We start from the raw sequence: 113763 nt of genomic DNA, 5'->3' as shown, positions 1-113763 counted from the left end.
GAGACCTCGTCGCACCACTGCTTCGCGTCGCGGTTCTTCAGGTTCTCCTGCAGCGTCGGGATCTCCGCCACGTCGACCACGGATCTGAGGTCGATCCGGTCGGGGTGCAGGTGCAGCCCGTGGTAGTGGTTGACGCTGAAGTTGCCCAGCGGGTGGGCGGACGCCTCGCCGTTGATGAAGAAGATGCCGGCGAGCAGCAGAGCCGCCACCAGGACGGGCCGCACCACCCAGCTGGACAGGCTCACCGGCCGCCTCGAAGCTCCGCGAGCTTGCGGCCCGCCTTGAGCGCTTGCAGAGGGGAGAAGTTCGCGTTCAGCCGCAGCGCCTGCACCAGCGCCTCCTGGGCCTCGGCGACCCGGCCGAGCGCGGCCAGGATCATGCCGCGGTGGTAGGAGAACGTGGCGTTCTGCCAGCCCAGCGCCACCGCGCGGTCGGAGTAGCCCAACGCTTCCGCGTCCCTTCCGTTCACGTGCAACGCCCACGCCATCGCGTCGGCGACGAAGACGCTCTGCCGGCGGCTCCACTCGGCCTCGGCGCGGCGCAACGACTGCATGGCGTCGCCGCGGTCCGCTGCGACGAGGGCCGCCGCGAGGTCGTCGGAAGCGCCCTGGGACTCCATCAGCCGCTGCTGTTCGGACAGCACGGCGTACTGCTGCGCGGCCTCCTCGGTCCGTCCGCTGGCTTCCAGCAGCTCCGCGTACTCCTGCAGGTACTGAGGCAGGGGAGCGCGGGCCACGAGCCTGCGGTAGTCCTCCAGCGCCACCGGGACGTCGCCCCGTGCCGCCGCGACCTTGGCCATGCCTTGAGTGAGAGTCATGTCGTCTCCTCTCGCCGCCAGTCCGTGCTCGTAGTGCTGAGCGGCTTCGTCGAGCCGGTTGTGGTCGAACGCGAGTTCGCCCAGCCGGTAACGGCAGAACGCGATCTCCTCGGGCGACGTGGAGGCCTTCAGCGCGCGTTGCATCGCATCGCGGGCGCCGTCGACGTCACCGTGGAGCTCGAAGTGGAAGGAAGCACGGGCGAAGGACGCCGTGCCGGGCTTGAGGTCGAGCATCTTCTGCACCGCGTCCTGCGCGCCCGCGTCGTCACCGAGCTGCGTCAGTGCGTCGGCCAGCACACCGTGGGCCTCCGCGGAGGCGGGAAGCGCCTGGAGGGCTTTCAGGGCCCAGTCACGGGCGGCGTGGAAGTCGTGCCGGGCGTTGGCCAGCGTGCCCATGCCGATGGCGGCGAGGCCCGTGTCGCCCGCGTTCTTCAGCGCGCCCTCGGCCTTCGCGTAGTACGCGGGGTCGGCCGTGACGCGCGCCAGTTCCACATAGGACGAACCGAGCCTGGCCCAGGAGTCCTTGTCCTGCGGAAGTTCGTGCAACCGCTGCTGCAGCTGGTGCACCACGCGGTGCATCTGGTTCTGCTGCGCCACCGCCGGAACAGGCTGCGCAGGGGGCGCGCCCCCGGCCCTGCTGTCGGCAGGACCGGAGGCGGCGAGGTAGGCAAGCGCCGCGGTGACCAGGAGAACCACCGCGACGGCCTGCCGTTGTTGGTACTTCACTTCGAGTGCGACCCGTACTTGCGGATCTGCTGCTGACGCTTGCGCCAGATGAGGAAACCGGCGCCGAACACGACCGCCGAGCCGACCGCCGTGGTCATGGCCATCGGGTCGATGTTGCCGATCTTGCCGACCGGGTTGACCGCGACCTCGGCCGTGGTGCCGGAGGCGTTGACCGCGGTGCCGTTGCGGGGCAGGCCCACGTACGGGAAGTTCGCCTCGAACGGCTGGTCGTTGGCGTCGACCTTGTCACCCGTGGCCAGTGCGTCGACGAGCTTGCCGGACGCCGCCGCACCCTCCATCGCCTGCACGGCGATGTCCACCACGTCGTCGGTCAGGCGACGGCCGTTCGGGAAGCCCTGCGTGTCACCCGCGAGCAGGCCCAGGCGGTTCGGGTTGGCGTTCGGGTCGATCATCATGTTCAGCCGCAGCATCTCGGACGGGCGGAACTTCCGCGCGTCCGCGTCCGCGTTGTTGACCTGCGAGTTCAGGTCGGCGTTGATCTGCGCGCCGAGCTTCTTCGTGATGCCGGTCAGGAAGATCTCGGCCAGGTCGTCGCGCTGACCCTGCGGTGCCGGGATCTTGTAGATCGCCTCGACGAGCTTCGGCAGCTCCGGGTTCACGACCCGGTCCACCAGCTCCTTCACGCCGGCGTCCTGGTCGGGGCGCAGGCCGTTGAACGCGTCCTTGAGGCCCGCGGGGGCCACGACCTCGTTGACCAGCGGGTTGCCCAGGCGGGAGACCTGCACGAAGTCGCCGACCGCCTCGGCCTTGCCGGGCGAGAGCTTCATCGTGCGGCGCTGGGTCGTGCTCCAGATGCCGATGTTCGGGTTGCGGTGCACGTCGTTGCGCAGCGCCAGCGCCTGCTTGGGCAGCTGGATCGCGATGGTGTTGACGTTGTAGCCGCGCAGCGTGTCCTGGCCGACCTCGCTCAGGTTGCCGCCGTAGAGCAGGTCGAACACCCGCAGGTCGGCGAAGAACGCGTCCTCCGACGGGCCCACGTAGACCTTGCCGCCACCGGCGATCTGGGTGATCGCCTGGTCGCGCAGCTTCTTGAAGTCCGGCATGGACGCCGGGCCGTTCGGGGACGGCGCCACCGGGGCGTTGTCGACCAGCTTGACCTTCTGGCCGTTCTGGTAGAGCGCCTCGAGGTCGTAGCGCTGCCGGAACAGCAGGTTCTCGTCGTCGAGCGAGTCCACGACACCGTTGGAGTACAGGAACGTGTTGTTCTTGCGCCGGTCGTCGTTCTCGAAGGTGAACCGCAGCGTGACGTCGGGCTTGGCGTCGCCGTCGCTGTCGACGTTGAAGTCGTACTGCGCGTCCTCGGCCCACGGGAAGAAGTTGGGGCCACCGTTGGGTTCCTGGAACCCGGACCAGTTGCCGACCAGCGTCACGGTGTCCTTGTGGTCAGGACTCACGAACGCGTACAGGTCGGTGTTGTCCACTGCCGGGTCGCCCGCGATGAGCGGAGCCTCGCGGTGAGACGACGCCGTGGCGTTCGTACCGCCGAACATGGCCGCGTTCAGCAGTGTGGCGGCCACCAGCGCGGCCGCAGCCACCTGGCCGCGCCGACCGCTGAGGGCGTGCGGTGATGACATTTGTGGGCAACCTTTCGGAGAATGAGCGTGCAGGGTGCGGTGTTCAGGCGCTGTGCATGAGCAGCGACGGTTCGCTGGAATGGCTGGAATGAACGGCGTGGCTTGTCCACCGCGCCTGGGTGAAGTCGCGGATGCCCTCGACGAGCCGTTCCACGTCCTGTTCGGGACGGACGACCAGCCGGGCGAACTTGCTGGTCATACCGAGCTTGTTGCCGCATTCGCGGATGAAGACCTGGTGCTTGGCGAGCAGGTGGTCGCGCAGTTCGCGCCCGTCCATGCCTCCGCCGAGCTTCACGAACAGGAAGTTCGCCTGGGACGAGTAGACGGTCAGGTCGGGGATGCGCGACAGCTCCATGCCCATGCGGTAGCGGTCGCGGCTGAGCAGCCGCAGGCTCTCCGCGTACTCGCCCTCGTGCTCTGCCAGCATGAACACGACGGTCTCCGCCAGGGAGTTGAGGTTCCACTTCGGCAGCGTCTTGCGCATCTTCCCGGCCAGACCGGGGTTCGCGACCAGGTAGCCGAACCGGATGCCGTGCAGGCCGAAGTTCTTGCCGAGGCTCTTCAGCACGACCACGTTGGGCCGGATGGACGCCTCGGCCGCGACCGACGGGTTGCGCTCGACCTCGACGAAGTCGATGAACGACTCGTCGATCACGATGAGATCGAGGTCGGACAGCTCGTCCATGAACCGGATGATCTCCCGGCGCGGCAGGTAGCCGCCGTCGGGGTTGTTCGGGTTGCAGATGACCGCGACCCTGCTGCCCCGCGTGCGGATGAACTTGATGTACTCGTCGATGTCGAGCTCGAAGTTGTTGCTCTCCTGGAGCAGGAACATGTCGACGCGCTTGTTGCTCTCCATCGGCTGGTCGGTCCAGCGTCCGAAGGTGGGGATCGGGATCGCGATGCTCTCGTGGATCCACAGGTGGTCCATCCACGTGATGAGCTCGGTCGAGCCGTTCGACATCGCGAGCGTCGCCGGGTTCAGGCCCAGCACCTTGGACAACTGGTCGGCGATCTTGCTGGAGTCGCTGGGGTAGAACTTGAGGACCGACTCCAGGTTCTTCGACAGCTCCTCGAACATCTCCGGCGTCGGAAAGTACGGATTGCACGGGATGCAGAAGTCGACGAGCTCCCCCGCACCGGTCCGCGACAGCTCGAAGTAGGACGGGCTGTGCGCGGTCTGCTGGAAGAGACCCGAGTCCACACCATGCCGCACGCGATCACTCCGTCCCTTGGTCCGATTCCGACACCGGGGCATACGTGCCGATGTTCATCCCGGTTCACGGGTCGGTTCCGGGAAGGTCTCGGAACGGTCTCGTGCGCAACCTCGCGCAGTCCTGATCCTCGTCTCGCCGGACGCCGGTTTGTCCGTTTCTCGGGAGGGTGGCTTCCGCGTGCTCGCCGGAGGGGGTCGAGATGCCGGGGAAGCTGCTGCTCGCGGTGTCGTCGCTGACGCCGGTGGAGCCCGCCGGATTGACTGTCCACACCGGACAGATCGACGGCGCCGAGTACCGGGTCGAGGTGCCGTTCCGTTGGAACGGAACGCTTTCGCTCTACAGCCACGGCACCTGTCCCGCCGGGTACACACCGCCGATCGAGATGGCGTCGCGGCCCGCGGCGCGCACTGAACTGCTGGACCGCGGCTACGCCCTCGCGGCCTCCCGGTACCGCGTTCCGCGCGGGCATTCGGTGCCCGACGCGCTGCGCGACCAGCCCGCGCTGGTGTCGTGGTTCTCGCGCTCGGTCGGCCGTCCGAAAAGGGTGATCGCCTGGGGGTCGTCGCTGGGCGGGCTCACGTCCGTGATGCCGGGGGAGCGCGGCCGGTTCGACGGGGTGCCGGCGATGTGCGGGGCGCTCGGCGGGGCGGTGCAGCGCTCCGGCCGGCTGCTCGACCCGGGGTTCGTGGTGCGGACCCCGCTGTCGCCGCCACCGACTCGGCGCCGGGTTCCGGGACCGGTCGCGCCCGGCTGCGTCGGCGAACGCCGTAGCGGGTATCCCGGCCTGGTCGCGGGTGCACGAACCCCGCCAGGTGGAGGTGGTGGAGACGGTGACCCAGGCAGCCGTTCACGACCGAACGCTCGCGCGCTCGCCGGCGTGGGGCAGCGGCCGCGTCGACATCGAGACGCGGGCAGGCGCCGATCCCACCGGCGGCGACCCCACCGCTGTCGAGCACGTGGACGCCTGCCGCGGACGTGACGTGCGCCCGTGCCGCGGACGTGACGTGCGCCCGCTCTTCGTCGACCGCGCCGGACACTGCGCTGGTCAGCACGGCCCTGAGATGCGGGTACCCCAGGACCGGACCACGACTCCACCTCGCGAGGAGACCGTGGCTCCGGGCTTTGTGACGCACCACCCAGGGCAGTTTCCACGACCGTGACCGACGTCCTGCGAAGAATTGTCGGTAGGTGCGGATACCCTGCTGGCAGTCCGCACACAATCAGGGAGCAATACCCGTGACCGCAGAGACCCTGTACGGGGCCGACGACCTCACCCATCTGGAAGGTCTGGAGGCCGTACGCAAACGGCCAGGCATGTACATCGGGTCGACCGACAGCAGGGGCATCAACCACCTCTTCAGCGAGATCGTCGACAACTCCACCGACGAGGGCGTCGCCGGTCACGCGACCAAGATCGTGGTGACACTGCACGCCGACGGCAGCGTCCAGGTCGACGACGACGGCAGGGGCATCCCCACCGACGTGCACGCCAAGTCCGGTCTGTCCGGTGTGGAACTGGTGCTGACGAAGCTGCACGCCGGCGGCAAGTTCGGCGGCTCCGGCTACAAGACCTCCGGCGGCCTGCACGGCGTCGGCGCCTCCGCCGTCAACGCCCTGTCCCACCGCTACGACGTCACGGTGCGGCGCGACGGCAAGGTGCACGCGATGTCGTTCGCGCACGGCGTTCCCGCCGTCTTCGACGGCCCGGGCCCCAAGGCCAAGTTCACCCGCCAGAACGGCCTCCAGGTCGTCGGCAAGATGAAGCGCAACGAGTCGACCGGCACCTCGACCCGCTACTGGTACGACGCCCGCTACTTCGAGAACGGCGCCACGCTCGACGTGGAAGTCGTCCGCCAGAAGATGCGCAACACCGCCTTCCTGGTGCCGGGCGTGACTTATGTCCTTCGTTCGGCGCTGGAAGAGACCATCTCCGAAGAGGTCTTCCACTACCCGCACGGCCTGACGGACATGGTCGACTTCCTGGCCCCCTCGGGCGACCGAGCGGTCTCCGGCACCCTGGTGATCACCGGCTCCGGCACCTACTTCGAGAACGCCGCCGACGAGAACGGCGTGATGCGGTCCAAAGTGGAGCGTCAGGCCGAGATCGAGGTGGCGCTGCGCTGGGGCACCGGCTACGAGCGCACCGTCGAGTGCTTCACCAACACCATCCGCAACGTGCACGGCGGCACTCATCGCCGCGGCTTCGACCGCGCGGTCGTGAAGTCGATCCAGGACGCCATCTCCAAGACCCGCGGCTTGCTGAAGCCCAAGGAGGAGATGCCGACCCTCGACGACGTGCTCGAAGGCATGACGGCCGTCATCCACGTCCGCATCCCGGAGCCGCAGTTCACCTCGCAGACCAAGGACGAGCTCTCCACCGCCGGCATCACCAAGGTGCTGCAGGGCATCGTGGACCAGCAGATCCGCGCGTGGACCGAGGACCGCAAGACCAAGGTCGAAGCCAAGACCGTGCTGCAGAAGGTCGTCGACGCCTCCCGCGTCCGGCTCACGCAGAAGCAGCAGAAGGACGCGGCCCGCCGCAAGACCGCGCTCGAGGGCGCGGCGATGCCCGCCAAGCTGGTCGACTGCCGCACCACCGGCGTCTCACGTTCCGAGCTGTTCCTCGTCGAGGGCGACAGTGCGTTGGGCTGCTTTGTCGGCGAAACCAGGGTCGCACTGGCGTCTGGGAAGTCGCTGTCGTTTCTGGAACTGGTGGAGGACTGGCAGCGCGGTGTCACGCACTTCGGATACGCGACCAACAAGGCAGGTCGCGTCGTCGTGGTGCCGCTGGTCGAGCCGCGGCTGACCAAGAAGGACGCGCCGCTCGTCCGCGTCACCCTGGACAACGGTGAGTCCGTGCGTTGCACGCCAGACCATCTGTTCCGGCTGCGTGACGGCTCGTACCGCCGCGCGGATGCCCTGCAGCCCAGCGATTCGTTGATGCCGTTGTACCGGTCTGTCTCGTCGAAAGCTGCTGGTGACAAGCTCGCTGGCTATGAGCAGGTGTGGATGAATGACCGGCATGAATGGGTCTACACCCACTATCTGGCCGACGCGTACAACCTCCGCCACGGGTTCGACAGCGCCGGGAACGGGAAAGTCCGACACCACATCGACGTGAACAAGCGGAACAACGATCCGCGCAACATCACGCGGATGAGCTGGGAGGAACACACTGCGCTGCACGCATGGATGATGCGTGACCCCAAGATCGTGCAGGCGTTCCAGAACTGGTACGCGGCGCTCAGCGATGAAGAAAAAGCGGCTTACGCCGAACGCCTGCGCGCACTGCAGGCCGAGTACTGGGCCAAGCCCGAGCACCGCGCCGCCGCTGCCGAACGGGTGCGCGCCTTCTTCGCACAGCCAGGCAAGCGTGAGGAGTGGCGTGAGCGCTCCCTAGCGCAGTGGCAGGACGAAGAGCTGCTCGCCTGGCGTTCCCGCGCCACGGCCGACCAGTTCTCGGACCCGGCAGAGCGTCAGCGTCAGCGTGACGCCGTCATCGCCTGGCACGAGAACAACCCGGAGTTCGGCCGCGAGCACTCGGCCCGGATGAAGCAGCGCATGGCCGACGCCTCCACCGGCCACCTGGAGAAGATTCAGGCTGGTCGTCGCCGATACGTCGAGTCCGTGCCGCGTGAAGAGAAGGTCGCACGGCAGAACGAAGGCCGTCGGATCGCCGCCCTCAAGCGGATGGCGCCGATGCTGGACACGCCGTCGAACTTCGAGCTGGCGTTGTCCTACGAGCTCGACCGCAGGGAGAACGCGAAGACCGGGCTGAAGTTCCTGAACGTGCTGGCGCACTTCGACGACGACTTCGCGCGGCTGCGTGAGGCGGCGTCGATGGTGAACCACTCGGTCGCGTCCGTCGAGGTGTTGCCGGAGCGGGAAAACGTCTACGACCTGACCGTCGACGGCTACCACAACTTCGCTCTCGAAGCCGGGGTGTTCGTCCACAACAGCGCCCGCATGGCCCGCGTCTCCGAGTATCAAGCGCTGCTTCCCTTGCGCGGCAAGATTCTCAACGTCCAGAAGGCCTCACTGGCCGACACCTTGCGCAACGCTGAGATCGCTTCCATCGTCCAGGTCCTCGGCGCTGGCACCGGCCGCACGTTCGACCTTCCTCAGATGCGCTACGGCCGCGTCATCCTGATGGCGGACGCGGACGTGGATGGAAGCCACATCCGGACGTTGCTGATCACGTTGTTCGCCAAGTACATGCGGCCTGTGATCGAGGACGGGCGTCTTTACGCGGCCATGCCCCCGTTGCACAAGGTCATGACTCGCGGGCGCAACCCCGAAACGCACTTCACCTTCACCCAGCGCCAGATGGAGCAGAAGGTGGCGCAACTCGAGAAGGCCGGCAAACAGGTCGTCACCCCGGTGCCGCGGTTCAAGGGGCTGGGCGAAATGGACGCGGACGAGTTGTGGGAGACCACGATGAACCCGTCCACCCGCTCTGTCCGGCGCATCACGTTGAACGACGTCGAAGCCGCCGAGGAAGCCCTCGAACTCCTGATGGGTGAAAAGGTCGAGCCGCGTCGCAACTGGCTCGTCGAATCCGCCGCACGGGTCGACCAGTCGGCCATCGACCTCTGAGCCTTCAGACAGAAAGAGCTGGAACACAGTCATGGCACGCCGCAAGGGACCCACGACCAGGGTCGACCCCGCCGCGTTCGATCTGGCCGGCGCACAGGTGCTCGACAACCCGCTGAAGACGGAGATCGAGGACTCGTACCTGGAGTACGCGTACTCGGTCATCCACTCGCGGGCACTGCCGGACGCGCGGGACGGCCTCAAGCCGGTGCACCGCCGCATCCTCTACTCGATGCACGACAACGGGCAGCGACCGACGTCGCCGTACGTGAAGTCGTCTCGCGTGGTCGGCGACACGATGGGTCGCTACCACCCGCACGGCGACACAGCGATCTACGACGCGCTGGTCCGCCTCGCACAGGACTTCAGCCTCAACGAGCCGTTGATCGACGGGCATGGAAATTTTGGGTCACCAGACGATGGACCGGCAGCGAGCCGATATTGTGTCGTCGGCGACACCAGGATTCGGCTGGCCGACGGTTCGAGCGCGCGAATCGCCGACCTGGTCGATCTTTCTGCTGATTCCGAGGCTGACGCCGACTTCGAGGTGCTCGACAAGGACGGCAAGGCTGTCCAGGTCGACAAGGTCTTCAACTCCGGTGTGCACCCGACGCTTCGGATGACCACGAAGTCTGGTTTCTCGTTGCGTGGCAGCGAGAACCATCTGGTCCTCTGCCTCGAGGCGCCGATGGGTGTGCCGTTGTTCCAGTGGCGGCGCCTGGATGAACTGAAGCCCGGCGCGGTCGTGGCTGTGGCCCGGAACGCCTGGTCTCAGATCATCCCCACCGCGCAGGAGTACGTCCTCGGAGTTCTCGCCGGGGCATGGGCGTCGGAGGGCTTCGCGTCCGAGACGCGAGCTGGGTTCAACAACACCGACGAGCACTTCTTCGGTGAAGTCCTCCATGCCTACGACCAGGTGGTCGGCGGTCAGCGCTACATTGCCGAGCGGGAGACGCGACAGGACCGGAAGCGGATCTGGGAGCTCGACGTCCAGGAGTGCGCGGGTGGCATGGACGCCTTCCGAGCGAGTCCGTTGGCAGAGTTCATCGGCCACCAGGCACGAGACAAGTTCGTGCCGGAGTGCGTCTGGCGCGGTGGTTGGGGTGTCAAGCGCGCCTTCCTGATGGCTGCCTTCGAAGGTGATGGCGGTTGCCGGGTCGCGAAGGACGGCTTCACGATTCAGTACTCGTCCTACAGCGAGCGACTCGCCGCTGAGATGCAGGAGTTGCTCGCTGAGTTCGGCGTCATCGCCACGCATCGCCGCTACACCCGTGCCAGCGGCGCGGTGGAGCACCGACTGGTCGTCTCCGGGCTGCGCAACGTCACGGCATTCGCTGAACGCGTGGGCTTCCTCAAGACCAAGCAGTCGAAGCTGAAGGACCTGCTCAAGCATTCGCCGCTGCGACCGCATCGCCTCAGCCAGGACTCCGTGCCGTTCGTTGCCGACTACGTGCGAAATGCACTGGACTTCGACCGTCGTGGCAGCGGCCGCAAGTGGTTGACCCAGCACAACTTCGACCGGATCGAGCGCTGGGAGACCGAGCGGCTGAGGATCATCGACCGGATCAAGGATCCGGAGATTCTCGCGACGATCCTGCCGATCATGGACTCCGGCTACCGGTTCGAGCCGGTGACCACCGTCGAGGCGGCTGAGCCTGCCGAGGTCTACTCGGTCAGGGTGGTTTCGGAGGACCACTCGTTCCTGGCGGGCGGGTTCGTCAACCACAACACCGAAGCGCGTATGTCCCATGCCGCGATGCAACTGGTCGGCGAGCTGAACGAGGACACCGTCGACTTCCGGCCGAACTACGACGGCTCGCTGGAAGAGCCGACCGTGCTCCCGGCGGCTTTCCCGAACCTGCTGGTCAACGGCACGTCCGGCATCGCGGTCGGCATGGCCACGAACATGATCCCGCACAACCTCCGCGAGGTCGTGGGCGCGGCGCGGTGGCTGATCACGCACCCGGACGCGAGCCTCGACAAGCTGATGGAGTACATCCCGGGGCCCGACCTGCCGACCGGCGGCATCCTGCTCGGCCTCGACGAGGTGCGGAAGGCTTACGAGACCGGCCGCGGCGTCGTCCGCATGCGCGCCAAGGTCGAGATCGGGCCGCTGGAAGGGTCACGAGGCCGTCAGGCCATCACGGTCACCGAGCTGCCTTACGGCGTCGGCTCCGAGCGGATCGTCGAGAAGATCACCGACGAGGTCAACAAGTCCAAGCGCCTCACCGGCATCGCGGACGTCAAGGACCTCACGGACCGCGAGAACGGCATCCGGCTCGTCATCGAGTGCAAGGTCGGGGTGAACCCGCAGGCGCTGCTCGCGGACCTGTACCGGCTGACGCCGATGGAGCAGTCGTTCGGCATCAACAACCTGGTGCTGGTCGACGGCCAGCCGCAGACGCTCGGCCTCAAGCAGCTGCTGGAGGTCTTCCTCCAGCACCGCTACGAGGTCGTCACGCGGCGCACGAAGTTCCGCCGCCGCAAGCGCGAGGAACGCCTGCACCTGGTCGAGGGCCTGTTGCTGGCCCTGCTCGACATCGACAAGGTCATCAGGCTGATCCGGGGCAGCGAGAACGCGGCTGCCGCCAAGGACGGCCTGATGCAGCAGTTCAAGCTGTCGGAGATCCAGGCCTCCTACATCCTCGACACGCCGCTGCGCCGCCTCACCAAGTACGACAAGCTCGAGCTCGAGACCGAGCAGGACAAGCTCCGCCAGGAGATCGCCGAGCTCACTGCGATCCTGGACGACGAGGGCGTGCTGAAGAAGCTCGTCTCGACCGAGCTCGCTGCTGTGGCGAAGGAACTGGGCGGCGACCGCCGGACGAGCCTCATCGACGGCGACCTCAAGGAGGTGCTGGCGGCGTCCAAGCCCGCCGGACCGCTGGAGGTGGCGGACGACCCGTGCCAGGTCATCCTGAGCGCCGCCGGTCTCGTCGCGCGGACTGCGGCGGAGTCGGAGGAGGCCTCGGAGGGCAAGCGCCGCGCGGGCCGGGTGAAGCACGACGCCGTGATGGCCGTTGTGCACTCCACGGCGCGTGGCCAGATCATCCTGATCACGAACAAGGGCCGGGCGTTCAAGACGGACGTGCTGCCGTTGCCCGTGCTGCCAGAACAAAGCGGCACGGTCAGCCTCAGGGGAGGCATGGCGGCGAGCGAGCTGGTGCCGCTCGACAAGGGTGAGAAGGTCGTCGGCATCGCGCCGCTCGACCCGAAGGACTCACCGGGCATCGCGCTCGGCACGAAGATGGGCACCGTGAAGGTGTGCGTGCCGGAGTGGCCGGTGCGCTCGGACGAGTTCGAGGTCATCTCGCTCAAGGACGGCGACGAGATCGTCGGCTGCACCTGGCTCACCGACGGCAGCGAGACCATCGCGTTCGTCAGCTCCGACTCGTCACTGCTGCGCTACGACGCGAAACTCGTGCGGCCGCAAGGCCTCAAGGGCGGCGGCATGGCGGGCATCAACCTGAGCGGCGACGCGTACGTGGTGTTCTTCGGGGCGATCCGCACGGACGACGACGAGCACGGCGAGCCGATGGTCGTCACCTCGTCGGGTCAGAGCGTCAAGGTCACGCCGTTCAGCGAGTACCCGGCGAAGGGCCGCGCGACGGGCGGCGTGCGGTCGCAGCGCTTCCTCAAGGGTGAGGACCACCTGGTGCTCGCGTGGATCGGCAGCAGGCCGGCGGGCGCGGACGACAAGGGCACCCCGGTGGAGCTGCCGGCCATCGACCCGCGCCGCGACGGCTCCGGTCACGCGCACCCCGGCCCGGACGTCATCGGCCACCTGATCGAACGGGACTAGCCGGAAGCCGGTGAGGACGAGAGTCCTCACCGGCTCCTCACTTCGCGATGCTGCCGGACAACTGGGCCGTGCTGTCGCTGCCGGGCGAACCGCTGCCGGCGGTCTGCGTCAGCAACTCCCCGTTCGCCGTGCACGTCGCCAGCACGCTGCCGCCGCTGTGCCGAAGGACCAGCTTCCACTCGTGAGCGCCGCTGTCCTTCGGGAACTCGAGCGTCTTCGTCCAAGGAAGCGCCACCGCCGTCTCCTCGGTAGAGCTCCCGTCGACGACCAGCGTCAGCGACGAAACGGTGGCCGTTCCCGTCACCTCCAGCACGATCTTGTTCAGCTCGACCTCCGCAGGCGGGTCCCGCTCCGGCGCGGGCGTTCCGGCACACCCGCCGAGCAGTCCCAATGATCAGCAACGCCGGGACGAACCGTCGACTCATCCCCAGAGCCTGACAGAGCCGCTCGGTACCGGTCCCCCCCACACGATGCGGGGCATAACATTCCGCCATGGCTCGCACCTCCCCGCCGCGTCCGTCCGACGTCACGGTGCACTTTCCCGGCATGGCGCCGCTTGCCCGCACCACCGTGCGACTGCACCCCCGTCCGGGTGAGCCCACCACAGCGGACAGTTCGATCGGCGGCCCGTTGCTCTGGCCGGCCCAGGAACCGTGGCCGACCTGCCCAGAACACAGCGGCCCCACACTCGAAGGCGCCAGCGTGCCCGACGTGGTGGAACGGCGCCGAATCCTGACGGAGGCGTGGGCGCGTCCACGCCCGAGCAACGTGAACCTGCTGACAGAGGCCGAAAAGGTCGTCGTGGACCGCGTGGACGACGGCGCGGAGTTCCCGCAGGACGGTCCGGCGCCGATGGTGCCGGTGGCCCAGTTGTACGCGCGGGACGTCCCCGGCCTCCCTCGCCCGGACGGCGCGGACCTGCTGCAGGTGCTGTGGTGCCCGTTCGACCACGAGGACGACGGCTACGTGCCGACCACGGTGGTGCGCTGGCGAACAGCGGCCGAGGTGACCGATCCGCTCGCTACCGCGCCACTCCCGGCCGCGGTCGACGACAACTACCTGCCGCAACCGTGCGTGCTGCACCCGGAGGAGGTCACGGAGTACCCGGCGCCGCACTGCCTGCCCCGCGACCTGGCCGAGCAGGTGCGGGAGTGGGAGACCCGCGAAGAGCGGGTGTACCAGCACGAACTCGCCGTCGCCTCCGGCTGCAAGGTCGGCGGGCACGCGCCGTGGAGCTTCTCCGACCCGTTCCCCATGTCCTGCGACGACTGCGGTGCCGACGTCGAACCGCTGCTCACCATCGCCTCGTCCGAGTGGGACGGAACGAAGAGCTGGCAGCCGCTCGAGGACGCCGAGGTCGTCGGCCCGTCGTACCCGGCCGTGCACGAGCCGACGATGCTGATGATCGGGCGCGGCTACAACCTGCAGCTCTACACGTGCGCTGCTTTCCCCGCGCACCAACACATCGCGAACATGCAATGAGCACACTCGGAGCTTCTCCGGCTGTCGAGGTTCTGGCCGATCTGATCGGCTGGTCCGGACTGCCCAAGTGGCAGCCGGACTGGCAGGTCACCGAGCGGCTGCTCGGTGTGGCACTGCCGGACGACTACAAAGCCCTGCTCGACACCGTGCCGAGGGGCGAGTACGCCGGCACCGTGCTGATCCAGGCGCCGACCCGAACGGGACAGGAAGGCGACCTGCTCGCGTTGCACCGCGAGGTGATGCTGTCGTTGAATGAGGAGCGGAAGCCTCCGTACTCGGCTTTTCCGCAGCTTCCCGGCCTGATTCCGTGGGCCACGTTCGATCATCCGATGGGCGGGGAACTGTTCTGGCTCGCGGATGACGGCGATCCGAACGCGTGGGTGGTGATCGCGCGGGGTGCGGACGGCAACTGGGAGGAGTACGACGTCGGTGCTGTCGCGTTCCTGATCGCTCTCGTGCGAGGAAAACTGCCGAGCCAGATCGTCTCGCCGAAGCCGGGAGCTCCGGCCTATCGGACCTACCAGGACCTGCCCGGGTCGCCGAACAACACGGGGCGGTAGCGGTGCACGAAGCGGTACAACGACTTGCCGAGGTGACGGGGTGGACCGGAAGATCCTATGTGGAGACTCCGTGGGACGTGGTCCACGCGAAGCTGGGTTTCACGCTGCCGTCCGACTTCCGTGATCTCCACGCGGTCTTCCCGCCCGGCACGTTCGACGCGCCGGGTGTGCTGAACGGCGTGATGGTGCAGCCGCCGTATCGGGTGGACGGGGTTCCGGACCACCTGCACCAGTTCGAGGTCGAGACGCAGGAGACGGAGGACTGGCGGCGCGAGCACCCGGAGGACGTGCCGGAGGGCATGGTTCCGTGGGCGCGCGGGGATCGTGAAGGGCTGTTCTGGGTGCGCCGGTCGCAGGATCCGGAACAGTGGACGGTTGCGGTCTCGAGTGGCGGGATCTGGGGCCACGACGACGTGCCGGTGGTGGAGGAGTTCGACTGCGGGGCCGTCGAGTTCCTGATCGGGTTCGTCACGGGCAGCCTGCACAGCCGGGTGCTCGGGCCGGTCGAGGAAGCCAGTGCTGTCGGCGGGTTTCGGCCGATCGAGGAGAAGGAGTGGCTGCGCTTCTCCGACACGCGTTCGCCCCAGGTGCGCAAGTTCTCGTTGCGCGACCTGGGGTGAGCCGGGGTCACGCCCTCCCGGTGACGTCCAGTGCCGCGCCGACGATGCTGTCCGTGTCGATGCCGTGGTGGCGGTAGACGCTGTCTAGGTCACCGGACTGCCCGAAGCCGCTGACACCGAGGTGCACCGCGCCGTGCCGGGTGAGGCCGGTTAGGAACGCGAGGGTGTGCGGGTGGCCGTCCAGGACGGTGACGAGCGGTGACAGGCGGTCGGCGGGGAAAAGGCTGTCGAGGATCCACGTTGGCGCGTCGCCGCGGCCACAGCGGGCTTGGACGGCGCGGAACAGCAGGTCTGGGCTCGTCAGGCAGAGGACGTCGGCGGCGAGGCCCAGCGCGCCCAGTCGTGCGGCGGCTTGGAGGGCCTCGGGCACCAGGGCTCCCATGGCGACGAGGGTGACGTCCGGCGTTCCGGTGACGCGCCGGAGGGGATAGCCGCCTGCGACCACCTGGCGGCGGCGTCGTTCGCGGGCTGCCTGGTCGGTGGGCACGGCGGCCAGGGTCTGGTCGATCGGGCGGGTGGACAGCCGCAGGTAGGCCGACGAGCCGTCCGGGCGGCCGAGTTGGCCCAGGGCGGCCAGCAGGCACCATTCGGTGTCCAGGGCGAACGCGGGTTCCCAGGTGGTGCAGCCAGGCTGTTCGATGCCGATGGACGGGGTGGTGATCGACTGGTGCGCGCCGCCCTCGGGGGCCAGGGTGACGCCGGACGGGGTGCCGACGAGGATCGACTGGCCGCCCGCGTAGAGGCCGAACGACCACGGTTCCAGTGCGCGCGTGACGAACGGGTCGTAGAGCACGCCGATGGGCAGGAGTGGTTCGCCCCAACGGCTCCAGGTGGCGCCCAGTTCGCCCAGCAGGCCGACGAGGTTGGTCTCCGCGATGCCGAGCTCCACGTGGCGGCCGGTGGGGCGTTCGCGCCAGTGCAGGATCGTCTCGGCGTCGTCGGCGAACCAGTCGACGCCCTCGTCGGTCGACCAGATGCCGACCTTGTTGACCCAGCCGCCCAGGTTGGTGCTGGAGCTGACGTCCGGTGAGACGGTGACGACGCGGGCGCCGGCCTCGGGTGCGACGCGGTTGAGGTCCAGCAGGGTGCGGCCGAGTGCGGACTGCGTGGTGGCGGTGCCGGACGGCGTACGGCCCAGATCCGTTGGCACGGCAGGAGGGTGTGCGGCGGGCACGGGGTCGCGGCGCAGCCTGAGGGCGGCGCGGTCGCACACCAGTTGTTCGGGGCTGCCCGGCGCGAAACGTTGCCAGGGCTGGGAAGCGGACGTTCCGCAGTGTGCGGCGAGCTCTTCGAACTGGGTTCCGGTCAGCAGTGCGGAGTGGTTCTGCGGGTGGCCGGCGGTGGGCAGGCCGTGGCCCTTCACGGTGTAGGCGATGATCACCGTGGGACGGGTGTCGTCGATCTCCTCGAACGCGGCGCGCAGGGCGGCGTGGTCGTGTCCGCCCAGGTCGCGCAGGGCTCGGGCGAGGTGGGCGTCGTCGAGATCGTTGAGCAGCAAGGAGATTCGCGAGGCCTCTGGGCCCGTCCCGGGGAGCAGTGAACGCAGTTTGTCCGGGGTGTGGCGCAGCAGGCGCTGGTACTCGGCGTTCGTCATCGCGTCGATGCGGTCGCGCAGGGCGTCTCCGCCGGGGCGGGTGAAGAGCTCTTCCAGGGTGGCGCCGTACTTGACGGTGATGACCTGCCAGCCCGCCGCGGTGAAGAGGGCGCGCAGCCGGTCGGCGCCGAGCACCGGCACGACGCGGTCGAGCGACTGGCGGTTGAAGTCGACGATCCACACGATCTCGCCCAGGCCCGCGACCATCGGGTCTCCGATCGCCTCCCAGCACGCGCCCTCGTCCAGCTCGGCGTCCCCCACCAGCGAGTACTGGCGTCCCAGCGGCTGCTCGCCGAAGTGGGCGCCGACGTACCGGCGGGAGAGGGCTCCCCAGATCGGCGCCGTCGCCCCGATCCCGACCGAACCGGTGGAGTAGTCGGCCGGCACCGGGTCCTTGGTGCGCGAAGGGTAGCTCTGCAGGCCGCCGAACGAGCGCAGTGTCGTCAGGTGCTCCTCGTCGAGCTGCCCGAGCAGGAACTCGATGGCGTGCAGCACGGGGGAGGCGTGCGGTTTGACGGACACGCGGTCCTGCGGGCGCAGGTGCTCGAACCACAGCGCGGTCATGATGGCGGTGATCGACGCGCTGGAGGCCTGGTGGCCGCCCACCTTGAGGCCGGTGGTGTTGGGCCGGACGCGGTTGGCGTGGTCCACGATCGCCGTCGACAGCCACAGCACCCGCTGCTCCACGGCCCGGAGCACGTCGAGGCCGGTCGTCGTGGGGTCATCGCGCAGCGTCGTCATGGGACGCAGTGGAACCAACGGCGCTTCGAGGGCGCAAGTATCACGCGTGCTTTCGAGACTTTCCTGCAGTTTTCCGTCGTCAAAGACACTCCTAACAGCGGAAAACTGCGCAAACGACTAGAGTTTCCGTCGTGGCTGACACCGGGACGCTCGACGACCTCGACCGCGAGATCCTCACGTTGCTGATCGAGGACGGCCGCCGCTCCCTGGTGGACATCGCCGAACGCGTCAGCCTGTCGCCCGCGCCGGTCAAACGGCGCGTCGAACGCCTGGAGCGGCTCGGCGTGATCACCGGCTACACCGCGCTCGTCGACCACAGCAAGCTCGGCGCGGGCCTCGAGGCGTTCGTGGAGCTCCGGTTCGCCGGCGACATCAGCGTCGAGGAGGTCACCGACGCCATGATGCGCATCCCGGAGGTGCAGGAGATCGTCACCGTCGCGGGCGACCCCGACGCGCTGGCGAGGGTGCGCCTCACCAACGTCGCCCAGGTGCGCGACGTCATCGACCGGATGCGCGAGGGCGGCCGGGTGATCGGCACCAAGACGCTGATGGTGCTCGGGCGCAAGCGGCGCGGCCCCGGTTCACGATGACTGGATGGGAACGCTCTCACCCGGACGGCGGTGGCGGTGTGGACGGTCCCTGGGCCACGGTGGCCAACGGCTGACAACGTTGTCCCGGGAGGTCTCGTGATGCGTCCGCTGCTGGTCGTGCTGGTCACCGCTCTCGCCCTGCTGGTGCCGGCGGGGCCCGCCTCGGCGGGGACGGCGCCGGACTACCCGGAGTTCCCGTACGCGCCGACGACCTACTCCGAACCGTTCCGCGGCCAGTTCCACTTCAGCTCGCAGTCGGGGTGGATGAACGATCCCAACGGACTGGTGTTCGCCAACGGCCTCTACCACTTCTTCTACCAGCACAACCCGCACGGCCTCGAGTGGGACACGATGCACTGGGGCCACGCCACGAGCCCGGATCTCGTGCACTGGACCCAGAAACCGATCGCACTGGAACCGGGCGTGCACCCCGGCACGCTGTTCTCCGGCGGCGGTGTCGTAGACAAGGCCAACACCTCCGGCCTCAAGACCGGTGCGCTCGACCCGATCGTCGTCTTCTCGAACACCAATGGCGTCAGCGTCTTCTACAGCAACGACAACGGTCGCAGCTTCCAGGCGTACGACCAGGGACGCAAGCAGATCGAGATCCCGGACGAGAGCCGCGACCCCAACGTCGTGTGGGACGCCGACCGGCGCCAGTGGGTCATGGTCGTCTGGTCGAACCGCGGCGGCAACGGCGTCGACATCTACACCTCGCCGAACCTCCTCAAGTGGACGTTCGCCAGCCGCTACGCCGCCGACTGGCTGTTCGAGTGCCCCGACCTGTTCGTGCTGCCCGTCGACGGAAAGCCGCAGTGGGTGCTGACGTCGGCGACGAGCGAGTACGTCGTCGGCACGTTCGACGGCACGACCTTCCGCACCGACCGGCTGCAGCCCAAGAAGATGAACCACGGCACCACCTTCCCCGGCGGCACCTTCTACGCCGCCGAGACGTTCGACAACACCCCGGACGGCCGCGTGGTGCAGATGGCCTGGCAGGGCGGCAACCGCGGCAGCACCTGGACCGGCAACGCGTCGTTCCCCGTGGCGCTCGGCCTGGTCGCGTCGCCGGACGGCCCGAAGATCACCAGGACGCCGGTCGCCGAGCTGGACTCGCTGCGCGCCGACACCCGCACCTGGCGCAACACCACCGTGACCGCCACGAACAACCCGTTCGCGGGCGTGCTGGCCGACACCTACGAGATCACCGCGCGGTTCGATCTGCGCGGCGCGACGGCCAGGGAGTTCGGTTTCGCGCTGCACAGCCGTTCCGACGGCACGGCCGATCGCACCGTCACCTACGACCGCGCCGCGAAGACGTTGTACGGCAAGCCTTTCCAGCCCGTGAACGACGAGGTCAGCGTGCGGATCCTGGTCGACCGCGGCCAGCTGGAGATCTTCGGCGGCGACGGGCTCTTCTCGTTGGCGGACAACGTGAACTTCGACTCCGCCGCCGTCAGCCAGGGCATCCGGCTGTTCGCGAACGGCGGCACGGTGCGGCTCAAGGACGCGAAGTTCACCCGCCTCGGCACGAGCTGGGGCACGGCACAGTCCACTTTGGAGAGCAACCTCGCCGGACCCTGGCACGCCACCGCGGGGTCGTGGACCGACGTCGCCGGCGGCAAGCAGGCGCAGACGACCGGTGACTCGTTCTACCTGAGCGCGTCCACCGGCGGCGACGCGACCTACCAGGGCGACCTGCGCCTGGACACCGCGCAGGCCGCCGGCCTCACCTTCCGCGCCACCCCGGAAGGCGCGGGCTACACGGCGAACATCGACGCGAGCGGCGTGGTGAAACTGTGGCGCCCAGGCCGTGACATCGCCACCTACTCGACTCCGATCGCCCAGGGACGGACCTACCACCTGAGGGTGCAGACGACCGGGCCGCGCATCCAGGTCTGGCTCAACCACGGCACGTCCCCGATCATCGACGCCACCGACACCGCGTACTCCTCCGGCAGGTTCGGCGCGAACGTCTACCGAGGCGCGGCCACCGTGCAGAACCTCAACACCGGGGCTGCCTTCGCCACGTTCCCGTCCGGCCCGTGGACCGCGGTCGGCGGCACCTGGACCACGACCCCGGACACGTTGCGCGCCAACGCCTCCGCCGACGCCTTCTACCTCAGCGACCGCGTCGTGACCGACCTCGTCTACGAAGGCGACCTGTCGATCGTCAACGGGACGGCGGCAGGCTTGACGTTCCGCGCGACCCCGGAAGGCGCGGGCTACACGGCGAACATCGACGCGGGCGGTGTGGTGAAGCTGTGGCGCCCAGGCCGTGACATCGCGACCTATGCAACCTCGATCGTGCCGGGCAGGACGTACCACCTGAAGGTCCAGGCGACCGGCGCACGCCTCCAGGTCTGGCTCGACCGCGGCACGTCCCCGATCATCGACGCCACCGACACGACCTACGCCGAGGGGAGGCTCGGGCTCAACGTCTACGCCGCCACCGCCGCCGTGCGCCGGCTGACCGTCGGCTAGAGCCCGAAACCGCCGGACACCTCGATGTTCTGCGCGGTGATCCACCGGCCGTCCTCACCGGCGAGCGACGCGATCGCCACCGCCACGTCGTCCGGCTCGCCGACGCGGCCGAGCGCGGTCTTCGCGGCCAGCGCGGGGATGAACTCCGGGAACTTCTCGAACGCGTCGCCGCCCAGCCTGGTGCGGGTAGCTCCGGGGGAGACGGAGTTGACGCGGATGCGGCGCGGGCTGAGCTCCTTGGCCAGGTAGCGCGTCAGCACGACCAGCGCGCCCTTCATGGTCGCGTAGCCGGAGTAGCCGGGCTCGGCCTGCTCGGTGGAGCTGCTCGTCGTGTTGACCACCGCGCAGCCGTCCGCGAGGAGCGGCAGCAGGGTCTGGGTGAGGAAGAACGGACCCTTGAGCAGGACCCGGTAGAACCTGTCGAACAGGTCCTCGGTGGTGTCGGCGAACAGGGCGGTCTCGGCGAAGCCCGCGTTGTTGACGAGGACGTCGACCGTGTCGCGGTCCCAGCCCCGGAGCACCTCGGTGACCTGGGCGCGGAACGCCTCGAAGGTGTCGCTGCGGCCGACGTCGAGGTGCAGTGCGGTGGCCTTGCCGCCGTTCTGTTCGATGGCCGCCACCGCCTGCTTGGCGCCCGTGTCGTTGGAGCTGTAGGTGAGGATTACGGCGTTGCCCCGCCTGGCGAGTTCCACGGCCGTGCTCCAGCCGATGCCCGAGCTGCCGCCGGTCACGATGGCCACTGACATGTTCCTACCGCCTGTCTGGTCTGTTGGTTTCTGTATGAACCAATAAGACCAGCGGGGCCGTGCAGGCGGGAGGCAGAAGCTCCCGCCTTCTTGCCTGATCCTCCCGGCTACTCGATGTGCAGGTTCTGGATCTTCGCCTCCGCCACGATCCGCTCCGCCTCGTCCCTGGCCACGTTGCGCAGTTCGGCCAGCGCACGCATCGCCTCGGCACGGCGGGCCGACATCGCGAGCCGGAAGTCCTCGCGGATCCCGTCCCGCTTCTGGGCAGCCTCCTCGTCGAGCCGGCGGGCTCTCTGCTCGGCCTCGCCCACGATCATCAACGCCTTGAGCTGGGCATCCCTCACGACGTCTCGGCGTTCTTCCTCGGCCAGGGCGACCATGCGGGCGAGCCGTTCCGGCAGGCCTTTGGGGTCGATCGGGGTGAGGCAGATGCGGTGCAGGCCGTCCTGCAGGGCGGCGTTCTCCTCCTGGACCGTGACCAGTCTGCTGGCCAGGGCGTCCGCGCGGGCCTCCGACGCGTCGCGGTCGGCTGTGACCAGCCGGAGTTCGGCTTCCAGCTCCGCGACGTAGTCGTCCACCTCGTCGCGGTCGTACCCGCGCCATCGCAGCCCGAACCACGTGCGCAGCGGTACGAGCTCAGTCCTGCTGTCGACACTCACTGCCGTCTCCTCTGCCTCCCGCGAGTCAGTCTTGACAAGGGGTACGTACGGGGTGCGGCATCGGTTCTAATGGGTTTACCAGGCACAATGTCGGCGTGACCACCAAACTGTGCCCCTGCGGTACCGGTCAGTCCTATGTGGACTGTTGCGGTGCGCTGCACTCCGGGGCCCGCAAAGCGGCCACCGCCGAGCAGCTGATGCGTTCGCGTTACAGCGCTTTCGCGGTGTCCGATGAGGACTACCTGCTGCGCACGTGGGCCGCGAAACACCGTCCCAGCAGTGCCGGGATCGACTCGACGGACCGCTGGTTGAAACTCGAAATTCTGGCGACGGAGAACGGCGGCCTGCTGCAGGCCGAGGGCGTCGTGGAGTTCCGGGCGCACTACGTCGGGGGCGTCGTGCACGAGCGGAGCAGGTTCATCAGGGAGAACGGCCAGTGGGTGTACGCGGAGGGCCTCGAATGAGCACCGTGACGGTCGCGAGCAGGTTCAACGGGCCTCCCGGCATGGGCAACGGCGGGTACTCGGCCGGGCTGCTCGCCGCCCACGTCGACGCGGACACGGTCAGCGTCCGGTTGCGCAAGCCGGTGCCGCTCGACCGGGAGATGCAGGTCAGGGACGGTGAGCTGCTCGACGGCGAGCTGGTGATCGCCTCGGCCGAGGCCGCCGTTCTCGACCTGGAGGTTCCGCAGGCGCCGACGCTGGACGAGGCGCTGAAGGCCTCCGCGAAGGTGCCGTGGCGCGACCGGCACCCGTTCCCGACGTGCTTCGGATGCGGCCCGAACCGGGAAGACGGCATCGCGGCGCTGCTCGGACCGCTCGACGGCCGCAGCGAGTGGGCCGGGGTCTGGACGCCCAGCGCCGTGCTGCCGAACGACGGGACCGCGGTGCTGCCGGAGATCGTCTGGGCCGCCCTCGACTGTCCGTCCGCGCAGCCCGTCGCACCGGACGGCGGACCGGCGTTCGTGCTCGGCACCTTCGTCGCCCGCTTGGAGCAGCCGGTCGAACTGGGTGTGGACCACGTGCTCCTGGCGTGGGAGCTTGGCCGCGACGGACGCAAGGCCTACTCCGCGTCCGCCATCATCGGACCTCACGGAGTGTGCGGACGAGCACGGGCGGTGTGGGTCTCTATCGGATGAAGCCAAATAACCTGACTGGGTGACAAGTGTGCGGTGCGTCTTGATAGCGTGCACGCTCGTTGCCCGATTAAGCCGAAAGGGCGAGTGACCGGGATGGCACGGAGGTGATCAGGCGCTTGATGGGCCGACGTGCCGCCGCCCATGGCGACCAGCAACCACAGACCCAGAGTTCTGCCCAGAGCGTTTTCGGGGTTCAGACGATTACGAGCACCGAGCAGGACATGGATCTGTATCCCGTCGAGCAGCCCCCGGCAGCAGCGCCGCCGCCGGAGCCAGTACCCCAGAGGACGCCGTTCGCGGCGAACCTCGTCGGGTCGACGCTCGTTGTCTCCGCACCTGAGGGCCCGAGCCAGGGCGCCACGGGTCTCGCGCGCGCCCTTCCCGCCGACACCGGCCGGACCGTGGTCGTGGTCGACTTCCCGAGCGGGGACCAAAGCACTTTCTGGCCGCACGTCGTCACGGCGCTGCACGGCCGTGGGCCCGTCCGGCTCGCGGTGTCGCACGCCGGGACGATGCGGCCGACCGCTCCCGCGCAGTGGCTCGCCGAGCAGCTGCAGGCCGAGGTCGTGGCGCCGGACGGCGTGCTGACCACGGTGCCCGGTGCCGCGTTCGTCGTCGGCACGCAGGGCTACGGCAGCTGGGTGAAGTTCCAGCCGAACGCGTCCCCGATGCCGTTCGGCCGCCGCTTCCCGGTGCCGCAGTGGGAGGCGATGGACCCGAACTCGCCGTGGCCGACGGGCGAGATCGGCATCTCCGAGCCGATTCCGAGCGGACTGTGGCTGCGCGCGCAGCAGCCGCCGTTCGAACCGGCCGCCCAGGACTCCCGGCCGATCGTGGCGCTGCCGTGCCGCGACAACGTGCTGACGGTCGTCGTCGGCGGCCCCGGCCAGTCGGCGATCCCGATCGACGAGGTGTGCCGCCTGCTCACGGCGCTGCCCCAGGCGGCCCGGTCGCGCGTGCGGCTCGTGCCGTACGGCATCGACGCGAGCATCGGAAGCCTTGTCGCCGACCAGATCGGCGAGCCGATCGCGATGTTCACCGGCCTGCCGGTGGGCAACCAGCGCGATCAACGCGGGCCCGCCGTGATCGCGGTCGACCCGCGCGGACAGCAGACGTGGCGCCCGTTCGTCACCGAGGTGCTGTGCGTGCCGAACGAGTCCGTGCCCGTCGTGTCGGGCTACCGGACGCCGGTGCAGGGCCTGAACGAGGTCGCTCCCGGGGTGTTCTCGCTCGGCGACGGCGTCGTGCTCGAAGTCGTGCCCTCCGGTCTGTGGGTGCGCGAGCAGGACGAGCCGTACAACGCGGCCGAGGTGCGCACACAGCCTCTCGACCCGGAGTGGGCACGTCTGACCGTGGGCACGCCCGGGCGCACTACGCCTGGTGCGGTCGCGGTGCACGGCGCTGCTCTCGTGGAACGCCTTGAGCCTGAGGTGCGCAAGCTCCTGCGGCTGGTGTTCTGCGACTCCAAGGTGATGGCGCCCCCGCCGCCTCCTCCGACCCTGCCTCCCGCGACGGTGGCGGCACACGCGCTGTCGACGCGTGACTCGTCGGACAACGGCACCGGTTTCTTCACCCCCGTCACGCCCGCCGAGCCCGAATCGGACCGGCCGGCGTACGCGAGCATGACCGCAGGTCCGGCGATGACGACCGTGACGTCGCACGCGCTGGACGACCCGGACGAGGCCGCGTTCCCGTCGGACGACCCCGACTCCACCCCGATCAGGTTCCGCGTGGACGGCCCGCTGCCGTTGCAGCCGCTGGCCATGTGGGAGGTCCCGCCGGAGAACAACGGCGAGCGCGAGACGGTCTCCGCGGACCACAGCAGCTCGGACGCCGAACGCGACACGGTCCGCCGTGCGCTCGGCGAACGCTATGGCGCGCATGCGGCGACGGTCGTCCGCCTGCTCTCCCAGCGTCCGGACGCGGAGGAGGACCCGGCCGCGTTCGAGGCCATGGTCACCGACCTCACGGCGTTGCTGGCGTGCGTGTCGCAGGACGAGGAGATGGTCGTCGAGACGCTTCGCATGGGACGCCTGGGCCGCTTGCGCCCGTACGTCGCGTGCATCGTCTCTGGCCTGAACCGCCTGCCCGTGCACAACGGCATCGCGGCGGTGTGGGGCGTGAGCGGTCCCACGGGTCCGCGGCGCTACCGCCACGGCGAGGTCGTGGTGGAGCACGGTCTGCTCAACGCCGTCGCGAACCCGTCCCAGCGCATCGACGGTGTCACCGAGTACCTGATCTGGTCGGTCACCGGCCGGATCGTCGAGGTGACCGACCGGGTCGCCGTGTCCACCGAGGAACGCGTGGTCTTCGCTCCCGGCACGCCGTTCCGGGTGCTGGCGGTCGCCGAGGCCGAGGGCGACCACCCGCAGCAGGTGCTGCTGCAGGAGATGGCGGGACCGTCGGCGGACCTGGAGATCGCGGGGATGCGCCCGAGCGTGCTCTCGCAGCTGGAACGGGCGGCCGCGAACCTGCGCGTGCTGCCGGTCTCGCACCAGGTGACGGCCTGAACCTCGGAATCCGTTACGCGGAACCGCCTGTCGGCTCGTTGCGCCTCCACCCACCGGTGGACTGCGACGGCGAGCCGACCGGCGCGTTCGGCGACAAGCACACGCTCAACGTCTGGTCCACAACGGACGGTCCGGCGCCGGTGATCCTCTGGGTCCACGGCGGTGCGAACACCGTCGGCTCCGCGTCCCAGCCGGAGTACGCGGGCGACGTCCACGCGTCGAACGGGATCGTGTTCGTGAGCTGCGACTACCGGCTCGCGGCCGACGGATACGGTGCCCTGGAAGGCTTTCCGCACAACCGCGGCCTGCTCGACGTCGTCTCGGCACTGCGCTGGATCCAGCGCAACATCACCCGCTACGGCGGGGACCCGGCGAACGTGACGGTCGCCGGGCAGTCGTCCGGCGCGCAGACGGTCGCGAGCCTGATGGTCATGCCGGCCGCGAAAGGCCTGTTCCACCGGGCGATCACGCACAGCCTCGCCGGGCGGTTCTTCACGCCGGCGGAGGCGGTCGAGGTCCAGCGGGCCGCCGACCCCGAAGTCGTGCTGTACCAGCCGATCGTCGACGGCGGCACGCTGCCGCGCAGCCCGCTGGAAGGCCCGTACGACGTCGACCTGCTGGTGTGCCACACGGCCGACGAGGACGCCGAACTGTTCCAGCGCCCGACGATGAGACTCGCGGACGAGCACGGCCGCGCGTTCCGGTCGATCTACGCCCGCCGACCGGCACACCACGGCGCGGACGTCCCGGACATGTTCCGCGGCGACATCGCGCGAGCGTGGGCGGAGTTCGCCCGCACGGGCGATCCCGGCTGGCCCGCCGACGAGATCAAGCGCTGGAGCTAGCTCTCGGTGTTGAGGCCGAGCGAGCCGTCCAGCCGGGGCACACACGCCCCGTCCCGCTTCTCGGAAGTCAGGAACTCGCTCAGGCACCGGGCGATCTGCGCGTGGCCGCGGGCGTTGGGGTGGAACGACTCCTGCAACGCGTGCGGTGCGCGCTTCTGGTCCTTCAAGCCCTCGAAGTCGACGGTCAGCCGCGTGAACCACTCCGTGTCCTGCTTGGCGCCGCCCACGCACGCCTCGTGGCCCTCCCCGGCCCGCGCCAGGTCGAGGAACCGCGCGCCGACCTTCGCCGCGGCGGTGCGCAGGCCGTTCGACAGCTCCGGCACCGCCTCCTCGACGACCCACTTCAGGTCGGCGGTGCGCAGCGGGCAGCCGGACAGGTTCTGCAGCGACTGAGGCATCTTCGGGGACACCGGCGCCGCGTACGACTGCACGACCAGCTGGTAGGACGAGTCGAGGTAGCCGGAGTCGCGCATCGTCTGGCGGATGGCGTTCAGCGTGTTCTCGACCTTGGGGACCATCCGCCGCACGCGCTTGGTCCACTCCGGCGCCACCGACGACGTGCAGTCGCTGCGCTTGCCCCACGCCTCGAAGCACTTGTTGAGGATCTCGGAGAAGCGCGGGTCGTCGTTCGCGCCGATGGCCACGACGATCGCGACGACCTGGTTCGCCCCGGCGATCTCGCGCAGCCGGGGCAGCTGCTCGTTGCGCAGCTTGTCCGAGTTCGCGCCGGAGCACGCCAGGTTGATCTTCTGGTCGGCCTGGATCTCGGTCTTCACGATCTCGGCGTCGCGCGAGCGGTGGCACCAGTTGCCGCCGTCCTCGCCGTCGGTGCCGGGTTCGTAGTTGCCCGCGCCCTCGCCGGACATCGTGCTGTCGCCCAGGGCCACGACCGCGGTCCTGGTCTCGCGGTCAGGGGCGGAGGGCGGCGGGAACACGTGGTCGCTCACGACCAGCAGGACCGTGAGCAGGCCGATCGCGGCGAAGAAGAGCACTTTGCGCATCGCGCACCAGTTTACGGGGGTGGCCGAATGCGAGGGGGATATGGCGTTGCCGCCTCAGGCGGGGGTGAGGAAAGTGGAGGTGTGGGGAATCTGAGGGAAGTAGTGGTGGTCGGGTACGACCGCACGGCGTTGCTGGACCTGGCGGGACCGATCGAGGTGTTCCAGGCGGCGAACTACGGGGAGCCGCGCTACGAGGTCACGGTCGCCACGCTCGGGGGAGGGCCGTTCACCGCGACGGCGGGGGTGCGCATCGAGGCGGGGGCCGACCTGCGCACGCTGGACCGGCCGATCGACACGCTGATCGTGGTCGGCGGCTGGGGCTATGACGAGGCCGCGTCCGACGCGGTGCTCATGACGAACCTGCGGCGGCTCGCGCTGAAGTCGCGCCGGGTCGCCGGGGTCTGCACCGGCTCCGTGGTGCTGGCGAGCGCGGGGCTGCTGAACGGCAAGAAGGCCACGACGCACTGGGCGTTCACCGGCGAGCTCGAGAACCGCGGCGTCGAGGTGGAGCCGGACGCGATCTTCGTGTGCGACGGCAAGGTGTCCACGTCCGCGGGCGTGACGGCGGGCATCGACCTCGCGCTCGCGATGGTCGAGCAGGACCACGGGCCAGCGCTGGCCCGCAGGATCGCGCAGTACCTGGTCGTGTTCCTGCAGCGTTCGGGCGGCCAGTCGCAGTTCAGCGTGCACACGCGCGCGAAACCGGTGCCGGACGGCTCGCTGCGCGCGTTGCTGGACGACATCCACGCCGATCCGACGCGCGAGTGGACGGTGCCGGTCATGGCCCGCAAGGCGATGATGAGCGTCCGGCACTTCGCGCGCGTCTTCTCCGGCAGCGTCGGGATCTCGCCGGCGCAGTACGTCGAACGAGCCCGCGTCGAGGCCGCCGCCGACCGGCTGGCCAGCAGCGGGGACTCGCTGGACCTCGTCGCCCGCCAGTCGGGGTTCGGCTCGGCCGAGACCCTGCGGCGGGCCTTCCTGCGCGTGCTCGGCGTGTCGCCGGGCAGCTACCGCGCCCGTTTCCGGACCACTGGGGTTGCCTGATGGAAGCCACGTTCGTGCTCTACCCGAACATGACCGCGCTCGACTTCGTCGGCCCGTTCGAGGTGCTCGGCAGCGTGCCGATCGTGACGACGAGGTTCGTCGCCGCGACGCTGGACCCGGTGACGTCCGACAACGGGCTGACCGTCGTGCCGACCGACACGTTCGACTCGCTGAGGTCGACCGACGTCGTGGTCGTGCCGGGCTCCGGGCACTGGAAGGAGCTGCTGAAGGACTCCGGCGGCGTCGTCGAGTGGCTGCAGGCCGTGCACCCGACGACGAAGTGGACGACGTCGGTGTGCACCGGCTCGACACTGCTCGCCGAGGCCGGGCTGGTCTCGAAGGCGACGACGCACTGGGCCGCGCGGGAGGACCTGGAGGTGCGCGGCGTCGAAGTCAGCACCGACCGGGTGGTGTTCGACGGCAAGGTCGTCAGCGGCGCAGGCGTGTCCGCGGGCATCGACATGGCGTTGCGGCTGGTCGAGGCCGAGTTCGGGGAGATGGTGGCGCAGGCCGTGCAGGTCGGCATCGAGTACGACCCGCAGCCGCCGCGCTCCTACGACTCGATCCCGCCGGAGATCGCGCAGGGCCTCAAGGCCGCGTTCGACTCACGTCAGGCCTGACTGGACGGCGAACACGACGAGCTGGGCGCGATCGCGTGCGCCCAGCTTCACCATCGCCCGCGACACGTGCGTGCGCACCGTCGCGGGCGAGATCACCAACACCGCCGCGATCTCGTCGTTGGACGCGCCGGACGCCACGTGCCGCATGATCTCCCGCTCGCGTTCGGTCAGCTTGTCCAGGTGCGGCACGGGCCGCGCCGACGCCCCCGACGCGAACCGGTCGATCACCCGGCGCGTCACGGACGGCGAGAGCAGCGAACCGCCGTCGGCCACCACGTGCACCGCGCGCAGCAGGTCGGCTGGGTCGGAGTCCTTCACCAGGAACCCGGACGCGCCCGTGCGCAGCGCCTCGAACACGTACTCGTCCAGGTCGAACGTCGTGAGCATGACGATCCGGACGTCGGCGCAGGAGAGGTCGGCGCTGACCCGGCGCAGCACCTCCAGGCCGTCCATCAACGGCATCCGGACGTCGAGGAACACCACGTCCGGCTTGGTGGACTGGATCAGCGACAGCGCCTCGCGCCCGTCGGCGGCCTCTCCCGCGAACTGGAGGCCGTCCTCGGTCTCGATCAACGTCCGCAGTCCCATCCGGACCAGCGGCTGGTCGTCGGCCACCACCACGCGAATCATGCGGGCAACGGTATCCGGGCGATCACCGCGAAGCCGTGCGATCCGTCGACCTGGAGCGTGCCGCCGAGCGCTTCTGCCCGTGAACGCATGCCGGTGATGCCGTGGCCCTCGGTGAACCCGCCGGCCGTGCCGGTGTCGGTCACGTGCACGACGAGCTCGCCGCGCACGGCGTAGACGCGCACGGACGCGGTGACGCCGGGGGAGGAGTGGCGCAGGACGTTGGTCAGCGACTCCTGCACGATCCGGTAGACGGCCAGCTGGTAGTTGTCGGGCAGCTCGACCTCCTCGACCTCCACCGACACCTCGAGGCCCGCCTCGCGCATCCGCGCGGCCAGCGGCGGGATGTCGGCGAGCGTGATCGTCGGGGTCAGCGGGGCCGAGCCGCGCAGGGTGTCCAGTTCGGACCGAAGGCCGTCCAGTGCCTCCTTGGACGTGTCGCGGATCGCTTCGAGCGAGGCGCGGGCCTTCGCGGGGTCCTTGTCCAGCACGTAGAGCGCGACCCCTGCCTGCATGGCGATGACGGAGAGGCCGTGGCCGACGACGTCGTGGACCTCCTGGGCGAGCCGCAGCCGCTCGGAGATCACGGCACGCTCGCGAACGTCCACAACGGACCGCTTCCGCAGCCTCATCAGCACGCCGGCCGCGACCGGCAGCAGGATCCAGCCCGCAGACCAGGTGATCCACGAGGTGACCGTGTCGTTCCACCACGGCAGGATCACCAGCGCGTAGGCCAGGGCGGACGCGGCGGCCAGCTCGATGCGCGCGTACACGGCGACCGCGTACATCGCCGCGACACCGCTCATCAGGATCGGGCCGAACGGGTACGCCAGCGCCAGGTAGACCGCGATGGACAGCGTGGTGATCCCGACCGTCCACAGCGGACGCACCGAGCGGAACAGCAGGCCCGCCGCGGCCAGCGTGATGAGGAGGTAGGCGAGGACGTCGAGGTTCTTCGCGCCCTGCAGCAGCGCGGCGAACCGCGTCCCGCCGAGCCCGAAGCACAACAGCGCCACGGTCAGCGCGATGTCCTGCCACTTGATCCTGAACTGCATGCCGCCGACGATACGACCGGGTACGTACGCAGATGTGCGTATCTTCATGACGCTCCGGAGCGGACGCCCCCGGCGTCTCGCGGGACCACTGTTGAGCCCATGATCGTGACGACGGAGAAGCTGACGAAGCGCTACGGCGACCGCGCCGTGGTGGACGAGGTCAGTCTGTCCGTGCGGCGGGGCGAGGTCTACGGGTTCCTCGGTCCCAACGGCGCGGGCAAGACGACCACGATCCGCATGCTGCTGGGCCTGGTGAAGCCGACCAGCGGCACCGCATCGGTGCTCGGTGAGGCACCGGGCACCCCCAGGGCGTTGCTCAAGGTCGGATCGCTGATCGAGGGACCCGGCTTCTACCCCTACCTGTCCGGCCGCGACAACCTGCGGGTGCACGCGGCCCGCCGGGGCGTGGACAGGACACACGTCGAGGCCGCGCTGGAGCAGGTCGACCTGGTGGGTGCCGCCGGGGAGAAGTTCCGCCGCTACTCGCTCGGCATGAAGCAACGGCTCGGCGTCGCCGCGGCCCTGCTCGGCCAGCCGGAGCTGCTGATCCTCGACGAGCCGACCAACGGCCTCGACCCGGCGGGCATGGCCGACATGCGCGACCTCGTGCGGGCGCTGGCGGCGCAGGGCCAGACGGTGCTGCTGTCGAGCCACCTGCTCGGGGAGGTCGAGGAGATCTGCGACCGGGTGGGCGTGATCTCCCAGGGCCGGCTGGTCGCCGAGAGCACGGTCGAACAGCTGCGCGGCGACACCGTGCTGCTGATCCGCGCAGACCCGATCGAGAAGGCGCACGTGTTGATCGAGGGCAGCTCGTTGCACGGCGACGTGCTGCACGTGAACGAGACGGACGCGGGGGCGTTGGTGCGCACGCTGGTGCACGCCGACGTGGACGTGCAGGAGGTCAGGCCACTGCGCCGGACCCTGGAAGAGGTCTTCTTCGAGATGACGGGAGCGGCGTGATGGGCAGCGTGAAGGCGGAGCTGCTGCGGCTGTGGAAGTGGCCGGCGACCTGGGTGCTGATCGGCGTCTGGCTGGTGATGACGCTGACGTTCGGCTACGTGTTCAACTACCTCGCGCTCAACGGCGGCACCAACACCCGTGACCTCTCGCAGCAGCAGCTGATCAGCGCGATGCAGCCGGAGAACGTGGGCGCGGCCGTGGTGCGGGGCCTGCCGATGTTCGGCGGCGCGATCATCCTGGTGCTGGCGGCACTCGCGGTCGGCAGCGGATACGGCTGGGGCACCTGGAAGACGACGCTGACCGCCGGCCCCCGCCGGGTCTCGGCGATGGCCGGCACGCTCGGGGCGCTGGGGATCATCGTGGTGGTGCTGGTGGCGCTGACGTTCGTGGTCGACCTCGGCGCGGCGGTGACGGTGGCGTCCGTGGAGGGCTGGGACTGGAGCCTGCCGGGATGGTCCGCTGTCGAGGCCTTGGGCGCGTCACTTCTGATCGCCGCCATGTGGACGGGGTTCGGCGTGTTCCTCGGCGTCGTCACCAAGGGGCCCGCGCTGGCCGTCGGGCTCGGCCTGATGTGGGCGATCGTCACGGAGAACCTGTTGCGGGGCGTGGGAACCCTCCTCGGACCGGTCGAGTCGCTGACCAAGGTGCTGCCCGGTGGTTCGGCCGGCAACCTCGCCGGAGCCGTCGGCGGGTCGGGTGCCCCCGGCGTGCTGACCGATCTCAGCGGCACCACCGCGGCGTTGTTCCTCGCCGGGTACGTGGTGTTCTTCGTCGGTGCGGCGACGCTTCTGAAGGTGCGCCGCGACCTCGTATAGGGCCACGGCGGCCCAGGTCACGCCCAGCGCGACCGCGACTCCGGTGGGGTAGTCGCGGTCGTGCAGGCCCGGGTTGACCGGGCCGCTGTGCTCCCGCCACAGCAACGGGACCGCGATCAGCGTGATGACCCCGGAGACGGTGAGGCCGATGCCGATCGACGGCCGCTTGATCACGAGCCCGGAGGCGCCGACGAGCGGGGCGATCAGGAAGTCGTGCAGGACCACCCCGCCGCCGAGCCACAGCAGGAGCTCGACGGTGATCTGGGGGAGGAGCAGCCACGCTCCCCAGGCACCCAGTCCCACCCCGGCCGCGCCCAGCGCGAACCTCACGGCGGTGCTCATTTCCGGACCTCCAGCGACGTGACCCACTTCGTCTGCAGCACTCCCGGCCGGTTCGGGGCGATGAGCCGGCACGGGAAGCCGTGGTCCGGGCTGAGCTCCTCGCCGTTGAGCCTGAGCGCCAGCACCGTGAGCGGGTCCTGGGCGAAGGCCTCCGGCAGCGTTGTCGCCCGGTACAGCCCGTCCTTCTCCAGCGACTCGACCCGGACGTCACCTGCGGTCGTGATGAGCTCGGAGACGCGGACGCCGGTCCAGGTCGCGTTCTGGCTCCAGCCCTCGACGCATGCGATCGGCAGGTCGACGGTGGTCTGTGGCATCGCCTGGAGTTCCTTGAGTGAATAGCTTTTTCCGTTTGTTTTGAGCCGCCAGTCCTGCGGCACCACGATGTTCGCGGCCCGGGCCGTGCGGTTGACCGGCAGGTCGCCGTCCGACCGCCAGGCCAGCACCGAGATCTTGCGCAGCCACGGCACCGTGACGCCCGCCGTGGCGACCACGGCGACACCGGTCGTCAGCGCCGTCGTGCGCAGGAAAGCCCTGCGGGACAGGATGGTGCGTTCTTCTTCTTTGGGTTCGAGCGTCCGCCGGATGACCGGGATCTTCACCGCGATGTGCACGAGCAGGGCGCCGACCACGATCCACGCGACCGCGTAGTGGGCAGTGGGGAAGTAGAACGACCACGGGTAGTTCTGCGCGGCGTTGAACAGCCCGGTGACCAGCTCGAAGAACGAGGCAGCGATCAGCACGAAGATCGAGCCGCGCTCCAGGGCGTGCGGCACGGACCTGACCAGCGGGCGTTCGAACAGCTTCGGGTAGACGCTCCACAACTTGGCCAGCAGCAACGGGATCGAGGCGACGCCGGAGATCACGTGCACGCCCTGCGTGACGCGGTAGAGGTCGACCGGCCGGGTCGGCCACACCCAGTCGTGCTGCACGCCGTGGCTGAGCAGTCCGGTGACGAAGCACAGCCCGAACGTGATGCCGAGCCACGTGCCCACCCGGCTCGTCACGCCGGTGTGGTGGGCGGGCGACCGGAACGTCGGAGTCTTCGGGATCTTGGGGATCTTCACAACCGCTCCCAGCACGCGAACCAGCGACCGGCCCGTTCGGCCTGCCACACCAGGAAGAACCCGTCGGCGGGGAGCGACTCGGCGTCGCTCCAGGCCCACGGGAACCAGTCGCCCCGCGTGCCCTCCGTGCGCACCCGCGCCTGGCCGATGGTCAGCCCGGAGCCCGGCTGCTCGACCTCCACGACCACGGTGCCGCTGGGCCTGAGGAGCTGCCGCACCCGGCGCAGCAACGCGGCCGGGTCGCCGCCGATGCCGATGTTGCCGTCGGCGAGCAGCACGTGCTGCCAGCGCCCCTCGCCGGGCAGCAGGTCGAACACGTCCCGGCGGATCGCGATGCCGCCGCGTTCGGTGGTGCGCCGGATCGCCTCCGGTGACACGTCGACGCCCAGCGCCTGGACCTGGCGGGCCAGCAGGGCGGCGACGAGACGGCCAGGGCCGCAGCCGACGTCCAGGGTCGGGCCGGAGCAGGCGTCGAGGAGGACGGAGTCGCCGCCGTCCGCGTCGGCCTGCCAGCGGGCGACGCTGAGCTCGCGCGGGGTGGTGCCGGGGAGGTCCAGCCAGCTGGGGTGACCCTGCAGGGCCTGGTCGAACATCATCGGGGCACCGCCGGGAGGCTCGTCGCCGAAAACTGTCGGTGCCGGGTGGGAGAATTGAAACAGGGGTCCCCTCCGGAGGGGACCCTTGCGTGAGCCTGCCTCATCGGGGCACCGCCGCGATCTCCGTCAGCGTCGCCGCGAACCGGCTGTGCGGTGCCTGGGCCGCCACCGCGCGGGCGTCGACCATGGTGTCCACATCGGACAGGATCGGCAGCATGTGCACCCGCACCCCGTCGGGCGCGTCCGGCGGCCGGGTCGTCCCACCCTCGCGCGGGATCGGCGCGTCCAGCGGCTTCCGGTCCTGCAACGCGTCCGGCGGCCGTGTCGTCCCACCTTCGCGCGGAGCAGGCGCGTCCAGCGGCGTCCAGCCCTGCAACGCCTCCAGCGTTCGCGCCCCCGTGTCCGCGCGCGACATCGGCACGTCGAGCAACACCCCGGCCCGCAGCGGGTCCCGCAGCCCGAGCGCCCACCACCCGCCGTCCAGCGCGAAACCGAGCGCCGCCTCCTCGAACTCCGCGCACGACTCCAGCAGCGCCGGCGTCACCTGCGGCGTGTCCATCCCGATCTGCAGCACCGGCATCCGGAAGCGCGCGACGTCGGCGTGCGCGTGCACCAGCCGTTCGGCGAACGTCGTGCCGCGCTGCGGGATCACCACGCACTCCGCCAGCGCGTCCCGCACGTCGTCGCGCCGCACCACCCCGGCCAGCGCCACCACGGGCACCGCACCCGGCGTCGACAGCGCGGCCTCCACCGTGTCGAGCAACGCGGCCGCCGCCACGTCCGCGGCCTCCTCCGGCGTCAGCGGTGGGCACAGGCGGGTCTTCACCTGGCCGGGGACCGGGGACTTGGCCATGATCAGCAGGCTGAACCTCATCGCAGCACCCCCGCCATGTCGCGCGCCGCCCGCATCGTGCCGCGCACGGAGCCGGAGACCTTCGAGCGCGTGCCGGCCGCGCGGGGGCCGTACGACACGTCCACCTCGCGCACCCGCCAGCCCGCCTCGGCCGCGCGCACCAGCAGTTCCAGCGGGTAGCCGAACGCGCGGTCCTGGACGTCCAGCGCCAGCAACGCCTCCCGCCGGCACACGCGCAGCGGCGCGATGTCGTGCACGTCCAAACCCCTGCGCCGCAACAGGGACGCGATCACGGCGTTGCCCGCCCTTGCGTGCCACGGCCAGACTCCCGGTTGTACGGGCCTTCGCCTGCCGACGACGAGATCGGCATCCGCCAGCAGGGCGGCCATCGCGGGGAGTTCGGCCAGGTCCAGCGAACCGTCCGCGTCCGCGAACGCCACGAGACCGGTGGTGGCCGCCAGCAGGCCGGTGTGCACGGCAGCGCCGTAGCCGCGCTGAGGCTCGTGCACGACCAGTGCGCCGTGAGCCGCGGCGACGTCAGGGGAACCGTCGGAAGACCCGTTGTCCACGACGATCGCGCGGTATCCGGGAGGCAGGGCGGAGAGGACCGCGGGCAGTGCGGCGGCCTCGTCCAAGCAGGGCAACACGACATCCATGTGTCCACCCTGGACCATCGGAAAGTGTTGTGGTGCTTACGGAATTGTGACGCACGAAAGAGTTCTTACGATTGTCTTGCGAGGCCCGCGAGAGCACCGTGCACCCCCTAGGTTGGGCGCGGTGCGTCTAGTCATCGCAGGGCTGCTCGTCGTTGCCGCCATCATCACCGGGGTCGTCGTCAACATCAACCACCCCGGCCTGCTTTTCGCCTCCGCAGCGCCACTTTTCGGCGACTGGCAGCCGCACGTCGGCCTCGGCACACCGGTCGCGGTCCTGATCGCGTTCCTCGTCGTGGCCAAGGGTTCCGAGCTCGCGCAGCACAGGTTCGCACTGCCGATCGCCTACGTGACGGCGGTGGCGTGGACGTTCTCGCTGGCGATGATCGACGGCTGGCACCGGTTCGTCACCAGGCTGACGAGCGAGGACGAGTACCTGCACGAGGTCCCCGGTGTCACGGACATCCCGGCCATGCTCCACAACTTCGCCTCGCGCATCCCGGACTTCCAGCCCGACTCGTGGACCACGCACGTCTCCGGACATCCGCCGGGCGCGCTGCTCACGTTCGTCGCGCTCGACCGCATCGGTCTCGGCGGGGGAGCGGCGGCGTCGATCTTCTGCGTCCTCGTCGGGTCGCTCGCGGTGGTAGCGATTCCCAAGGCCCTCAACAACAACGCGGTGCTGCCGTTCCTGGTGCTGTTCCCGGGAGCGGTGTGGGTGGGCGCTTCGGCGGACGGCATGTTCCTGGGCGTCGCGGCTGTCGGGATCTACCTGCTCACGCGCTGGCCGCTGCTGGGCGGCATCGTGCTCGGCTGGTGCCTGTTCCTGTCCTACGGCCTGGTGCTGCTGGCCCCGCTCGCGCTAGCCGCACTCTGGCGTGACGGCGAAGGACTTCCCCTTCGCCGGATCGGCTGGGCCGTCGCGGGCGCGCTCGCGGTCGTGGGAGCGTTCGCGCTGAGCGGGTTCTGGTGGCTCGACGGCTACGAGCTCGTCAAACTCCGCTACTACCAGGGCATCGGCGACATCAGGCCGTACTGGTACTGGGCGTGGGCGAACCTCGCGGCACTCGCGCTGGTCATCGGCCCGGCCGGGATCCAGGGGCTGCGCAAGGACAAGTGGGTCGTCGCGGCCGGGATCGCGATCCTGGCCGCGGACGTGTCCGGGCTGAGCAAGGCCGAGACCGAACGGATCTGGCTGCCGTTCGCGATCTGGCTCCTGGCCGGCACCGCGCGGCTGGACCACAGGAAGAGGTGGCTCACCGCCCAGGCCGTCACGGCCCTGGCGGTGAACCACCTCGTGCTCACGAACTGGTGACGGACTCCCGCTGCGCGGCGGAGGCGAAGTCCCGCACGCCTTCCTCGAAGCCGACCTGAGCCTCGAAACCCAGTACCTCCAACGCCTTCGCGGGTGAGGCGACGACGTGCCGGACGTCGCCCGCCCGAGCACCGCCCACGATTTGCGGCGTCGGCCCGTCGCACGCGTCGGCCAGCGCGAACGCCAGGTCGCCGATGGTGTGCGGGGTGCCGGAGCAGACGTTCACCGCCTCGAAGCCGGGACGCGGTGACGACAGCGCCAGCACGTTCGCCCGCGCCACGTCCGTGACGTGCACGAAGTCGCGCCGCTGCCGCCCGTCCTCCATCACCCGCGGCGGCACGCCGTTCTGCAGCGCGGACCGGAAGATCGACGCCACGCCCGCGTACGGGGTGTCGCGCGGCATCCGCGGGCCGTAGACGTTGTGGTACCGCAACGCCCACACGCTGCCGCCGGTCTGCCGGGCCCACGCCACCGCGAGGTGCTCCTGCGCCAGCTTCGTGGCCGCGTAGGTGCTGCGGGGCTCCAGCGGAGCGTCCTCGGGCACCAGCTCCGACACCACGAAGTCGCCGCAGAAGCACCGCGGCTCGTACATCCCCGAAGCCAGATCGGCGGCAGTGCGTTCGGCCCGCACGATCCCGTGCGACAGGCACCGATAACGTCCCTCGCCGTAGACCACCATCGACGACGCCAGCACCAGCCGCGACACGCCGGCCCGGTACATCTCGGCCAGCAGCACCGCCGTGCCCAGGTCGTTGTGGCGCGCGTAGGAAGGCGCGTCGAACGGATCGACGCCGTGCCCGACCATCGCCGCCTGGTGGCACACCGCGTCCACAGTGGACAACAACGGCCGCAGCACGTCGGGAGAGGTCACGTCGCCGATGACCAGTTCGTGGTCCAGAAGGGGAACAGCGCTGTGCGCCTCGGGCAGCAACGCGTCGAGCACCACGCATTCATGGCCCTGGGAGGTCAGCTCGTCCGCGACGTGCGACCCGATGAACCCGGCCCCGCCGGTGATCAGTACTCGCATGCACCGACCGTAGGGCCGCGCACGACACAGGGCGCCGCCAGACGACTAGCCGTCAGAACTCCGTAAGACCATCTCCACCACGAACCGCGACCCGACCGGCGAACGGTCCTCCACCCACACCCTGCCGCCCAGCCGGTGCACGTGCTCGCGGACCAGCGCGAGCCCCAGCCCGCTGCCCGTGTCGTCACCCCGGCTGCCCGCCATGACCCCGCGCGCGAACCGTTCGAAGATCTCCTCCCGCAACGGCTCCGGCACCCCCGGCCCGGCGTCCTCCACCTCCAGCCGCACGGCCGAGCCGCGCGCCCGCACCGACACCAGGACCGCCCCGCCGGCGTGCCGTTCGGCGTTGTCCAGCAGGTTCGTCAGCACCCGGTCCAGCCGACGCCGGTCACCCAGCACCACGGCGGGCTCCAACTCCTGCGGCACCGGTGCGCGGGTCGCGATCACATTGCGCACCAATGCGTCCAGCGCGATCTCCTCCGGCCGCGGGTCGTCGGTCTGGTCGGCACGGGAGATCTCCAGCAGGTCCACGACCATCCGCGCGAACCTGTCGACCTCCGAGGTCAGCAGCTCCAGTGCGGTACCGGCGGTCCCCGGCAGGTGCTCGCGACGGCGGCGCAGCACCGCGCCCGCGTTCACCATCGTCGTCAGCGGCGACCGCAGCTCGTGCGAGACGTCCGATGCGAACCTGGCGTCGCGCAAGGCCCTCTGCTCCAGCGCCTGGGCCGTCGAGTTGAACTTCGCCGCCAGCGCCGCGAGATCCGGGTCGTCCTGGTCGGGCAGCCGGGCGTGCAGGTCACCGCCCGCGATCCTCCCGGCGGCGGAGTTCAGCTCCGCCAACGGTTTCAGCGCCCGCTTCGACGCCCACGAACCCAGCGCGGCGCCGAGCAGCGCAGAACCGATCGTGCCCGCGATCAGCACCCCGCTCAGGAACGCGAACGTCCGGTTGAGCTGCTGCAACCCGAACAGCTCCACGTAGACGGCGTTACCCGCCACCGGCCGCGCGACGGCGAGCATCGGCAGGCCGTCCACGGTGATCCGCTCGTTGCCCGGCGGGTGCTCCACCAGCCCGGCGGGCAGTTGCGACGGCTCGACCTTGCGGCCCGCCGTCACCAGTCCCTCCGGGCTCATCAGCAGGATCGACGAGTCGGGTCCGGTGGTGAGCCCGGTGAGCAGCTCGTCGAGGCCAGGGGAGGCCAGCGACCGCTCGACCAGCCGCACGTTGACCTCGGCCTGCCTGGTCGCGCTCGCCTCCCGCTGCCGCAGCATGTAGCCGGAGGCGAGGTTCCAGGTGCCGAACGCCAGCACGCTCGTGACGACCAGCAGGCCGAAACCGAACGAGAGGGTGACCCGGCAGCGCAGCGTGAGCCTCACGAGCGGATCCGATAGCCGGAACCGCGCACCGTCAGCAACAGCTCCGGATCGTCCGGGTTCGCCTCGATCTTGCGGCGGAGTCTCCTTATGTGCACGTCGAGCAGCCGGGTGTCACCGAAGTAGTCATATCCCCAAACCTTTTGCAGCAACTGTTCCCTGGTGACGATTCGCCCGGCCGCACCAGCGAGTTCCAGCAACAGCCGGAATTCCGTCCTGGTGAGATGAACGCGTTCCCCCGCTCGGTGCACGAGCCCTTCCTGCGGACGGATTTCCAGTTCCCCGATCCGAACGGCTTCACGGCCCGGCCCGCGCCTGCGCAACAACGCGCGGATGCGTGCGGCGAGAACACCGGCCATCAACGGTTTCGTGACGTAGTCGTCCGCTCCCGCCTCCAGCCCGGCGATCACGTCACGGGCGTCCGTCCTGGCCGTCACCACGATTATCGGCAGGTCACCGCGCGATCGCAGGGCCCGCACGACCTCCAGGCCGTCCATGCCGGGCAACGTCAGGTCGACCAGCACCACGTCAAAAGATTCCGTCTCCAAACGTTGTAACGCCTCTTCGCCCGAACCTGCCTCGTCAACGGTGAATCCCTCGTCGGACAAGGCGAGGCTCAACGCCTGCCGGATTCGCTCGTCGTCTTCGACCAGCAGGACCCGTACGCACACAACGACTCCACTGTGTGAGAGCCGCGGCGACGGCTCTCACACAGTGGAGTGAAAGTCGATCAAAAGCAAGATTGCTTCGGTTTAAAATCCGGTCAGCGTGACTTTCGCCGAACGCGGGTTCGGTTCGTGAACAAGTGACTCGAACGCGCCGACGTCATCGAACGCGAACCCGTACGCCTTCCCGTCCACCATGTTCTGGTGCACGATCTTCGAGAAGTGGTTCGTGGTCGCGCGGGTGTAGAACTCACTCGCGTTGTAGGTCGGCTGGGTGTGGATGAAGCCGAACGTCGAGCGGTTGAGCCCGGCGCACAGCGACCGCGAGATCGCGCCGACGTCGTTGTTCGGTGCCGCGAGCCGGCCGTCGCAGTTGAACACGTCCCGGGTGGACGGCTGCTGGAACGACGCGACCTGCTGGCCCGCCGTGTTGGTGAAGTTGAGGTTCCCGCCGCTGACGCGTCCGGTGAACTTGCGGTTCGGCTCGTTCTGGTACGGCACGACGGTCAGCGGCGTGTTCTGGTACGTCGACCAGGCGCTGCTGACGTAGTTCGCGAAGTACGAGCCGGAGAAGACGCCCGCGTCGAGGCCCTTGCTCGGGTTCAGCACGCGCAGCCGCGTGCCGTCGGAGCGGGTGTGGATCAGCCGCGCCCAGTCGCCGCCCAGTTGCTGGTGCTGGTCGAAGATCCGGTTGCGGCCGTTGGAGACGACCTGGCCGGTCTTCTTGGTGACGCCGCTCTGCGAGGTCGCCTCGACCGCGTGGGGGACCGAGAACATGTCCACCTGCGAGCTGTTCAACCACAGCCCGCCGCCGTTGTAGGTGAACTCGCTCCAGTCGAACAGGATGTCGCGGTTCGGGTCACCCGCCGCCCACGGCGCCGGCTGCACCAGGCCGTTGGGGACCAGCGAGAACTTGAGCTTGTCGCGGAACGACATGTAGAGCCGGCCGCCGGCGAGGTTGAGCGGGATCTGCAGGGTCCGGCTGGCGCCGTTACCGGGGCCGGGGATCGACACGTCCGGCGCGGGGGTCGGGGGGATCCCGCCACCGGACCAGGCCGTGAACTGGCCGTTCGCGTTGACGTAGCCGAGCCGGCCGCCCATCTCGCCGAACACGTACAGGTGGACCGCGTCACCGCGGCCGGAGTTGTTCGTGACGGTGAGCGGGAGCAGGTTCGGGGGAGCGGCTTGGGCAGGTGCGGACATCGTTGTCAGCCCTAGTAGGGCCGATGTCGCGAGCAGCAGGAGCTTGCGCATCGACTATCTCCTCACTGAGACAGGCAGTGACCTTTCCAGCGGCGGTGAGAGCGCTCTCATACCAGCGCGTCGCTGTTGATATGTCAAGAATGGTCTTCATGCGCGCACTCAAGGTGGATCTTGCCCGGGCCGGGTCGCTGGAGCTGTCCGAACTGCCCGATCCGGTACCCGGACCAGGCGATCTGCTGGTCGAGGGAGTGGCGATCGGCATCTGCGGGACGGACCGCGAAATCGTGCGCGGGGAGTTCGGCACCGGCGGCACCCTGGTGATCGGGCACGAGTCGCTGGGCAGGGTGATCAGCGGACCGGGATTCGAACCGGGCTCACTGGTGGCGGGCGTGGTCCGCAGACCCGACCCGGTGCCGTGCGTGGCGTGTGCGCGCGGGGAGTTCGACATGTGCCGGAACGGCCAGTACACCGAGCGCGGGATCACCGGCCTCGACGGGTACGGCTCGACGCTGTGGACGGTGCCCGCTGAGTACGCCGTGGGGGTCAGCTCGTCGACGGGGGTGCTCGTCGAGCCGGCGTCGGTCGTGGTCAAGGCGTGGGAGCGGCTGGACCGGCTGGCACCGTTCCCGTTCGAGAGCGTGCTCGTGACCGGGGCGGGGCCGATCGGGCTGCTGGCGGCGTTGATCGGCGTGCAGCGGGGGCTGGACGTGCACGTGTTCGACCTGGCCGAGTCGGGCCCGAAACCGGACCTGGTCGAGTCGCTGGGCGCCACCTACCACCGGACGCTGCCCGACTGCCCGGTCGTCATCGAGGCCACCGGGGCGCCGTCGCTGGTGGCGCGGCTGCTGGGGCGGGACCTGGTGTGCCTGACCGGCGTGCCGTCCACCGAGGTGATCCCCGCCGACATCGGGCAGATCAACCGGGACCTGGTGCTGCGCAACGGGATCGTGTTCGGGACGGTCAACTCGAACCCGAGCCACTACCGGGAGGCCTCCGCGGTGCTGGACCGGGCGGACGACGCGTGGCTGTCGGCGATGATCACTCGGCGGGTTCCGCTGGAGTCCTATGTGGAGGCCTTCGAGTCGCGGCCAGGAGACGTGAAGGTGGTGCTGGAGCTGTGATCGCGGCTGCCAGCACGATCGCGGCCGCCAGGAGCAGCGCCTGGTGGTAGCCGTGGCGCAGCAACGGGGTGGCGATCAGCGGGCCGATGATCTGGCCCGCCGAGTAGCCGGCGGTGAGGGTCACCGCGGCTCTGGGGAAGCCGAGATCGGTGCCGAGTTCGAGGGCCGTGGCCGCGATGCCGATGAACGTGCCGCCGAACAGGAGGACCGCGATCAGGGCCGAGCCGTCGACGAGTGCTGGGAGGGCGATGCCCACTGCCTGAATCGCGAGTGCGATGGGGAGGGCGCGGCGGCGTGGCCTGATCAGCACGGGGGAGAGAGTGGCGGAGAGGCCGACCAGGATCCACGCGGTGTTGCCGAGCGGGCCGCTGATGGCGGCGACGAGGAAGGTCGCGGCGATGATGTAGCCGACGCCTTCGAGGGTGTAGGCGGCGAAGAGGGTGGCGAACGCTCGCCGGGTGGAACGGCTCGCAGGTGGACGCCGGGTACTCCGGCTTCCCGGGACTCGCTGGGGGGAACCGCTCTCGGGTGGTCGTCGGGTGGAACGGCTCTCGGGTGGCTCGTGCGGCGTCTGGATCGATCCCGACTCACCGGCCCCCAGGGGGCGTCGAGGCCCCACTCCAATCATCTCAGGCGGGTCTGACAGTTTCGGCGCGTCCGGCTCCAGCCCCCACGCCACGGTCGTCAGCACCGCCGCCACGCCGGCCGCCAGCCACCAGGCCATCGCCCAGTCGCCCCAGCCCAGCAGCCCCGACAACGCGATCCCGACCCCGACCCCGCTCATCCCCCACCCGGGCCGCGCGTTCACCGCAGCCACGAACACCACCGCGCTCGCCACACCGGCCACCAGCCGCAGCACGAACCACGCGGCCATGCCGTGCACCAGCGGCATCCCGGCGAGCGTGGCCACGAGCAGCACGAGCGCGACACGGTTCGTGGTCCGCGACGGCGCCCGCACGATCGTGGCGAGCGCACCGACGAAGTAGCCGAGGTAGTTGGCGGTGGCCAGCGACGCTGCCGAAGCGGCCGACAGCCCCGCCTGCGCGGTCATCAGCGGCAGGATCGGCGTGTAGACGAACCGCCCGACGCCCATGGCCGCCGCGAGTGCCGCGGCGGCCTGACGGGCGCTCACAGCCGGCCGGGGTCGTTCGGGTGAGGCTGCACGGCCGTGACGGTGAAGGCCATCCACGGGCTCAGCGGGAGGGTGCCGAGCACATGGGACTGGAGGTCGGCCTCGTCCTCGGCCCGCCACAGGCCGATGCTGCGCAGCTCGCCGACGGGCCGCCACAGCCGGACGAGGTTGCCGCTCGTCGTGAGCTCCTTGGCCCGGACGGCTTCGGCCGCGCGGCGCGAGTCCACTTCGGACTGGGGTGTGCCGTCGGGGATCGTGGTGGTGATCTCGACGATGAACTCTCTCATGACCTCATCGTGCGACCCGGCGACGAGGGACGCCACGACCGGCTTTCTCCCGTGTGGGAGCCTCAGCCTCCTAGGATGCGAGGCGTGGAACTGCGTCAGCTCAGGTACTTCCTCGCCGTCGCCGACGAACTGCACTTCGGCAGGGCAGCGGCGAGGCTGTTGATCGCAGGGCCGTCGCTGTCGCAGCAGATCAAGGCGCTCGAACGGGACCTCGGTGTGCCGCTGTTCGCCCGCGACCGCCGCACCGTCGCGCTCACGTCCGCCGGTGCCGCGCTGGTCCCCGAGGTGCGGGCGTTGCTGGAACGGGCCGACGAGCTGCAACGGCACGCGCGGCAGCTGTCCGGGTCGCGGCCGGTGCGGATCGGGTACGTGAACTGGCTGCCGCCGGACCTGACCACTCGCACGGCCGGGGTCGCGCAGCTCTACGTGGACGCCTGGGTCGTGCCGTCGCACCAGCAGGCGGCACGCGTGGCGGACGGCAGCCTCGACCTGGCCGTGTGCTGGATCCGCAAGGCCGAGGCCGCACAGCTCGGGCTCAAGGCGCAGCTGCTCGGCGCGGACCGGCTCTACGCGGTGGCCGTGGGCACGGACACGAGCCCCGTCAGGGCCAAGGACATCGCGGTGCTGGTCGACGACGACGTGACGTCGTGGCAGTCCTGGAACGACTACGCCGAGGAGTTCGCCAGGGACACCGGCTGCGTCGTCCGGCGCATCCACAACGGCGCGATCACCGGGCCGGCGTTCTTCGACCACGTCCGGGTCTGCACGACGCCGGTCCTCAACTCGCCGAAGGGCCAGACCACGCCGTTGCCGCCCGATCTGGTGCAACGGCCCGTCGTCGACCCCGAGGTGCTCTGGACCTGGTCGCTGGTGCGCAGGGAGGACGAGGAGCGCGCGGACGTGATCGCCGCCGCCGACGCGATCGTGCGGGACGTGGGCGACCTCGGTCTGGACCGCGCCTGGCTGCCCTCGGACGACCCCTACCGTGCGGTGCGAGGCTGAGCCTCTCACGAGGGAGGAAACGGGTCGCAATTCCGCGAAATGAAATCTCGATCGCGGGTCGTTGTGGCTGACAGTTCCACTTCTCCTCCTTCGAAAGCGAGCAGGAAATGACCAGCAGGGTGGCAATCGTCACGGGTGCGTCGCAGGGAATTGGCGCGGCACTCGTTCCCGCCTATCGCAAGCTCGGCTATTCGGTTGTCGCGGTCTCACGTTCCGTCGAGGACTCGGACGACCCCGAGGTGCTCGCGATCCGCGCCGACCTCAGCAAGCCCGGTGAGGGCGCGCGGGTCGTGCAGGAGACGCTGGCGCGGTTCGGCCGGATCGACTCGCTCGTGAACAACGCCGGCATCTTCGTCGCCAAGCCGTTCACCGAGTACACCGACGAGGACTTCGCGGCCGTCACCGGCACCAACCTGATCGGGTTCTTCGACATCACCCGCAGCGCGGTGGCGGCGATGGAGGCGAACGGCGGCCACGTCGTGAACGTGTCCACCACGCTCGTCGACCACGCGCTGTCGGCGGTGCCCTCGGCCCTCGCGTCGCTGACCAAGGGCGGTCTGAACGCCGTCACCAGGTCCCTCGCCGTCGAGTACGCGGCCAGGGACATCCGCTTCAACACCGTCGCGCTCGGCATCATCAAGACGCCGATGCACGCCCCGGAGACCCACGAGGCGCTGGCCGGACTGCACCCGGTCGGCCGGATCGGCGAGATCTCCGAGGTCGTCGACGCGATCACGTTCCTCGAGCAGGCCGGCTTCGTGACGGGGGAGATCCTGCACGTCGACGGCGGCCAGAGCGCGGGGCACTGACATGGTCCTCGAAGACGTCATGGACCGGTGGAAGGACGCCGTGGACGCGCACGACCCCGAGCGCGTGGCGTCGAACTTCACCGAGGACGCCATTTTCCAGGGGCTGCACCCGTACGGAGTCGGACGCCAGGCCGTCGCGGACTACTACGATTCCCAGCCCATCGGCCTGAAAGCCGAGTACAAGATCCTGGAAACGCGCCGGCTCGCCGATGATCTGGTGCTCGGCTATTTGAGTGTCGATTTCTCGTTCGTCGACCGGCCGGCCATCACCGTCAACCTGAGCGTGCTGGTGAGGGGAGACCTGATCGCGCACTACCAGGTCTCCCGGCTGGGCTAGTGGTGTGACCCAGAAAGTCGGCTGGGTAATTCACGCGCAGCAGGGCACGATGCACCCGTCTGACCGCGAATTCGCCCGGCAACTTTCTGGGCCACACCACACCACTAGGGCGCGGCCCGCAGGCCGGGAAAACCTTTCGAGAACACCACCCCGGCCTGCCACCCTGGTGCGATGCTGCTCAAGCTGACCGGCTCCAGCTGTTCAGGCAAGACCACGCTCGCCTTCTCCGCGGGCGAGCGGCTGAGCCGGCTCGCCGTGCACGACTTCGACGAGGTCGGTGTACCCGAAAGCGCCGATCGCCACTGGCGCCACCGCGAGACCGAGACGTGGGTGCGTCGCGCGCTGGAGTACCAGGACCGCGGGGTCGACCTCCTGCTCACCGGGCAATCCCCGCTGGGAGAGGTTCTCGCCGCTCCCAGCGCCCCGCTGCTGGAGGGAGTCGCGGTGTGCCTGGTCGACGTGTCCGACGAGGTCAGGCGGAGCAGGCTCACCACGCGCGACGCGGGCCGGTGGGACGCGCCGGCGGTGGACGCCTTCCTCGGCTGGGCCGCCTGGCACCGCGAGCACGCCAGGAATCCCCGGCACCTGCCCGAGGCCGTCATCGACGGCGGCTGGCCTCGGATGGCCTGGCACCGGTGGACCGGGTGGACCGCCGACGATCAGCGGTGGTCCACCCACCTGGTCGACACCACGGACCGGCCCGTCGCGGAATGCGCGGATCAGGTCGAGCGATGGGTGACCCAGCAGCGCGACGCGCTCCGATCCGGTCGGCTCCCCCTCTCACGGGGCTGGTCGGATCCGGCAGTCGTCCGAGCCCATCACGACTAGTGCCTGCGAGGCTCCCGGCCGAACGGCGACGGTGGTCGCTCGAGGTCGGGAGCCTTCGGGATCGGCATGGTCACCGGTGCGTCCGCGGTGATCGTGATCGATTCGCCGTGGTGCTTCGTGGTCAGCGACGTGCCGTCCACGATCCGGTAGGTGGCCTCGCCCTGGCGCACGTCCACAGCGATTCTCGTGCCCTGGAAGGACATCCGGAACGAGAAGCGCGTCAGCTCGTCCGGCATCCGCGGCGCGAACGTCAGCTCGCCACCGTGGTCGCGCATACCGCCGAACCCGGCCACCAGCGCCGTCCACGCACCCGCCAGCGAGGCCATGTGCAGGCCGTTGGTGACGTTGCTGTGCAGGTCGTGCAGATCGGTGAACGCGGCCTCGACCAGGTAGTCGAACGCCAGCCCGAGATGCCCGACCTCGGCCGCCAGCACCGCCTGCGTGCCCGCCGACAACGACGAGTCGCGCACCGTGCGGGCCTCGTAGTAGGCGAAGTTGCGGGCCTTCTCGTCCTTGGTGAACGCGTCGCCGCGCACGTGCATCGCGAGCACCAGGTCCGCCTGCTTCACCACCTGACGGCGGTACAGGTCGAAGTACGGGAAGTTCAGCAGCAGCGGGTACTTCTCCTCCGGGGTGTTCTCGAAGTCCCACTCGGCGTGCTTGGTGAAGTTGTCCGCCTGCGGATGCACCTGGAGCATCTCGTCGTACGGGATCGCCATCGCGTCCGCGGCCCTGCGCCAGGCCGCGATCTCTTCTTCCGTTACGTCACAAGGGTTTCGTTCGGCTGCGTCGGCGGCCGCGCGCAGGTTCTGCTGCGCGATCAGGTTGGTGTAGACGTTGTTGTCGACGATCGCCGAGTACTCGTCCGGGCCCGTCACGCCGTCGATGCGGAACCCGTCGTGCCGGTCGTGGTGGCCCAGCGAGCACCACAGCCGTGCGGTCTCCACGAGGATCTCGGTGGCCTCGTCGCGGTCGAAGGCCTTGTCACCTGTGGCGTTCAGGTACTGCTGGACGGCGTAGGCGACGTCGCCGGAGACGTGGAACGCGGCCGTGCCCGCCGGCCAGTACGCGCTGCACTCGGCGCCGTTGATCGAACGCCACGGGAACGCTGCTCCCTTGAGCCCCAGCACTTTCGCGCGGTCGCGGGCTTTGTCCAAAGTGGCGTGACGCCACCGCAGCGCGTCGCGGGCGGCGTCGGGCAGCGTGTAGGTGAGCACCGGGAGCACGAACATCTCGGTGTCCCAGAACGCGTGGCCGTCGTAGCCCGGTCCGGTGAGGCCCTTTCCGGGGATGGCGCGGGATTCACCGCGTGCCCCGGCCTGCAGGATGTGGAACAGCGCGAACCTGATCGCCTGCTGCAGCTGGTCGTCGCCGTCGATCTCGATGTCGGCGACCTCCCAGAAGTCGTCCAGGAACTCCTTCTGCTCCTGGACGAGCCCGTCCCAGCCGGTCTGGCACGCGCCCGCGAGCGCTGCCTCGACCTGCGCTCGCAGCGCCGGTGTCGACCGCTGCCCCGACCAGCCGTAGGCCAGGTACTTGGTCAGCTTCAGGCAACCGCCCGCCGGCACGTCGACCGCCACCGTGAACCGGGCCAGATCGTCCTCGGCACTGATCTCGGTGCGCACGTCGACGCCGTCGACCTCGACCTCGTGGTCCATCGCGGCGGCCATGCGCAGCTCGGACACCTTGGTGCGGTGGCACAGCACCGCCCGCGTCTTCTCCGCCATCTTGAAGTCGTTGACCAGCGGGGAGTCCAGCGCGGCCGCGACGCGCGGATCGCTGCTGCGGCTCACGATCGGCTCGTTGGCCAGCAGGTCGGACTGGACGACGAGCTGCAGGTCGTCCATCGGCTCGACCTCGTAGCAGATGGCGACGACCGCGCGCTGTGTGAACGACACGAGCCGTTCGCTGCGCACGATCACACGCCTGCCCGTGGGCGACTCCCAGACCGTGCGGCGTCGCAACGTGCCGGAGCGGAAGTCGAGCGTGCGTTCGTGCTCGATCGCGTTGCCGTAACGCATGTCCAGCGGCTCGTCCTCGACCAGCAGGCGGATGATCTTGCCGTCGGTGACGTTGACGACGGTCTGGCCCGCCTCCGGGTAGCCGTAGCCGCCCTCGCCGTACGGGAGCTGGTGCTCCTCGTAGAAGCCGTTGAGGTACGTGCCGGGAAGGCCGCGCGGCTCGCCCTCGTCGAGGGTGCCGCGCAGGCCGATGTGACCGTTGGCCAGCGCGAACGTCGACTCGGTCTGGTGCAGGTCGTCCACCGACAGGCCCTGCCAGCGCAGCTGCCACGGTTCGACCGCGTAGCTCATGAGAGCAGCTCGTCGAGCTCGTCGACGACCACGTCGGCGCCGTGCGACTTCAGCGCATCGCGCTGGCGGCCGCGGTCGACGCCCACGACGAACCCGAAACCGCCGTCGTGCCCCGCCTGCACGCCCGCGAGCGCGTCCTCGTAGACGGCGGCGTTCTCCGGTGCGGTCTTGAGCCTTCTGGCGCCCTCGACGAACGAGTCCGGCGCCGGTTTGCCCCGCAGGTTCGACGCGGTGATCACGTTGCCGTCCACCAGCGCGTCGACGTAGTCGAGCAGGTTGCCGGCGCGCAGCACGCGCATGGCGTTGGCCGACGAGGTGACGACGCCGATGGGCAGGCCGGTCTCGCGCGCGGCCTTGAGGTAGGTGACCGACGCGGGGTAGGGCGTGATGCCCTCCTTGTCGATGATCTCGTTGACCAGGTCGTTCTTCTGGTCGCCGACGCGCCGGACCTCGTCCTCCGACGGGGTGAGGCCGCGGGAGGTCAGGAAACTGCGAACGCCGTCGTAGCGCGGCTTCCCGTCCACGTAGGCGAGGTAGTCCTGCTCGCTGAACGGCTGGCCCATGGCCTCGAACGTCTGCCGCCACGCCTGGCGGTGCAGGACGGCCGTGCTGGTGAGCACGCCGTCGAGGTCGAAGAGCAACGCAGTGATCTTCTCCGGGATGCCGAGGCTCATACGTCGATCATGCACCCGTGTCGCCGACATCGCTTCGCTCTTCCTTCAGGCGTTCATCGAGTGGTCGCGGATGTGCCTGCTCGTACTCGGTCGTCCCGTACCTGTTCGACTCGGCCCAGCCCTCCTCCGGCTCGGTCTCCAGCGGGTCGTGGCCGAGGTTGTCCTCGTCGAGGCCCTCGGCACCGCTCTCCTGGACGTAAGCACCGCGTTCTTCGCTCATGTCCCGGGCAATACCCAGTTCGGCGTCATCCGATGCTTTGACCGACCAGCGAACCGATCGCATAGGTGACTCCCATGGCGATCAGCCCGCCCGCGATGTTGCGGATCACGGCGCGCCGCTTGTTCGCACCGCTGAGCCTGGCGCTGATGAAACCGGTGAGGGCGAGGGAGAGGATGGCGGCGACGACCGTGACCGGCACGCGCAGGCTGGTGCTCGTGAAGGCGATCGCGGCCAGGGGGAGCAGCGCGCCGATCGTGAACGCGATGAAGCTCGCGATGGCGGCGCCCCACGGGTTCGTCAGCTCGTCCGGGTCGATGTGCAGCTCGGCCTCGGCGTGGGCGGCCAAGGCGTCGTGCTTGGTGAGCTGCTCGGCGACCTCCTGCGCGGTCTCCTCGTCGAGCCCCTTGCCCTGGTAGATCTCCTTGAGCTCCGCCAGCTCCTCCTCGGGCGTGTCCCTGAGCTCGCGGCGTTCCTGGGCGAGGAGGGCGCGTTCGGCGTCGCGCTGGCTGCTGACGGACACGTACTCGCCGCTGGCCATGGACATCGCACCCGCGAAGAGGCCGGCCAGGCCCGCGACGAGGATCTGGGTTCGGTCCGTGGTGGCACCGGCGACGCCCACCACGAGGCTGGCGGTCGAGACGATGCCGTCGTTCGCACCGAGGACGCCGGCGCGCAACCAGTTCATCCGGTCGCCGGTGACCTCGTCGTGGGGCTCGGGGTGGGTCATTTCCGCAGGTTAGCGCTGGCGCCCCTGCGTGTGGCGCGCCCACGCCGCCACACCGTTCGGGCTCTGCTGAACGGGTGAGTTATCGCTGGTCAGGGACTGGAGGTTCATTTTTTGTCAGACCCCCGTGGCATCCTGTCGAACAGGTGTTCGTCAGGCGTGCTAGAGGAGGTCAGTTCCCGATGCAGATCGAACCCCGTCGCTGGCCAGGCCGTGTGGTGCCGTCCACCGATGCCGACGTCGCCGTCGCCGTCGAGTCCCTGTGCGTGCGTGCCTCGTGGGCCGACGCCGACCGCCGCTGGGTGCGGCGCCTGCTCGAGCCGTGGTTCACCGCGGGCTGGTGCGTCGACGCGCTGCTCGTGGCCATCGACAAGAAGCCGGACGGCACCCGCCAGGGCCGCCCGCGTTCCCGCGCCCAGGTGGCGCACGAGTTCCTGCGCGCCCGCCTGCGCACCTGGACGGCGGACGGCGCGGGCCTCGCCAAGCCACCGCTGGCCGGTGTGACGCTGGGCGAGTGGTACCGGGTGAACCGTCGCAACGCCGCGTTGCACGCGCCCCGGCGCGGGTCGGGGCTCGGCGCCGAGGGGCAGCGGGCTCGGGCCGAGTCGCGGGCGCTGGCTCATCGGCGTGATCCGGTGGAGCGCAGCCGGGAGAAGGGACGGCGGCGGCAGGAGGTGCTGGACAGCCTGCTCGTGCCAGGGCAGGAGGCGCCTTCGTTCGCCGACTCCTGGAAGCTGGTTGCCGAGTTGGTGCCGGTGCAGCGGGTTTGTTCGGCTTGCGGGCATGTGCGGGGTGAGGTGTCGCGGCCGGCGCATCGGGTGGCGTAGGAGCAGTGTGGCCTGGTGGCTGGGGTGTGGGTGCCGCGAGCCTCACCGAACCGGCTCCGAGCCGGCCCCGCTCTGGTCCAAGCCCCCTACCTGCGACTTCCCCGAAAAATGATTGGTACCGCCCCACCCCGGGAACACAAAACGAGTTTCTTGTTTCCGAAGAAGGGGCCGACATGCTCGAAGTGACGCCGATGGCTGCCGAGGTCATCAACGAGCTGACGTCGCAGTCAGAGGGCACCACCGACGACACCGGCCTGCGTTTCGCTCTGGCCACCGAACAGAACAGCCAGGCCGCGCTGGAGCTCTCGCTGAGCCAGCCCGTCGACGGCGACGAGGTGGTGGCGGCTCCCGCGGGCGCCACGGTCATCATGGAACCGGCGGCCGCCCAGTACCTCGAGGACAAGGTGCTCGACGTGCGGCAGGACGACGAGGGCAACCCGGCGTTCGCGATCGCGCGCCAGGACCAGCCCGGCTGAGACGAAGATTCTTGGTCAGGTGGAATCAACGGCGATCTCCCGCCTGACATGCGAATCGGGCCGGGTCCCTCGACGTCGAGGAACCCGGCCCGATTCGTGCGAACCCCGTGATCAGGGGATGGTCAGCACCTGACCGGGGTGGATGAGGTCCGGGTTCGCGATGCCGTTGGCGGACGCGATCTCCCCGTAGCGGTTGCCGTCGCCGTAGAAGCGCTCGGCGATGGCCCACAGCGAGTCGCCGCCCTCGACCGTGTGGGTGCGCGCGGCCGGCGCTGCGGGCGCGGGCGGGGCCTCCTCGACCGGGGCGGGAGCCGGTGCGGCCGCCTCGGGGGTGGGCTGCGGGGAGTCCGTGTTGGTGTTGGTGGCCCAGCGGGCGCTGCCGTCGCCGGCGAACACGACCAGGTTCCTGTCGTCCTGCAGGACCAGGCGGGCGCCCTCGTTGCCCTGGGTACCGGTGGACCACACGGCGTTGTCGTCGCTCGTGTAGAGGACGAAGTTGCCGTCCTCCTGGAACGCGGCACGCACCGCGCCCTTGCCGTCGGTACCGCTGGCCCACACCGTGCCGGTGTTCTCCGACAGCACCAGGTTGCCGTCGGACTGCAGGGTCAGCATGTACCCGTTGGCACTGGTCAGCTGCTGGCCGCGGGTGAGTTCCTGCCCTGCTTGCAAGGTGTCCACAAATCGCTCCACTTCGGACGACGGCGACGCCCGAATCGGCGCCGCCCGCAGCGGAACCTAGTCAAGGCACCCTCTGCCCGCCCGGTCACCGGCGCACGTGTACCCGAGGGAGTGAAAAACGCCCCCTGCCAGTGAAGGCAGGGGGCGTTCAGCACGAACGAAGAGGTCAGCCCTCGATGCGGCGGATGACCGAGATCGGGCCGATCGAGTCGATGTCGGCGATCTTCACCGGCTGACCCTCGGTCGACGCGTGCACGGCGCGGATGCCGTCCACCGCCATCGCCACGTGGGACTGGCTCGAGTAGTAGACGATGATGTCGCCGGCCTTGACCTCGCCACGGCCGACCGCGCGACCGGCGGCCGCCTGGGCGTAGCTGGTGCGGCCGATGGAGACGCCCGCCGAGGCGTACGCCTTCTGGATCAGCGACGAGCAGTCCCAGGTGTCCGGACCGTTCGAGCCGTAGACGTACTGCTTGCCGCGCTGGTTGAGCGCGAACTGCAGGGCGCGGCCCGCGGTGCCCGCCGGCACCGAGATGTTCGACATGTCGCCGGACGCGGCCAGCTGGTTCTTCACCGTGGTGCTGAGCGAGCGGTACGCGGCCGTCGCCTCCGCGAGCTGCTTGTCGAGATCGGCCTTCTTCTGGTCCATCTCGGCGAGGAGCTTCTTCGACGTCTCGGTCGCCTCGTTGGCCGACTTCGTCGCGTCGTCGGCCGCCTTGACGGCGTCCGTCAGCTTCTGCAGCGCGTCCGCGTTGTCGGCCGCGAGGATGTTGATGGCCGACATGCGGTTGAGGAAGTCCTGCTGCGAGTCGCTCACCAGCAGCGCGGAGATCTGGCTGAAGTTCGCGCCGGAGTTGGTGGCCTCGGTGAGGAGGTCGACCTGACCGCGGAGCGCCTCTTCCGCCTGCTGGGCGGTGGCCAGGTCGCCCTTGGCCTTCTCCAGCTGACCCTGCTTGGCCTTCAGGTCGTCCTGGGCCTTGAGGTGGTCCTGGTTGAGCTTGGAGGCCTGCTCGGACAGCTCGTTGAACTTCTTGAGCGCGTCCGCGGCATTGGGCTGTGCGGTGGCCGGCGAGGTGGGGAGCGCCGCTGCGACGACAGCTGCCGTCGCCACGAGAGCTCCACGCACGATGCGGCGTGAGGGTTGCGACACCACGTCGCGGTTCCTCCTTTTTCCTGGCAGCCGCCCCGCGAGAACTACTCCGCGTAAGGCGACAACCTTGGCGTGTGCCCCGAGTGGGTTAACTGCTGGGCCGAAGGTCTCGGACAGGTTACGGAATGACCTTGTCCCCGTCTAGCACCGGGTCCTCAACAGTTCACCGGCCCGCACGCTCTCACAGTCGTCCACGTGGGTTTATCGCGGGGTGGGAGAGACGCGTCACCCGACCACCCGGCGAATCACCGAGATGGGTCCGATCGAGTCGATGCTCGCGGTCTTCACCGGCACGCCCTCGGTCGACGCGTGCACCGCGGTGGTGCTGTTCACGGCCATGGCCACGTGCGACTGACCCGAGTAGTAGATGATCAGATCGCCCGCCGCGACCTCACCACGGCCCACGGCGCGGCCGACCTTCGCCTGGTCGTAGGTGACGCGCGGGATGGTCACCCCGGCGGACCGGTAGGCGGCCTGCATCAGCGACGAGCAGTCCCACGAGTTCGGTCCGTTCGAACCGAAGACGTACGGCTTGCCCTGCTGGCCGAGCGCGAACGTCAGCGCGGCACCGGCCGCGCCGGGAGGGGCGTTCACGGTGACCTTGGGGCCGGTGCTCGCCAGGGTCTGCTGCTGGGGCGCGGTCAGCGACTTGTACTTGTTCCGCGCGACCGTCACCTGCTGGTCCATGGCGACCTTGCGGGTGGCCGTCTCGGAGGCGAGCTTCTCGGCCGCCGAAGCCGCGTTGGCGGCATCGGTGCGCGCCTTCTGGGCCTCGTTCAGCGTGGCGCTCATGCGCTCGACCGCGGCGTTCTGGTCGGCGGCGATGATGTTCATCGCCTGCATGCGCTCCAGGAAGTCCTGCTGCGACGTCGAGGTCAGGAACGCCGAGAGGTCGTTGAGCCTGGCGCCCTCGAACGTCGCCTCGGTGAGCGTGTCGACCTGGCCGCGGAACTGCTCCGACTCGGCCAGCGCCTTCTTCTCGGCCTCGGTGGCGGCGACCACGATCCCGTTCGCCCTCGACAGGTCGTCCTGCGCCTTGAGGTGGTCCTGGCTGAGCTTCTCCGCCTCGCGCGTCAGGTCGTTGTAGACCTTCAGCGCGTCGTCGGCGGGTTGCGCGTGCGCCGAAGGCATCGACACCACCGTCGCGGCGATCACGGCGGCCAAAGCGGTAGTCCTTGCAGCACGGCCGGGCACGCGGCCTCCTCAGGAGTCGGAATCGGCTTCTGAGGAGGCGTACGGCCAAGCGGCCGAAAGGGTTCAGCCTGTCCAGCCTTTCCTGGTCGCACGCGGGGCCCTCCCGTACTGCATGACAGTACGAAAGCGCCCCGCGTGCGTCGACATAAGGCAAATATTCGTCAATGAGCGAATCTGTGTGGGATGCGCTGGTGGAGTGCACGCGGGGAGCTTTCGTACTGCATGACGGTACGAAAGGGCCCCGCGTGCGGGTTTGGTCAGGCGGCCCGGTGTGCCTCGATCGAGGCACGGCATGCGGCGATCAGGCGGGCGGTGGCGGCGCTGCCCCCGCGCCCACAGCGGGGGCAGCGCATCGCGACGGCGCCGGCGAGCTCGTCGACCACGACGCCGTCGTCCTCCGCGTGGTCTTCCTCGACCGGTGTTGCGATGAGAGTGGCGATCATGACGACCCTCCGATCCGGAACCTGCCTTCTGCTAGGATGTCGAACCGGCGACCGCGGAGTCGACACGGGCCGCGAGCTTTTTCAGCGCCCACGCACACCCGAGCCCCACGGCCGTGAGGACGAGCCACGGCACCCAAGGCACGCCTGCCCGCGCGGCCGCGTCGAACCCGACACCGGTGAGCAGGTTGCCGAGCAGGATCCCGACGCCCACGACCGTGTTGTAGAGCCCGTAGTGCGTCGCCACGAGCCGGTCGCCCGACAACGAGACGATCTTGTCCATCTCGAACGGGAACACCACCATCGTCCCCAGCGCGAGCAACGCCGCGCACAGCACCAGCCCGGTCCAGCCGCCGTGGATCGCCGGCAGGAACGCCAGCCCCAGCACCGCCATCCCGACGACCAGCGACCGGTCAGGGCCGAACCGGGCCCGCGCCCACGCCGTCACCCGCATCTGCCCGGCGACCGCCAGCACGCCCGACACGGCGAACAGCACGGCGGTCAGCACCGCCGAGCCTGAGGCCAGCGGCAGCGCCAGGTAGACCTGGAACGACAGCACGTACGACCCGGTCATCGCGAGCGCGAACAGCACGAACCGCCGGTTCGAGAAGACCAGCCGCCAGTCGGTGAGCACCGAGTCCCCGGACGGCGAACCCGCCCGCGCCGGCAGCGACCGCCACTGCAGCACCGTCAGCACGAGGAACACGGAGGCCGCCACCAGGCACGTCAGCCGGAAGTCCACGGCCGTCAACGCCAGCCCGACCAACGGCCCCACCAGGATCCCGGTCTGGTAGAAGACGTTGAACAACGCGAACGCCTCCACGCGGCGCGGCCCGGCATCAGCGGCCACGTAGGCCCGCACGGCGGGGTTGAACAACGCCCCGGCGAACCCGGTGGCCGCCGACGCGATCACCAGCGCCGGCACGCCGTCCACGAACCCGAGCAGCGCGAACCCGCCCGTCCGCAGCGCGCAGCCCGCCACGATCAAAGGCTTGTACCCCAGGCGGTCCGCCAGCGTGCCACCGATCAGGAACATGCCCTGCTGCGCGAAGTTCCGCACGCCCAGGACGAGTCCGACGGCCCATCCGGCCAGTGCCAGCGTCACCGACAGGTGCGAGGCGAGGTACGGCATCAGCATGTAGAAGCCCACGTTGATGCTGAACTGGTTGAGCAGCAACAACTGCACGCTGCGGTCGAACGAGCGGAACTGCGCGATCACGCCGTCACCGCCATGGGGTCCACAACGGAGTCGCACCTCGTCCAGGACAGCACTTCGCGCTCCTGTGGCGACGACATCTCCGCCGGATCGGCCGCCGGAACCACGTCGAGCAGTCCGTGGGCGGTGCAGTACTCGTCGTTGAACACCGTGTCGAAGTAGCGCTGTGGCCCGTCGGGGAACACCGCGGCGATCCGGGTGCCCTCCGGGGAGGTCCTCGCCAGCCAGGACGCCACCAGCGCCACCGCGCCGACGCTCCAGCCGCCGCTCGCGTAGTGCCGGGCGGCCAGCGTCCGGCACGCCCACACGGCCTCGCCGGGGTTCACCCAGTGCACCTGGTCGAACGCCTTGTAGTCGACGTTGCGCGGGAAGATGCTCGACCCGAGGCCGCGCATCAGCCGGGTCCGCGCGGGCTGGCCGAAGATCGTCGAGCCGATCGTGTCGACGCCGACCAGCCGCAACGACGGGAAGTGCGTGCGCAGCACCGAGGACACGCCCGCGCTGTGGCCGCCGGTGCCCACGGCGCACACGAGCACGTCCACGTGCCCGAGCTGTTCAGCCAGTTCGTGGGCCAGAGGGGCGTACGCCGCCACGTTGTCCGGGTTGTTGTACTGGTCGGGGCAGTACCCGCCGGGCAGCTCCGAAAGCAGTGCCGCCACGCGCTCGCGCCGGGCCTCCTGCCAGCCGCCGGTCGGATGGGGTCGGTCGACGACGTCCACCGTCGCGCCGTACGCGCGCAGCATCCGCGCGATGATCGGTTCCAGTCCGGGGTCGGTCACCAGGGTGACTGGAATGTCGTGCACGATCCCGGCGAGCGCGAGACCGAGGCCCAATGTGCCGCTGGTCGACTCGACGACGTGCCCGTCCGGGCGGAGATCACCGCGCTCCAGCGCCCGGCCGATCATGTGCAGGGCGGCGCGGTCCTTCATCCCGCCGCCGGGGTTGGCGCTCTCCAGCTTCGCCCAGAAGCCGGTGGGGGACGTGCGCGACAGCTCGTCGATCCAGAGCACGGGCGTGCTCGTGTGCAACACGGGAACAGACATGGGGGTTCCTCGAAGATCGGGGTGACATAGGCCGGTGAAGAGGGGTCGGCCTATGTCCGCGAGATCCCGAGATCGAGCAGCAATGTACGCCCGGAACTCACGTGTCCGGAGCGCCACGAACACGCACGCGTGCCGGCGGCAGGACGTGCGACGGGTTCGGCGTCCGCCCGCGGCGCGACCGGCGACAGGGGACTGACCTGCACGGCGGCCTGCGCGGGCGCGGCGGGGGACGCGTGGTGGGTCTCGCCGTGGTGGCAGAGCTCGCCGGAGATGCCGGGCGTGAACGCGGCGTGGTGGGCAGGCTCCGGTGGGCATGCCGGGTGCAGGACGAACACCGCGACGAGCATCAGTGCGACGACGACAGCGAAGCGACGCCCTGTCGTCAGTTGGTTCCGCACGGTGACAAACCTACCGGTGTGCGCGATCTTGTAAAGCCTCTTGATAAGTTAGGTAAGCCTAAACTCAGGAGGTGGACAGATGCGCAGGACAGTCGCCGCGGTTCTGCTGCTCGGCCTAGTGGCCGGGTGCGGTGGAAACGCTCCCGCGGAGCAGGGGAGCGGCCAGTGGTCCTTCAAGGACGATCGTGGCAAGGAGGTCACCGCGCCGAAACGGCCGGAGCGCGTCGTCGCGCAGGTGTCCGCCGCGGGTGCTCTCAAGGACTACGGCGTCAACGTCGTCGGCACGTTCGGTCCGCTCAAGCGCGCGGACGGCACGACCGACCCGGAGGCGGGCAGCATCGACCCGAGCCAGGTCACCGACATCACCGGTCCCGGCTACGGCGAGATCGACTTCGAGAAGTTCGCCGCGCTGAACGCCGACCTGGTCGTCGCCGGCTACTACCCCGAGGTCTCCGGGCTCTGGCACCTCACGGCCGAGTTCGAGGAGAAGGTCCTCAAGGTCGCCCCGACCGTCGGCATCGGCCAGTCGAAGATCCAGCTGCCCGACGGTGTCAAGCGCTTCAAGGAGCTCGCGAAGTCGCTCGGCGGTGACGTCGACTCGGCGAAGGTGAAGGCCGACGAGGAGGCGTTCACCAAGGCCGCCGACCGGCTCAAGGCCATCGGCGCGAAGATGACGGCCGCGAACCAGAAGATCCAGGTCATCGGCGCGGACCCGAAGCTCTTCTACGTCGCCGTGCCCGCCCGCAACCCCGACCTCGACTGGTACGTCAAGGAGCTCGGCCTGCCGCTGCTCACGCCGGACAAGCCCGACACCGAGGGCGGCGGCTACTTCCAGTCGCTGTCGTGGGAGAACTCCGGCACCTACAAAGAGCACGTGATCATGTGGGACACCCGCCAGCACGTGCTCACCCCGGAGCAGATGAAGGAGGGCCACCCCGTCTTCCAGGGGCTGCCCGCCGTGCAGGCAGGCCGGTTCGTCGAGTGGAACGCGGTCGCCCCGCTGAGCTACACCTCCTACGCCGGGATCATGAACAAATTGGCTGACCAGCTGGACCAGGTGTTGGCAAAGTAGCCGTGTGCTGACGCTTCTGAAGGAGAACGGCCCGTTGCGCGTGCTCAGCACCGCACGGGTCGTTTCTGTTGTGGGGGACGCGCTCAGTCTCGTCACGCTGATGGTGCACGTGCAGTCCGTGCTCGGGAAAGCGATCGCGGTGGCGGCGCTGCTGCTCGTGGGCGACTTCGCGCCGTCGTTGCTCAGTCCGCTGACCGGCGTCATCAGCGACAGGTTCGACCGGCGCACCGTCATGATCGTCTGCGAGGTCGCGCAGGGCGTGTTGCTGGCGGTCATCGCGTTCACGCTGCCGCCGTTGCCGCTCCTGCTCGCACTGGTGGGTGTGCGGGCCGTGATCGGGCAGATCTTCATCCCGGCGTCGCGGGCGGCGGTGCCGAGCCTGGTCGCGGAGAAGGATCTCGCGCAGGCGAACACCGCGCTGGGCCTGGGATCCAACAGCGCCGACGTCATCGGGCCGTTCCTCGCGGCGTTGCTGCTGCAGTTCATGGACACGCGCGGCGTGCTGCTGGTGGACGCGGTCTCGTTCGGTCTGTCGGCGTTGTTGTTGCTGCGCCTGCCGAAGCTCGTCGTGCCGTCGGAGCCGGGGGAGACGGTGTTCACCGACGTGAAGGCCGGGGTGAGCGAGATCTGGCGCAACCGGCCGTTGCGGATCGTCTTCCTCGGCTTCTGCGGTGTCGTCGCGTGCACCGCCATCGACGACGTGGCGGTGCTGCAGCTGACGATGGGGGTGTTCGGCGAGTCCGACAGCGTCGCCGGACTGGTGCTCGGCGCGGTCGGCATCGGTCTGCTGCTCGGTTATGCGTTGCTGGCCAACGGATCCGCGCGGTGGAGCATGGTCGCGTTGCTCGTCACCGGGTTCCTGGTCAGCAGCGCGGGCAACCTGTTCACAGGCCTGGCGTGGGGCGTCGCGTCGGCGTTCGCGCTGCAGGCCGTGCGGGGACTGGGCATCGCGGCGATGGACGTCGCGCACAGCACGCTGATCCAGCGGCTCGTGCCCGGTGATCGGACGGGCAGGGTGTTCGGCAACTTCTACGGCGGAATCGGTGTGGCGGCGGCGGTGTCGTACATCGCCGGCGGTCTGCTCATCGACGTGGCGGGCCCGCGGCTGATCCTGGTCGTGGCGGGCGGCGCGGGGGTTTTGGTGTCGCTGTGGGTTGTTGCCGCTGCACGGGCAAGAGGTGTTGAGTGGGAATCAGCCTCTTGAGGGGAGAAGGCGATGTGGGGGAAACGCATTGCTGTTCTTGCTGTTTCGTTGTTGCTGACCGGATTGACCGCTTCCGTCGCGCGGGCCGGGACCGGGGTCGTGCCCGCGTCGACGTCCTGGCCCGCCGCTGACCGCGGCTGGGTGCTGGGCCTCGACATCCTGTGCCAGACTGCGAACTGCCCGCAGCTCGTCCGCACGTTCGACGGCGGCGCGTCGTGGACGCGCGTGAAGACCCCGGCGCTGTCCGTGCCGGAGACCGACCGCCTGCGCGTCCTCTTCGCGAACGACGCGGCGGGCATGGTGACCGACGGCGAGCACCTGTTCGTCACCAGCAACGGCGGCACGCGCTGGGAACCGTCCGGCATCAAGGGAACCGTTGGCGCGCTGGGCTTCGACGACTCCGGGTTCCTCGCGGTGATCTACGACGGCACGTCCTCGCGGCTGTTCCACCGCGAGCTGTGGTTCGGCTCGTGGCAGCCGGTGCCGGGCGTCGAGGTCAAGGGCCAGTCGCGCGGGGACATCGCGCCCGGTCAGGTCTCGCTGTCGACGATCGGTGTGGAGAGCCGGTACTGGACGCGGTCTCCGGCGGGCTGGCTGGAGGAGCCGGCTCCGTGCACGGAACTCTCGGCCACCAGGCTCGGCACGGTCGGCACCGACCGCTATGCGTTGTGCAGCTTCGATCCCGGGTTCGGGAACATGACGAAGGAGCTGCGCCAGGCCTCGGGTGGTGGGCCGTTCAAGACCGTCAGCACGCCGCCGCGTGAGGGGATCACGACGGGCTTCGCGGTGTCACCGGAGGCGGCGCTCGTGGCGTCGACCGGGCGCGACTGGTCGTTCGTGCATCGCGGCGTCGGTGCGAAGTGGGACACGCCGCTCACACTGGGCGGACCGTCGTTCGAGGACCTGGCGTTCTCGGACCCGCGGCACGCGGCCTTCGTGCGCGGCGGGCCGGGGCAGGAGTTCGCCGAGCTGTACCGGACCGATGACGCCGGACTGACCTGGAAGATCTTGTCGGTGTAGGCCGGTACGCTCGAATTCGTGGAGCCCTACGAACACGGCATGCTCGACGTCGGGGACGGCAACCAGGTCTACTGGGAGACCGTCGGCAACCCCGACGGCAAGCCTGCCGTGTTCCTCCACGGCGGCCCCGGCGCGCCGTCGAAGGGCGCCAGGAAGTCCATGGACCCGGCCAGGTTCCGCATCGTGATCTTCCACCAGCGGGGCTGTGGCCAGAGCACCCCGCACGCCTCCGACCCGGCGGCGGACATGAGCGTCAACACCACCGAGCACCTGATCGCGGACATGGAGAAGCTCCGCGAGCACCTCGGCATCGAGAAGTGGTTGCTGTACGGCGGTTCCTGGGGATCCACGCTCGCGGTCGCCTATGCGCAACGGCATCCGGAGCGCGTCTCCGAGCTGATCCTCATCGCGGTGACGATGTCGTCGCCGCGCGAGGTGGACTGGCTCTACCGGGGCGCCTCCCGGTTCTTCCCGGAGGCCTGGGCGAGGTTCAGCGCGCACGCCGGTGACCCGCCGGACGTCGTGCGGGCGTACGCGGACCTGATGGAGAGCCCGGAGCCGGCCGTGCGGGAGCAGGCAGCGCTTGAGTGGTGCCGGTGGGAGGACACCGTGCTGTCGCTGGAGAACTTCGGCCAGCCGGACGTGTTCGCCGGCCGGGCGTCGGACGAGGTGATCGCGCTCGTGCGGATCATCGCGCACTACTACGCGAACCACGGCTTCGTGGACGACCTGCTGGGCAACGCCGGCAAGCTCGCGGGCATCCCCGCCGCGCTGGTCCACGGGCGGCGCGACCTGAGTTGTCCGGCCGACACGGCCTACGCGCTGGCGCAGGCGTGGCCGGAGGCCGAGCTGGCCCTCGTGGACGACAGTGGCCACAAGGGCAGCCCCGCGTTCGCGGAGGCGATCACGTCTGCGGTCAGGAGGTTCTCCCCATGACACAACGGAAACCGCCAGGGATGGGCTTCGAGTCGTGGATCGACAAGCAGATCCGCGAGGCCCAGGAACGCGGCGAGTTCGACGGCCTGCCGGGAGCCGGCAAACCGTTGCCCGGCGCGGGTGAGGCGCTCGACGAGGACTGGTGGATCAAGAGGAAGGTGCGGGAGGAAGAGGGCACTGCAGGGTTGCCCCCTTCCCTGGTGCTGCGCAAGCGGGCCGAGACCGCCAGGGCCCGTGCCCTGGCGGCCGCGACCGACGAGGAGGCGCGCTCGATCATCGAGCGGATGAACGCGGAGATCCTCGACGCGCTGCGGAAACCGTTGTCCGGTCCGCCGTTGAACCTGATGCCGTTCGACGTCGACGAGCTGCTGCGTGAGAGGAAGGGGACCTCACGCGATCGGTGATCAGCTCGCGTTGATGTCGATGCAGGAGTAGAACGCCATCGCGGTGTCGCCGATGTTCCAGACGGCGAGGACCTTGTGGCGGCCGGCCGAGCCGACGTTGACGGTGTGCGACACGGTGGCCGGCGGCTGCTGGTTGTTGCCGCTGAAGGTCGCGACCTTGCGGCCGTCGACGAAGTAGTCGTAGTCACGCGTGCGGTGACGCGCGGTGAACGTCCAGTTGAACGTCACCGAACGGCCGGTGTTGGTGACCTTCCAGCCCTTGTTGTCGTTGCTGAGCTCCGCGAACTGCGACAGGTTGGCGTGGCAGCTCTGCAGACCCTTGGGACCCTCCACCGACTGCGGCTCCCACCGGATCGCACCGCAGTTCAGGGCAGCGTTGCTGGCGCACTGCGCCTGACGGCTGGCAGGTGAGTTCACGTAGCCGTGCGCGAACGCCGTGCCGGAGGGGAGTGCCACGACGATCAACGGTGCAGCGAGAACGCCGGCCATGGCGGCCGTTACCTTGCGTCCAATCTTCATGTGTCTTCCTTTGCCTTGATGTTGGCGTACTCCCGTTACATCGCGGCGGCGATTGAAGGTCTAGACCATACCGCGCGTAATCGCCGCGCCACAAGACGTGTCCGGCAGATCAGTCAGGTGAGCGAGTGCCGCTCCGCTTCGTACAGCCGCGAAGCGCGATCGGATGTGCGCGAAGTCGTTGGTTCCTGTGGGAATCAAGGGTTCGATCTGAGCGCTTCGCGATGCCGGGCGTGGGCTTGTGCGGGTTCCCGGTCCGGGAGGCGTGGACCGGTTCGCGGACCGGAATCTCGCGGAACGTCGACGGAGTGTGATCAGGTCACCGTCTCAGCACGCGGCCGATCTCGCGCCCTCGGCCACCGCATTCGCGCAGTTCAAACCCGTTTGTGGGCAGTGCTGCATTTCTCGGCCGACATTTCTTCGCGGTGGGTTCGCTTCTAGAATCGCGCGCATGTGGTGGCCGGTGGACTCGCGGACTCGTCTGGTGGGACGGGAACGCGAGCTGACCACCGTGCGGAGGCTGTTGCGGCGGCACCGGCTGGTGACGCTGGTCGGTCCTGGTGGGGCCGGGAAGTCGCGGCTCGCGGCGGAGCTGAGTCCTGGTGAGACCGTCGTCGAACTGGAGCCCGTGCACCGGCCGGAGCTGCTGTGGCACGTGATCGCGTTCTCGCTGAACGTGTGGGAGGAGCCGGGTTCGCCGCTGCACGCGACCGTCGTGCGCGCGCTGGCCGACCATCGCGTGCTGGTGCTGGACAACTGCGAGCACCTGATCCGCGAGGCCGCCTCGGCGGTGGCCGAGCTGCTGGCCGGATGCCCCCGGCTGCGCGTGCTCGTGACCAGTCGCGAACCCCTCGACCTGGCCGGCGAGATGTGCGTCGAGATCGGGCCGCTCTCGCCGGTGGACGCCCGGCAGATGTTCGTGGAATGCGGTGGCGCGCCGGAGCTCGCCGACTCGGTGCGGGACCACCTGCCGCTGGCGATCGAGCTGGCCGCGGCGAGGACCGACCTGCCCGCGCGCCACCGCACGCTCGACGCCGTGATCGGGTGGAGCTACGACCTGCTGTCGCCGGTCGAGCAGTCCGCGTTGCGCAGGCTCTCCTGCCTGATCGGCGACTTCGACCTCGACCTGGCCGCCGCGGTGTGCGGTGACCCGGCGGACGCCGTGCAGCTGATGGCGACCTTGCGCGCCAAGTCGCTGGTGGTCCGCTCGCCCTCGTCGTCGAGCGCGCGGTTCCGGATGCTCGAGTCGATCCGCCTGTTCGGCCTGGCACGGCTGGAGGAGTGCGGTGAGGCCGAGGAGGCGTTCGACCTCTTGGTCGCCGCGCTGGCCGGCAGGATCCGGTCCGCGGCGGCGGCACCCGTTGTCACGGCGGAGATGGACGCGTGGCTGGCGAGTCAAGAACACCAGCTGTTGCAGGCGGTGGAACGCGTCCCGCACACCGACCCGCGGCACACGTGGCTCGTCGCGGGCGTCGTGCACGTCTGGTTCGTGCGCGGCTCCTACAGCGAGGCGATGCGCCTGACGTCCGCCGCCCTGGCGCACGGTCCGCTGACGTCGCACTCGGAACTGCTGCTCTTCCGCGCGGCCTGGCTCGCCGGCTTCACCGGTGACGACGTGACCTCGTTGCGCTACGCGGAGGCTCTGGTCGCTCACCCGGCCATGAGCCAGCCGGCGTGGGAGGCCCGTGGGTGGAACACCCTGGGGTACGCGCGCGGGCTCAACGCCGATCTCGCCGGTGCCCGCACCGCGAACGAACGGTCGTTGGCCGCGGCACGGTCGCTGGGCGACCCGGCATTGCTGATGACGTTCCTGAACAACCACGCCTGGCTGCTGATGCGCCTGGACGACCTGCCCGGCGCGCTGGCGGCCACCCTGGAGTCGCTCTCGTTCGGAGTGCTGGACAGCTTCCGCCTGATGGCCTCCCGGCACACGGCCGGAGTGATCGCGTTGGCGGCGAACGACGTCGACCAGGCAGAGCACCACTTCGGGATCGCGTTGCGCGTGGGGGCTCCTACTGCCGTGTCGCAGGTCGGCGTGCTCGAAGGGCTGGGTGTCGTGGCGGCACGCAGGGGCGACGCCGACCGTGCCGTGGTGCTGCTGGCCGCGGCGGCCGCCACCCGCAGGACGCGCGGCTCCCGGCAGGAAGAACCCTGGAACCGCATGGTGGAGGACGCCCGCGAGCTCGCCCTGTCGTCCGCCGGGCCGCGCCGGGCGTCGCGGGCGTGGTCGCTGGGGGAGCGGCTCGACCACGCGGGGCTGCTGGCGTACGTGAGCACGGCGCGGCGGGACGAACCGCTGACCACGCGGCAGCGGCAGATCGCCGGCCTCGTGGCGGAGGGGCTGACCAACACGGAGATCGCGGTGCGGCTGGGGATCTCGGTCGCGACCGTGCGGTCGCACGTCACGCAGATGCTGTCCAAGCTGGGGCTCTCGTCGCGGACCCAGCTCGCGGCGAGGACGGCGAGGGCGCGGTGACCATGGCTTGTGAAGAGTGCGGTGCCCCGCTGACCACGCCCGCGAAGTACTGCTCCGGCGCGTGCCGTCAGCGCGCCTACCGCCGGCGCGCCCGTGACGTCGTGCCCGCCTCGGCGCGCCTCGACACGTTCGTCGGCCGCACCACCGAGCAGGCAGAGCTCACCAGACTGCTGGCGCGCAACAGGATCGTCACCGTCACCGGCCCGCCCGGCGTCGGCAAGTCGCGGCTCGTGCACGAAGTGATCGCGCACCGGCAACACGTCCTGGTGGTCGAGCTCGCGGACGCCGGCAGCGTCCCGGACCTGCTCGCCGACGCCCCCGCGCCCGGCCTGCTGGTGCTGGACGGCTGCGAGCACGTGCTGCAGGACTGCGCGGACCTCATCGCCGCGCACCCCTCGTTGCGCGTGCTGGCCACCAGCCACAAGGCGCTGGCCGTGCCGGGCGAGCAGGAGTACCGGCTGAAACCGTTGAGCCAGTACGAGGCGAAGCGGTTGTTCAGCGACCGGGCGGCGGCGCTCGACAGCGACTTCGACGAGAACACCGCACTGCTGGACGTCGTGTGCGAGCGGCTGGACCGGCTGCCGCTGGCGCTCGAACTCGCCGCACGGCTGGTGCGCGTGCTGACGCTGGAAGAGATCGTGGCACGGCTGGACGACAGGTTCGCCGTCCTCACCACCGGACCGCGCGACGCCCCGGCGCACCAGCGGTCGCTGCACGCCGCGATCGAACGCGGCTACGAGCTGCTGAGCTCCGCCGAGAAGATCGCGCTGCACACGTTCGCGCTGAGCCCCGGCACCGTCGATCCGGAGATGGCCCAACGACTTCAGGCCCGCTCACTGCTCGAGGCGGACTTCACCATGCTCGAGTCGGTCCGGCAGTTCGCCCTGCCGGGAGTGCGGATCGACCCGCCGCACCCGCGCGCCGAACCGGAGGAGTCCGCGCCGTCGTGGCGTGAGGAACGGCTCCTGCGCGTCGCGGCGATGGTCGCGGAAGGCCTGACGAACAAACAGATCGCGGACGGGCTGCACGTGTCGCTGCGGACCGTGGAGGCCGACGTGCGCGACCTCAAGTCCGTGCTGGGCGTGCGGTCGCGCGCCCAGATCGCCGCCTGGACTACACAGGCGTGACTTCCTCTTCCCGGGCGGCCCTCGCAAGGCGGCGCTTCACGATGAAGACACCGGCGACGCCGAACACCACGGCGAGCGTCAGGCCCGCGTAGGAGAAGCCCTTCAGCCACTTCTCGGCCACCACGCCGAGGTAGTAGACGGCCGCTGCCGTGCCGCCAGCCCAGACGATGCCGCCCAGCGCGTTCGCCACGAGGAACTTGCCGTAGTTCATGTGCATGGAACCGGCCAAAGGCCCGGCGAGAATGCGCAGCAGTGCCACGAACCGGCCGAAGAACACGGCCCACGCACCGCGTTTCTGGAACACCCTGCGGGCATGACCGAGCTGTGTTTCCCCGAAGTGCTTGGGGAATTTCCGGCCCATCCACGCGAACAACCGCGGCCCGCCGCGCCGCCCGATGAGGTATCCGAAGTTGTCGCCGATGATGGCGCCCGCGCTCGCCCACACGCCGATCCACAACGGGCTCAGCTCGGCGTTCTGCGACGCCAGCAGCGAGGCCGTGACCAGCACGATCTCGCCTGGCAGCGGGATGCCGAGCGACTCGAAGCCGATCACCAGGCCGACGATCACGTACACGAGCAGGGGTGGGATGGCTTCGAGCCACTGTTCGACCGGCACACCGCGACTCTAGCCTCAGGTTCGTGAACGAGCTCGCACTCGCGGTCGTCGCGGGAATGGTGGCCACGGTCAACCCGTGCGGTTTCGCGATGCTGCCCGCCTATTTGGCACTGGTGGCGCGAGACAGTCCGACGAGAGCCTTTATGTCCGGTTTGGTGATGACGGCCGGATTCGTCACCTTCTTCGGCGCATTCGGAATTCTGGTCAGCCCGGTGGCCGCGACCCTCAAGCGCTACCTGCCGTTCGTGACGGTCGTGATCGGGCTCGTGATGATCGTCGTCGGCGTGCTCCTGCTGCTGGGCAAGGACCTCTACGTCCGGCTGCCGAAACTGAGCGCCGCACCCAAGAGCCTCTGGTCCATGTACGGCTACGGCATCGCGTTCGCCATCGCCTCTCTCTCGTGCGCGATCGGCCCGTTCCTCGCCGTGGTGGGTGCATCGCTGCAGACGGGCGTGACGGCGTTCCTCGCCTACGCGCTCGGCATGGGGCTCATCGTCACGGTGCTCGCGGTTGCGGGTTCGGCACTCGCGCCGCACATCAGGAAACTGCTGCCCCACGTCGGTCGTATCGGCGGTGTGGTGCTCGTGGCGGTCGGTGCGTACGTGACCTACTACGGCGTCTACGAGCTGCGGTTGTTCCTGGCCGGTGGCAGCGCGATCGACCCGGTCGTGCAGGGCGCAGGACGGTTCCAGAACACGCTCGTGCAGATCGTCGCGGCGCTGGGGCCGTGGCCGTTCGTGGTCGTGCTGGCGATCGCCGGCGCGTGGTGGCTGAACCGCAGGAGGCGCAAGGCCGTACGCCCAGACAGGAGGTGAGGAGCCGAATGCGCATCCTCGGACTGCTGCTAGGGATCCTGCTGCTCGCCGGCTGCGCGGAGAAGGCGCCGACGCCGGAGAAGTTCGCGTTCACCGCCCAGACGCTGGACGGTGCGGAGTTCCGCGGCGACAAGCTCGTCGGCCAGCCCGCCGTGCTGTGGTTCTGGACGCCGTGGTGCCCGTCCTGCAACGCGGAGGCGGAGACCGTCGAGGCGATCGCCCAGCGGCACGACAAGGTCCAGTTCGTCGGGGTGGCCGCGGAGGACCAGCTCGACGCGATGAAGAAGTTCGTGAGCGACCACCGGATGACGAGTTTCCCGCACCTGGCGGATCTCGACGGCTCGGTGTGGAAGCGGTTCGGTGTCACCGCACAGCCGTCGTTCGCGTTCGTGAGCACCGACGGCTCCGTGGAACTGCTCACCGGCTCGCCCACCGAGGAGCAGCTGGACCAGCGCGTTTCCGCTTTGGTACCAAAGGTTTGATCCCAGTGACATCACTAGGTCCGGCGGCCGCACCATTGCCTCAGTAGAAAGACCCTGCGCTGTCGGGACCAACGCCTGGTTCGGCGTTGCGATCGGATTCGTATCGTCGAACTGGCCACGTGGCGGTGCCGCGCGGCCTTGAGGAGGCAGGTGTCGATGGACTACATCCAGGTCTCGCTCGCGGAGGCCATCCCCGAGCAGGCCAGGGACTACGCGTCCGCGCGGATCGGTTCGCTCGACCGCTACGCGCCGGACCGCGTCGACTTCGCGTGGGTCAACCTGACCTCGGACAAGTCCGTGATCCACGTCCACGCCCGGCTCGACCTGAAGTGGGTCGAGGTGCAGGCGTACGCCGAGGGACACACGGTCACCGAGGTGATCGACCTGGTGTGGGAACGCATGCGTCGTCAGCTCGTCTCGATGCAGGGCGTGCCCGCGCACAACTGACCTCGGTGCGGTGAACTCACCACTCGGCGGCGGACGGGTGGTGAGTTCACCGCACCTTCCGCACGGTCCGCCCTGGTCGGGCGGAATCTGCGACTGACGTTGACAGCGCGGGACGTGCGTTGGACGGTTTTCGTGTGCCTGGGGGCTTCACCTGCCATCGAGGAGAAGCAGCACATGCGAACCAACATCATTTCTCGCCTGGCGGTCGTCGCTGCGACGGCCGTCCTGCTCATCGGGTCGACCGCCGGCATTGCCGCCGCCGCGAAGACGAAGCAGATTTCCAACTTCGGCAGCGGCACCTGTCTGGACCTCACGTCCTACGCCACCGGTACGCCGGTGACGCTGTGGCCCTGCACCGGGGCCGCCAGCCAGTTCTGGGTCAGATCCGACGACAACCTCACGATCCGCAACCTCGTGTCAGGCATGTGCATGGACGTGAGCTCCTACAACACCGGTGCTGTCGTGCACATGCGTCCTTGTCACGGCGGCACGAGCCAGCAGTGGCAGGAGTGGATCAACGACACGATCTCCCCGCAGGGCAGGGGCGACATGTGCATGGACCTGAAGTCCTACGCCGACAGAACGCCGGTCACGCTGGCCCCGTGCCGCGACTTCTGGCTCAGCCAGAAGTGGACGTTCTGAGCGCCTAGGCTGTCGAAACGGGCGGTCCTCGTTCGTACCAGGGGCGAGAGGAGACCACCATGACGCAGAAGTACCTGCTCAGCATCTACCAGCCGGACGGTGAGACGCCTCCGCCCGAGGTGCTCGGCCCGATCATGGCGAACCTGACGGCCCTGAACGAGGAGATGCAGGCCAAGGGCGCGTGGGTGTTCGCGGCCGGCCTGCACCCGCCGTCGACCGCGACCGTGCTCAGGGCGAAGGACGACGACGTGCTGATGACCGACGGGCCGTTCGCCGAGGGCAAGGAGCACATCGGCGGCTTCACCGTCATCCAGGCCCCCGACCTCGACGAGGCGCTCGAGTGGGGCCGCCGGCTCGCTCGTGTGCTCAGTCCGTTGTCGATCGAGGTCAGGCCTCTCGCGTTCGGATGATCGAGGAGGTCTTCCGGGCCGAGTACGGCCGTGCCGTGTCCGTCCTGACCCGCCTGCTCGGCGACATCGACCTCGCCGAGGAGGCGGTGCAGGACGCCTTCGCCACGGCCGTTCAGCGCTGGCCCGTCGACGGCGTCCCGCCGGCTCCTGCGGGCTGGATCATCACGACCGCCCGCAACCGCGCGATCGACCGGTTGCGCCGCGAGGCCAAGGGGCGCGAGAAGCAGGCGCAGGCCGGGCTGCTCGTCCACGAACCAGAGGTGCGGGAGGTGGGGGACGTGGCCGACGAACGGCTGAGGCTGATCTTCACCTGCTGCCACCCCTCGCTGGCCCCGCAGGCCAGGGTCGCGCTGACGCTGAAACTGCTCGGCGGCCTCACGACGGGGGAGATCGCCAGGGCGTTCCTGGTGCCGGAAGCCACGATGGCGCAACGGATCGTGCGCGCGAAGGGCAAGATCCGCGCGGCCCGCATCCCGTACCGGGTGCCGCGGGACGCCGACCTGCCGGACCGTCTGAACGCCGTGCTCGCGGTCCTCTACCTGATCTTCAACGAGGGCTACCTCGACAAGGCCGGACTCGCGGACGAGGCGATCCGGCTCGGCCGGGTGCTGGCCCAGCTCATGCCGGACGAGCCCGAGGTGTGGGGGCTGCTCGCGTTGATGCTGCTCGTCGCGTCACGCCGGGACGCACGGCTGCGCGACGGCAGGATCGTCCTGCTCCAGGACCAGGACAGGGCGTTGTGGAACGCGGACCTGGTCGCGGAGGGCCAGGACCTCGTGCGCCGCTGCCTGCGCTGGAACCGGCCGGGCCCGTACCAGCTCCAGGCCGCGATCAACGCCGTGCACAGCGACCCGCCGACGGACTGGCGCCAGGTCGTCGCCCTCTACGACCAGCTGCTGGCGATCACGCCGAGCCCGGTCGTGGCCCTGCACCGGGCCGTCGCGGTCGCCGAGACCGAGGGCCCGCGCCGCGCGTTGGCCGAGGTCGACGCACTCGACCTGGACCGCTACCACCTGTTCCACGCCGTCAGGGCGGACCTGCTGCACCGGCTGGGCGAGGACCCGACGGCGGCGCTGGAGGCCGCGCTGGACCGGGCCGAACACCCGGCAGAGCGCGACCTCCTGCGCGAACGGCTACTCCTTGCGACGGCGGACCAGCAGGATCGCGCCGACCACGACCACTAGCCCGATCAGGATCCACACCCAGATCGGCACGCCGCCGGACTCCGCGGGCGTGGTGGACGTCGTCGGGGCGGTCGACACCGGCGCGCTCGACGTCACCGATGACGGCGGCGCGCTGGCCGACGTGGTCTGCGCGGCGGTGTTCGCCGTGAAGGCGATCTTGCCGGTGATGGTGTCGCCGTCGTCGGACTTGGCCGACCAGGTGATCGTGTGCGCGCCGGACTTGGCCGCCGTGGCGTCGACCGTCGCCGTGATGGTGTTGTCGAGGGCGTGCACCTGGGTGACCGGCAGCTTGGCGCCGTCCGGCCCCGTGATGGTGACCGCGTCCCCGTCCGGCAGCTGGACGGCCTCGCTGAACACCAGCTCGACGTGTTTCGGCGGGGCGTCGAGTGCCGCGCCGGACGCCGGGTTGCTGCTCTTGAGCTCTGCGTGGGCCTGTGCGGGGACGACCAGGGCCGTCGTGGCGAGCAGGGCCAGCACGAGCACGCTGAAGTAACGCGTCACGTGCGCAGCGTAATGGCTTTGTCGATCAGCGCGGCAGGCTCAGTTCGTACCGGAACGCGCAGGCGAACCGCTGGGGACGAACGCCAGCCCGGCCGCGATCGCGGCGGCCACCGCGGCCGCGACCACGGGCGCGATCGGTGTCACGGCGTACAGCAGCGAGCTCAGCACCGGCCCGACCACGAACGTCACCCCGCTGGTCGCGGTGACCAGCCCGGCGATCACGCCCTGCCGCGCGGGACCGACGCCGAGCGAGGCCCTCGCGGCGAACCCGGTGACCGCGAAGCCGACTCCCACCGCCACCACCACGAACACCGGGCTGATCATCGACGGCACGACCGCGATGACCGCGTAGCCGGCCAGCGCGATCGGCGCGCCGATCCTCAGCAACCGCACCGCGGGCCACTTCTGCAGCGGCACGATCAGGCCCTGCGCCAGGACGAGCCCGATGGCGGACGCCAGCAGCGTGGCGTCGAGCGTGCCGGACTCGACCCGTTCCCCGTCCGCGCTGAGGAAGAGGGCGACGGTCTGCACCAGCACGAACGACAGGTACATCAGGAACCCGGCCGCGAACGCGGGCACCAGCTCCCACGGCCGCGACGGCACCACGTCCCGCGCGACCTCGGCGGGCTTGAAGGTGGCGAGGACACCGAGCGCGAGCCCCGCGGCGATCACGGGCGCGAGGTAGAGGGGCACCTGCAGCGACGCCAGCGCCAGCGCGCCGCCGGCCATCGGGCCGAGCGCCGCGGCGAGTACCTGCATCGCCCCGACCAGGCCGACGGTGGTGGTGCGTTCGCGTTCGGTCGAGGTGCCCGCGACGGCGAGCGCGGTGACGGCCAGCGCGGCGAGGCCCAGGCTGAACAAAAGGCTGCGGAACAGCAGCACCAGCACGAACGCCAGTTCGGACGTCAGCGTCTCGTCGAGGCCGAACGCCACCGCGGCGGCGAAACCGGCGGGCCCGGCCACGCACAGGCCCATGCCGGCGAACAGCACGGGGCGCGGTCCGGCGGCGTCGAGCAGCAGTCCCCACAGCGGGCTCGACAGCGCGATCGCGACCGAGGCGACCGTGAACACCAGACCCAGCTGCGTGGGCGTCAGGCCGAACTCGACGGAGAGCGGGGCGATGACGGTGGTCAGCATCTGGTGCAGCGAGTACATGACCAGGAGTGCGACCAGTAACGGCGTCAGGGATCTGGGCACGCGGTTCCCCTTGATGGTGCGGCGGAGCCGTGAGGGTAGTTGAAGTTGATGAACGATTGGTTTGGCCGTGGATGCACTCGGGTAACCGGCCACCTAACTGATCAACTGACCGAGGAGCGGTTTGGCGCACGCAGCGAGGACGGGCGAGCCGGCGAACCTGCCATTGGGCAGACAGCGGCCGTCACTCGCAGCGGTGCGGCGCTGGGTGCGGCTGGAGTTGACGGGCGAGGAGACCGACGCGGTCGACGACGTGTTGCTGGTGGTCAACGAACTGGTCAGCAACGCGTACCGGTACACGTCGGAACCGTCGTTCCTGCGGGTCGTCGTGGAGCAGCACAAGATCCGCGTCGAGATCGAGCACGACTCCGCCGCGCGTCCGCCGTTGCGCAAGGTGTCACGCCCGCAGCGAGGATATGGCCTGGTCCTGGTGGCGAGGCTGTCCGATCGCTGGGGTGTGGACAGAGTCGGCGTCGGCACCGTGGTCTGGGCTGATCTTCCGAGGGAAACGTGATGGAAGTTCGGCTGGTTTCGATCTGTGCGTTCTGGGGTACCGAGGCTCGTGCCTTGAAACGACAGGGCGCGGGGAGATGCTGATGGGTATTGCAGGACGGTCCAGCGAACGACTGGACCTCGTCCTACCGGAAGGTGCTCTGCCGCTCGCGAACGTGCGCGCGGAGGTACGTCGACTCCTGAAGGGAATGCACGAGAACGTCATCGTCGACGTGATGGTCGTGGCCACGGAGCTCGTGAGCAACGCCTACCACCACGCCGCGCCACAGCGTCGTGCCCGCATTCTCTGTCTCCCGGAACGCGAGGTCGTGCGGGTCGAGGTCGAGGACGGCACGCCCGGTCGCTTCCCGCAACTGGGGCGGATGGGGTTCCTCGGGCGCCGGCAGCGGGGATTGCTGCTGGTCAACGGCCTGGCGCAGGTGTGGGGGCACAACAGGTTCCCCGACTTCAAGACGGTGTGGGCGGACGTGTCGACCGTCAGGTGAGGGTCTTGACGACGTAGGCGGCGGCTTCCGCGACGAGTGCCTCGTCGTACTCCGCGTCCGCCGCCGCCTTGCTGGACATCACCGCGATCAGGATCGGCTCCCGGTTCGGCGGCCAGACGACGGCGATGTCGTTGACCGTGCCGTGCTCGCCGGTGCCGGTCTTGTTCGCGACCCTGCTGCCCTGCGGCACCCCCGCCCGGATCCGCTTCGCGCCGGTGGTCGACCGTTCCAGCAGGTCCTTCAGGAAGGCGCGCTTCTCCGGCGCCAGGGCGTCGCCGAGCACGAGCCGCTGGTAGTCCGTCCCGAGTGAGCGCGGGGTGGCCGTGTCGCGCGGGTCGCCGGGCGTGGCCGAGGTGAGGTCGGGTTCGATCCGGTCCATCCGGGTCTCGGTGTCGCCGAGCTCACGCAGGTACTCGGTGAGCTTGGCCGGACCGCCGACGTCGCGCAGCAGCAGGTTGCCCGCCGTGCCGTCGCTGTAGCGGACGGCGGCGTCGCACAGGTCGCGCAGCTTCATTCCCGTCTGGACGTTCTGCCGGGTGATGGTCGAGCTCTTCATCAGGTCGGCCTCGGTGTAGGTGACGACGGTGTCCAGGTGCGCCATCGGGTTGCGGTGCAGGACGGCCGCCGTGGCGAGGCCCTTGAAGGTCGAGCAGAACGCGAACCGCTCGTCCGCCCGGTGCTCGATCGTGCTGCCGTTGTCGCTCATGGCGTAGACGCCCAGTCGTGCGTCGAACTTCTTCTCCAGCTCGAACAACGCGTCGTGCCGCACGGGCGCCGCGCTGGTGGTGGTGCTGGTCGGTGGAGCCGAGCCGATCGGGTCAGTCACTTGTGGAGCGGCGCACCCGGCGAGGGGGAGCAGGGCGAGCGTTTTCAGGACTGTGCGTCGATCGGTCACCCGCCGACACTATTTGATCTCGGAGATCCGCAGCGACGGGTCCTCGGTGACGGCTCGGAGAACGTCCTCGAACCTCGCGAGGAGGTCCTCTGCCTGCCTTTGCGTGAACAGCAGCGAGTTGTGGACGACGTGCCCGCCTGCCTCGTGGAGGTGGAACGTGACCTCGGACTTCACGATGACCGGTCCTCGTTGCCGTGCCTCGAACGCGGTGGCGGTGACCCCGGGGAGCCGGAGTTCGGGCACCGGTGGCACCAGCGCGAACGTCAGCCGCAGCGGAATGCCTTCCACCACCTCGTGGAAGGGCACCTCCTGGTGTTCGTGCGCCGCGGCCGTGGTGTCCTTGACCCGCCGCAGCACCTCGCGGAAGTCCGGGTCGCCGGACAGGTCGGTCCGCAGTGCCACGACCTTCGCGAAGAGCCCGATGACCTGCTCCAGTTCGGGCCGCACGCGGTTCGCCATCGGTGCGCCGACCACGACGTCCGTCGCCTGAGTCGTCTGTGTCAGAAGGACTTTGAACGCCGCCAGTAACACCTCGTACGGCGTCGCCTGTTCCTGACCGGCCAGCGCGGACACCGCGGCGAGGAGTTCCGCCGGCGGTGTCCACGGCAGCAGCTCGCCGGGCCCGAGCGGGTTGACGTCCCGGTCCGCCTTCGTCGGCAGCTCGATCGGGCGCATGCCCTCCAGGTGCCGCTGCCAGTACTTCGCGTGCTCGGCGGAGAGCGTGTCCTGTTCCCACAACGTGAAGTCGGCGTACTGCACGCCCGGCGCGGCCGCGGTGCCGTTCAGCTCCTCGACCAGCAGGCCCTGCGACCACCCGTCGCTGACCAGGTGGTGCATCGTGAGCAGCAGGACGTGGTCCTCGCCGTCGAGCCGCAGAACCCTTGCCCTCAAGAGCATTCCGCTCGTCAGGTCGAACGGCACGGTCATCTCGTCACCGGCGATGAACGCCGCCTCCGCCTCGGAGGACACGTCGACCACCTTGAGCGGAACGGGCCTCGCCGGGCGAACCTCCTGCAGCACAACGCCATCACGTTCGACGAACGCCGTGCGCAACGACTCGTGCCTCCTGACCGCACGGTCCAATGCGGACTGGAGGTGGCCGACGTCGAGCGGTCCGCGCAGGCGCAACGCCAGCGGCACGGTCCAGAAACCCGCGGCCAGCACCGAGCCGAACCACCGGTTGCCCTGGTTCTGCGCGATCGACAACGGCACCGGGCCGTGCGCGCGAGGCGTCACCGGCTTGGTCCACGACCGTTCGCCGGACAGGATCCGCGCGAGCCGCCGGGGCGTGCGGTGGTGGAACAACGCGGGCAACGGGAGCGCGGCGCCGAGATCCGCGCGGACGCGGGTGACCACGCGGGTGGCGAGCAGCGAATGCCCGCCCAGCGCGAAGAAGTCGTCGGTCGCGCCGACGTCCTCGATGCCGAGCACGTCAGCGAACACCTGGCACAGCGCGGCTTCCTCGGTGGTGTCCGGCCGGACGTGCGGCGAGCGGGTCGACGGCACCGGCAGGGCGCGACGGTCGATCTTGCCGTTCGCCAGCAACGGGAACGCGGTCAGCGGGAGGAACACGGACGGCACGAGCTGGACCGGCAGCTGGGCGGCGCAGTGCTCCAGCAGGTCGTCGGCCTCGCCGGTGAAGTAGGCGACGAGCTGCTTGTCCCGCAGCGCGACGACGGCTCGCGTCACCTTCGGGTGCGCGTGCAGCACGGCCTCGATCTCGCCAGGCTCGACCCGCACACCGCGGATCTTGACCTGGTCGTCGACGCGGCCGTGGAAGTGGAGTTGCCCGTCGTCGTCCCACGACGCGAGGTCGCCGGTCAGGTACAGGAGCTCGCCGTCCTTCGCGACGAACTTCCGCGCGCTCAGTTCGGGCCGGTCGTGATATCCCAGGGCGAGTCCGGCGCCCGAGACGCACAGCTGGCCCGCGACACCGACGCCCACCGGCAGCAGGGTGGCGTCGAGCAGGTGGATCCTGGTGTTGTCGACCGGCCGGCCGATCGGGGCGGTGGCGGGCCAGTCCAGCACGTCGTCGGGCAGCGAGTACGACGTGATCACGTGCGACTCGGCCGGGCCGTAGTGGTTGTGCACGCGCAGCCACGGCCTCAAGGCGCAGAAGTTGCGCAGTCTCACGTCCAGCGTCAGCGGTTCGCCGGCCTGCGAGAGGTGCCGCATCGAGGCGAACGACGGCGCCTCGTCGAGCACCGCCCGCAGCACCGAGTCCGGCACGAACAGCCGCGTGATCCGTTCGGCGTCCAGCCAGGCGGCGAACGCGGCGGGGTCGCGGCGGACCTCGTCGGAGGGGATGACCAGGGTGCCGCCGAACAGCAGTGCGGAGAAGACCTCCTGCACCGACACGTCGAAGGTGGCGGTGGTGAACTGCGCGGTGCGGCTGTGCTCTTCCCGTTCGAGGGCTTTCTCCTGCCAGCGCACGAGGTTCACCACACAACGGCTGGGCATGAGCACGCCCTTGGGCCGCCCGGTCGAGCCGGACGTGTAGATCATGTAGGCCGGTGCGTCCGGATTCGTGCGCGGCAGGGCGGAGTCCGGGTGGGAGTCCATTTCGGAGGGTGACAGCGGCTGGTGGAACAGCACGCGGTTCCTGCTCACCACCACGGAGAGCCGTGCGTCGTCGACCAGGAACTGGATGCGGTCCAACGGGTGTTCGGGGTCGATCGGCACGTACGCCGCGCCGGTCTTCAGCACGCCCAGGATCGTGACGACCAGGTCGAGGCCCCGGTCCAGGCACAGCCCGACCCGGTCACCGGCGCCGATCCCCTTCGACCGCAACAGGTTCGCCATCCGGTTGGAGCTGCGGTCCAGCTCCGCGTACGTCACCGCGGCGGTCCCGTGCTCGACGGCGACGGCGTCCGGCGTGGTCAGGACCTGCTCGGCGAACAGCTCGGGGATGCTCACGTCCGGCAGGTACTCGGTGGTGGAGTTCCACTTCGCCAGCAGCGCGGCCTCGTCCTGGCCGATCATCGAGATCCGCGAGAGGCGTTCGTCGGACGGAGCCTCCAGCACCTGGGCGAGGTGGGTCAGGAGCCGGGTGATGCGCGGCCGGTCGAACAACGCCCGGTTGTAGAGCACGCGGCCGTTCTGGATCTCGAGGTCGAAGCTGGTGAACGCGACCTCGGGGTCGTAGAGGTCCCGCCGCGGCCGCAGGTCGACCTGCACCTGCACGAGCGGATGGCGGGACAGATCCCGTTCCGGCGCCAGCAGGTCCACGACCTGGTCGAACGGGACGAGTTGTGCTGCGGCGGTGGTCAGCTGCTCGGCCGTCAGCCCGCACAGCTCGCCGAACGTCGGGTCGCCGGACAGATCTCCGCGCAGCACAACGAGTTCGTCCGCGACGACCACCCCGATGGGCACGTCGACGGAGCGCGAGTAGCGGCTGAGCACCACCTGCAAGGCGGCGAGCACCGCGTCGGAGTCGGCGTCGGCCGACCACGGCACCACGCCCGCCTCCGGCCGGTGCAGCGGCGGTCGTGGCCGGTCGGCCGGCAGCTCCAGCACCGGCAGGTCGCGAAGCTGGTCGAGCCAGAACTCGGGAGAGCCCTGTGCGGCCGGGGGAGTGGGTCCGCCGAGCACGGTCTCCAGCACGCGGATGTCGCCGAGGATCCCGTGCATCGTCAGGACGAGCAGCGACGAGTTGAGCTCCAACGCGCGCACCAGCGGGCCTTCGCGCAGATCGAACGGCTGGGTGAGCTCCGCGCGCACCGCCGCACGCACGTCGTTGACCTGTGCTGAACGCACGACAACTGGTGGACCACCGGGAACGGGCTGCCCGTCGTCGTCGAAGCGGACCAGGAGGGTGTCCGGCACGCGGACGGCGGCGGGAGTGGTGATCAGCGTGACGTGGTGGCTGGGGTTGCCGGGGTCGAGCTGGTCGAGGAACCACATGCGGCGCCGGGTGTGGTCGGTCACGGTGCCTCCCGCTGCGAGTCGGGCCTCGACGCTAACTCGCGTGGAACTGGGCGGATCCCTGGAGTCGGTGCAGCGCGAGGTGCACGCGGTCGGCGCGCAGGACGACCCGCGACCGTTCGACGAGGTCCAGCCACGAGACCGACAGCACCGGCGTGGCGGGCCGGACGTCGAGGAGCCGGGCGAGGCGGGGAGTCGTGAGGGCGGTGGTGCACCAGAGGTGCAGGTCGCCGAACCGGACCCGGTAGGTGTTCGCGAGGAACCTCCGCAGCGGCGTGTTGTCGTAGCGCTCGGCGAAACCGGGGAACCGGGAGGCGCACAGGGAGGTCGAGCGCACGCCGACCGGTTCGTCGCCGCGGACGAGGACCGACTCGACGGTGAGCACGTCCCCGGTGGTCCGCACGGCGGCCTGTTCGCGGGTGGCGAGGTCCTGGACCAGCGCGTCGAGGCTGAGGCGGTGGACCTGGTCGCGCGGGGCGACGATCGTGCCCTGGCGGCCGGTTCCGCGGATGAGCCTGCCCTCCAGCACGAGCTCGTTCATCGCCTTGCGGATCGTGGTGCGGGACATGCCGAACGCGTCCGCGAGCTCGCGTTCCGGTGGGAACGGCGTGTTGCCGGGAAGGTCGCCCAGCAGGTCGAGCAGCCGGGCCTTGGCCTGGTAGTAGCGGGGGATCGCGGACACCACCCGGACGCTATCGCCGTTCGATAACCAGCGACTCATCGTCCGGCCTCGACCCGATCTCCCGGTAGATCCGGCGGGCCTCCTGCCGGTCGCCGCCGAGGTAGGCGACGGCGGCGTCCTTCCAGCGGGACCAGGGCACCTCGGCGAGGCACTCGGGGCCGTGCCCGGCGGCGGCGAGCACGATCGGCAGGCTGACGCCGGCCATGCCGGTGACCTGGCGGCAGGGAAGCAGATCGCCGACCTCCACCGGTTCGCCGCTCAGCAGTGCGATGTGCGCCTTGAGGATCAGCGGGTGCTGCAGGTCGGCGGGATGGCTCCCGGCGAGTTCGGCCGCCCGGTCCGCGCACTCGGCGGCACCGGCCAGATCACCGGTCAGCAGCAGGATGCGGCCCCGCAGAGCGACGACGTGAGCCTGGCTCGACTCGGCCGTGACGGCCAGCGCCTCGGCGTACCTGCCGTCCCAGAACAACTCCAGGTACCGGGACGCGTCGAGCCAGGCGATCGTGTCGTCGTCGCCGTGCCGCCGGGCGGCCGCCCGTGCTTCCGCGCGCACCGCGAGACGTTCCTGGGTGTCACCGAGCACGGTGTGGGCGGTGCTCAGGTTGACCAGGCACAGTCCTGGCGAGATCCCGGCCTCCCTGCGTTCGGTCACGGCCTGGCGCATGTCGGCGATGCCACCGGGGTCGCCCTGCTTGACCCGCGCGAGGCCCAGGGCTTCCAGGGCGATGGCCCGTTCGAGGCCGGTGGCGCCCGTCAACGCCTCTCGTGCCGCGCTGATCGCCTCGGTCAGCCTGTCCGCGAGCGTCAGGGAGTGCGCGAGGTACGCCTGCACGCCGTACGCGTGCTCGGTCAGCGCGAGGAACTCGATCGTGCGGTCGAGATGTCGTTCGGCTGCCGCGTGGTCGCCGTGGTGCCAGGTCGCGCGCCAGGAGGCCCTGGAGGCTTGCGCCGCACCGGCGAAGTTCCCGGCGGCGCGGTGGAGTTCGGCCGCCTCGGCCAGTTCCCCGAGCCCCTCACCGGTCAGGGCCAGGCTCGATCCCAGCAACGTCAGCAGCTCGGCCCGGTCGGGGTGGCCGGGCGGGCAGACCGCCAGAGCGGCGCGGTAGCAACGGATCGCGGTGTCCCTGGCGGCCAGCGCGGTCGCTCTGCGGCCCGCGTCCGTGAGGGCGGCCCTCGCCTTGCGGCCCATGATGTCGCACGGCCTTCCGGATGCTTCCGCGATCCACACCGCTTCCTGGAAGTGGTACGCCAGCAGCGGAACGTGCTCCAGCGGCAGCGCCTGCACCCACTCGGCGGCGTGGTAGTGCTTCATCGCCTTGGTGCCGCGCGGAACCCGGTCGTAGGCGGCGTCGCGGACCAGCACGTGGCTGAAGGCGTACTCGATCTCGCCCACGACGTTGCTGGTGCCGTGGCGCGTCAGGAAGTCCCGCTGCCGCAACACCTCCAGGCAGCGCGCGACCTCGGCGACGTCCCGTTCCGCGACCACCGCGACCGCGCCTGGCCAGAGCGTCGGGCCGATGACCGCCGCGTCCTGCAGCACCGACTTCTCCAGCTGCGGCAACGAGTCGAGCCTCGCGCCGATGACGTTCTGCACCGTCTCGGGCAGGGCGTCCGGGGCGCCGTCGCGGAGCATGCGGACGTACTCGCCGGCGAAGAGCGGGTTGCCGGCGGAGCGGTGCAGCAGTGCCGGCACGTCGGCGGTCACGTCGTGGCGGGCCATCAGCGCTTCGAGCAGCAGTGTCGTGTCCTCTTCGGACAGTGCTTCCAGTGTGATCGACTCACCCCGGACCGGTTCCTGCCGTGCGGTGAGGAGCACCAGCAACGGCACCTCTGCGGCGGCGAGCCCGTGCAGGAAGCCGAGCAGCAGGTCGTCGGCCCAGTGCACGTCCTCGACGATCACCACCAGCGGTTCCTCCGCGAGGTGCTCGACCAGCCTGCGCCACGCCATCAGCACGTCACCGCCCTGCGGGCCGACCCCCACGAGCGCGGAGAGTTGAGTGACGAGCCACGGGTCGTCGCTGATCGCCTGGATCTTGGCGGTGACCGCGGCGGCGTCGTCGGTGTCGAAGATCCCCGCGTGGCTGCGCACGATCTCGGCCAGCGGGCCGAAGACGTCGTCGCGCGCGAACGGCGGCGTGCGGCCGGTGAGCGTCCGGCGGCCCGCGGCGAACTCCCTGACGAGCCTGCTCTTGCCCGCGCCGGGCTCGCCGACAACCGTGATCACCCGCGGCCTGTTCGTCGCCTTGACCTGCTCGTAGATCTCGACGAGCGCCGCCAGTTCGGCCGCCCTGCCCACGAACGGCGCGTCGTCACCGGCCGGGGCGAGCGCGCGTTCGGTGACCGGGCAGGTCCTGACCTCGCCCTTCGCGGTCTGGGCGAGCAGCCGCAGCCCGGCGTCGAGGACCGTGCCGCCGACCTCGACGTGATCGCCGGACGTGACGAGCGCGGGGCCGGTGGACACCGCGGCCGCGGCGGGATGGTCGCCGGTGATCTCGAACGCGGCGCGCACCGCCCGTGCGGCGTCGTCCTCGCGGTTGGCCGGAGCGCCGAACGCGGCGCAGACCGTCGAACCCAGCGTCGTGACCGTGGTGCCGCCGAGGTCCTCGACGTGCCGGCGCACCTGTGCCACCGCGGTTTCCAGCCGTTCGTCGGCTGCCTCGTCCTGTCCGGGCAGCTCCAGCCGCACGACGAGCACGCTGACCTTCTTGCGTTCCACCATGGTCACCGCCGGCGCCGAGCTCACCGCGAGCGCCGGGTCCTGGGTGAGGATCGCCTGCTCCAGCCTGACCAGGTCAGGCCCGGGATCGATGCCGAGCTCCGCGGCGAACCGTTCGCGTGCCGCGCGGAAGACCGCGAGCGCGTCGGCCTGCCTGCCGGACCGGTAGAGAGCGAGCATCAGCTGGCACTGCAAACGTTCGCGCAACGGGTGATCACGGACCAGCGCCTCGATCTCCGCGATCATCTCGCGGTGACGCCCGCACGCGAGTTCGGCGTCGAACCTGTCCTCGACCGCCACGTCGCGCAGGTGCGTGATCTCCACCAGCGCCGGCCACGCGACCCCGTCCGCCACCAGGTCCGCGAGCACAGGCCCGCGCCACAACGCCAGCGCGTGCCGCAGGATCCCGGCGGCCTGCTCCGGCCCCGGCGCTGTCGCGGCCCTGGCCAGTGCGGCGCGGAACCGGTGCAGGTCGACGCGATCCGGTTCCACGCGCAGCAGGTAGCCGGGCTTGCGGGTGACGATGTCGAGCCCCGCCTTGCGCAGCGCCGACACGACGTTGAGCAGGATCCCGCGTGCCGTGGGCGGATGCGAGTCTGGCCACAGCGCCGTGGTGAGCTCGCTGATCGACACCACGCGGCCCGCGCTGAGCAGCAGGAAACCGAGCGTCGCACGGCGGGTGAACCCACCGATCCGCAGTTCCCTGCCGTCCACGCGGACCTGCAGGGGACCGAGAACGGCGAACTCGACAGACATCGCCGCGGACCCTACCGCCGATCAGCGCACCAGGCGGATCCCAACGTGTCGCGGCCGGTCGAAGAGCCGCGTGTCGCGGTGCTTCAGGTGGAGGTCGAAGAACACGGCCACGTAGTCGTGCCGGGCCTGGAGCGGCGCGCTGGAGTTGATCGTCCCAATGAGACTCTCGTGGCACCGCGGCGATCTGCGGAACGGACCACTGCGGGTCGCTGAAGCCGAGGTGGCGCCGTTGTCGAGGTGGCTCAGCGCCTTGCCCGGCGATGGCCTTCTTCATCGTCGCCTGGCTCGCGTCCTGAACCAGGCCCCACTCGATGCGGTCGCCGGGGAACTCCACGGCCACCGCCTCGTGCGTGTGCGACACCGTGACCACGACGTATCCGCTCGCGGTTCTTCGTCGGCTGCCACGGGTCCGCGCGGGTGGAATCGGTCAGGTGGACGTCGGCCGTGCCGACCGCGAACGGGCCCGTGAGCTGCGGTGTTGTCAGTGTCGACGCGGCGAGGACGGCCGCCAGCAGGATCTGCATTGTCGATCTACCCCTTAGCGCGTCAGCCCGGCAGCCGGGCACTGCGAGGGTGCCGAGAGCTTGTGGCCGTGGTGATCCAGTGCCATGTTGAGGTGATGGGGCGAACAACGGCGTTCGGACTGGTGGCGGTGTGCGGCCTGCTGGCGGGCTGCCTGGGGCAGACGCAGAGCGGTGATCAGGCGAGAAACGCCGACGCCAAGGAGATCACGCTGACGATCGTCGCCAACGCGACGGTGGGCGGCAAGAACGCGCGCGGGGCGAACTGGCTGCAGAACTGGGTGATCCCGAGGTTCACCGAGCAGCAGAAGGCCAAGGGCGTCACCGCGACGATCAAGTTCGAGCAGAACGGCACCGGCGACGAGGACTTCAAGACCAAGGTCGCGCTCGACCTGAAGACCGGCGGTGGCGGCGACATCATCGAGATCGACGGCATCTGGCTCGGCGAGTTCGCGCAGGCGGGGCAGATCAAGCCGCTCGACGAGGTCGTCGGCGACACCGCGTGGGACGGCTGGAACCAGATCCCCAAGGCGGTGCAGGGACTCGGCGAGTTCGACGGCAAGCGGTACGGCGTGCCGATGGGCACGGACGGGCGCGTGCTGTTCTTCAACAAGAAGCTGTTCGCGCAGGCCGGGTTGCCCGCGGACTGGCAGCCGAAGTCGTGGCAGGACGTGCTCGACGCGGGCGCGAAGCTGAAGAGCGTCCCCGGTGTCACGCCGATCCAGCTCAACGCGGGGTCCGCGATGGGCGAGGCCACGAGCATGCAGGGCGTGCTGCCCGCGCTCGTCGGCACCGGCAAACCCATCTACGACAACGGCAAGTGGCAGGGGGACTCGGCGCAGCTCAAGGACGTGCTGGGGCTGTACCAGAAGATCTACGGTGGCGGCCTCGGCGATCCCGTGCTGCAGCAGGAGGCCAACGGCCGGCAGCGCTCGTTCACGGCGTTCAGCGAGAACAAGATCGGCATCCTGCTGGAGAGCGACTACTTCTGGCGCTCCGTCGTGGAACCGCAGAACGGCGTCGCCAAGATGGCCGACCGCGACGCGGCCGTCGGGTGGGCGCTGGTCCCGGCCAAGGACCCCAAGGCGGGGGTCGGCGGTCAGGACTTCGTGAGCATGTCCGGCGGTGGCGTGCGGGTGATCAACCCGAACACCAAGTACCCCAGGCAGGCCTGGGAGTTCATGCAGTTCCTCAACTCCGCGGAGGCCGTGAAGGAGTCGCTCGCCGGCACCGCGCAGCTCACGCAGCGCCAGGACGTGAACGACCAGGTGTTGTCGAGCGACCCGATGTTGTCGTTCATCGCGGAGAAGGTCCTGCCGATCACCCGGTACCGGCCTGGCCTCGCCGACTACCCCAAGGTGTCGGCCGCCTTGCAGCAGGCGACCGCGGACGTGGTCTCCGGCAGGAGTCCCGACGAGGTGGCCACGGCCTACCGCGCCGCGCTCGTCAAGGCGGTCGGCGAGGGGAACGTTGGATAGCTCCGGCCTGGGCGTCCGGCGCGCCGTCGGGTTCGTCGCGCCGGCGCTGGTGCTGATCGGGGTCTTCCTGGTCTTCCCCGCGCTGTGGACGCTCTACATCGGCATCACGAACTACCAGCTCACCGGTCCCGCGGCGGCCAACCCGCAGGTCGTCGGGCTGGACAACGTCATCGAGGCCGTCCGCGACCCGCTGTTCACCAACTCGGTGTGGCTGACCGCGTTGTTCGTGCTCTTCTCGGCCGTGATCGGGCAGAACGTGCTCGGGTTCGTGCTGGCGTGGCTGCTGCGGTCGGTGAGCCCGTGGCTGCGGCGCACGACCGAGGGCCTGGTGCTGCTCTCCTGGATCCTGCCGAGCACGGTGGTGGCGTTCCTGTGGTTCGCCGTGCTGAGCCGCGACACGGGCACGCTGGGGCTGCTGCTCGGGTCGCCGGAGACCTCGTGGCTGGTGCAGTACCCGATGACGAGCCTGATCATCTTCAACGTCTGGCGCGGCACGGCGTTCTCGATGCTGCTCTACACCTCGGCGCTGGCCGCGGTACCGCCGTCGCAGCTGGAGACCGCGCGGCTGATGGGCGCGTCGGGCTGGCAGACCGTGCGGGACGTGGTGTTCCCGCACATCCGCGGGCACGTGCTGACGAACACGCTGCTGATCAGCCTGTGGACGGCCAACGACTTCACGCCGTTCCTGCTGACGTCCGGCGGCCCGAACCACCAGTCGGAGGTGCTGCCGGTGCTGATCTACCGGCAGGCGCTGGAGGGCGGTCAGCTCGGGTACGCGTCCGCGATGTCGATGCTGTTGCTGCTGGGCAACCTCGCCGTCGCCCTGGTCTACCTGCGGCTGCTGCGGAGGCGGGCATGAGTCCTCTGTGGATCGTCCGGCGGATCGGCTTCTACGTGCTGGTCACCGTGGTGCTGGCGTTCTTCGCGGTGCCGATCCTGTGGCTGGCGTCGGCGCCGTTCGACTCGAAGCCGGGCCTCGGCCTGCGGTGGCCCGACTGGACGTTGCGCAACGTCGTGGCCACCTTCGAGCACCCGTACGCGCTGACGTCGCTGGTGAACTCGCTGGTGCTGTGCGTGGTCGCGACCGTGGTGACGACGGTGCTCGCGGCGCTGGCGGCCTACGCGTTGTCCTGGGTGCGGATTCCGGGCCGGGACCTGTTGCTGTACCTGCTGTTGTTGCTGTCGTCGGTGGTCACGGGTACGGCCGCGATGGTGCCGATCTTCGTGATGATGCTGCAGCTCGGCCTGATCGACTCGCAGTTCGGCACGGCCCTGGTGATCGCGGGCGGCATGCTGCCCGCGGCCATCTTCATCCTGAAGGACTTCATGGACGCCGTGCCGCGCTCGTACGAGGAGTCGGCGCGGGTGTTCGGCGCCTCGCCCCGCCAGGTGCTCAGCCACGTCGTGCTGCCGGTCGCGCGGCCCGGCGTCGCGACGATCTTCGTGTGGGCGTTCGTCAACGCCTGGGGCAACTTCCTGCTGCCGTTCCTGCTGCTGCGCGACGTCGGCAGGCAGCCGGCGGCGGTGCTGCTGCGCACCCTGTACGACGAGGGCGGCAGTGCCAACCTGACGGTGATCCCGGTGTTCTCGCTGCTGTACTCGATCCCGGTGGTCGTGCTGTACCTGTTCGTGAGCAAGCGGTACGGGTTCCGATTCCACGGAGGCATCAAGAGCTGATGGCGGGTACCACTGTCGAGGAGCTGTCCACCGTGTACCCCAACGGGGTGCGGGCGGTGGACGCGCTGGACCTCGAGATCGCCGACGGCGAGCTGTTCGCGTTGCTCGGCCCCTCCGGCTGCGGCAAGACCACGTTGCTGCGCACGATCGCGGGCCTGGAACCCGCCACCGACGGCGCCGTGGCGATCGGCACCCGGGACGTGACGCGGCTGCAGCCCGGCGACCGCCGGGTCGCGATGGTGTTCCAGGACTACGCGCTGTTCCCGCACATGACGGTGTCGGAGAACATCGCCTATCCCTTGCGCGTGCGAGGCGTTGCGAAGTCCGTGCAGCAGGAGACGGCCGTGCGGACCGCTCAGGGCCTGAGCCTGGGGGAGCTGCTGAAGCGGCGACCAGGTCAGCTCTCGGGCGGCCAGCAGCAACGCGTGGCGCTCGCCCGCGCCGTCGCCGCGTCGGCCGAGGTGCTGCTGCTGGACGAACCCCTGTCCAACCTGGACGCCCGGCTCCGGTTGGAGGCGCGGACGTTCCTCAAGAAGCTGCAACGCGAGCTGGCGCTGACCACGGTGTTCGTCACGCACGACCAGGCGGAAGCGCTTGCGCTCGCCGACCGGATCGCCGTGATGGACGCGGGCCGGATCCGCCAGCTCGGCACACCGCGCGAGGTGTTCCAGCGGCCCGCGGACACGTTCGTGGCGAACTTCATCGGCTCGACACCCATGAACCTGGTCCCGCGTGACTCCTCGATCATCGGCGTGCGGCCCGAATACCTGTCGCCCGCTCAGGAGGGGTTGTTCACCGGCTCGGTGTCCATTGTGGAGAACCTCGGCGTGACGTCGCTGGTGACACTGGACTGCGGCGAGGACCAGATCGGCTACATCGTGCCCGAGGACGACGAACCCGCCATCGGTACGACCGTGACCGTGGACGCCCCGCCCGCACGCGTTCTGCGCTATGACAAGGAGACCGGCCTACTCGTGAGGTGAGCGATGTTCCAGAAGGACGGCTACGAGACGTACGCGAACCTGCTGGCCCCGGCGAAGTTCGAGGCGCTGGCCGCGCACTTCGAGGCCAAGCTGGCGGCCCTGCCGGAAGGGCAGCGTCCCGAGCACATGGACGTGCCGCACCTGACCGACCCGGCGCTGTTCGAGTGGCTGCTCGACCCGGACGTGCTGGACCTCGTCGAGTCGCTGATCGGCCCGGACATCGCGCTGTTCTCGTCGCACTTCATCTGCAAACCCGCCGGCGACGGCAAACCCGTGCCGTGGCACCAGGACGCACACTTCTGGCGCGACACCATCTCGCCCGCCGGTGACGCGATCACCGTCTGGCTGGCCATCGACCCGTCGACCGTCGAGAACGGCTGCCTGCGCGTGATCCCCGGCAGCCACCTTGCCGCTCTCGAACACACCGGCACCGCCGACTCGTTCTTCAACCAGGAGACGGCGGTGGACGAGTCGCGTGCCGTGGATGTGGAACTGGAACGCGGGGCCTGCAGCGTGCACGCGGCCATGCTGGTGCACGGGAGTCCGCCGAACCGCAGCAGCTTGCGCCGGTGTGGCTACACGATGCGGTACATGCCTACTTCGGTCCGGTTCCTCAAGTCCGACGGGCACCGGATCTACCTCGCGCGTGGCCGTGATCAGGCGGGCAACACCTACTCTCCGATCGAGAGGCCCTGAATCGCCCTGATAATGGCCAATAGTCTGGAAAATCGATTCAGTGACCTCGTGTGCGCCCATTACTCCGAACGAGCGGATCGCAGGCGGCGAGGCCCCTGTGCGATCGATCCTCAGGTCCAGCTTCATCGATCCTCCACCTTGACCGCTCAGTGGACCGGACATAGCGTACGGGAAAGCGCTTTCCTACCCGAGGGAGCTTCGTGGACACGGTTTGGGCGGACCGCTGGCGAGGCATCGTCGAGCGAACGTGGCGTCCGGCGGCACTCCTCGCCGCCTGCCTGGCGATCTGGCACCTCATCACCGTCACCGGTCTGGTCGAGGCCTACCTGGTGCCGTCGCCGGCCAAGACCTTCGGCCTGCTGGTGGACAAGTGGTCCTACCTCTCCGGCCACACCTGGGTCACCACCTACGAGACGGTGCTCGGGTTCGTCATCGCGGGTGTCCTCGGCGTGCTGATGGCCGTCGCGATGGTCTACTCGCGCACGATCGAGAGCACCGCCTACCCGATCCTGCTGTTCGCGCAGGTCATCCCGAAGATCGCCATCGCGCCGCTGTTCGTGGTGTGGCTCGGCTTCGGCTTCGAGCCCAAGGTGATCGTGGCCGTGCTGATGGCGTTCTTCCCCGTGGTGATCTCCACGGTCACCGGCCTCAAATCGGTCGACACCGAGATGCTCGAGCTCGCGGCGACCATGGGCGGCGGCCCGGTCAAGACGTTCGTGAAGATCCGCTTCCCGGCCGCGCTGCCGCACCTGTTCGCCGGCTTGAAGGTCGCCGTCACGCTGGCCGTGACCGGTGCCGTGGTCGGGGAGTTCGTCGGCTCCAACGAAGGCCTCGGGTACGTGATCCTGCAGGCCAACGGCAACATGGACACGCCGATGCTGTTCGCGGGGCTGATCGTCATCTCGCTGGTCGGCGTCCTGCTCTTCCTCCTGCTCGACCTCGCCGAGAAGCTGATGCTGCCATGGCACGCCAGCCGGCGCGGCGCCGCCGTCACAACACTCCTAGCGAAGGGCGGATTATGAAGAAACTGCTCGCAGGCGTACTTCCCGCGTTGCTGGTGGTCGCCGCCTGCGGTGGGGGCGGCGGCACGACGTCCGGGTCCGGCGGTGAGGTCAAGGACGTCACGCTGACCCTCAACTGGTACCCGTACGGCGAGCACGCGCCGTTCTACTACGGCGTCAAACAGGGCATCTACGAGAAGCACGGCATCAAGCTGAAGATCCAGGCGGGCCAGGGTTCCGGCAAGACCGTCACGGCGACCGGCGCCGGTCAGACGGACTTCGGCTGGGCCGACACGTCCGCGCTCGCCACGGCCGTCGAGCAGGGCGTGCCGGCCAAGAGCATCGGCGTGTTCCTGCAGACCACTCCGGCGTCCGTGCAGTTCTTCACCGACAAGAACATCAAGAAGCCCGAGGACCTCAAGGGCAAGTCCGTCGCCACGACCGCGGGGGACGCGTTGACCAAGACGTTCCCCGCTTTCCTGAAGCAGAACGGCATGCAGGAGTCCGACGTCTCCATCCAGAACATCGACCCGGCGGGCAAGATGGCCGCGGTCATCTCCAACCGCACGGACGTGCTGCTGGGGTTTGCGTCCGACCAGGGGCCGACCATCAAGGAGAAGTCCGGCAAGGACGTCGGGTATCTCCGGTTCTCCGAGTTCGGGCTCAACTACTTCAGCAACGGGCTGCTCACCTCGAAGTCCATGCTGCAGAAGGATCCCGACCTGGTGAAGAAGATGGTCGCGGCGACGCAGGAGGCGTGGGCGGAGGCCGAGAAGGCACCGGAGGCCGCGGCCGAGTCGATGAAGGGTGCCGCCGAGCAGCTGCCGTCGCCGACGGTGGTGCTGGAGCAGTTCAAGACGACGCTGACGTTGCTGCACACCGATGCGACGAAGGACAAGGCGCCGGGGGTCAACACCGTGGACGACTGGAAGAAGACGATCGAGACCTTCCAGAAGACCGGCATCATCAAGGAGGCTTCCGAGCCGTCGGCCTACTGGGAAGAAAGTGTGGCCCCGAAGGGATGAGCGTGACTCTGGGAACCACCACCTCCGCCGTTGAGATCAGCGACGTCTCCGTGCGCTTCCAGTCGAAGCGCACGGAGGTGACCGCGATCCAGCAGGTCTCGCTGTCCGTCGCGCCGGGTGAGTTCGTGTCCATCGTCGGGCCGTCCGGTTGCGGCAAGTCCACGTTGCTGAAGCTGGTGTCCGGCTTGCTGAGGCCGTCGTCGGGGTCGGTGACCTTGCTCGGGGAGCAGGTGTGCGGGCCGCGGCACGACATCGGGTTCGTGTTCCAGCGGGCCGCGTTGCTGGAGTGGCGGTCGGCGCGCAGGAACATCCTGCTGCAGGCCGAGATGCGGGGGATGAACGCCGCCGAGGCGGGCAGGCGTGCGGACGAGCTCATCGAGATGACGGGGCTCTCCGGGTTCGAGAACGCCCTGCCGCACGAGTTGTCCGGTGGCATGCAGCAGCGCGTGGCGTTGTGTCGCGCGTTGTTGCACCAGCCTCGGGTGTTGCTGATGGACGAGCCGTTCGGTGCGCTGGACGCGTTGACGCGCGAGCAGATGAACGTCGAGCTGCACCGGGTGTGGCGGGAGACCGGCACGACTGTGCTGCTGGTGACGCACTCGATCGCGGAGTCGGTGTACCTGGCGAACCGGGTGATCGTGCTGACGCAACGGCCCGCGGTCGTCAAGGAGGTCATCGAGGTCGACCTGCCGAGCACCAGGGACTATTCGGACACGATGGCGCGCCCGGAGTTCGCGTCGGCGACCGCGCACATCCGCGACCTGCTGGGAGCCGTGACAGGGCACGACTGAGCGCGTAGAGTCTGGCTCGCCGCCGCGTGGTAAGCGCTTTCCCGAGCCGACCCACGAGGTGGTGCGCGATGTTCCGATCGCTGTCGATAGTAACCGCGCTGGCTGTTGCGGCGGCTGTCCTGGTGCCACAGGCGGCCGCCCAGCCAGGTCCGGTCGCGGACCCGCTGCCCCCACCCGCGTCGTCGGGCATCGGCCTGCGGTTGCAGGAGATCGCCCGGCTGCCGCAGTCGTCGACCACTCCCGCCGCGGGGGACAGCAGGCTCAAGCAGTACAACCGGGTCAACTACCTCGGCGAAATTCCGGACGGCTCCGGCCGGTTCTTCGTGCCGGACATGAACGGCAGGATGTACACGCTCAACCACGACGGCAGCGGGCAGCGGACGTACCTCGACGTGCGTTCGGCCATCGGCGCGAACTTCCACAACCACCAGGGACTCGGCAGCGGGTTCGGGTTCGTCGCGTTCCACCCGCAGTTCGCGACCAACGGCAAGTTCTACACCGCGCACACCGAGGCCAAGGACGCGCTGAAGAACCGCACGCCTGACCTACCGTCACCGAACTCCGTGGTGCACGGCGTGATCACCGAGTGGACCGCGTCGAACCCGAAGGCCGCGACGTTCGCGGGCACTCGCCGTGAGCTGCTGCGCATCGGGTTCGCCATGTACCTGCACGGGTTCCAGGAGATCGGCTTCGGCCCTGACAACCTGCTGTACCTCGCGGTCGGTGACGGCGGCATCGGCTACCGCTCGGACGTGCCGCAGGACGTGAAGGTGCCGCAGGGCAAGATCCTGCGCATCGACCCGGCGGGAACCAACAGCGGCAACCGGAAGTACGGCATCCCGCCGTCGAACCCGTTCCTGGGCAAGCCCGGCGCGCTGGCCGAGCTGTACGCGATCGGCATGCGCGACCCGTACCGGTTCAGCTGGGACACCGGCGGCACGCGCAAGATGCTGCTCGGCCACATCGGCGAGAAGGTCGTGGAGTCGGTCTACGAGGTCAAGCCCGGCGCCAACCTCGGCTGGGGACAACGCGAAGGCCACCTGACCTACCGCCGCGACGATCCCAAGTGCCAGCTCTACCCGCTGCCCGCCGACGACGCGAAGTACGGCTACACCTACCCGGTCGCGGGCTTCGACCACAACCGGCCGGGCGGCGGCTGCGGGGACAGCGGCAACGCGCTGATCGGCGGCTTCGTCTACCGCGGCACGGCGGTTCCCTCCCTGCAGGGCAAGTACGTCTACGGCGAGGGCGTGAAGGGCCTGCTGTACTTCGCCGAGGAGAAGGACATGCGGGCAGGGGCGCCGCTCGCGAAGACGTTCGAGCTCGCGGTGTACGACTCGGCGGGCAAGCGCACGACCATGCAGTCGCTGGCCGGCAAGTCCCGCGTCGACCTGCGGTTCGGCACGGACGCCGCCGGTGAGCTGTACGTGCTGGCCAAGGCGAACGGCAAGATCTGGAAGGTCACCGGCACCGTCCAGACCCAGCAGGCCTGTGACTCCGGCGGCGACGTCGTCAGCGGGGTGACGCGTGCGGGGGACTGGAAGCCCGTCACGCCGTCGCGCTGGCGGTTTCCCGGCAACGAGGTCGTGCTGTCCAGGGCCGGTGCGGTCAGGCCTGGTCCGAGGCGCCCCAACGAGTACGCGGTCGTCACCAAGGGGCCTGCGTTCGGCAACGTCGCGGTGGACGCGCAGGTGCGGCTGGACACCCCTGTCTCGCAGAAGGAACGCGACGTCGTGATCGTGTTCGGGTACCAGTCCGACACCCGCTTCTACTACGCGCACCTCTCGTCGGACAACAAGATCTATCCGCACAACGGGATCTTCCTGGTGGACAACGCCGACCGGGTGCGCATCGACGACCAGTGGAACGGCTCGGTGGGCGCAGCACCCGCGATCTCCGACATGAACTGGCACCGCGTCCGCGTCACGCACTGCGCGGACACCGGGGCGATCGCCGTGCACGTGGACGGCTCGTCGCAGCCGTTGATGACGGCGACGAACACGGTGTTGAAGTCCGGCAGGGTCGGCTTCGGCTCGTTCGACAACGTCGGCCGCGTCGCTGACCTGCGGATCAGCGGGAAGTCCGCGGCCGTGCAGGCGGAGGCGTCCCCCGAGGTGTCGCCGGGCATCGCGTCCGCGGTCGTGCACCACTACGACTTCGACCATCCCGCAGCCGACCCGAAGAAGGAGGACGACCTCGGACGTGCCGACGCGCGGACGCCGATCTCACTGGTCAACGGCGGGGCCGCGATGCGGGTGCAGGACGGCGCGTTCCCGGGCTCCAGGACGTCGCTGCAGCTCAAACAGGTGCGGCCGGACAGCAAGAGCAACGACGACTGGAAAGCGGGCGTCTACAGCTCGTCCGGCGTCGCGTCGATGAAGGCGTTCAGCGGGGCGCGCGGCATGTCGATCATGACCTGGGTGAAGATCACCGGGGAGGCGCCCGCCCGCAACTCCAACTCGTCCGGCACGTCGGACCGCTACGGCGCGATCGGCATCGCCGGCGTGCTCTCGGGTGATTCCGACGGCCACGCCGCGCGCGCGTTGCTGGAGACGGAGAACCACGACGGCGCGATGCGGCTGATCGCCCTGGGGCGTCGCGTGGACGGCGGTGACAAGCAGTTCTTCGTCGCGAACGCCGACTGGAAGACGCTGCTGCCGTTGCACAAGTGGGTGTTCCTCGCCGGGACGTTCGACTTCGACAACGGCACGATCGGCCTCTACGTCGACGGCAAGGCCGTGGAGGGCACGTACGCGGTCAAGGGTGACCCGTGGAAGATCGGGGGAGCGCCCGAACCCGACGTCACCTCGGCGACCAACCCGCGCGGGATCAAGATCGGCGGCAGCCACCCGCAGAACAACCGCGAGGCCAACGCCTGCAACTGCCGCCTCGACGGACTCATGTTCCTGGACCGCGCGGTGAGTGCGGACGAGGTGCGCGGCCAGTACGAGTGGGTGACCGGCGGCAGGCGTTGAGGGGTTGTAACCACCTTATTAGCTAGGTAGATTCCGGGTGCCGCTGCATTGGAAAGCGCTTTCCGCTGCCGTGCTGGCACGGCCTGGCCCACGGGGTGGTGGGGGATGTTCAGACGCTTGTCCCGGTTGGCTGTCACAACATTCGCGTTATCGGCGTTGATCGTGCCCATCGCGTCGGCGCAACAGGATGCGCCGATCGCCGACCCGCTGCCGACACCGGGTGCCTCCGGTGTCGGCCTGGAGCTCACCGAGGTCGCGCAGCTGCCGAAGTCGCAGCCGGTGCCGCCGCCGACCGACACCAGACTGGTGCGCTACAACAGGATCAACTACCTCGGCGAGGTGCCGGACGGCTCCGGCCGGATGTTCGTGCCGGACATGAACGGGAAGCTCTACCTGCTGGACAAGGGTGTCCAGCACGCGTTCCTCGATCTCGGCGTGGCGGTCGGCTCCGACTTCCACACCCACCGCGGCCTGGGCAGCGGCTTCGGGTTCGCCGCGTTCCACCCGGACTTCAAGCGCAACGGCAAGTTCTACACCGTGCACACCGAGACCGGTTCCGCGCTGACGACGAAGAAGCCGGACCTGCCCTCGCCCGCCGACACCCAGGTGCACGGCGTGATCACCGAGTGGACCGCGGCGGACCCGCGCGCGGACGTCTTCTCCGGCACGCGCCGCGAACTGCTGCGCGTCGGCTTCGCGTCGTTCATCCACGGCTTCCAGGAGATCGGCTTCAACCCGACCGCGCGCTGGTGGGACGAGGACTACAAGCTGCTCTACGTCGCGTCCGGTGACGGCGGCATCGGCGTCTCGACGACCGTGCCGCAGGACCTCGCGCTGCCCCAGGGCAAGATCCTGCGCATCGACCCGGCCGGACGCAACGGCGTCAACGGCCAGTACGGCGTGCCGCGCGCGAACCCGTTCGTGCGCAAGGCAGGCGCGCTGGGGGAGATCTACGCGTACGGCATGCGCGACCCGTACCGCTTCAGCTGGGACCCCGCCACGCACCGGATGTACATGGGCCACATCGGCGAGAAGGCCGTCGACGCGGTCTACGAGGTCCGCAAGGGCGCCAACCTGGGCTGGAGCGAACGCGAGGGCATCTGGGAGTACCGGCGCGGCGATCCGTCCTGCGGCGTGTTCCCGCTGCCGGCCGACGACGCCAAGTACGGCTACACCTACCCGGTCACCGCGTTCGACCACAACCGCCTCTCGTCGCAGCGGCCGTGCGCCGACAGCGGCAACGCGTTGATGGGCGGCTTCGTCTACCGCGGCTCGAAGATCCCCTCGTTGCGCGGCAGGTACATCTACGGCGAGGGAGTGAAGGGCCTGCTCTACTACGCCGACGAACGCGAGATGCGCGCCGGTCGGCCGATGGCCACCTCCCGCGAGCTCATGGTCTACGTCAACGGCGCGCTGACCACGATGAAGGCCCTGGTCAACGACCCGAACCGGGTCGACCTGCGCTTCGGCCAGGACGCCGCCGGTGAGCTCTACGTGCTGGCCAAGGCGAACGGCAAGATCTGGAAGGTGACGGGCGCCCGCACGTTCGCGTCGTGCCGCTCGGGCCACGACTTCGTCGCAGGCGCCGGTTCCGCGCGGTCGTGGCAGCCGGTGACTCCTTCGCTCTGGCAGTTCCCCGGACGCGAGGTCGTGCTGGCCCAGCCCGGCGTCGCCCGGCCAGGCCCGCGCCGCCCGTTCGAGTACGCGGTGCTGCAGAAGGGACCGGCGTTCGGCTCGGTGCAGGTCGACGCCTCGGTGCGGCTGGACACCCCGGTCGCCGAGTCCAACCGGGACGTGATCATCGTGTTCGGTTACCGCTCGGACACCGAGTTCTACTACGCGCATCTCTCGTCGGACAACAAGATCTACCCGCACAACGGCATCTTCGTCGTGAACAACGCCGACCGGTTGCGCCTCGACCACCAATGGGACGCGGTGCGTTCCGTCGGCGCGCCTCCCGCCGTCACCGACACGGCGTGGCATCGCGTGCGGGTCAAGCACTGTGCCGACTCGGGCGAGATCGCCGTGTACATGGACGGTTCGCCGTATCCGCTGATGACCGCCGTGGACAAGACCTTCGCCTCGGGCCGCGTCGGCTTCGGTTCGTTCGACAACATCGGCCGGCTCCGCGACCTGCGGGTGAAGGGCAAGGGGGTCCGATGAAGCGGCTGCTCGCGGCCGGCCTCGTCGCGGTGTTCAGCGTGGGCCTGGCCGCACCGGCCCAGGCGACGTTCGGCACGGTGCTGCCCAGCCTGTCCCGCAACCTGGTGTCCTACTACGACTTCGAACACCCGGTGCGCGGCGACAAGGCCCTGGAACAGGACCGCGGCCGTTCAGGCACCGCACTACAACTGATCAACGGCGGCGCTGACATGCGCGTGCGCGACGGGGCGTTCCGGCGCAGCCGCACCTCGTTGCAGCTCAGGCAGATCACTCCGGAGGCCGCAGGCAACGACGACTGGAAGGCGGGCCTGTACAGCGAGACCGGAGTACCGACGCTGAAGGCGTTCAACGGCGCGCGGCAGGCGTCGATCATGGGCTGGGTGAAGATGACGGGCCAGAACCCGGCCCCGAACTCCAACACCGCCAACCCCTCGGACCTCTACGGTGCCATCGGCCTGGCCGGCGTCCTCACCGGCGACTCCAACGGCCACGCGGTGCGCGCGCTGCTGGAGCTGATCCAGGTCGACGGCGAACTCAAGCTCGTCGCACTGGCCCGCAGGATCGACGGCGGTGACTCGCAGACCTTCGCCGCCACCTCGCCGTGGCAGGAGTTGCTGCCGCAGAACGAATGGGTGTTCCTCGCAGCCACGTTCGACTTCGACACAGGCTCGATGGCCCTGTACCGCGACGGAAAGCCGCTGGCAGGCAGGTACGTCGTCGCCGGTGACCCGTGGAAGCTCGAAGGCGAGCCGGAACCGGACCTCGCGTCTGCCACCGACCCGCGCGGGTACAAGATCGGCGGCAGCTACCCGCAGAACACCCGCGAGGGCAACGCCTGCAACTGCCGGATGGACAGCCTCATGTTCCTGGACCGCGCGGCCCACCCGTGGGAGGTGTACCTGCAGCACCGCTGGATGAAGGGCTGACCGCGCCGAGGGCTCCTGGTCACGCGATGACCAGGAGCCACTCATCCGCTGCTGATGGCGAACAGCTTCATCTTGTCGTCGTCGGTGTTCTGGAACGGCCGGCCGCCCCAGCGCTGGTTGGCGAACGCGCAGTCCCGCGGGGTGCTCTGCACGTTGTTCTTGACCATGTTCAGCACCCAGTTGCCGATCTTCGACACCGTCGGCGACTCCGGGTTCGCCCACCACGCCTCGAACAACGTGCCGTGGTTGAAGGTGTCGTAGACGACAGCGCACATCGACCGGTCCTGGGTGATGGCGCTGTAGTACTTGCCGATCTGCAGCGGGCGGTTCAGCTCGTTGACCCACTCGACGGCCTCGGTCACCTCGGGCGCGTCGACGGTGATCCCGGTCGAGATCTGCATGCTCCACGGGTGATCACCGACGCAGCCCGGTTACAGCCGCTCGAGGTAGCCCCGGCAGAAGTTGACCGACCTGGCGACCAGCTCGGCGAACTGCGGATCCGGTGCCCTCATCGTGTCTCCTGAAGTCCACTGTGGATGAAGGGCGCCCACGAGAACACCGGCCGCGCGACGCCGGGAGTCCAGCGCCCGTCGCGAACGGCGCACATCGCGTGGTGCAGGGCCGCGGCGGAGTCGCGTCGCGGATCCGCCACCAGGGCGCGGTAGAACAGGGTGGCGACCTCGCGGGCGGGCCCGTCGGGGACCGGCCACCTGGTCGAGATCACCGAACGGAAGCCCGCCTGCTGGAAGGCGCCCGCGATGTGGATCGGCTCGTCGGCGATGTCGAGCCGCCCGCGCCCGCTGTCGCACGCGGACAGGTACGCGAGCTCGCCCTCGCCGCGGTCCAGCGCGGCGATCTGGAGGCTGGTGAGCGGGCCGGTGCTGACGTCGTCGTACGGGAACAGCAGCGCGCTGTCCGCCCGCTTCCAGTCGAGCAGGCCGTGCCCGGCGAAGTGCACCCACCGGTGCCGGGTGATCTCCTGGCACAGCCGGGCGTGGTGTGCCTCCGCGTCCAGCAGCACGGTGCTGGAGCCGACTTCGCGGGCGACCGCCAGTGCCTCCGCGTGTGCGTTGGCGAGGTCGGCACCGCTCTCGGTGGTCGACAGGCCGATCGCGAGCACGGCGGGAGGCCTCGGCGGCGGTGCGGGCATCGCGAGTGCGTCGGCGAGCATGCGGATCGTCGGTGTGTACGACGAGATGACGTGGTCCATCGTGGACTGTCCCGGCACGCGTTCGCCCTTCCACGTCCCCGGCGCCGCGCGGTACCACCCCGCCGCGTGCAGGGGGAGGGAGTGGAGGAACCCGGTCGGACACCACCAGATCCGGGCGAGCTCGCCGTCAGATGAGGGCCCGAGCGCGGTCAGCACGGGCTGCACCGCCGTGCGCCACAACCAGGTGAGCACGGCGTGGGCGTTGCGCTGGTCGTCGCTCTCCAGGCAGTCGAGGAACAACGTCGTCTGCCGCATCACCGCCTCGAACGTCATGGCGGGCAACGGAACGACCCGGACGGCACCTCGTCCCACCAGGATCGCGTCCGAGCCGGCGCGGGCGACGTTGACCACGACGACCTGGCGTTCGCCGAGCAGCGACACCAGGTCCGCGCATTCCGGTGGCAGCTGGAACCGGGCGAACTCGCCGCCGAGCGCCCTGATCCTGCCCAGCGCCGCGGCGCGCCGGCGTTGCACCTGGAGGCGGTGCTCCGCGTCGCGTGCGGGAGCGAGGTGGTCACCGGTGGCCCCGGCGCCGAGCCGGCCGAGGTCGAGGACCACGGCGGCGTACTCGGAGGCGAGCCCGGGGTTCACCTGGCGCAGGCGCGACAGTGCCCGGCGGTCGAGGTGCGGATGCTCGACCAGCACCGCCCTGCCCTGCTCCAGCAACTCGACGGCGAGTTCCGGCCGCCCTGCCCGGATGGCGCAGGCCGCTGCCTCCGAAGCCAGCGCGAACACGCTGGGCAGCTTGCTCAGGCGGTCGGCCCGGTGCCACGTCGCCGGGGCGAGGTCGGCGATCAGCTCGATGGCCGCGCGGTAGTGCGCGGTGGCCGACTCCCAGTTCTGCTCGGTGGCGTCCAGGCGGCCGAGATCGGCGAGCCTGTCGATGCGCACGCCGGGGGCCGTCACCGTCGTGGCGGCGATGGCCTGCCACAGCTTCCTGAGCTCGGCCACCATCCCCGCGTCGTCCGGTGTCACGTCCAGCCGGTGCGAGAGGATCTGGGCCAGCTTGTACTGGAACACCGCCCTGGCGCGGTCGTTGCGCCTGCTGGACGCGAGCAACGCCCTGATCCGGTGCTCGGTGAGGTCGAGCACGCTGAGGGGCGCGCCGGACTCGACCCTGGACAGGGAGATGGACGCGAGGACGTTGACGAGCAGGTCGTACCCGCGGCTGGTCGGGTTGAGCGTCGCGAGTTCCGTGGTCGCGATCTGTTCGGCCTCGTCCAGCAGGCCGGGCTGCTGCTCGTCGCGGTACACGTCGAGCAGGCCTGTCGCGAGGTTGTTGACCAGCACCGGCCGCAGCGAGCTGCCGCTGGGCACGGTGGCCAGCGCCGAACGCAGGTGCCTCAGGCCCTCCTGGTGGTCGCGTGCGGCCTGCTCCGGCCCGAACCTGATGTCGGCGCGGCTGATCAGGTAACCACCCAGGGCGGTCAGGACGGCGGGCAGGAACGAGTCGGTGGCAGGCAACGCCTCGGCGCCTCGGGCCAGCGCGTCGATGGCCGCGTCGAGCGTGCCCGGCGCCGCGGTGATCTCGTAGCGCTGGTACAGCAGCGTTCCGAGGGCGTGCAGCGAGCCGCCGTAGTCGATGCTGTCCGGTTCGATCATCTCGACGGCCTCGGTGCACAGCGCGATGGCCGAGTCCAGGTCCGCCAGGTCCCCGGACAGGCCGAAGCGGTGGCTCAGCACGTTGCTCAGCCCGATCAGCGATCCCGGCCGCAACCGGTGTTGCGCGGGCACCAGGTCGAGTGCGGCTCTGAACACCTGGTCCGCCGCGGTCAGCACCGCCACGTCGGAGGTCTCCGAGTACAGCTCGACGAGTGCGGTGCCCCAGTTGTTGTGAGCCACCGAGCGGTTCTCGAGTGATCCTTCTTCGGACAGCGCCGCGGCCGCGGCCACGCTGACGGCTTCCTTCAGGATCGGTAGCTCTCCCTTCAGCTGGTGCTGCAGCACCAGCGCCGAACTGAGCGTGCTGCGCGCGCTCGCGAGGTCAGCGGGTTCAGCGGCGGGGGCGCCGACCGCGAGCCGGCACAGCGCGACTTCCTCGTCCACATAGGACTGCAGTCCGGTCAGGTCGTAGCGGGCACGCATCGCCGTGGCGAGCCCGGCGAGTGCCAGCAGGAAATCGGGGAAGAGGCCGAGGGCCCTGCGGTAGGTGTCCTCTGCGGCGTCGAGATCGGCCACGTTGCGGGCGGCGTCGTACCGGTCCATCAGCACGCTGCCCAGGTTGGTCCGCGCGATGACGAGGGCGAAGTCGGAAGCTTGGGGGCACTCGACCGCCTGGGTGGCCGCGAGCACCGCCTGGTCCAGCAGGTCCCTCCGTCCAGTGAGGACACTCATGCCGCGCAGGACTCGGCCGAGCGTGCTCAGGCGTTCGCACCTGTACTGATCGTCGGGTCCCATGGCGGCGATCTCCCGTTCGAGGAGATCACGTGACCGGACCAGTGAGTCGAAGTCGTTGGTGTGGCGGGAGTGGTCCAGCAGGCGTTCCGCCTCGGCCACCACCGGGTCCTCGTACCCGCCCACGCTCAGTCCTCGTCGGCCCAGCGGGGGAGTTCGTCACCGCAGGTCCACAGGAAGCTGTGCGGCCCGGTCATGTGCTCGTGGAAGCGGGCGACCATGCGCCGCAACGGTTCGTGGCAGGCCGGGTCCCACTCCCAGAGGAAGTCGATCATCAGGTCGGGCGTCCTGAGCAGCGTCTCGCCGTCCTCGTCGTGGTCCTCCAGGAACTGGTCGCGGAACCGGGCGCGGGCCCGTTCGTCACCGGTCTGGTCGAAGAACGGCATGGCACCACCACCGGCGACGGCGCGCCTGGTGCGGTCGACCAGTTCGACGACGTTCTCCGCGGTCTCCGGTTTGCCGGTGTCGCGCAGGATGCCCAGGTAGAAGTCCGGGAACAGGACGGGGATGTCACGCGGGCCCGGCGGCGTCCCGACGAGGTGGGCGTCCACGGCGCGGCACAGCCTGTCCGCTTCTTCCCTGTGCAGGAAAGTGATGACGAACAGGCCGGAGCCCTCGACGGAGACGAGGTAGTTCCCGTTCGGCCGGACGAGGATCTCCGTGCCGCGGATCCGGGAGGCGTCCGCTTCCCTGACCACTTCGCCGCGCTTGAGCTGGAAGACGCGGCTCGTCGTCACCACGGTGACACCCGAGTGCCAGGCGGAGTCGACCGCCACCGCGACGAGGCGTTCGTGCTCGCCCAGATGGTTCAGCAGGGCTTCCTGCTCCCCGGCGAGCTTGCGGCGTCCGTACCTGTCGTCGTTGACGAGTGCGGTGTGGACGGCGGGCATGAGATCGGGCGTCGGGCTGAAGAGACTCATGTGTCCTCCGTGGCGGCGTGCTTGGGACTTCGCCGCCGCCACGGCGGGTGTTACCGGGAATCCCTTTCTCCCCCAACTGGAATCCCCGTCAGTCGAACACCAGGACGCCCTGCGTGGCCGGCTGCATCGTCCCGACCTTCGCCTCGCTGACCTTGAGCTTGGTCATGTCCGCGATCGGCTGGCCGTCCGTCCCGATGAACGTCACCTTCACCGGCACCATGCCCGGCAGTTCGGCGGTCATCTCGTTGATGGCGAACGAGTTGGCGTCGTCGTCCACGTCCAGCTGCACCCCGGCGAACGCGGTCTGCCCCGGCTGCAGCGTGATCGACGGACCCTCGCCCGGCACCAGCTTCTGCTCCACCGGGATCGCGGCGGGCTCGTTCGCGGGGTTGGTGAAGGCCAGCTTCGGCCAGCCCTGGAACGTGATCGGCGCGGTGCCCTGGTTCGTCGCGGCGAGCAGGCCCAGGCCCGGCTTGCCCTGCATGGTCAGCTCTGCCTTCACCGCGGGCTTCTGCTTGTCGCTCGCCGACGCGGACGTCGGCGCGGCCTCGCTGGTCGTGGAGGTCGCCTGACCCTGGGACGCCGGGGTCGGCGACCCGCAGGCCGTGGCGCCGACCGCGAGGACGGCGGCGAGGATCGTGAGACGCATGCGAGGACTCCTTGCCCGGTGGTACGTGTTGATCTCCATCGAATAGCCGGGACGTGGGGTTTCGCAAACCCCGATCGCCCGTTCGTGTGGCGAACCACTGCACGGGCGATCGAGGCGCGTGACGTCAGAGGGTGGCGATCCGCACCGCTTTGGCCATCGCCTCGAACCCCTTGTCACCGGGGTGCAGGTGGTCACCCTGGTCGTAGTCGGGCCGGATCCGCTGCGGATCGGCGGGATCCCGGATCACCTGGTCGAAGTCCACCACAGCGTCGAAGTCCGAGCTGCCGCGGATGAACGCGTTCACGGTCTGCCGCACGGACTCCAGCTCCTCGGTGTAGCTGTTCCAGCCCTTGAACGGTGTGATCGTCGCGCCGACCACCCGCAGCCCGCGGTCGTGCGACCTGGCCGCGATCTGCTTCAGCGCGGCGATGATCTTGGCGGGGTCGGTCTGGTGCGGGGTCTGCTGGATGTCGTTGATGCCCTCGAACACGATGACCGTGCGGACGCCGGACTGGGTGAGCACGTCGCGGTTCAGCCTGGCCAGCGCGTTGGGGCCGGCCGAGCCGCCGTCGAGCAGCAGGCGGTTGCCGCTGATGCCCGCGTTCAGCACGCCCAGGCGGGTGTTCACGCGGTCGGCGAGCTGGTCGGGCCAGCGCAGGTTCGCGCCCCACGTCGAGTTCGCGCCGTCGGTGATCGAGTCGCCGAGTGCCACGACGCTGCCCTGCAGGGTCGACGACCGCACGTCCACGCCCGAGACGTAGTGCCAGTTCGTGGTGCGTTCGCGGTAGGCGAGGGCGGACTCGTCGGCCGTGTGGTTGCCCTCGCGGGTGAAGTACGAGTTCTGCATCGTGAGCTGGTGGTGCGTGACCGGGCCGCCCGGCTCGGGGGTGTAGACGCTCACCAGGAGGTCCGAGTCGGCAGGGACGTTCAGGGCCACGCCGTCGCTCACCACGTCGGCGCCGGGTGGGGCGGTGATCGACTGCGCGCCGCCGAACGTCAGCGTGCGCATGGTGCCCGGTAACGCGAGGGGTGTGTCCGGGCCGGCCGCGCGGGCGACCGTGACCTGGCCGAACAGGATCGGCGTGCGGCCGTAGGCGTTGGAGAGCCGGACGCGGATCTCCTTGCCTCCCGCGCTGACGTGCACGATGTTGCGCAGCGAGAAGTTCGGATAGCCGTTGTCGGTGCCGGGGACCGCGGAGGACGGCGCGGTCGCCCACGTGCCCACCCATCGGAGCGGTGCGGCCTGTGCGGGTGAGGCCGCGGCCACGAGCAACGCCACTGCCAGCAGAAAGCGTTTCATGTCCTCGACCTTGGCAGCGCTCTCACGCGTCCGGTATCCGCCGATCTTCGGATCTATGCTTCAGCACGTGTGGAACGGTGCGGAGTACCAGGGCAGGTTCGACGCGCTCGCCGCGTCCGGCAAGGACGTGCACGGCGAGGCGACCTTCGTGCGCGCGTACGGGCCGAAGTCCGTGCTGGACGCCGGATGCGGCACCGGACGGGTCGGGATCGAGCTCGCCAGGCACGGCATCGAGGTGGTCGGCGCCGACGTCGACGAGTCGATGCTGGCCCATGCGCGCGAACTGGCTCCCGACATCCCGTGGGTGCGGTCTGACCTGGCCGAACTCGACCTGGGACGCACGTTCGACGTGGTCGTGATGGCGGGCAACGTGCCGCTGTTCACCGCGCCGGGAACGCAGGACGCGCTCGTCGCGGGTGTCGCCAGACATGTCGGGAACGTGTTGGTCGCCGGGTTCAGCCTGGACCGCGGCTACACGGCCGAGCAGTACGACGAACACTGCGCCCAGGCCGGGCTCACGCTGGTCGAACGGTTCGCCACGTGGGACCGGAAGCCGTTCGAGAACGGCGGCTACGCGGTGACGGTCAGCCGTCTCGATAGGCGCTGACCCCTGGCCGGGAGTGCTCCCCGCACGGTAGATCTGGTCGGTCTACCAGCAGGGGGAGTACATGCGTTTAGCAGGAGCGATCGCCGTCACCGCACTGGTGCTGAGCGGTCAGACCGTCGCGACGGCGGCACCGGCACCGGTCCAGCCGGACCCGTTGCTGGCCTTCCTGGCGGATCCGGGCGCGAGCGACCTGACCAAGGCCGCCAAGGCGCGCGAGGCCAAGACCAGGGCACGGATCCTCACGGCCGCGGCGCCGGGGTACACCTACGCCGAACGTGAGCAGGCATCGGCGCGAGACCGCAACGACAGCCCGTGGACCGCCGAGTCCACGGACTTCCGCCGGCACCGCGCCGCGTTGTTCACGGGCTCGCTGGCCGCGGACCCGACCATGCCGGTCGTCGCCGAGTTCGCCGAACCCAACGACAGCCCGCAGACCGCGAGTGCCTCCGGCGTCGGCACGACCCACCGCGCGATCAGGACGACCGGCCGGATCGCAGGCGCGGACCAGGACTTCTACCTGGTGCGCGGCAACGGTCACACGACCTTCGACACCCGCACCGAGGGCAGCGACCTCGACACCGTGCTGACGGTGTTCGACGCGTCCGGCAAGGAGATCGCGGCCAACGACACGGTCGGCGTCAGCACCGACGCACGCCTGGAGGTCGACCTGGCCGCGGGCGCGGACTTCTTCGTCCGCGTCACCGGCGGGATGAACACCGCCGGTGCCTACGAACTGACGATCGCGGCTGGTGAAGGCAAGGGGGACAAGGACTTCTTCGCCGTCGACCTCAAGGCGGGCGACGTGATCGGCGCGTCCGTCGCGGGTGCCGCCCGCAAGGTCGCCGTGCACGACAGCAGGGGTCGCGAGGCGATGGGCTCCCGGCAGGACTTCTCCGGCGTCTACCCGAAGGAGAACCCGTTGCCCGGCGGCGGGAACGCGGCCGCGGACTTCCTCGCCCCGCGCGACGGCCGCTACTACGTCGGCGTCGAGGACGGCACCGGTCACTACCAGCTGACGGTCAAGGCGTTCCGGCCCGGCAGCGAGAAAGCCGGGCCGCAGACGGTGTTCGTGGACTTCGACGGCGCCCTCGTCGACACGACGGTGTGGGGACCACCGGGGGAGAAACAGCTGTCGCCGTTGTCGAGCTTCCTCGCCAACTGGGGCTTGAGCGCGGCCGACGAGAAGCGCGTCGTGTCCGTTGCGGTCGACACGATCCGCGAGAACCTGGCGCTGCACGGCAACTTCGGCGTCAAACTGCTCAACAGCCGTGACCACGCCGACCCGTGGGGCCAGAAGAACGTCAGCAGGCTCGTCATCGGCGGCACGATCGCCGAGTCCGGCGTGGAGACGGTGGCGATCGCGCAGTCCATCGACCCCGGCAACTTCGGGCACGAGGAGACCGCGATGGTCCAGCTCGACCTGCTCAGCGCTCCCGCGGGCCCGTCCGTCTCGCTCAACACCTACATCACACCGGCCAGTGACAAGGTCCTGTTCGTCGGCCGCGCGCTGGGCAACATCGCGGCGCACGAGCTGGGACACCTCTCCGGTTCGTGGCACCAGCACCAGTTCAACGAGCACGACACGCTCATGGACCAGGGCGGCAACCCGAAGGCGATGTTCGCGGTCGGCGCCGACGCGATCGGGGGCAACGCCGACGACACGGACATCGACTTCGGCGTGGACGTGTTCGTGCCGAACGAGGGCTTCACCGGCGTCGAGGACGCGGCGACGCGCACGAAGTGGGGCTACAGCCGGGGATAGGCCTGCGTCGCCGCCTCGACGAAGTCGAGCGTGAGCGGGTCGTCCTTCACCCACGCGATCACGACGGGGCTGGGCGGCATGTCGGCCAGCGGCACGACGACGAGCTCGCCGAGGTCGTGACCGAGCGGGGCCAGTCCCACGGAACCGTTCCACAGCACGGATTGCACGCACTCCTGGACGGCGCGGACCGTCGGACCGCTGCGCGGTTCGCCGCCGTTCCAGTAGTTCCGCCAGATCTCGTCGGTCCCGTCCGGGAACTGGAACCAGTCGCGACCGGCGAGATCCGCGGTGGTGATCCGTTCGCGGGCAGCGAGCGGATCATCGGCCCGCAGCACCGCGCCGACCGGGTCCTGGCGCAGCACCAGGGTTTTCAGGCCGCTCTCGTCGAACGGGCCGCGCGTCAGGGCGACGTCGACCTGGCCGGTGCGCAGGCCGCAGGTCGGGTCGGTCAGGTCGGTCTCGCGCACGCGGATCTCGACCTGCGGGTGCTTGCGCCGGAACGCGGCGGCGAGCCTGGCGGCGCCGTGGTCGCCCATCATGCCGACGGTGATCGTCGTCCGCGCGAGCTTGGCGCGGATGCGGTCGGCGTGGTCGAGCAGCGCCCTCGCCTCGGCCAGCAGGACCTGGCCCGCGTCGGTCAGCGTGACGCCGGCGGGGGAGCGGTCCAGCAGGGTGACGCCGAGGTCGTGCTCCAGGTGCTTGATCGCCCGGCTGAGCGGCGGCTGGCTCAGGTGGAGTCGCTGCGCGGCACGGCCGAAGTGCAGCTCCTCCGCGACCGCGACGAAGTACCGCAAGGTCCGCAGCTCCATGATCAGGCACGATACTCGCGCGGTATCGGGTGTGCGCAGACGGTCTTGGACGCGCACCGCACCCCGCGGGTGAAGTGGAGGCATGAACCTTCCTGACCCCGTCGTCCACGTCTCCGGTGCCGTCGAGGTGGCCGCCGACGTACTGGTGATCCCCAACGAGCACGTCAGCCTGGTGCCCAACATCGGGATCATCGGCGGCACCGAGGCGATCCTCGTCGTGGACACCGGACTCGGCCTCACCAACGCCACCGAGGTGCTGACCTTCGCGGACAAGATCGCGAACGGACGGCGGATCCACCTGACGACGACCCACTTCCACCCGGAGCACGCGTTCGGCGCGTCCGTGTTCGAAAGCTCCTACCTGGTGAACCGGGCTCAGGCGGATGACCTGCGGCGCAAGGGATCCGGCTACCTGGAGCAGTTCCGCGGGTTCGGCGGGACGATCGCCGAACGGCTGGCGGGCGTCGAGGTGCCGGTGCCGGACGAGGTGTTCGACGGCGTCCGCGAGCTCGACCTCGGCGGCCGGACGGTGCTGCTGCGGCCCACCGGGCGCGGCCACACGCTGGGGGACCAGGTGGTCGAGGTGCCGGACGCGGGCGTGCTGTTCACCGGCGACCTGGCCGAGACCGGGCAGTTCGCGATCTTCCCGTGGTTCCCGCCGCACGACACCGACGTCTCCGGCCTCGCGTGGATCGACGTGATGGACGGGCTGATCGCCGGCCAGCCGCGGATCGTCGTGCCCGGCCACGGCTCGGTCGGTGATGTCCAGGTGCTGCAAGGGGTCCGGGACTACCTGGGCGAGCTGCGGGACGAGACGTGGCGGCGCCGCGACTCCGCGATGGGGCTCGACGAGATCGTGGCCGAGGTGCGGGCCGTGCTGATCGAACGGCATCCGGAGTGGACGGGGCAGGAGTGGATCGAACCCGGGGTGGGCTGCCTCTGCGCTGAGTAGCCTCGCTCTGGTGAGACTGCTCGAGTGCGGCCACGCTGCCGTCACCGGTCCTCTGCGCGTGTGCGAGCACATGCTGGTGGAGAAGTCGCCGGACTACTACCGGGTGCTGACGGGCTCGGGCGTGCGGTACGACGTGGCGTGCCGGGAGTGCGCCGGGAAGCCGCTGACGACGGTCTGCGAGGGGTGTGCCGAGCGGGCGGAGGACTGGGGCGAAAGCCTTGGCTGGAAAGGAACTCCCGAGATCCGGCACGAGGATCGGCCGGTGCCGGGGACCGTGCGTTCGCAGCCGTGGGACGTCCAGCCGCTCAACGACCGCTGCCTGGCACCGCTGCCGGACGGCTGGCTCGCACTGACCGAGTCGGGCCTGGTGGACCAGAACGGGTTCACGTGCGCGGTGGCGTTGCCGGTCACCCACGGCAAGAAGGCCCTGCTCGCCCTGCACACGTCGGCTGACGGCCGCTACGCCGCCGTGTGCGTGGACTACGGGTCTCAGGCCGTCGTCATCGACCTGAGCGCCAAGACCGTGGTGCTGGAACTGGACCGCGGCGCCTATCACGTCGATTGGACGCCGTATCCGATCGTGTTCGTGCCGGGAGACCGGGTGCTCGCGGCGACGGAGTGGAACCGGCTCGACCTCTTCGCGCTGCCGTCCGGTGAGCTGCTGACGGAACGGGAGCCGGAAGGGCCGTTCTTCCACGGGCGCCTCACCCCGAGTCCCGGCGGCCGGTGGGCGCTCGACGATCGCTGGGTCTGGGGTCCTGCCGGCCTGCCGCACGTCGTGGACCTGGAGGCGGGACTGCGGGACGGCGGTGTGCAGCTGGCCCAGCGCTGGTACGCCTGGGACCAGCCGGTCGCCTGGGTGACGCAGGACGTCGTGGCCGTCCAGCGCATCGGTGAGGACGACGAACTGATGCTCGACGGCGTCGAGCTGTACGAGCTTCCTGCCGGACGGCGCGTGGGCGCGTTCGCGGGGCCGTCCGGGCCGATGTGGGGCCACGAAGGGCTGTTGTACGTCGTCGGCGCAGACGGGCTGGAGATCTGGGAGCCCGAACGCGGTGTGCGGATCGGCCTGGTGAAAGGGTTCCGGCCCACCGCGCACCGCGACGGCACGTTCGTCGCCCTCAACGATGGCGTGCTCAATAGCTTCAGTGTTGACTAAATAAAGTCCTCGCCGAGGCGCGCGCGGATGACCTTCTTCGGCACGCACATGGTCCAGGCGCCGATGACGAGCTCGGTCATCTCCTCGACGTCCAACTCGGCCATCGAGGCGTGCACCCACTGGAAGCGCATGTCGGACTCGCTCGGGAAGGCGAACTTGACCGGGTCGCTCGCGACGAGCGCCTCCCGTTCCTCGCGCGGGTAGCCGAAGCCCAGCACCGTCTCGTCGCGGGAGAGTGCCGCGTAGACGATCTGGCCCACGCGGAACTTCACGCGGTCGCGGATGAGGTGCTCGGTGGTGCGCGGCAGTGTGAGTGCCACGGCGCGAATGTCGGCGACGGTGACCATTGGTTCATCCTGCCGCACACGCTCCGTTGATGGAGGCACTTCAGGCAAATTCGGCAAATCATGCCGAATCGGACAATGGTGATCGAGAACCGTCTGGTTCTTCAATTCCCGTGGCTGTCTCAATTCGAATTTGCAAGCACAACAAAACCCGCGCCCAAAAGGCCTTCTTGCAAAGCCTTGGCAGATGGTGTGACCTGCATCGACGCACTTCCGGAAGCTGAAGCACTTCAGTGCTGTCCGGAATGGGCCAGCGGGGAATATTTCCGGCCGATGAGAGCGCGAACACACTCCACTCCCCATTTCACCCGATCGGGTGAAAAGTGGCGTTATGAACCTCAAGCGGTCCCTTCCGGCTCTTCTTCCGCTCGTGCTCACCGCGACCTTCTTCGCGAGTGGCGCGGCTGAGTCGGCGACCCCGACGCAAAGCCCCGTCAACGTCACGCCCAACGCGATCCGGTTCGACCCGAACGCGGCCAAGCTCGACGTCTCGTACGGGCATTCGGCACTGGAGCTGAAGTACATCCGCAAGGACACGGACCAGGCCAACGGCTGCACGACCCGCAATCACGAAGAGACAGAGGAGGCGGAGGTCGAGCCGGGAGCAGGCCACGTCACCGTCGCCGGCACCAGATACGACCTGGTCCAGTTCCACTTCCACACGCCGTCGGAGCACGCGTTCGGTGGCCGCCACACCCCGCTCGAGATGCACCTCGTGCACCGCAGCGCCGAGGGCAAGCTCCTCGTCGTCGGCGTGCCGCTGGTCGTCGGCACGCACTCCGTCGTGGACGACGTGCTGGCCAGGCTCTCGCCCGAGTGCGGTGCGCCGGTCGACATCGAGCCGATCAACCTCAACCGGTTGCTGCCCTCGGGTCACCACACGCTGCACTACACCGGTTCGCTCACCACGGCGCCGTTCACCGAGGGCGTCGAGTGGTACCTGACCGGCGAGCAGCACGTGACGGCCGCGGCCATCGCGCGCTTCAAGGGGCTGTTCACCGCGGGCAACGCCCGTGCGACGCAGCCGCTCAACGGCCGGACGTTCGTGGACGTCCCGCGCATCTGAGTACTGCAAACGAGAAGGCCGGTCCCGTGCGGGGCCGGCCTTCTCGTGTCTACAGGCGTGCCGCCGTGGTGATCGCCTCGGTGACGGCGGTGACCGCCGGCGTGGCGGTGCCGGGGAGCCGGGCCACGAGGACCCTGCGGATCTCGGGTGGCGCGCCCTGGACCCGCAGGACGGCCACGCCGGGCGGGAGGACCGCCGTCAGCCCCTCCGGGACCGTCGTGACTCCGGCACCGGCGGCGACCAGGTGCAGTTTCGTGAGCCAGTCCCGTCCACTGTGGACGACGCGCGCCCGTCCCGGCAGGCCGGGCCAGACACCGAGCAGCGGCTCCGTGCTCGACGAGGGGCTGGCGATCCACGGTGCGTCGACCAGTTCGTCGACCCATGCGGCCGCACACGGAGGCCCCTTCGACCGCACCGTCCTCGTGCCCAGGGCGGCGTGACGAGCTTCACCGATACAGGGGTCGTATGCAATTGCCCGCGCGTGCAACTATTGTCGACGCGGACAACCTACGACTTCAAGGACTGTGTGACATGCCTGTCGCCCTGCTCGCCCTCGCGATCAGCGCCTTCGCCATCGGCACGACCGAGTTCGTGATCATGGGACTGCTGCCGGACGTGGCCGCTGACCTCGGTGTCTCCATTCCGAGCGCGGGGCTGCTGATCTCCGGGTACGCGCTCGGTGTCGTGATCGGCGCGCCGCTGCTGACCGTTCTCGGCGGCCGCCTGCCGCGCAAGAAGATGCTGCTCGGGCTGATGGTGCTGTTCATCGCGGGCAACCTCGTCTCCGCGATGGCCGACACCTACGGCGTGCTGATGAGCGGGCGCGTGGTCGCCGCACTGGCGCACGGCGCGTTCTTCGGTGTCGGCTCGGTCGTCGCCGCTGACCTCGTCGCACCGCAACGCAGGGCGAGCGCCATCGCGTTGATGTTCACCGGTCTGACCGTGGCGAACGTCCTGGGCGTGCCGATGGGCACGGCGCTCGGCCAGGAGCTGGGCTGGCGGTCGACGTTCTGGGCGGTGACGGTGCTCGGCGTGATCGGGCTGCTCGGCATCGTGTTCCTGGTGCCGAGTCAGCAGGCCCAGGGCGGCAACCTGCGCAGTGAGCTCGCCGTGTTCCGCAACCCGCAGGTGTGGCTTGCACTGCTGATGACCGCGTTCGGCTTCGCGGGCGTCTTCGCGTCGTTCACCTACATCGCGCCGATGATGACCGAGGTCGCGGGCTTCTCGCCGGGCGCCGTGACGTGGCTGCTGGTGCTGTTCGGCGTCGGCCTGTTCGCCGGCAACCTGCTGGGTGGCAAGGCGGCGGACCGCTCGGTCATGAAGAGCACCATCGTCATCCTGATCGCGCTGGCCGCGATCCTCACGGCGTTCGTGTTCACCGCGCACTCGCCCGTGCTGGCGGCGATCACCATCGTGCTGTTCGGGGCGGCCGGGTTCGCCACGGTGCCGCCGCTGCAGATGCGGGTCATGCAGACCGCGGAAGGTGCTCCTGCACTTGCCAGCGCGGCGAACATCGCGGCGTTCAACCTCGGCAACGCCGGTGGCGCGTGGCTCGGCGGTCTCGCGATCGAACGCGGCCTCGGCTACACCGCGCCCAACTGGATCGGGGCCCTGCTCGCGGTCGGTGGCCTCGGCATCGCCCTGGTGTCGGTATTCCTCGATCGGCGTGTGAGGAGAGGCACCGGCCCGGAGTCTTTTGAAGCGCTTCAGAAGAACCGTAAAATCGATGCGGTAGCTAACTAAGTCCGCTGCTCACGAGCCATGGGGAAGCCTTGAACACCACCCGCGCCATGACCGCTCTCGCGCTCGGCGGGTTCGGCATCGGTACGACCGAGTTCGCGACCATGGGACTGCTGCCGCAGATCGCGGAGACGTTCGGCATCCCCGACTACCAGGCCGGCCACGCGATCAGCCTCTACGCCGCCGGTGTCGTCGTCGGCGCGCCGCTGATCGCGGTGCTCGGCGCCAAGCTCCCGCGCAAGGGCATGCTGATCAGCCTGATGCTCGCCGTCGCACTGGGCAACGGGCTGTCGGCCGCCGCGCAGAGCGAGTCGCTGCTGCTCATCTCGCGATTCGTCGCCGGACTGCCGCACGGCGCGTTCTTCGGCATCGCGGCCGTTGTCGCCGCCACGCTCGTTGCTCCCGAACGGCGCGGCACGGCCGTTGCACGCGTGATGGTTGGACTGACCGTGGCGAACCTCGTGGGCGTACCGCTCGCGACGGCGGCAGGGCAGCAGATCGGCTGGCGCACGGCGTACCTGGCGGTCTCGGTGATCGCGCTCATCACGGCGGCGGCGATCGCGGCGTGGGTGCCGCTGGTGCCCAAGGTCGAGGGCGCGTCGATGAAGGGCGAGGTCCGCGCGTTCGGCCGCCCGACGGTGTGGTTCGCGATCTTCACCGGCATGATCGGCTTCGGCGGCATGTTCGCCGTCTACTCCTACGTCGCCCCGCTGACCACCGAGGTCGCCGGGCTGCCTGGGGGCGCCGTGCCGTGGATCCTCGCGCTGTTCGGGCTCGGCATGACGCTCGGCGCGACGTTC

The 113763-nt window shown here is 69.5% G+C and carries 105 protein-coding genes (2 of these 105 running past the window's edge); 57 read left to right on the top strand and 48 right to left on the bottom strand.

Annotated elements, in window-relative coordinates; all coding sequences use genetic code 11:
* The 4 genes in view from ACSHWB_RS46615 to ACSHWB_RS46600 are tightly spaced (at most 43 nt apart) and all read right to left on the bottom strand, a layout consistent with a single transcriptional unit that may run on beyond the window.
* A protein-coding gene (locus tag ACSHWB_RS46615; protein WP_439659768.1) for a nickel/cobalt transporter crosses the window boundary here: on the bottom strand, positions 1-245 show its 5' portion. It extends 1147 nt beyond the left edge of the window; only the first 245 of its 1392 coding nucleotides appear in the window; its start codon is at positions 243-245; its stop codon lies beyond the left edge, outside the window.
* Positions 242-1543, bottom strand: a complete 1302-nt coding sequence (locus tag ACSHWB_RS46610) for a tetratricopeptide repeat protein (protein WP_439659767.1) — start codon at positions 1541-1543, stop codon at positions 242-244. Before ACSHWB_RS46610 ends, ACSHWB_RS46615 begins: the two co-directional genes overlap by 4 nt.
* Positions 1540-3138 carry a DUF4331 domain-containing protein gene (locus ACSHWB_RS46605; protein WP_439659766.1) on the bottom strand — a complete coding sequence of 533 codons (1599 nt, stop codon included), beginning with the start codon at positions 3136-3138 and terminating at the stop codon, positions 1540-1542. Before ACSHWB_RS46605 ends, ACSHWB_RS46610 begins: the two co-directional genes overlap by 4 nt.
* Before the next feature lie 43 nt (positions 3139-3181).
* Complete coding sequence (locus tag ACSHWB_RS46600) at positions 3182-4354, bottom strand: pyridoxal phosphate-dependent aminotransferase (RefSeq protein WP_439659765.1); 1173 nt, start codon at positions 4352-4354, stop codon at positions 3182-3184.
* A 200-nt stretch (positions 4355-4554) separates the two neighbouring features.
* On the opposite strand from ACSHWB_RS46600, the gene ACSHWB_RS46595 reads away from it, so the two are divergent.
* The 3 genes from ACSHWB_RS46595 (at position 4555) to ACSHWB_RS46585 (ending at position 12750) form a co-directional block, all read left to right on the top strand.
* Entirely contained in the window at positions 4555-5334 is a 780-nt protein-coding gene (locus ACSHWB_RS46595; protein WP_439659764.1) for a hypothetical protein, read from the top strand.
* A gap of 257 nt (positions 5335-5591) precedes the next feature.
* On the top strand, positions 5592-8951 hold the full coding sequence (locus ACSHWB_RS46590) for an ATP-binding protein (RefSeq protein WP_439659763.1): 3360 nt from the start codon (positions 5592-5594) through the stop codon (positions 8949-8951).
* 31 nt (positions 8952-8982) lie between these two features.
* A complete protein-coding gene (locus ACSHWB_RS46585; protein ID WP_439659762.1) occupies positions 8983-12750 on the top strand; it encodes a DNA gyrase subunit A in 3768 nt (1255 codons plus the stop codon).
* Positions 12751-12787: 37 nt separating this feature from the next.
* On the opposite strand, the gene ACSHWB_RS46580 is transcribed toward ACSHWB_RS46585, so the two are convergent.
* Positions 12788-13141 (bottom strand): hypothetical protein, encoded by a 354-nt coding sequence (locus ACSHWB_RS46580; RefSeq protein WP_439659761.1) that lies wholly within the window; start codon positions 13139-13141, stop codon positions 12788-12790.
* Positions 13142-13242: 101 nt separating this feature from the next.
* Between ACSHWB_RS46580 and ACSHWB_RS46575 the strand changes: the two genes are divergently transcribed.
* The 3 genes from ACSHWB_RS46575 to ACSHWB_RS46565 are packed head-to-tail and all read left to right on the top strand — an operon-like array spanning position 13243 to position 15412.
* A complete protein-coding gene (locus tag ACSHWB_RS46575; RefSeq protein ID WP_439659760.1) occupies positions 13243-14232 on the top strand; it encodes a hypothetical protein in 990 nt (329 codons plus the stop codon).
* Positions 14229-14792 (top strand): hypothetical protein, encoded by a 564-nt coding sequence (locus ACSHWB_RS46570; RefSeq protein WP_439659759.1) that lies wholly within the window; start codon positions 14229-14231, stop codon positions 14790-14792. The genes ACSHWB_RS46575 and ACSHWB_RS46570 overlap by 4 nt, the downstream gene beginning before the upstream one ends.
* 59 nt (positions 14793-14851) lie before the next feature.
* The gene (locus ACSHWB_RS46565; protein ID WP_439659758.1) at positions 14852-15412 is read left to right on the top strand and encodes a hypothetical protein; all 561 of its coding nucleotides are present in this window, start codon (positions 14852-14854) and stop codon (positions 15410-15412) included.
* A gap of 7 nt (positions 15413-15419) precedes the next feature.
* Here the strand turns inward: ACSHWB_RS46565 and ACSHWB_RS46560 are convergent, their stop codons facing one another.
* Entirely contained in the window at positions 15420-17747 is a 2328-nt protein-coding gene (locus ACSHWB_RS46560; protein ID WP_439659757.1) for a transketolase-like TK C-terminal-containing protein, read from the bottom strand.
* 131 nt (positions 17748-17878) lie between these two features.
* Here ACSHWB_RS46560 and ACSHWB_RS46555 point away from each other — a divergent pair, with 131 nt between their 5' ends.
* Both ACSHWB_RS46555 and ACSHWB_RS46550 read left to right on the top strand, forming a co-directional pair.
* Positions 17879-18337: an Lrp/AsnC family transcriptional regulator gene (locus ACSHWB_RS46555; RefSeq protein ID WP_439659756.1), complete on the top strand. Its 459-nt coding sequence runs from the start codon at positions 17879-17881 to the stop codon at positions 18335-18337.
* A 99-nt stretch (positions 18338-18436) separates the two neighbouring features.
* Entirely contained in the window at positions 18437-20821 is a 2385-nt protein-coding gene (locus ACSHWB_RS46550; RefSeq protein ID WP_439659755.1) for a glycoside hydrolase family 32 protein, read from the top strand.
* On the opposite strand, the gene ACSHWB_RS46545 is transcribed toward ACSHWB_RS46550, so the two are convergent.
* Together ACSHWB_RS46545 and ACSHWB_RS46540 are read right to left on the bottom strand one after the other, a co-directional pair.
* Positions 20818-21567 (bottom strand): SDR family NAD(P)-dependent oxidoreductase, encoded by a 750-nt coding sequence (locus ACSHWB_RS46545; RefSeq protein WP_439659754.1) that lies wholly within the window; start codon positions 21565-21567, stop codon positions 20818-20820. The two genes, ACSHWB_RS46550 and ACSHWB_RS46545, sit on opposite strands and share 4 nt — an antisense overlap.
* A gap of 107 nt (positions 21568-21674) precedes the next feature.
* Positions 21675-22226, bottom strand: a complete 552-nt coding sequence (locus ACSHWB_RS46540) for a DivIVA domain-containing protein (RefSeq protein WP_439659753.1) — start codon at positions 22224-22226, stop codon at positions 21675-21677.
* 95 nt (positions 22227-22321) lie between these two features.
* Here ACSHWB_RS46540 and ACSHWB_RS46535 point away from each other — a divergent pair, with 95 nt between their 5' ends.
* From ACSHWB_RS46535 to ACSHWB_RS46520, 4 genes are all read left to right on the top strand, one after another.
* Entirely contained in the window at positions 22322-22690 is a 369-nt protein-coding gene (locus ACSHWB_RS46535; RefSeq protein WP_439659752.1) for a YchJ family protein, read from the top strand.
* Positions 22687-23364, top strand: coding sequence for a hypothetical protein (locus ACSHWB_RS46530; protein WP_439659751.1), 678 nt, complete (start codon positions 22687-22689; stop codon positions 23362-23364). Before ACSHWB_RS46535 ends, ACSHWB_RS46530 begins: the two co-directional genes overlap by 4 nt.
* A gap of 221 nt (positions 23365-23585) precedes the next feature.
* Positions 23586-25874, top strand: coding sequence for a hypothetical protein (locus ACSHWB_RS46525; protein ID WP_439659750.1), 2289 nt, complete (start codon positions 23586-23588; stop codon positions 25872-25874).
* Positions 25875-25912: 38 nt separating this feature from the next.
* A complete protein-coding gene (locus tag ACSHWB_RS46520) occupies positions 25913-26719 on the top strand; it encodes a carboxylesterase family protein (protein WP_439659749.1) in 807 nt (268 codons plus the stop codon).
* Here ACSHWB_RS46520 and ACSHWB_RS46515 read toward each other — a convergent pair.
* The gene (locus ACSHWB_RS46515) at positions 26716-27720 is read right to left on the bottom strand and encodes a GDSL-type esterase/lipase family protein (protein ID WP_439659748.1); all 1005 of its coding nucleotides are present in this window, start codon (positions 27718-27720) and stop codon (positions 26716-26718) included. The genes ACSHWB_RS46520 and ACSHWB_RS46515 overlap by 4 nt on opposite strands.
* Before the next feature lie 81 nt (positions 27721-27801).
* Here ACSHWB_RS46515 and ACSHWB_RS46510 point away from each other — a divergent pair, with 81 nt between their 5' ends.
* Positions 27802-28764, top strand: coding sequence for a GlxA family transcriptional regulator (locus ACSHWB_RS46510; protein WP_439659747.1), 963 nt, complete (start codon positions 27802-27804; stop codon positions 28762-28764).
* A complete protein-coding gene (locus ACSHWB_RS46505) occupies positions 28764-29384 on the top strand; it encodes a DJ-1/PfpI family protein (RefSeq protein ID WP_439659746.1) in 621 nt (206 codons plus the stop codon). The genes ACSHWB_RS46510 and ACSHWB_RS46505 overlap by 1 nt, the downstream gene beginning before the upstream one ends.
* On the opposite strand, the gene ACSHWB_RS46500 is transcribed toward ACSHWB_RS46505, so the two are convergent.
* Together ACSHWB_RS46500 and ACSHWB_RS46495 are read right to left on the bottom strand one after the other, a co-directional pair.
* Positions 29370-30014 (bottom strand): response regulator, encoded by a 645-nt coding sequence (locus ACSHWB_RS46500; protein ID WP_439659745.1) that lies wholly within the window; start codon positions 30012-30014, stop codon positions 29370-29372. The two genes, ACSHWB_RS46505 and ACSHWB_RS46500, sit on opposite strands and share 15 nt — an antisense overlap.
* Positions 30011-31066: a sensor histidine kinase gene (locus tag ACSHWB_RS46495; RefSeq protein WP_439659744.1), complete on the bottom strand. Its 1056-nt coding sequence runs from the start codon at positions 31064-31066 to the stop codon at positions 30011-30013. Before ACSHWB_RS46495 ends, ACSHWB_RS46500 begins: the two co-directional genes overlap by 4 nt.
* 99 nt (positions 31067-31165) lie before the next feature.
* On the opposite strand from ACSHWB_RS46495, the gene ACSHWB_RS46490 reads away from it, so the two are divergent.
* Both ACSHWB_RS46490 and ACSHWB_RS46485 read left to right on the top strand, forming a co-directional pair.
* Positions 31166-32026: an ABC transporter ATP-binding protein gene (locus ACSHWB_RS46490; protein WP_439659743.1), complete on the top strand. Its 861-nt coding sequence runs from the start codon at positions 31166-31168 to the stop codon at positions 32024-32026.
* Positions 32026-32841: a hypothetical protein gene (locus ACSHWB_RS46485; RefSeq protein WP_439659742.1), complete on the top strand. Its 816-nt coding sequence runs from the start codon at positions 32026-32028 to the stop codon at positions 32839-32841. The genes ACSHWB_RS46490 and ACSHWB_RS46485 overlap by 1 nt, the downstream gene beginning before the upstream one ends.
* Before the next feature lie 338 nt (positions 32842-33179).
* Here the strand turns inward: ACSHWB_RS46485 and ACSHWB_RS46480 are convergent, their stop codons facing one another.
* The 4 genes from ACSHWB_RS46480 to ACSHWB_RS46465 all read right to left on the bottom strand — a co-directional run bounded on the left by ACSHWB_RS46480 (position 33180) and on the right by ACSHWB_RS46465 (position 36352).
* The gene (locus tag ACSHWB_RS46480) at positions 33180-34247 is read right to left on the bottom strand and encodes a molybdopterin-dependent oxidoreductase (RefSeq protein WP_439659741.1); all 1068 of its coding nucleotides are present in this window, start codon (positions 34245-34247) and stop codon (positions 33180-33182) included.
* Positions 34244-34843, bottom strand: coding sequence for a class I SAM-dependent methyltransferase (locus tag ACSHWB_RS46475; RefSeq protein ID WP_439659740.1), 600 nt, complete (start codon positions 34841-34843; stop codon positions 34244-34246). The genes ACSHWB_RS46480 and ACSHWB_RS46475 overlap by 4 nt, the downstream gene beginning before the upstream one ends.
* A 100-nt stretch (positions 34844-34943) precedes the next feature.
* A complete protein-coding gene (locus tag ACSHWB_RS46470; RefSeq protein ID WP_439659739.1) occupies positions 34944-35717 on the bottom strand; it encodes a TIGR04282 family arsenosugar biosynthesis glycosyltransferase in 774 nt (257 codons plus the stop codon).
* The gene (locus ACSHWB_RS46465) at positions 35714-36352 is read right to left on the bottom strand and encodes a glycosyltransferase family 2 protein (protein WP_439659738.1); all 639 of its coding nucleotides are present in this window, start codon (positions 36350-36352) and stop codon (positions 35714-35716) included. Before ACSHWB_RS46465 ends, ACSHWB_RS46470 begins: the two co-directional genes overlap by 4 nt.
* A gap of 121 nt (positions 36353-36473) precedes the next feature.
* On the opposite strand from ACSHWB_RS46465, the gene ACSHWB_RS46460 reads away from it, so the two are divergent.
* Positions 36474-37664, top strand: a complete 1191-nt coding sequence (locus ACSHWB_RS46460) for a hypothetical protein (RefSeq protein WP_439659737.1) — start codon at positions 36474-36476, stop codon at positions 37662-37664.
* Here ACSHWB_RS46460 and ACSHWB_RS46455 read toward each other — a convergent pair.
* From ACSHWB_RS46455 to ACSHWB_RS46440, 4 genes are all read right to left on the bottom strand, one after another.
* The gene (locus tag ACSHWB_RS46455) at positions 37651-38691 is read right to left on the bottom strand and encodes an NAD-dependent epimerase/dehydratase family protein (protein ID WP_439659736.1); all 1041 of its coding nucleotides are present in this window, start codon (positions 38689-38691) and stop codon (positions 37651-37653) included. The two genes, ACSHWB_RS46460 and ACSHWB_RS46455, sit on opposite strands and share 14 nt — an antisense overlap.
* Positions 38692-38736: 45 nt before the next feature.
* The gene (locus ACSHWB_RS46450) at positions 38737-40065 is read right to left on the bottom strand and encodes a HAMP domain-containing sensor histidine kinase (protein ID WP_439659735.1); all 1329 of its coding nucleotides are present in this window, start codon (positions 40063-40065) and stop codon (positions 38737-38739) included.
* On the bottom strand, positions 40062-40733 hold the full coding sequence (locus tag ACSHWB_RS46445; protein WP_439659734.1) for a response regulator transcription factor: 672 nt from the start codon (positions 40731-40733) through the stop codon (positions 40062-40064). The genes ACSHWB_RS46450 and ACSHWB_RS46445 overlap by 4 nt, the downstream gene beginning before the upstream one ends.
* A gap of 81 nt (positions 40734-40814) precedes the next feature.
* Positions 40815-41981 carry a beta-1,3-glucanase family protein gene (locus tag ACSHWB_RS46440; protein WP_439659733.1) on the bottom strand — a complete coding sequence of 389 codons (1167 nt, stop codon included), beginning with the start codon at positions 41979-41981 and terminating at the stop codon, positions 40815-40817.
* Between the two features lie 98 nt (positions 41982-42079).
* Between ACSHWB_RS46440 and ACSHWB_RS46435 the strand changes: the two genes are divergently transcribed.
* The gene (locus ACSHWB_RS46435) at positions 42080-43051 is read left to right on the top strand and encodes an alcohol dehydrogenase catalytic domain-containing protein (RefSeq protein WP_439659732.1); all 972 of its coding nucleotides are present in this window, start codon (positions 42080-42082) and stop codon (positions 43049-43051) included.
* Here ACSHWB_RS46435 and ACSHWB_RS46430 read toward each other — a convergent pair.
* Both ACSHWB_RS46430 and ACSHWB_RS46425 read right to left on the bottom strand, forming a co-directional pair.
* Positions 42969-44183 carry a YbfB/YjiJ family MFS transporter gene (locus tag ACSHWB_RS46430; protein ID WP_439659731.1) on the bottom strand — a complete coding sequence of 405 codons (1215 nt, stop codon included), beginning with the start codon at positions 44181-44183 and terminating at the stop codon, positions 42969-42971. The two genes, ACSHWB_RS46435 and ACSHWB_RS46430, sit on opposite strands and share 83 nt — an antisense overlap.
* Positions 44180-44470 (bottom strand): muconolactone Delta-isomerase family protein, encoded by a 291-nt coding sequence (locus ACSHWB_RS46425; RefSeq protein ID WP_439659730.1) that lies wholly within the window; start codon positions 44468-44470, stop codon positions 44180-44182. The genes ACSHWB_RS46430 and ACSHWB_RS46425 overlap by 4 nt, the downstream gene beginning before the upstream one ends.
* Before the next feature lie 84 nt (positions 44471-44554).
* On the opposite strand from ACSHWB_RS46425, the gene ACSHWB_RS46420 reads away from it, so the two are divergent.
* The 4 genes from ACSHWB_RS46420 (at position 44555) to ACSHWB_RS46405 (ending at position 47446) form a co-directional block, all read left to right on the top strand.
* A complete protein-coding gene (locus tag ACSHWB_RS46420; RefSeq protein WP_439659729.1) occupies positions 44555-45472 on the top strand; it encodes a LysR family transcriptional regulator in 918 nt (305 codons plus the stop codon).
* A 107-nt stretch (positions 45473-45579) separates the two neighbouring features.
* Positions 45580-46281 (top strand): SDR family NAD(P)-dependent oxidoreductase, encoded by a 702-nt coding sequence (locus ACSHWB_RS46415; protein WP_439659728.1) that lies wholly within the window; start codon positions 45580-45582, stop codon positions 46279-46281.
* Between the two features lies 1 nt (position 46282).
* The gene (locus tag ACSHWB_RS46410; RefSeq protein ID WP_439659727.1) at positions 46283-46618 is read left to right on the top strand and encodes a YybH family protein; all 336 of its coding nucleotides are present in this window, start codon (positions 46283-46285) and stop codon (positions 46616-46618) included.
* A 171-nt stretch (positions 46619-46789) separates the two neighbouring features.
* A complete protein-coding gene (locus tag ACSHWB_RS46405; RefSeq protein WP_439659726.1) occupies positions 46790-47446 on the top strand; it encodes a hypothetical protein in 657 nt (218 codons plus the stop codon).
* On the opposite strand, the gene ACSHWB_RS46400 is transcribed toward ACSHWB_RS46405, so the two are convergent.
* From ACSHWB_RS46400 to ACSHWB_RS46385, 4 genes are read right to left on the bottom strand one after another with little or no spacing between them, the layout of a single operon-like run.
* Positions 47443-49758 (bottom strand): glycoside hydrolase family 65 protein, encoded by a 2316-nt coding sequence (locus tag ACSHWB_RS46400; RefSeq protein WP_439659725.1) that lies wholly within the window; start codon positions 49756-49758, stop codon positions 47443-47445. The two genes, ACSHWB_RS46405 and ACSHWB_RS46400, sit on opposite strands and share 4 nt — an antisense overlap.
* Positions 49755-50432, bottom strand: a complete 678-nt coding sequence (locus ACSHWB_RS46395) for an HAD family hydrolase (protein ID WP_439659724.1) — start codon at positions 50430-50432, stop codon at positions 49755-49757. Before ACSHWB_RS46395 ends, ACSHWB_RS46400 begins: the two co-directional genes overlap by 4 nt.
* A 7-nt stretch (positions 50433-50439) precedes the next feature.
* Positions 50440-50652, bottom strand: coding sequence for a hypothetical protein (locus ACSHWB_RS46390; RefSeq protein ID WP_439659723.1), 213 nt, complete (start codon positions 50650-50652; stop codon positions 50440-50442).
* Between the two features lie 25 nt (positions 50653-50677).
* Positions 50678-51379, bottom strand: a complete 702-nt coding sequence (locus tag ACSHWB_RS46385) for a VIT1/CCC1 transporter family protein (RefSeq protein WP_439659722.1) — start codon at positions 51377-51379, stop codon at positions 50678-50680.
* A 179-nt stretch (positions 51380-51558) separates the two neighbouring features.
* Between ACSHWB_RS46385 and ACSHWB_RS46380 the strand changes: the two genes are divergently transcribed.
* Positions 51559-52203, top strand: coding sequence for a hypothetical protein (locus ACSHWB_RS46380; RefSeq protein WP_439659721.1), 645 nt, complete (start codon positions 51559-51561; stop codon positions 52201-52203).
* Positions 52204-52376: 173 nt separating this feature from the next.
* Positions 52377-52679 (top strand): iron-sulfur cluster biosynthesis protein, encoded by a 303-nt coding sequence (locus tag ACSHWB_RS46375; RefSeq protein WP_439659720.1) that lies wholly within the window; start codon positions 52377-52379, stop codon positions 52677-52679.
* Positions 52680-52790: 111 nt separating this feature from the next.
* Here the strand turns inward: ACSHWB_RS46375 and ACSHWB_RS46370 are convergent, their stop codons facing one another.
* The 7 genes from ACSHWB_RS46370 to ACSHWB_RS46340 form a co-directional block, all read right to left on the bottom strand.
* Entirely contained in the window at positions 52791-53357 is a 567-nt protein-coding gene (locus ACSHWB_RS46370) for a LysM peptidoglycan-binding domain-containing protein (RefSeq protein WP_439659719.1), read from the bottom strand.
* Positions 53358-53523: 166 nt separating this feature from the next.
* Positions 53524-54468, bottom strand: a complete 945-nt coding sequence (locus ACSHWB_RS46365) for an NlpC/P60 family protein (protein ID WP_439659718.1) — start codon at positions 54466-54468, stop codon at positions 53524-53526.
* A gap of 264 nt (positions 54469-54732) precedes the next feature.
* Positions 54733-55701 (bottom strand): C40 family peptidase, encoded by a 969-nt coding sequence (locus ACSHWB_RS46360; protein ID WP_439659717.1) that lies wholly within the window; start codon positions 55699-55701, stop codon positions 54733-54735.
* 257 nt (positions 55702-55958) lie between these two features.
* Positions 55959-56144 (bottom strand): hypothetical protein, encoded by a 186-nt coding sequence (locus ACSHWB_RS46355; protein ID WP_439659716.1) that lies wholly within the window; start codon positions 56142-56144, stop codon positions 55959-55961.
* A 31-nt stretch (positions 56145-56175) separates the two neighbouring features.
* Positions 56176-57360: an MFS transporter gene (locus ACSHWB_RS46350; RefSeq protein ID WP_439659715.1), complete on the bottom strand. Its 1185-nt coding sequence runs from the start codon at positions 57358-57360 to the stop codon at positions 56176-56178.
* Positions 57357-58400, bottom strand: coding sequence for a PLP-dependent cysteine synthase family protein (locus ACSHWB_RS46345; RefSeq protein WP_439659714.1), 1044 nt, complete (start codon positions 58398-58400; stop codon positions 57357-57359). Before ACSHWB_RS46345 ends, ACSHWB_RS46350 begins: the two co-directional genes overlap by 4 nt.
* 50 nt (positions 58401-58450) lie before the next feature.
* Entirely contained in the window at positions 58451-58798 is a 348-nt protein-coding gene (locus ACSHWB_RS46340) for a hypothetical protein (RefSeq protein ID WP_439659713.1), read from the bottom strand.
* Positions 58799-58877: 79 nt separating this feature from the next.
* Here ACSHWB_RS46340 and ACSHWB_RS46335 point away from each other — a divergent pair, with 79 nt between their 5' ends.
* The 5 genes from ACSHWB_RS46335 to ACSHWB_RS46315 are packed head-to-tail and all read left to right on the top strand — an operon-like array spanning position 58878 to position 63434.
* On the top strand, positions 58878-59870 hold the full coding sequence (locus tag ACSHWB_RS46335; RefSeq protein WP_439659712.1) for an ABC transporter substrate-binding protein: 993 nt from the start codon (positions 58878-58880) through the stop codon (positions 59868-59870).
* A gap of 4 nt (positions 59871-59874) precedes the next feature.
* The gene (locus ACSHWB_RS46330; protein ID WP_439659711.1) at positions 59875-61074 is read left to right on the top strand and encodes an MFS transporter; all 1200 of its coding nucleotides are present in this window, start codon (positions 59875-59877) and stop codon (positions 61072-61074) included.
* Positions 61075-61086: 12 nt separating this feature from the next.
* Positions 61087-62094 (top strand): hypothetical protein, encoded by a 1008-nt coding sequence (locus ACSHWB_RS46325; RefSeq protein WP_439659710.1) that lies wholly within the window; start codon positions 61087-61089, stop codon positions 62092-62094.
* An 18-nt stretch (positions 62095-62112) separates the two neighbouring features.
* Complete coding sequence (pip, locus tag ACSHWB_RS46320; protein WP_439659709.1) at positions 62113-63030, top strand: prolyl aminopeptidase; 918 nt, start codon at positions 62113-62115, stop codon at positions 63028-63030.
* A complete protein-coding gene (locus ACSHWB_RS46315) occupies positions 63027-63434 on the top strand; it encodes a DUF1992 domain-containing protein (protein WP_439659708.1) in 408 nt (135 codons plus the stop codon). Before pip ends, ACSHWB_RS46315 begins: the two co-directional genes overlap by 4 nt.
* Here the strand turns inward: ACSHWB_RS46315 and ACSHWB_RS46310 are convergent, their stop codons facing one another.
* Positions 63435-63953 (bottom strand): lytic polysaccharide monooxygenase auxiliary activity family 9 protein, encoded by a 519-nt coding sequence (locus ACSHWB_RS46310; RefSeq protein ID WP_439659707.1) that lies wholly within the window; start codon positions 63951-63953, stop codon positions 63435-63437.
* Between the two features lie 448 nt (positions 63954-64401).
* Between ACSHWB_RS46310 and ACSHWB_RS46305 the strand changes: the two genes are divergently transcribed.
* Together ACSHWB_RS46305 and ACSHWB_RS46300 are read left to right on the top strand one after the other, a co-directional pair.
* Positions 64402-66426, top strand: coding sequence for an ATP-binding protein (locus tag ACSHWB_RS46305; protein ID WP_439659706.1), 2025 nt, complete (start codon positions 64402-64404; stop codon positions 66424-66426).
* 2 nt (positions 66427-66428) lie between these two features.
* A complete protein-coding gene (locus tag ACSHWB_RS46300) occupies positions 66429-67553 on the top strand; it encodes a helix-turn-helix transcriptional regulator (protein ID WP_439664794.1) in 1125 nt (374 codons plus the stop codon).
* On the opposite strand, the gene ACSHWB_RS46295 is transcribed toward ACSHWB_RS46300, so the two are convergent.
* A complete protein-coding gene (locus ACSHWB_RS46295; RefSeq protein ID WP_439659705.1) occupies positions 67540-68169 on the bottom strand; it encodes a DedA family protein in 630 nt (209 codons plus the stop codon). The two genes, ACSHWB_RS46300 and ACSHWB_RS46295, sit on opposite strands and share 14 nt — an antisense overlap.
* A gap of 23 nt (positions 68170-68192) precedes the next feature.
* Here ACSHWB_RS46295 and ACSHWB_RS46290 point away from each other — a divergent pair, with 23 nt between their 5' ends.
* The 6 genes from ACSHWB_RS46290 (at position 68193) to ACSHWB_RS46265 (ending at position 72149) form a co-directional block, all read left to right on the top strand.
* Complete coding sequence (locus ACSHWB_RS46290; protein ID WP_439659704.1) at positions 68193-68984, top strand: cytochrome c biogenesis CcdA family protein; 792 nt, start codon at positions 68193-68195, stop codon at positions 68982-68984.
* An 8-nt stretch (positions 68985-68992) separates the two neighbouring features.
* Positions 68993-69466 carry a redoxin domain-containing protein gene (locus ACSHWB_RS46285; protein ID WP_439659703.1) on the top strand — a complete coding sequence of 158 codons (474 nt, stop codon included), beginning with the start codon at positions 68993-68995 and terminating at the stop codon, positions 69464-69466.
* A 156-nt stretch (positions 69467-69622) separates the two neighbouring features.
* Positions 69623-69913, top strand: a complete 291-nt coding sequence (locus ACSHWB_RS46280; protein ID WP_439659702.1) for an HPF/RaiA family ribosome-associated protein — start codon at positions 69623-69625, stop codon at positions 69911-69913.
* Positions 69914-70087: 174 nt separating this feature from the next.
* Positions 70088-70555: an RICIN domain-containing protein gene (locus ACSHWB_RS46275; RefSeq protein WP_439659701.1), complete on the top strand. Its 468-nt coding sequence runs from the start codon at positions 70088-70090 to the stop codon at positions 70553-70555.
* Between the two features lie 59 nt (positions 70556-70614).
* Positions 70615-70965 carry a YciI family protein gene (locus ACSHWB_RS46270; protein WP_439659700.1) on the top strand — a complete coding sequence of 117 codons (351 nt, stop codon included), beginning with the start codon at positions 70615-70617 and terminating at the stop codon, positions 70963-70965.
* Entirely contained in the window at positions 70962-72149 is a 1188-nt protein-coding gene (locus ACSHWB_RS46265; RefSeq protein ID WP_439659699.1) for an RNA polymerase sigma factor, read from the top strand. Before ACSHWB_RS46270 ends, ACSHWB_RS46265 begins: the two co-directional genes overlap by 4 nt.
* Here ACSHWB_RS46265 and ACSHWB_RS46260 read toward each other — a convergent pair.
* Together ACSHWB_RS46260 and ACSHWB_RS46255 are read right to left on the bottom strand one after the other, a co-directional pair.
* The gene (locus tag ACSHWB_RS46260; protein ID WP_439659698.1) at positions 72099-72650 is read right to left on the bottom strand and encodes a copper resistance CopC family protein; all 552 of its coding nucleotides are present in this window, start codon (positions 72648-72650) and stop codon (positions 72099-72101) included. The genes ACSHWB_RS46265 and ACSHWB_RS46260 overlap by 51 nt on opposite strands.
* A gap of 39 nt (positions 72651-72689) precedes the next feature.
* Positions 72690-73847 carry an MFS transporter gene (locus tag ACSHWB_RS46255; protein ID WP_439659697.1) on the bottom strand — a complete coding sequence of 386 codons (1158 nt, stop codon included), beginning with the start codon at positions 73845-73847 and terminating at the stop codon, positions 72690-72692.
* Positions 73848-73968: 121 nt separating this feature from the next.
* Here ACSHWB_RS46255 and ACSHWB_RS46250 point away from each other — a divergent pair, with 121 nt between their 5' ends.
* On the top strand, positions 73969-74358 hold the full coding sequence (locus ACSHWB_RS46250; protein ID WP_439659696.1) for an ATP-binding protein: 390 nt from the start codon (positions 73969-73971) through the stop codon (positions 74356-74358).
* Between the two features lie 82 nt (positions 74359-74440).
* Positions 74441-74842 carry an ATP-binding protein gene (locus ACSHWB_RS46245; protein WP_439659695.1) on the top strand — a complete coding sequence of 134 codons (402 nt, stop codon included), beginning with the start codon at positions 74441-74443 and terminating at the stop codon, positions 74840-74842.
* Here the strand turns inward: ACSHWB_RS46245 and bla are convergent.
* The 4 genes from bla to ACSHWB_RS46225 are packed head-to-tail and all read right to left on the bottom strand — an operon-like array spanning position 74835 to position 83815.
* Positions 74835-75737, bottom strand: coding sequence for a class A beta-lactamase (gene bla, locus ACSHWB_RS46240; protein ID WP_439659694.1), 903 nt, complete (start codon positions 75735-75737; stop codon positions 74835-74837). The genes ACSHWB_RS46245 and bla overlap by 8 nt on opposite strands.
* Before the next feature lie 9 nt (positions 75738-75746).
* Positions 75747-79664: an amino acid adenylation domain-containing protein gene (locus ACSHWB_RS46235; RefSeq protein ID WP_439659693.1), complete on the bottom strand. Its 3918-nt coding sequence runs from the start codon at positions 79662-79664 to the stop codon at positions 75747-75749.
* A 31-nt stretch (positions 79665-79695) separates the two neighbouring features.
* Positions 79696-80343 carry a GntR family transcriptional regulator gene (locus ACSHWB_RS46230; RefSeq protein ID WP_439659692.1) on the bottom strand — a complete coding sequence of 216 codons (648 nt, stop codon included), beginning with the start codon at positions 80341-80343 and terminating at the stop codon, positions 79696-79698.
* Positions 80344-80353: 10 nt separating this feature from the next.
* Entirely contained in the window at positions 80354-83815 is a 3462-nt protein-coding gene (locus ACSHWB_RS46225; RefSeq protein WP_439659691.1) for a BTAD domain-containing putative transcriptional regulator, read from the bottom strand.
* A 619-nt stretch (positions 83816-84434) separates the two neighbouring features.
* Here ACSHWB_RS46225 and ACSHWB_RS46220 point away from each other — a divergent pair.
* The 11 genes from ACSHWB_RS46220 (at position 84435) to ACSHWB_RS46170 (ending at position 98051) form a co-directional block, all read left to right on the top strand.
* Positions 84435-85814, top strand: a complete 1380-nt coding sequence (locus ACSHWB_RS46220; protein WP_439659690.1) for an extracellular solute-binding protein — start codon at positions 84435-84437, stop codon at positions 85812-85814.
* A complete protein-coding gene (locus tag ACSHWB_RS46215) occupies positions 85807-86673 on the top strand; it encodes a carbohydrate ABC transporter permease (protein ID WP_439659689.1) in 867 nt (288 codons plus the stop codon). Before ACSHWB_RS46220 ends, ACSHWB_RS46215 begins: the two co-directional genes overlap by 8 nt.
* Positions 86670-87491 (top strand): carbohydrate ABC transporter permease, encoded by an 822-nt coding sequence (locus ACSHWB_RS46210; protein ID WP_439659688.1) that lies wholly within the window; start codon positions 86670-86672, stop codon positions 87489-87491. Before ACSHWB_RS46215 ends, ACSHWB_RS46210 begins: the two co-directional genes overlap by 4 nt.
* Positions 87491-88474, top strand: coding sequence for an ABC transporter ATP-binding protein (locus tag ACSHWB_RS46205; RefSeq protein WP_439659687.1), 984 nt, complete (start codon positions 87491-87493; stop codon positions 88472-88474). The genes ACSHWB_RS46210 and ACSHWB_RS46205 overlap by 1 nt, the downstream gene beginning before the upstream one ends.
* Positions 88475-88477: 3 nt before the next feature.
* Positions 88478-89170, top strand: coding sequence for a phytanoyl-CoA dioxygenase family protein (locus ACSHWB_RS46200; RefSeq protein ID WP_439659686.1), 693 nt, complete (start codon positions 88478-88480; stop codon positions 89168-89170).
* 200 nt (positions 89171-89370) lie between these two features.
* Positions 89371-90192, top strand: a complete 822-nt coding sequence (locus ACSHWB_RS46195; RefSeq protein ID WP_439659685.1) for an ABC transporter permease — start codon at positions 89371-89373, stop codon at positions 90190-90192.
* Positions 90189-91196, top strand: coding sequence for an ABC transporter substrate-binding protein (locus ACSHWB_RS46190; protein WP_439659684.1), 1008 nt, complete (start codon positions 90189-90191; stop codon positions 91194-91196). Before ACSHWB_RS46195 ends, ACSHWB_RS46190 begins: the two co-directional genes overlap by 4 nt.
* On the top strand, positions 91193-91987 hold the full coding sequence (locus tag ACSHWB_RS46185; RefSeq protein ID WP_439659683.1) for an ABC transporter ATP-binding protein: 795 nt from the start codon (positions 91193-91195) through the stop codon (positions 91985-91987). The genes ACSHWB_RS46190 and ACSHWB_RS46185 overlap by 4 nt, the downstream gene beginning before the upstream one ends.
* A 68-nt stretch (positions 91988-92055) precedes the next feature.
* Entirely contained in the window at positions 92056-94962 is a 2907-nt protein-coding gene (locus ACSHWB_RS46180; protein ID WP_439659682.1) for a PQQ-dependent sugar dehydrogenase, read from the top strand.
* A 162-nt stretch (positions 94963-95124) separates the two neighbouring features.
* A complete protein-coding gene (locus ACSHWB_RS46175) occupies positions 95125-97125 on the top strand; it encodes a PQQ-dependent sugar dehydrogenase (protein ID WP_439659681.1) in 2001 nt (666 codons plus the stop codon).
* Entirely contained in the window at positions 97122-98051 is a 930-nt protein-coding gene (locus tag ACSHWB_RS46170; protein WP_439659680.1) for a LamG-like jellyroll fold domain-containing protein, read from the top strand. Before ACSHWB_RS46175 ends, ACSHWB_RS46170 begins: the two co-directional genes overlap by 4 nt.
* Positions 98052-98092: 41 nt before the next feature.
* On the opposite strand, the gene ACSHWB_RS46165 is transcribed toward ACSHWB_RS46170, so the two are convergent.
* The 5 genes from ACSHWB_RS46165 to ACSHWB_RS46145 all read right to left on the bottom strand — a co-directional run bounded on the left by ACSHWB_RS46165 (position 98093) and on the right by ACSHWB_RS46145 (position 104524).
* A complete protein-coding gene (locus ACSHWB_RS46165; protein ID WP_439659679.1) occupies positions 98093-98452 on the bottom strand; it encodes a hypothetical protein in 360 nt (119 codons plus the stop codon).
* A 107-nt stretch (positions 98453-98559) separates the two neighbouring features.
* On the bottom strand, positions 98560-101781 hold the full coding sequence (locus tag ACSHWB_RS46160; protein WP_439659678.1) for a CHAT domain-containing protein: 3222 nt from the start codon (positions 101779-101781) through the stop codon (positions 98560-98562).
* Positions 101782-101783: 2 nt separating this feature from the next.
* Positions 101784-102575 carry a hypothetical protein gene (locus tag ACSHWB_RS46155; protein ID WP_439659677.1) on the bottom strand — a complete coding sequence of 264 codons (792 nt, stop codon included), beginning with the start codon at positions 102573-102575 and terminating at the stop codon, positions 101784-101786.
* An 88-nt stretch (positions 102576-102663) separates the two neighbouring features.
* A complete protein-coding gene (locus ACSHWB_RS46150) occupies positions 102664-103224 on the bottom strand; it encodes a DUF4232 domain-containing protein (protein WP_439659676.1) in 561 nt (186 codons plus the stop codon).
* A gap of 124 nt (positions 103225-103348) precedes the next feature.
* Positions 103349-104524 (bottom strand): SGNH/GDSL hydrolase family protein, encoded by a 1176-nt coding sequence (locus ACSHWB_RS46145; protein ID WP_439659675.1) that lies wholly within the window; start codon positions 104522-104524, stop codon positions 103349-103351.
* Between the two features lie 55 nt (positions 104525-104579).
* Here ACSHWB_RS46145 and ACSHWB_RS46140 point away from each other — a divergent pair, with 55 nt between their 5' ends.
* On the top strand, positions 104580-105131 hold the full coding sequence (locus ACSHWB_RS46140; RefSeq protein WP_439659674.1) for a class I SAM-dependent DNA methyltransferase: 552 nt from the start codon (positions 104580-104582) through the stop codon (positions 105129-105131).
* A gap of 61 nt (positions 105132-105192) precedes the next feature.
* The gene (locus ACSHWB_RS46135) at positions 105193-106893 is read left to right on the top strand and encodes a hypothetical protein (RefSeq protein WP_439659673.1); all 1701 of its coding nucleotides are present in this window, start codon (positions 105193-105195) and stop codon (positions 106891-106893) included.
* On the opposite strand, the gene ACSHWB_RS46130 is transcribed toward ACSHWB_RS46135, so the two are convergent.
* Positions 106878-107702, bottom strand: coding sequence for a LysR family transcriptional regulator (locus tag ACSHWB_RS46130; RefSeq protein ID WP_439659672.1), 825 nt, complete (start codon positions 107700-107702; stop codon positions 106878-106880). The genes ACSHWB_RS46135 and ACSHWB_RS46130 overlap by 16 nt on opposite strands.
* 82 nt (positions 107703-107784) lie before the next feature.
* Here ACSHWB_RS46130 and ACSHWB_RS46125 point away from each other — a divergent pair, with 82 nt between their 5' ends.
* Positions 107785-108654: an MBL fold metallo-hydrolase gene (locus ACSHWB_RS46125; protein ID WP_439659671.1), complete on the top strand. Its 870-nt coding sequence runs from the start codon at positions 107785-107787 to the stop codon at positions 108652-108654.
* Between the two features lie 10 nt (positions 108655-108664).
* Complete coding sequence (locus ACSHWB_RS46120) at positions 108665-109813, top strand: hypothetical protein (protein WP_439659670.1); 1149 nt, start codon at positions 108665-108667, stop codon at positions 109811-109813.
* Here the strand turns inward: ACSHWB_RS46120 and ACSHWB_RS46115 are convergent.
* Complete coding sequence (locus ACSHWB_RS46115) at positions 109810-110160, bottom strand: MmcQ/YjbR family DNA-binding protein (RefSeq protein WP_319981066.1); 351 nt, start codon at positions 110158-110160, stop codon at positions 109810-109812. The genes ACSHWB_RS46120 and ACSHWB_RS46115 overlap by 4 nt on opposite strands.
* Positions 110161-110488: 328 nt before the next feature.
* Here ACSHWB_RS46115 and ACSHWB_RS46110 point away from each other — a divergent pair, with 328 nt between their 5' ends.
* Positions 110489-111223 carry a carbonic anhydrase family protein gene (locus tag ACSHWB_RS46110; RefSeq protein ID WP_439659669.1) on the top strand — a complete coding sequence of 245 codons (735 nt, stop codon included), beginning with the start codon at positions 110489-110491 and terminating at the stop codon, positions 111221-111223.
* A 49-nt stretch (positions 111224-111272) separates the two neighbouring features.
* On the opposite strand, the gene ACSHWB_RS46105 is transcribed toward ACSHWB_RS46110, so the two are convergent.
* Positions 111273-111638 carry a LysR substrate-binding domain-containing protein gene (locus ACSHWB_RS46105; RefSeq protein ID WP_439659668.1) on the bottom strand — a complete coding sequence of 122 codons (366 nt, stop codon included), beginning with the start codon at positions 111636-111638 and terminating at the stop codon, positions 111273-111275.
* Between the two features lie 116 nt (positions 111639-111754).
* Here ACSHWB_RS46105 and ACSHWB_RS46100 point away from each other — a divergent pair, with 116 nt between their 5' ends.
* Both ACSHWB_RS46100 and ACSHWB_RS46095 read left to right on the top strand, forming a co-directional pair.
* The gene (locus tag ACSHWB_RS46100; protein ID WP_439659667.1) at positions 111755-112966 is read left to right on the top strand and encodes an MFS transporter; all 1212 of its coding nucleotides are present in this window, start codon (positions 111755-111757) and stop codon (positions 112964-112966) included.
* Between the two features lie 47 nt (positions 112967-113013).
* Positions 113014-113763, top strand: partial view of an MFS transporter gene (locus tag ACSHWB_RS46095; protein ID WP_439659666.1) — the 5' portion only. It continues 459 nt past the right edge of the window; 750 of the gene's 1209 nt are visible here — the first part of the coding sequence; the start codon lies at positions 113014-113016; the stop codon falls past the right edge of the window.

The sequence above is a fragment of the Lentzea sp. HUAS TT2 genome (genome assembly GCF_051853195.1).
Taxonomy (GTDB): Bacteria; Actinomycetota; Actinomycetes; order Mycobacteriales; family Pseudonocardiaceae; genus Lentzea.
Note: the sequence above shows the minus strand (reverse complement) of the source record. Positions and strands in the feature narration are given on the sequence as shown.

Coding starts and splice junctions, on each gene's coding strand:
- ACSHWB_RS46605 (WP_439659766.1), bottom strand. CDS start 3,138: ATGTCATCACCGCACGCCCTCAGCGGTCGGCGCGGCCAGGTGGCTGCG.
- ACSHWB_RS46595 (WP_439659764.1), top strand. CDS start 4,555: ATGCCGGGGAAGCTGCTGCTCGCGGTGTCGTCGCTGACGCCGGTGGAG.
- ACSHWB_RS46585 (WP_439659762.1), top strand. CDS start 8,983: ATGGCACGCCGCAAGGGACCCACGACCAGGGTCGACCCCGCCGCGTTC.
- ACSHWB_RS46575 (WP_439659760.1), top strand. CDS start 13,243: ATGGCTCGCACCTCCCCGCCGCGTCCGTCCGACGTCACGGTGCACTTT.
- ACSHWB_RS46570 (WP_439659759.1), top strand. CDS start 14,229: ATGAGCACACTCGGAGCTTCTCCGGCTGTCGAGGTTCTGGCCGATCTG.
- ACSHWB_RS46560 (WP_439659757.1), bottom strand. CDS start 17,747: ATGACGACGCTGCGCGATGACCCCACGACGACCGGCCTCGACGTGCTC.
- ACSHWB_RS46550 (WP_439659755.1), top strand. CDS start 18,437: ATGCGTCCGCTGCTGGTCGTGCTGGTCACCGCTCTCGCCCTGCTGGTG.
- ACSHWB_RS46545 (WP_439659754.1), bottom strand. CDS start 21,567: ATGTCAGTGGCCATCGTGACCGGCGGCAGCTCGGGCATCGGCTGGAGC.
- ACSHWB_RS46530 (WP_439659751.1), top strand. CDS start 22,687: ATGAGCACCGTGACGGTCGCGAGCAGGTTCAACGGGCCTCCCGGCATG.
- ACSHWB_RS46525 (WP_439659750.1), top strand. CDS start 23,586: ATGGATCTGTATCCCGTCGAGCAGCCCCCGGCAGCAGCGCCGCCGCCG.
- ACSHWB_RS46515 (WP_439659748.1), bottom strand. CDS start 27,720: ATGCGCAAAGTGCTCTTCTTCGCCGCGATCGGCCTGCTCACGGTCCTG.
- ACSHWB_RS46505 (WP_439659746.1), top strand. CDS start 28,764: ATGGAAGCCACGTTCGTGCTCTACCCGAACATGACCGCGCTCGACTTC.
- ACSHWB_RS46500 (WP_439659745.1), bottom strand. CDS start 30,014: ATGATTCGCGTGGTGGTGGCCGACGACCAGCCGCTGGTCCGGATGGGA.
- ACSHWB_RS46495 (WP_439659744.1), bottom strand. CDS start 31,066: ATGCAGTTCAGGATCAAGTGGCAGGACATCGCGCTGACCGTGGCGCTG.
- ACSHWB_RS46490 (WP_439659743.1), top strand. CDS start 31,166: ATGATCGTGACGACGGAGAAGCTGACGAAGCGCTACGGCGACCGCGCC.
- ACSHWB_RS46485 (WP_439659742.1), top strand. CDS start 32,026: ATGGGCAGCGTGAAGGCGGAGCTGCTGCGGCTGTGGAAGTGGCCGGCG.
- ACSHWB_RS46475 (WP_439659740.1), bottom strand. CDS start 34,843: ATGATGTTCGACCAGGCCCTGCAGGGTCACCCCAGCTGGCTGGACCTC.
- ACSHWB_RS46470 (WP_439659739.1), bottom strand. CDS start 35,717: ATGAGGTTCAGCCTGCTGATCATGGCCAAGTCCCCGGTCCCCGGCCAG.
- ACSHWB_RS46465 (WP_439659738.1), bottom strand. CDS start 36,352: ATGGATGTCGTGTTGCCCTGCTTGGACGAGGCCGCCGCACTGCCCGCG.
- ACSHWB_RS46455 (WP_439659736.1), bottom strand. CDS start 38,691: ATGCGAGTACTGATCACCGGCGGGGCCGGGTTCATCGGGTCGCACGTC.
- ACSHWB_RS46440 (WP_439659733.1), bottom strand. CDS start 41,981: ATGCGCAAGCTCCTGCTGCTCGCGACATCGGCCCTACTAGGGCTGACA.
- ACSHWB_RS46435 (WP_439659732.1), top strand. CDS start 42,080: ATGCGCGCACTCAAGGTGGATCTTGCCCGGGCCGGGTCGCTGGAGCTG.
- ACSHWB_RS46425 (WP_439659730.1), bottom strand. CDS start 44,470: ATGAGAGAGTTCATCGTCGAGATCACCACCACGATCCCCGACGGCACA.
- ACSHWB_RS46415 (WP_439659728.1), top strand. CDS start 45,580: ATGACCAGCAGGGTGGCAATCGTCACGGGTGCGTCGCAGGGAATTGGC.
- ACSHWB_RS46410 (WP_439659727.1), top strand. CDS start 46,283: ATGGTCCTCGAAGACGTCATGGACCGGTGGAAGGACGCCGTGGACGCG.
- ACSHWB_RS46405 (WP_439659726.1), top strand. CDS start 46,790: ATGCTGCTCAAGCTGACCGGCTCCAGCTGTTCAGGCAAGACCACGCTC.
- ACSHWB_RS46400 (WP_439659725.1), bottom strand. CDS start 49,758: ATGAGCTACGCGGTCGAACCGTGGCAGCTGCGCTGGCAGGGCCTGTCG.
- ACSHWB_RS46395 (WP_439659724.1), bottom strand. CDS start 50,432: ATGAGCCTCGGCATCCCGGAGAAGATCACTGCGTTGCTCTTCGACCTC.
- ACSHWB_RS46390 (WP_439659723.1), bottom strand. CDS start 50,652: ATGAGCGAAGAACGCGGTGCTTACGTCCAGGAGAGCGGTGCCGAGGGC.
- ACSHWB_RS46385 (WP_439659722.1), bottom strand. CDS start 51,379: ATGACCCACCCCGAGCCCCACGACGAGGTCACCGGCGACCGGATGAAC.
- ACSHWB_RS46380 (WP_439659721.1), top strand. CDS start 51,559: ATGCAGATCGAACCCCGTCGCTGGCCAGGCCGTGTGGTGCCGTCCACC.
- ACSHWB_RS46375 (WP_439659720.1), top strand. CDS start 52,377: ATGCTCGAAGTGACGCCGATGGCTGCCGAGGTCATCAACGAGCTGACG.
- ACSHWB_RS46355 (WP_439659716.1), bottom strand. CDS start 56,144: ATGATCGCCACTCTCATCGCAACACCGGTCGAGGAAGACCACGCGGAG.
- ACSHWB_RS46345 (WP_439659714.1), bottom strand. CDS start 58,400: ATGTCTGTTCCCGTGTTGCACACGAGCACGCCCGTGCTCTGGATCGAC.
- ACSHWB_RS46335 (WP_439659712.1), top strand. CDS start 58,878: ATGCGCAGGACAGTCGCCGCGGTTCTGCTGCTCGGCCTAGTGGCCGGG.
- ACSHWB_RS46325 (WP_439659710.1), top strand. CDS start 61,087: ATGTGGGGGAAACGCATTGCTGTTCTTGCTGTTTCGTTGTTGCTGACC.
- ACSHWB_RS46315 (WP_439659708.1), top strand. CDS start 63,027: ATGACACAACGGAAACCGCCAGGGATGGGCTTCGAGTCGTGGATCGAC.
- ACSHWB_RS46310 (WP_439659707.1), bottom strand. CDS start 63,953: ATGAAGATTGGACGCAAGGTAACGGCCGCCATGGCCGGCGTTCTCGCT.
- ACSHWB_RS46305 (WP_439659706.1), top strand. CDS start 64,402: ATGTGGTGGCCGGTGGACTCGCGGACTCGTCTGGTGGGACGGGAACGC.
- ACSHWB_RS46300 (WP_439664794.1), top strand. CDS start 66,429: ATGGCTTGTGAAGAGTGCGGTGCCCCGCTGACCACGCCCGCGAAGTAC.
- ACSHWB_RS46285 (WP_439659703.1), top strand. CDS start 68,993: ATGCGCATCCTCGGACTGCTGCTAGGGATCCTGCTGCTCGCCGGCTGC.
- ACSHWB_RS46280 (WP_439659702.1), top strand. CDS start 69,623: ATGGACTACATCCAGGTCTCGCTCGCGGAGGCCATCCCCGAGCAGGCC.
- ACSHWB_RS46275 (WP_439659701.1), top strand. CDS start 70,088: ATGCGAACCAACATCATTTCTCGCCTGGCGGTCGTCGCTGCGACGGCC.
- ACSHWB_RS46270 (WP_439659700.1), top strand. CDS start 70,615: ATGACGCAGAAGTACCTGCTCAGCATCTACCAGCCGGACGGTGAGACG.
- ACSHWB_RS46265 (WP_439659699.1), top strand. CDS start 70,962: ATGATCGAGGAGGTCTTCCGGGCCGAGTACGGCCGTGCCGTGTCCGTC.
- ACSHWB_RS46245 (WP_439659695.1), top strand. CDS start 74,441: ATGGGTATTGCAGGACGGTCCAGCGAACGACTGGACCTCGTCCTACCG.
- ACSHWB_RS46225 (WP_439659691.1), bottom strand. CDS start 83,815: ATGTCTGTCGAGTTCGCCGTTCTCGGTCCCCTGCAGGTCCGCGTGGAC.
- ACSHWB_RS46220 (WP_439659690.1), top strand. CDS start 84,435: ATGGGGCGAACAACGGCGTTCGGACTGGTGGCGGTGTGCGGCCTGCTG.
- ACSHWB_RS46210 (WP_439659688.1), top strand. CDS start 86,670: ATGAGTCCTCTGTGGATCGTCCGGCGGATCGGCTTCTACGTGCTGGTC.
- ACSHWB_RS46205 (WP_439659687.1), top strand. CDS start 87,491: ATGGCGGGTACCACTGTCGAGGAGCTGTCCACCGTGTACCCCAACGGG.
- ACSHWB_RS46200 (WP_439659686.1), top strand. CDS start 88,478: ATGTTCCAGAAGGACGGCTACGAGACGTACGCGAACCTGCTGGCCCCG.
- ACSHWB_RS46190 (WP_439659684.1), top strand. CDS start 90,189: ATGAAGAAACTGCTCGCAGGCGTACTTCCCGCGTTGCTGGTGGTCGCC.
- ACSHWB_RS46185 (WP_439659683.1), top strand. CDS start 91,193: ATGAGCGTGACTCTGGGAACCACCACCTCCGCCGTTGAGATCAGCGAC.
- ACSHWB_RS46180 (WP_439659682.1), top strand. CDS start 92,056: ATGTTCCGATCGCTGTCGATAGTAACCGCGCTGGCTGTTGCGGCGGCT.
- ACSHWB_RS46170 (WP_439659680.1), top strand. CDS start 97,122: ATGAAGCGGCTGCTCGCGGCCGGCCTCGTCGCGGTGTTCAGCGTGGGC.
- ACSHWB_RS46165 (WP_439659679.1), bottom strand. CDS start 98,452: ATGCAGATCTCGACCGGGATCACCGTCGACGCGCCCGAGGTGACCGAG.
- ACSHWB_RS46155 (WP_439659677.1), bottom strand. CDS start 102,575: ATGAGTCTCTTCAGCCCGACGCCCGATCTCATGCCCGCCGTCCACACC.
- ACSHWB_RS46150 (WP_439659676.1), bottom strand. CDS start 103,224: ATGCGTCTCACGATCCTCGCCGCCGTCCTCGCGGTCGGCGCCACGGCC.
- ACSHWB_RS46145 (WP_439659675.1), bottom strand. CDS start 104,524: ATGAAACGCTTTCTGCTGGCAGTGGCGTTGCTCGTGGCCGCGGCCTCA.
- ACSHWB_RS46140 (WP_439659674.1), top strand. CDS start 104,580: ATGCTTCAGCACGTGTGGAACGGTGCGGAGTACCAGGGCAGGTTCGAC.
- ACSHWB_RS46135 (WP_439659673.1), top strand. CDS start 105,193: ATGCGTTTAGCAGGAGCGATCGCCGTCACCGCACTGGTGCTGAGCGGT.
- ACSHWB_RS46130 (WP_439659672.1), bottom strand. CDS start 107,702: ATGGAGCTGCGGACCTTGCGGTACTTCGTCGCGGTCGCGGAGGAGCTG.
- ACSHWB_RS46125 (WP_439659671.1), top strand. CDS start 107,785: ATGAACCTTCCTGACCCCGTCGTCCACGTCTCCGGTGCCGTCGAGGTG.
- ACSHWB_RS46115 (WP_319981066.1), bottom strand. CDS start 110,160: ATGGTCACCGTCGCCGACATTCGCGCCGTGGCACTCACACTGCCGCGC.
- ACSHWB_RS46110 (WP_439659669.1), top strand. CDS start 110,489: ATGAACCTCAAGCGGTCCCTTCCGGCTCTTCTTCCGCTCGTGCTCACC.
- ACSHWB_RS46100 (WP_439659667.1), top strand. CDS start 111,755: ATGCCTGTCGCCCTGCTCGCCCTCGCGATCAGCGCCTTCGCCATCGGC.